The organism is Brevibacillus centrosporus (genome assembly GCF_003710815.1).
GTDB lineage: Bacteria > Bacillota > Bacilli > Brevibacillales > Brevibacillaceae > Brevibacillus > Brevibacillus centrosporus.
Map to the genome: position 1 here is coordinate 1 of NZ_RHHP01000038.1, position 114,117 is coordinate 114,117.

Sequence of the window (114,117 nt, forward strand, 5' to 3'; positions counted from 1 at the left end):
GAACGAAGTGAGATAGCAAGACTTGTGCCCTTTGGGTACTAAGGCTCCGCCACAAAGCTTGGCGGAGCCAGGTTTGCTAGTAAAGCTGGTTAGGGACGATGGAAGAATTCCACCCACTCGCCTTCTGGACCAAAGATGAAGAAGTAACGATAGCCATTGGGCAGCTCGACGATCCCTTCTTCGACGAAGGCTGCGCCAAGCTTGCTGACGCGCCCGTATTCTTCTTCGAGGTTGTCGACGTGGACGGCAAAGTGGTGTACTTTTCCTTCTGCGGGCAGGTTGTCGTTGTAACCGTGGATGATTTCCAGCTCCGTTTCATCCGTGCCGCCGAACCCTAGAAAAGCGAGCTGGAAGACGCCGTTTGTATGTGTGATTTTCCCTTTCAGCTCAAAGCCTACGATGGTTTGATAGAATTCAATTGCCCTCTCAAAATCTTTTACGACCATACCTACGTGATCGATCCGTTTTTTGGCCATGCGATTACGCCTCCTTCATTGAAAATGAATGTCTACGTCCATTTAAGAGATATAATTCCGAGCTGTCAAGTCTGAATTGGCGGAGGCTGATAGAGGAAGAAGATACCGAAACGAGGAAACTCATGGAATTTTCTGAGTTGCAGTGCTACAATCGTCCTTGTGCTTTTAGATCGAATAGAGAGAAAAGCAACAAAGAAGCATAGGTGGGGATTTATTTGTTTAAGAAAATGACAAGCGCATTGCTGATAACGGCCATGATGAGCCCGATGGCGGCATTTGCGCAAGGGACGGTAACAGGGGCGCCTTTAGCGTCGGGGGCGCCTTTAGCGCCTGCGGCGGTAGCCGTTTTGCAGCCAGCGGACCAGGTATTTACAAACGGTGTCGTGTACACGGTAGACCGCAATCGAAACGTAGAGCAGGCTGTCGCAATTCGCGGCGATCAGATCGTGTACGTCGGCAGCAGCGAAGGCGCGAACAAGTACATTGGCAAAACGACCAAGGTAACAGACCTGCAAGGCAAAATGGTGCTGCCAGGCTTCATCGACAGTCACACACATGCGAGCAAAACGACAGGACTGATTTTTTCCATCGACCTGTTTGACGGTGGGTCCATCGAAGAGTATGTGGCGACCATCAAAGCTTTTATCAAGGAGCATCCGAATGAGCCAACCCTGCAGGGACGCGGTTGGACCAACCCGGTAGCACCTGGCATCGGTCCACGCAAAGAGGTGCTGGATGAAATCGATGTGAAAACGCCAATCGCCCTGACATCCGATGACGGACATTCCCTGTGGGTGAACTCTGCTTCGCTGGCTCTGGCGGGTATCACCAAAGATACGGCGAATCCAGAAGGCGGGATCATCGAGCGCGATCCGAAGACAGGAGAGCCATCTGGAACGCTGCGTGAAAAAGCGATGGATCTCGTCCTGAAAAAAATCGGTGGGTACACGATTGCTCAATATAAATCGGGTATTGAAGAGTATCAGCAGAAGGCAGTAGAGCGCGGTGTCACGACTGTCCGCGACCCGGATATGCTGCGTTATCCGAACGTGCTGGAAGCCTATGAAGAGCTGGCGAAAGAAAACAAGCTGACGATTCGTTTCCGCAATGCGGTTACTGCCAACCCGGATAAAGGACCGGAGCAGATAGCGGATTTCGTAAAAATCAGAGAGCGCGAACAATATCCGCTGTTCCAAGTGAACGCGGTGAAAATCTTCATGGATGGGGTTGTCGAGGGTGCTACCGCCTACCTGGAAAAACCGTACGAGCATAAAGAAACAAACGGTGAGCTGATCTGGAAGGTAGACAATTACAACAAGACCGCCGCAGCTGCGGACAAAGCGGGCTTCCAGCTGCACGTTCACTCGATCGGCGACGCTTCCACTCGCATCGCGCTGGATGGTATGGAGTATGCGGAAAAGCAAAATGGTGCACACGACGCTCGCCATTCCCTCGTGCATCTGCAGCTAGTGAACCCAACGGACATCGAGCGCTTTAAAAAGCTCGGCGCAGTCGGCATCGTGCAGCCGTTCTGGTTCATGCAGGAGGACGGCTACTACGATGAGATCGAAGTACCGTACCTGGGACAAGAGCGTGCGGAAAAAGAATACCCGATGAAGAGCTTTATTAATAAAGGTGTACACATCGCCTCCTCCAGTGACTACATCGTGACCCCTGAATTCAATCCGCTGCACGGTATCCAACAAGGCGTAACGCGGATCGCAGATGGAGAAACTGATCCGAACAAGATCGCCAATCCGGATGAGCGGGCGACACTGGCAGATATGATCGCGAGCTTCACCATCGATGGCGCCTATGCCAATCATGTGGAAGACATCACAGGGTCCCTGGAGCCAGGTAAAAAAGCCGATCTGGTCATCCTGGATCAAAATCTGTTCACGACTCCGGCAAACAAGATCAAGGACGTGCAGGTCTTGCTGACGCTGGTGGAAGGAAAGCCGGTCTATCAGAGCCAAGCGGGCGAAAAAAAATAAGGAAAGACAGACAGGTGACCCCAAGTCGACGAATCGGCTTGCGGGTCATTTTTCTTTTGTAAAGCTTGCACGCAAATCACTTTCCTTCCAAAAGGTTCTTTTACTGGTAAAAATCATGAAGAAATCGCTTTCAAGTATGACATTTGTCATATCCTCGACTTGACGTTTATGACTACAGCAAAAAGTCTGTATTTTCTACAATAATAGTGAAGGTTAAGTAAACAGCGTTTGACTCTTGTCCAGCGCGCGTCAGATCCGAGGAGGCTACCCCATGCATCAAGCGAACATTGCCCATCTGAAGAAAGATGTGGCTCCTTATGAAAAAACGGATACGAGAGCAAGTATTCGTCAAGTGATCAACACGATTGGACCACTGATCTTGCTTTGGTACGCGGCTTATCTTTGCCTGTCTGTTTCGTATTGGCTGACTCTTCCCCTGACGCTTGTCGCTGCCGGGTTTACGGTCCGCACGTTTATCATCTTTCATGATTGCTGCCATCAATCGTTTTTCAAAAGCCGTATGGCCAATGACATTCTTGGAATTATTACGGGTGTTTTGACCCTTTGTCCGTATGAGCAGTGGAAAAACAGCCATGCCATCCACCACGCAACCAGCAGCAACCTCGACAAACGTGGAGTGGGCGATATCTGGATGATGACGGTCGAAGAGTACGTGTCTGCACCGCTGTGGCATCGTATCGCTTACCGTTTGTACCGCCATCCCATCACATTGTTTATTTTCGGACCTACTTTTGTGTTCGTTTTCCAATACCGAGTCAATCGCAAGGGCGCACGCCGTAAAGAGCGTCTCAACACGTATTTGACGTCTGTTTTGATTGCCAGTCTGTACGCACTGATCATCTGGGCCATCGGCTGGCAAGCGTTTCTGATGATTCAAGGTCCGATCTTTTTCTTCTCGGGCTTGATGGGTGTATGGCTGTTCTACGTCCAACATACCTTTGAAGATTCCTACTTTGAAGAAGAAGCCGAGTGGAGCTATGTAAAAGCAGCCGTAGAAGGAAGCTCCTACTACCAGCTGCCAAAGGTTCTGCAATGGATTACGGGAAATATCGGGTTTCATCATGTGCATCATTTAAGTCCAAAGGTTCCCAACTACAACCTGGAGAGAGCGCACAACGAAACCAAGCCGCTCCAGATGGCTACGACAATCACCTTGAAGTCCAGCTTGAAATCACTGCGCTTCCGACTGTGGGATGAAGAGGCGAAAAGATTCATCGGCTTTCAGGAGATTCGCCGTCCAGCTGCTCATGGAGAGCCAATGGCGGAAGCGATCTCCGGACCAAGACCGAGCTTGGAAGGAAAATAACCCTGCCAATCCCCCTTCGTTTCCGCTACACTTAGCGTAAGTGCAAAGAAATAGGTGGGCAAAATATGCAGAAATGGTATCAAATTCTTCATAGAAATACGGGGCTTAGTCCGTATGTCTGGGTGGTCTTTTACATCCTTCCGTTTTATTTCATCTTCAGGTCCTCCTCCACGTACGAAGTGGTGATTGGGATCGTGATGATCTTGATGTTTTTTGTATGCTACGTGCTCTCCTTTTTGTCTAAAGGATGGGCAGTCTACTTCTGGACGAGTTGGCAAATCATTATATCGATTGCGATGACCGTCCTGTTCGGCTACGTGTACTTTTCTCTGTTTCTGGCGTTTTTTATCGGACACATTCAAAACAAGATCGGCTTCTTTACCCTGTACACCATTCATCTGATCAGTACGGTCGTCACGATCAATATGGGCTTCTTATCGAAAAATGCGGAGTTCTTCAACCAGCTGCCCTTTGTCCTCGTCAGTCTCGTGGCTGTGATTTTGCTTCCGGTCACGACCTATAACTGGAACAAGCGGGAGAAGCTGCAAGGTCAGCTGGAGGACGCGAACAAACGGATTTCCGAGCTGGTCAAACTGGAGGAGAGGCAGCGAATCGCTCGCGATCTGCACGATACGCTGGGACAAAAGCTGAGTCTGATCGGGCTGAAAAGCGATCTCGCCTCTAAGCTGATCAGCAAAAATCCGAGCCGAGCGCAGACGGAGCTGGAGGAGATTCGGCAAACGGCGCGAATCGCTCTGAAAGAAGTGCGTGAGATGGTCACGCAGATGCGCGGGACACGGCTGGAGGACGAGGTGTTTCGGGTGCGGCAGATCACGAAGGCCGCCGAGATTGATTTTGTGCTCGAGGGAGACCCAAACCTGCAAAATACCTCGCTGATGACGGAAAACGTCCTCAGCATGTGCCTGAAGGAAGCTGTCACCAACGTAGTGAGGCACAGTGGTGCGACGACTTGCTCTGTCGTAATCGAGCCTTTGCGTACCGATCTTTTGCTGAAGGTGAAAGATAACGGAATCGGCATGGCAGAGGAATGCGCCTACCTGCGCGGAAATGGCTTGCGAGGTATGAAAGAACGTCTCGAATTTGTAAATGGAAGCATGGAGATCGACTCGGCTCAAAATGGCACTACTGTTACGATCAAAGTACCAAACGTCTTCAAACAATCGGAAAAGGGGGCTGGGGTATGATTCGTATCGTCATTGCTGAGGACCAACGGATGCTGCTGGGTGCGCTGGCTTCGCTGCTCGATTTGGAAGAGGATATGAAGGTTGTGGGACGAGCGAGCAACGGCGAGGATGCCGTCAAGCTCGTTCATCTGCACAAGCCGGACATCTGTATCATGGATATCGAAATGCCGATTAAAAGCGGACTGGATGCGGCAGAGGAGCTGAAGGGCTACGGCTGCAAGGTGATGATTCTCACGACCTTTGCCCGCCCTGGCTATTTTGAACGGGCGCTGCGTGCAGGAGCGAACGGCTACTTGCTCAAGGACAGCCCCAGTGAGGAGCTGGCCAGCTCGATCCGCAGCATCATGGCAGGCAGACGGATCTACGCCGCCGAGCTGGTGGACGAAGCGTACGGCCAGGAAAACCCGTTGACGGAGCGGGAAAAGGAAGTGCTGGAGCTGATCGCCGACGGGAAAAACACCAAGGAAATCGCCAGTCAGCTTTTCCTCACAACCGGGACGGTTCGCAACTACATCTCCGTGATTCTCGACAAGCTCGGGGTCAGCAATCGCATCGAGGCGATTACCCATTTTAAAGAAAAAGGCTGGTTTAAATAAAAGGAGCTCGGATCATCCGGCTCCTTTTTTCTTGTATATGGGCCAAAATGATGTGGGGAAGTTCACGGAATGTTCACTTATGAGGGACCCTCCTCCTGTTATAACATGACTAAAAACAAAGAAGAATGATGCATAGGTGACGAACAAAATGTACGCAGATGCAAGGCTGCCTAGAAACGGAAAAGAAGGCATCCTGTTTTTATTGATTATCTCAATCATTTCTGTAAACACGATCGCACCCATTATTGTGGGGCTGGAACGTGGCTTTCGTAAGGAAACGTACTTAGAAACGCTAAAGATTCTTCCGTTTATGTGGGTCATCGCCGTTTTATCCGTACGGTTGATTGCAGGACCGATTGTGGGCAAGCTTTTGCCAAAATTCGTGGGAAAGACAGATGGCTTCAATGCGCGAGTCCTTTTCACGATTTTACTAAATGTAACCGTGTTATCCCTTTGGTTATCGATTATCGGAACCTGGGTGGGGATGAGAGAAATCAGCTTGGCTCCGTTTGAGAAGTTCTTGCATATTTGGCCGAGAAACTTTGGCATCGCTTTATGGATTGAACTGTTGTTGGCACAGCCTATAGCGCGATTTGCCATGAAGAAATTACACGAAAGACAAGCGAGAAAAGCAGGGGGAGCCATTTCGTAGAAAGGATATGTGGAGCCCAAATAAATAAGGCAGCCAGCAAAAGCACTGGCTGTCTTTTCGTTTCTCCCTACTAGATGAGGTTACTGCAAAAGCGGAGATCTTTCTTTATGTTGCTACGACAGAGAGGGTTCGCGGAAGTATTGCAGCGGGTTCTCCTCCGTTGGAAGTACAGCACCAAGCTTACGAAGAACTTCCTCGGCAAATTGGAGATAGTTGGAGCCGGTTGCGGTAATCACGTTTTGATCGATGACCAGCAGCTCGCTTCGTTTGTTTTCCCAATTCATGACATCACGGTACTCAAGGTCTGTAGGCTCCAGTGAGGCTGTATACGTAATCTCCTGTAAAATGCCTGCTGCACCGAGCAAGGAAGGACCGCCGCAAATGGCTGCGAGCAATTTTCCCTGATCATAGAAGGCGCGAATCACTTTGATCAGTTCTTGGCTTTGCAAAAGAGGGTGGGGCGAGCCTCCGGGAATAACCAGTGCTGCGTACTCGTCCACCACGATGTCATTCACAGATAAGGCAGGAAGGTAGCGCATTGTCGATAACCCGGTAACGGCTTCGCCTTCCGATTTGGTCGAAAACGTGACGAGGGTGTAATCCGTCCCTTTAAGCGCTGTTAGGAGAGTAACAATTTCAAATTCTGCGAAGGAATCATAGAGGAACAGCAATATTTTTTTCAACGAGATCACCCTTTGAATGAAGTGGATGCAGCTGTATTTTTTTCGATCAAATCTATTTGATTAGTATATATCGACATTTCTATTTTTTACAATAGTTGGTTTAAGGGTCGTCTGCTATAAAAGAAAAAGGAGGGGTCATCACATGGAACGAAATTGGAGTTTCATACGTAATCCAATTGGGTGCTTTGAAGAAAACAAATTCCCTGGTCCACATCTGAGAAGTGATCACGATTTTTTTCCTGTCTTTTTCAAAGAAGTAACCAGAGCCCTCTTGTTGTAAAAACAGCCATCCCTTTGCTTCAAGTGCGGATTTGAGTCTTTCGGCTGCAAGCCCTTGGCTGGCCTTTGTCCCATACCAAGCATATTCCCCATCGACAGCCAGTAGTTTGACGCGGTCGGTTGGATTTTCTTGTAACGACGAAACGACAGTGGATTTAGGTACAGAATCGAAGGGCAAGGCAGGGTAGAGAAAGGGAGGACGAGCTGCAAAAATACAAATCGCTAGGAAAGGGAGGAGACAAGCAAACGTACCCGCCTTTTTATACATGTGCATGATCTTGCCTCCTTCCTCGTTATTGTGCAAATCGGAACATGTATCTGTTAGGTGTGGAAAACAGTGAGTGATTCACAGATCGGTGGTCACCCGAGCTGGGTGCAGGATGCCGAGTATCCGAGCTGCCCATGCTGTGGCAAACGCATGCGCTTTATCGGTCAGATCGACTGGGCGGATTTTGTTCATCTGGGTGAAGGCATTTTTTATATGTTCGTTTGTCCAGAGGATAATGTGACAGCAACGTTGTATCAGCAAAGCTGAGAAGAGCCCGCGATGAACGTGGACTCTTCTCGTTGCTTGCCTGAACGGGGCCATTCTATTAGACCTCTTGCAGCTGGCGAATCACTTCTGCAACGAATGATTCCGCGGGCAGCAGGCGACCCTTTTCCTGAAGGATACGTCCTTCCTGCATGCGTTTGTCCAGCCAGTCGGTAATCCAGCCTGGGGCATAGCCGCCTTGACGGAATTCACCACCGGTACCGAAAGCGATCATTTTCTCATAATCAGCTACATACTGTTCGCGGCTGGTATCGGGGTATGACTTGGTGTATAGCCAAAACTGCACATCGTACATCAGATACGACAGCTCATCTGCATGAAAAGAAAAATGGCCTTTTTCTTCCACAATTCGTGTGCAGATGCTGCGAATTTTCTGTTCGATCTGGTCCACTTCCGATACGCGAGTGCAAAGCTCCTCGAGCAGGGTGGAAAATTTCCCGTGGGTGACTTTGTATAGGTCCACTTCCTTGTCCTCCGCAGAGGTATCGAATTCTTCTTCGCTCACCAAGCCCATGATGAACGCTTCGAAGTTTTCAGCGAGGAAAGTAATTTCATAATCATCCTCTTGATCGACGTGTATCACTTCAGGTTCACCGTCTCTGCCGCATGCCCGATAATCTAGCATCACTACGTCATGACCTGCTGATGGACAATCGCAGATCACCACGCCAATGTCGGGATACCCCCATTCCTCAATCATGAACCGACTGCCGAGATCCCCGCAGAGGGAATAGCTTTTCTCGCGCCCAACCCCTAGAATGCCTGAAATCGCAATATGATCTTCCGCCCAGGAGGTTGCCTCTTCTGTTGGAAAGCAGGTGTTCTTCGGTATTCCGCCATTTTGCTGCTTCATTAGTGCGAGATAGGACGAGGGCAGCATGTATCCCAGCTCTTCCTCGATAGAGGCGATGACTTCATCAGTGGGTGGGTCGGATTGATAGGACTTCCGCGCGTATTCACTGTCCTCCCAAAAGTCAGCCAGTGACAGTCCTGAAAAGGGAACCTGCTTTGATTCAGACTCTTGGGACTTCGAGGCTGCTGCTTTTTTGGCGGCCATCCGCTGTTCATCCTTTTGCTGTTTTTCCGCCTTTCGCAGGCTCCATTTTAAAAACATTTCGGTATTCGGATCTTCCGCTTCCAGCCTGTCTGCATCACGAAATGCCTGTAAGGCTTCCTCATACCTCCTGAGGTGATAATAAGCAAAGCCTACCCGAAAATGCCACAGTGGATCTTCCTTGCCTCCGTCAGCAATTTTATTCAATTCCCGGAGAGCTTCTTCAAATAGTCCTAAGTTGTTGTACGCTCTGCCGAGTCGGTTGACTGCCTCATAGTCCCGTTCCTCCTCGGAAATGGCTAAGAGCAAGTCCACAATTTCCTGATGCTCGTCTTCTTCGTGCAATTGGCTCAAATGTTCCATAAGCGATTGGTCCATGGCGGCCTCCCAAACGGTTATTTTTCGTTTGAATCGAAAAGGGGCAAGCAGTCTGCTGCAGCCCTGATCATGAACGAATTTACATGGGAATAGCAATTTTCTGGTTAATCGAAAGGGTATGCTTTCCACCAAACATAACGAGTATAGCAAAATAATGGAAATGATACGACCTGATTCCTGACGGTTAATTGTAATTGAAAATCATTATCATGCATAGATGGAGTTTACGAAGGTTGAGGTTCAGCAGGAGGATAGCTTTGGCCGCTTTCAGGGACAGCTCGCCTTCTCTGAATTGCTTCTGCATATTTTCAAGCACCAGAACTTCATCGGCAACGATTCAAAAAATGCGGTAAAGCTCGCAAAAGCCTATCTCTAAGAACATTATGCGGAGGATCTGTCGATCGAGCAGCTTGCCCGAATCGCGCAGGTAAGCCCCAAATATTTCGTCGATCTTTATAAAAAGACGTTTGGCATCAGTGCAATGGATTATCTGGGGGAGGTGCGGCTGAACAAAGCAAAGCAGCTGATGGCGAAATCGCCGACAAAGCTGCGAGACATCGCTCATCAGGTTGGCTATCATGACAGCCGCAAGTTCAAAAAAGAAGGATTGCCTTTTTTGTGAGCTTTATCACAGAAATTTTTACGGCAATATTCTACTATGGCAGCGAAACTGCTATTGTTGATTTCGACGGCGATGGAGCACTGGATTGTCCCTGCAAAAAAGGCTATCCCAATAATGTACGTTTGCCTACGTGACACCTCCCCATGGGTTCATATACTGTAGGGTACCTTTCTGCTCGATCGTAACCATCATGCATGAAGGAGAGGGTAGCCGTGGCAATCGGACAAATGAAGAGAGTAAGCTTGCCTTACCCGACGACCTGGGACATTCAGGCCAGATTTGGAGGGAGACCGACCTCGCAGGGGACGTTGTTTCTTCAAAACGTCATCAACGGCAGGCTGCAAGGTGTTGTGAACTTTCGCGGCACGTTTATTCCCATTCAAGGAATCTGGAACGAAGCGGCCAGACAAATTGCTTTTGAAACCGAATTTGCTTCTTATGTGGGAACCTTGTTCAGCCAGGATGAACAGCTGCTGAACCTGCGCCATTACGTCCTGCAAGGAAATGTTGCGATGAGGTATCCTTCTATTCGTGCGGGAGAGACCGGGACATGGACTGCTGTCACCCACGTCCGGTTGAGCCGCTAGCAGCAGAGGTCTTGTTAAAAAGTTTCTTTAATAAGGCAACGAAGGTGGGAAATATCGTTCGCTTTCCTCACAAAAGAAAAAGGCCGGCTTTCCTGCGTAGAGGGATAGCCGACTTTTGAAAGGCTCTTGGAACTTGCTCTGGATCAGGCAAGTTCTTTTCCTTTTGTCTCAGGCAAAAAGAACAGCACAAGCAGAGCAGCAAGACCAAAAGCGACAGATGTAATGCTAAATGCGACTCCAAGCCCCATAGTATTTGCCAATATACCAATGGTAAAGGGAGCGGAAGCGGCAACGGCTCGACCAAAGTTGTAACAGAAGCCTTGACCTGTTGCCCGAATGGCGGTCGGGAATAGCTCCGCAAGAATAGCGCCAAAACCACTGAAGTACCCAGAACCGAAAAACGCCACCAGAGGTCCAAGCAACAGCAGTTTTTCAGGGTCTTGCGAGAAGCCGTACAGCGGTACAAGGATTGCAGCGAGGGCAAAAAACAGGATGAACGTGATGCGTCTACCAATTTTATCTGCCAGTAGCCCGAAGATGACATAGCCGAGCCATGCCCCGACCTGCATAATGACAATCCAGCTCGTTTGCTTCATCAAATCAAGTCCAGCGCCGCCTTTTGCAACAGGCGTAGCCAAGTAGGTAGGGATCCAGGTGAATAAGCCCCAATATCCAAATTGCGCGCAAATACTTAATGCCGAGCCCAAGATGGTCCAGCGACGAACTTTTTTATCGAACAGCTTACCGACGCTACCGCCTTTTTCCTTGTGGGTCGCTTTTGCATTTTCTTTTTGTTTTTCTACCCAAATATCAGGCTCATCTGTTCCGAGACGGACCCAAATAGCAAACAGAGCAGGAATAATTCCAACGAAGAAAACGCCGCGCCAGCCAAAAGTAGGGAGGACGAGACCACTGATAACAGCGGCTAGACCGTAACCGATCGCCCATGAACCTTGCACCAGGCCCATGGCTTTCCCACGGTGCTTGGCGGGCCAGCTTTCTGTGATGAGAGCGGCACCTGCTACCCATTCACCGCCCATGCCGAGACCGACGATTAAGCGAGCAATCGCCAGTTGTGTGACCGTCTGGGAAAATCCACCCAGCGCTGTGAACAGGGCAAAGACAATCATGCTGATCATCAGCGCAGTCGTTCTTCCTTTTTTATCGGCTATCATCCCGAAGATGAGTCCGCCAAAAGCGGAACTGAGCAGAGTAAGAGAAGCCAACAATCCTGCGGTCGTTTGTGTCATTTGCAGGTCGGCCATAATGTATACAATGATCATGGCATATAAAGTCACGTCCATCGCATCCAGCATCCAACCGGTGCTTGCGGCTACTAGGGTTTTCCATTGTTTGGAGTTGATTTCCCGGTACCAGGGAATTGGACGGGAAGAAGTTTTCATTTGCGGGACTTTTTCCATTTACTTACCTCTCTTCTCTTTAATGTTCTATTTTTATAAGGAAAGTAGCTCTGCGGGGACATCACAGGCCATTTTTTTAATTTCCTCTTCCTTTAATCCATGATCAAATAGCAATTGGATAAATTGGGAATAGCCTTCGGTTGGAGTCGGATGGTTGACTTGTCCAAAGTCTGTCTGCAGAACACACCGATCGAAACCGAGCAACTTCATACCGTGGATGAGTTCGGCAGGCTGGATGGACTGCCAGCTAGGCATCAGCGTCAACATCGACTTCTCTACGAATGCCCCCATCTTTACCAGTTCTAGCTGAAGCGAGAGGTCCATTTTATTAATCTTCAGGTCCGGATGGGCGACAAGGATCTTTTCAAGTCCGCGTTCTGAAGCGATCTTGACCAGTGCCTTCGTTTCCAGTGGAGAAAGGTGTCCGGTCGCGAGGACAGCATCGGAGCCTTTGATCAAATCGACGATCTCATATACGACAGGCAGAACTTGTCCGTCATTACCAAAAATCGTGATTCCTTTTTGCGGCAGAAGCCTAATGGTGGATTTTTGCTCCTTGTAATCGCTCTTGCCTCCGTAGTAATCTAGGTGGTGCTTGGCGGAGCCAGTAGGCATCCAAATGATTTTGGCGCCTTGCTGGATTGCTATATCTACCGCATAAGGGTTCAGCCCTCCGACGTATTCGTTTAGCACGAGAGAGCCATACACTTCTATCCCTTTAACAAATTTGGTTACGATCTTGGCTCTGGAGACGGTAGATTCCTCGTGCGCTTTTAGAACGATAGCCCGCATACCGGCTGCCAGAGCTTGCTCAGCCAACTCAAAATCGTCAACAGAACGCGGGAAAATGCTTGGACTGGAATGAACGTGAATATCGATTGCATTTTTGATCCCTAACATGCTTTTCTTTCACTCCTAGATGAATGGTGTATGATCGTTCGTTGAAATTAGAGCTTTAACGAGCGGATGTCTGGTTTCCCGCTGGCATCGCTGGGAAGTGTGATCTCTACTGTTGGATTCGTCAGTGCTTTGACCATGGTTCCGGTTTGCTCACGAATTATTTTGATGATTCCGTCATGTCCGGTTACGACGATATCTGCCCACTCCTTGATCATCTGGATGCTTTTTGTGCTTTCGCCATCGTCCCAGGTCATGGCTGCTTTTTCTGTCATCAACTCGTATCTGTTTTTGATTGCGTCTGATGCCAGGACCCATTTTTCGTGATTATACTCAAAAAACAGGGAGCACAGTCCAGGCGTATGTCCCGGGGTGAGTCGCCAATGGATTCCTTCTACTTCTCCCGCGCTACCAGTAAGAAGCGTGAGCCGTCCACTTTCTGCGAGAGCTTGGTACATTTCTACCGGGACGGCTAGATCGGTCCTTCCATTCATTCGGATGTGCTCGACTTCATTTTCATGCATATAAAATTGAGCATTTTCAAAAAGGGGGTAATTGACTGCGTGATCAAAATGAAAGTGACTTATAAAAACGCTTCCAATTTGTTCGTTGGCGACTTGCAGTGCATCCAGCCTAGAGAGTAATGAATATCTTTCATTAAATCCAGCGGTATCAAACAAGATCGCTTTCGAGTGATTCGGTCGGATCAATGCGCAGCTGCTCCACCCTAAAAAGCCTCTGCTTGATTTACCAGGGAAGCCTTCGTATAAAATATCTACTTGCATGAGGACTCCTTTCTAAAAATAGAATGAAAAGAAAAATTGTAATACAAATTTGTGTTACAAATACAGCGTTCTATTGTGTGAAATAGAAAAAACTTGTACAATTACTCATATAGAATACAAAAGGTCGAGGAATTTGTCTACTTTTAATTGATGATTTCTCGATAGTTATAATACAAATTTATTGTAATGAGTGAGCTCCGTGATTTTTTTAAAACCTGTTCTCACGGAAGCATCGCATGAACCGCATAGAAAAAAAACGCGGAGGATACATATGGATAAAAAAGAAAAAATATCGCAAAAAATTTCGCGTGAGCTACTGACGATGATTGAGGAAGGTAAGTTTCCCCCAGGCTCTAAGCTGCCGACAGAAATGGAGTTAAGTGCCAGGTTCGGGGTTAGCAGAGTGCCAATCCGCGAAGCACTCAGTGTGTTGAAAGCGATGGGAATCATTACTTCGCAGCAAGGTGGGGGGAGTTATGTAGAAGATATCCAACCTTTCTCTTTGATTCAGCATCTCAACATGCACGGTGGAAATGCGGAGCATATCCGGTATCTATTTGAGATGAGACAAATTTTAGAACCTCAGGCTGCCTATCTAGCAGCATTGCGACGTTCACCCGAGGATTTGGCGGAAATGCACAAAGTATTAAAGCTCTTAGAGGACGATCTCTCTACTGAGGACAAGACTGGCGTTGAATCGGACTTTGCGTTTCACCGCGCCTTGATCCAGGCGACGCACAATCCAGTGATGATTCAAACGATGGAAAGCTTGTCTTCTCTTTACATGAGTACACTTGCGATTACGCTCAAGCAAAATATCGGGCTGAAGCGGAAACGAGAGATCGTCTACAAGGAGCACCAAAATATTGTGCTCGCGATCGAAGCGGAGGAGCCGGAGCTGGCCAAAGTGCAATGCTCCATACATTTAAAAAATGCTGAGAAGAAGCTGTTCTTGTTATTTAACGATGATGAAGGAATGGATTGAGGAACTGCCCGCGACCAGAAGTATATCGTTATCAGGTTGACGGTGAATTAGTGTTTGAATCAGTAAAAATGCAGAGGTCTGTTTGACAGTTGAAGAGATGCAACGGCAGTCTGGATGGCTAGGTAGCACGCCTCCTGTGCTGCCGTTTTTTTAGTTTCCAGAACGGAACGAAATTTGTAATACAAATAACGTGATTTTTCTTGCCAAACACACCTGTGAATATTATTATTGTTTTGTAAAATTGCAATTTATAAAGGTGAATTCTCGTTTGGCGAACTTATTGTTTTAATAGTTGTAATGCAAATAAACTGTTTTTAACCAAAACGGTTAAAGAAAGAAGGGAAAATATGCGAAGAAAGGTATTGACTGCCGAACATCTGACCCAGATCCAAGCGATCGTAGCCACTGGCAGGGTACTGACGGATGAGAGCGACCTTTTCAGCTATTCTTTTGACGGTTCGTTTGGAACATATTTGCCGGATGCTGTCGTTCAGACGAAAAGCGTCGATGAGCTGGCTGCTCTTGTGAAGCTCGCGAACCGCGAAAAGATCCCTGTCTATCCGCGAGGGCAATCGACAAGTTTAAGCGGTGGACCGCTTCCAGTTAAAGGCGGAATGGTCTTCGATTTATCCGTCATGAATGATGTCTTAGAAGTATACGAGGAGGATCTCGTCGCCGTCGTCTCACCCGGTGTGCTGACGGCAGCGATTCACAAAGCGGCAGAACAGCGAGGACTCATGTACCCGCCTGATCCAAGCAGTTCCCACGTCTCGACGATCGGAGGAAACTTGGCGGAAAATTCAGGTGGTCCCAAGGGCTTGAAATATGGCGTGACAAAGGATTATGTCATCGGGCTTGAAGTCATCACACCCGAAGGAGAGATCATTCAAACAGGCGGACGAACCGTAAAGAATGTGACCGGTTATGACCTGACCAAACTGATCGTAGGGTCGGAGGGAACGCTCGGCATCATTACAAAAGCAATATTGCGTCTAATCCCCAAGCCACAGCAAACCGCGACGATGATGGCAATCTTTGATTCCCTTGTTGATGCGGGAAGTGCAATCTCCAAAATTCTATCGTCAGGAATCTTGCCTTCCAAAATGGAGCTGATGGACCAGGCGTCGATCGTCGCCGTCGAGCAGTACGAACCACTGGGTCTTCCGACAGATGCTGCTGCTCTCATCTTGATTGAAATGGATGGGCACCCCCTTGCCCTAAAGGCAGAAACGGAACAGGCAGCTGCCTTGTGCCAAGCTGTCGGGGCGAGAGAAGTGCGAATCGCCAAGGATAAAAAAGAAGAAGCAGAACTGTGGAAAGCGCGAAAGCTCGTTTCTCCCGCGATTGTAAGAATCAAGCCAACGAAGATTTCAGAGGATGCGACGGTACCACGAAGCAAAATTCCGCAAATGTGTGAGCGTTTGCAAGAAATTCGCGAAACGTACAAAATCCATCTCGTTGTTTTCGGGCATGCTGGGGACGGTAATCTTCACCCGAACATCATCTGTGACAAGACGGATGAGGAAGAAATGCGGCGAGTGGAGCAGGCTGTTACAGCGATATTCAAAGCAGCCATCGAGCTGGGAGGAACTCTCTCCGGTGAACACGGCATTGGCACGATGAAGGCTCCTTTTATGGAGATGGAGCTTGGCGCAGCTGGCCTGGATATGATGAGGCGGATCAAGCATGCGTGGGACCCTAATGAGATCATGAACCCTGGAAAGATTTTTCCAGTTCCGGGACAAAAATTGGAGTTGAGTTAGGGTGGATTCGACACAAAAGCAATTGCGAGAAGAGCTTCTATACGATAAAACCAACAATTGTGTCCAGTGTGGCTACTGTTTGCCTGTTTGTCCGACATACGTGGCCTTCGGCAAAGAGACACATTCCCCTCGCGGCAGGATTAACCTCGTCAAAATGGTAGGAGAAGGCAGGATTACGAATTTGTCCGTTTTGGAAGAGCCTTTTGATTATTGCTTGGGGTGCCGCGCATGTGAAACAGCTTGTCCGACTGGGGTGGAATACGGTGCGATTCTGGAGGCGACGCGGGCTGCTATCGTAAGACGGAAACGATTTACGGTACCTGTTCGCATACTTCGCAAGTCGATGCTGAAAAAGGTGTTTCCAAGTCGAAAGATGATGAATCTGACGGGAGACGCTATGTGGCTGTATGAGAAAAGTGGACTGAAAAAGGCACTGCGTACGTCCGGGATTACGAAAGCGCTCCCTTTTCATCTGGGAGCTTTCGAGTCGATCGTACCTCCGCCTGTGTCGCCAGCTGAGCGGAAGAGAGCGCCCGGGGAAGTAAAGGCAAGGAGAGCGAAGCAATTCACCATCGCCTTTTTTACCGGTTGCATCATGGATGCCATGTTTCATCGTATCAATCAGTTATCGATTCGTTTGCTGTCAGAGGCAGGCTGTGATGTCATCGTCGTGCAAAATCAAACCTGCTGCGGAGCGCTTCATGCCCACTCCGGAGAAATGGAAGAAGCCAAGGAGCTTGCCAAGCGAAATATTGAAGCATTTGAGAAAGTCAATGCGGATTATATCGTGAACAATGCGGGTGGATGCGGAGCTATGAAGGTCGAATACGGTCATTTGCTAGCTTCTGAGGAGGAGTGGGCAGAGCGGGCAAAAGCTTTTTCCGCCAAATCCAAAGACATTAGCCAGATCCTGGCCTTGTGCGATTTACCGCCTTTCAATCCGCGAGAGGAAAGAGTCACCTACCAACGCTCCTGCCATATGACCAATGTGCAAAAGGTGTCAAAGGAACCAATCGACCTCTTGAAGCGTGTACCGGGCATACAGTTTGTCGAGATGGACCAGGCAGAGATGTGCTGTGGCTCCGCTGGTATCTACAACATTGTGCATTACGATGCTTCGATGCAGATTTTGGATGAAAAAATGCAGCATGCAAAGGCAACTGATGCAGCGATCATCATTACGACAAACCCTGGCTGCTTGCTGCAAATGAAGCTCGGAGTCGAACGCGAAGGATTGAGCCAATCGGTTCGCGTTCTCCACCTGATCGAGTATCTTGCTGAGGCAGCTGGCATTTCGGTACCAGACGAAAACTGACAATCAAACATACGCCAAAGATGTGGGGGAGAATACATGTACGACTTTGCAGTGGTTGGGGGAGGAATTGTCGGTCTTTCTACGGGAATGGCCCTGTATCGACAATATCCGAATGCGAAAGTGGTAGTGATTGAAAAAGAAGTGGCTGTAGCAGAGCACCAGACTGGTCATAACAGCGGAGTGATTCACTCTGGCATTTACTACAAGCCAGGCAGCTTTAAAGCGCGATTTGCCAGACAAGGCAGCAAATCCATGACGGAATTTTGTCAGGTGCATGGAATCGATCATGATATATGCGGAAAGGTGATTGTGGCGACGAAGCCCGAGGAGCTGCCGCTGCTCGATAACTTATATACTCGCGGCTTGCAAAATGAGCTGGCGATTCAAAAGATTACTGCAGAGGAACTAAAAGAAATCGAGCCGCACGTCAAAGGCTTGGGGGCTATCCGCGTACCCATGGCGGGAATCGTGAATTACAGACAGGTGAGTGAGAAGTTTGCTGAAATCATCCGCGGACATGGCGGGGAAATTCGTCTGGGGACGAAAGTGGAGAATATCCGGGAGGAAGCGGATGCGGTAACGATAGAGACCAACCGAGGCACAGTGAAGGCGCGGATGGCGATAAACTGTGCCGGACTGCATAGTGACCGGGTAGCGACCGCCGCCGGCTATCAAACAGACATGAAAATCGTACCGTTCCGTGGGGAATACTACAAGCTCAAACCAGAAAAGCGGTACCTCGTAAAGCATCTGATTTATCCGGTGCCGAATCCGAAATTTCCGTTTCTCGGAGTTCATTTTACTCGCATGATCAGCGGAGAAGTGGACGCGGGACCAAACGCTGTGCTCAGCTTCAAGCGGGAAGGCTACCGGAAAACGGACATCAATCTGGCGGATCTTGCTGAGGTACTCACCTACGGAGGCTTCTGGAAGCTGGCCAGCAAATTTATGAAGGAAGGGATGGAAGAATATTATCGTTCCTTCAGTAAAGCGCGCTTCACAGCCAGTCTGCAAGAGCTGATTCCCGAGATTCGAGAAGACGATCTGATCCCGGCACCGGCAGGGGTACGGGCCCAGGCGTTGAAGAGCGATGGCAATATGGTGGATGACTTTCACATTATATTAGGAAAACGTACGGTCCATGTGTGCAATGCGCCTTCTCCGGCTGCTACTGCTTCGATCGAGATCGGTAAAGAAATCGTCAGCCGCATCCCGGAGCAGTCCCATTTGCTCGCAGCTGTCTTATAAAAGGGACATGCAAAAAAACATCTTAGGGAGCTGCTGAAAAAGCCCTTAAATAGAGTAAAGAAGCTGGGGAAATGTTCGTTTTTCTTCAGCTTTTTTGATCCTATTAGGTCTAGAAAATGGACTTGCGACTTGTTGCATAGAAAATTTCCTTTTCATGATGGTGAAAGCAAGCAATTGGGTAAATTAGCAAAGAGTGCATAGCGGAAGGGAGATGAAAACGTGAAACCGATGACAGAGCAGCATGTCACCTTGCACGGCTTCAACAATTTGACCAAGTCTCTGAGCTTTAATATGTACGACATTTGTTATACGAAAACGAGAGAAGAGCGGGAAGCGTACCTCGAGTACATAGACGAGCAGTACAATGCTGACCGTCTCACCCATATTCTAAAGACCGTTTCGGATATCATTGGTGCTCACGTCTTGAATATTGCCAAGCAGGATTATGTCCCACAGGGAGCAAGTGTCACCTTTCTCGTCTCGGAGGGGCCGGTCGTGGAGGTCCCAACCGAGTCGTACGAAGAATCGCCGGGACCTTTGCCCGACTCGGTAGTCATGCAGCTGGATAAAAGCCATATCACCGTCCATACGTATCCGGAATACCATCCCGATGAAGAAATCAGTACGTTTCGCGCGGATATCGACGTGTCGACCTGTGGAGAGATTTCTCCGCTAAAAGCCCTCAATTACTTGATCCATTCATTCGAGACCGACACGATGACCATTGATTACCGAGTCCGTGGCTTCACTCGTGATATCGATGGCAACAAGCTGTTCATAGACCATGATATCAGCTCCATCCAAAATTACATCCCGGATGAAGTCATCGAGCTGTACGACATGATCGATGTGAACGTCTACCAGGAAAATATTTTTCACACCAAATGCAAGCTGAAACGCTTTGATTTAAATAATTACCTGTTCGGCTATACCAAGGACAAGCTGTCGCCCGAGGAGCAGCGGGAAATCACAGAGCGGCTGCACAACGAGATGGACGAAATTTATTACGGGAAAAATATTATCCGGTAGCGAAAGCAAGCCAAAAGGAGCTGGAGGGATTCCGGCTCCTTTTCCTATGCGGAAACTCAAAAACCTCTTTGCAGAGGAAAAAAAGTTGGCTGAGGAAAGAGGAGAAAAATCGAAGTGAGGACGAGCAGAAGGTGCTTATTCGTATGTGCAACATTATGAAAGCGAATACATGTAGAAGAACATATTTCCTGCCGCCACTAGCAGCAGAAAGGGAGAGGGGGAGCTGAATGCCGTTAAGGTGTGAACAACTCGATTCGACCTTTTTCAAAGTGCACATCCATCTGCTTGATCACGTTCTCCGCATTGCCTGTTCGCAAGGCATTCAAAATGGCGATGTGCTCTTCGTGGGAGAGCAGCATGCGCTCCCGTATATTAATCATGGTCTGGACAAACATGTCGTTGTCAGAGATGCCGACGAGAGAGCGGTGAAATTGCATAGGGGCTGTGAAAGAAGACACCCTGGTTGGAGTAAATCTTCAAGACCCTCGGCCGGCAGGCGCTGCAGAGCTTCCCTGATGGGAGTGCGGCTCATTTCGAATTCTTCCACGAGCTCATTCTCGGACGTATGATTCTTATCAGAATAATGACCAGTCAAAATTTTCTCTTTTAGTTTTTGATAGGCCACATCTTTCAAATACGTTTTTTTCATGGGTACATCCCACCGATCTACGCTGAGCGGGGCGATTGAGCACGCGAAGACGTCGAGCTAGCTTTAGAAGCCGCTACTTACAAAAAGATAAAATCAGTTATACTATTCAGTAAGTATGAGACCTACGTGAAAGGCGGAAAAAAGAGATGAAAGTAGCAATCGCGCAGCTTACTTCCACGATGGATAAAACAGAAAACCTGCAAAAGGCGGCAGCGTACATCGCGAAGGCGAAAGCGTCCGGGGCGGATTTTGTGATCCTGCCGGAGATGTATCTCGCACCCGCCACGCCGAAAACGGGTGTGACACCAGCACAGGTAGCCGAACCATTGGACGGACCGTTCGTGACCGGGCTGGCAAATGCGGCACGTGAGCAGGGTGTTTACGTCGTATGCGGAATCTACGAATCGATTCCAAAAGATCCTGACCGTGCCTACAATACGACGGTGTTCCTCAACCGCTCCGGAGAGCTGATCCATACGTACCGCAAGACACATCTGTACGATGCGTTTTCGTTCGTGGAGTCGGACGCCATCGCGCCTGGAGACAATCCGTATCAGGTGGTTGAAACGGAGTTCGGCAAAATCGGGCTGATGGTATGCTACGAAGTGCGATTCCCCGAGATTGCCAGACAGTTTGCTCTGCAAGGGGCGGACATCCTGTTCGTACCTGCGGGCTGGGTAGCTGGCGCTATGAAGGAAGACCACTGGGAGACACTTGTACGCGCGCGCGCGATCGAGAACACGATGTTCGTCTGCGCTGCCGATCAGGTGGGGAATATTTTTGCAGGACGCAGCTTGATCGTGGATCCGATGGGGGTCGTTCTGGCGAGTGCCGGAGAGGAAGAAGCACTCATCGTCGCCGAGCTTGACATGGACCGGATATCGCGCGTACGCGGCAAATTGCCAAGCGTGGCTAACCGTCGTCCTGAGTTTTATATCAATTAATCTCGTTTCGTGCGGAAGGGGGCGTGAGCTTTTAGCCCCCTTTTTTTCTGGCAAGAATCCGAAGCAACCTGACCTGCAGACCAACCAGGTGACCGATTTTCGGGTTGCCTACAAACTGGAGGATGTCGAGAGAGAGTATGTGACCATCGCAAAAAACGCGCTAGCAGTTGACTCTTTTAGTCATGTCGGCTTGCGCCAGTCAGGTGCTGATGGTGGTTTTTGCGTGAAATCAGGCATGTACCCAAGAACATATCCGAAAGTTTTCAATATGATGGTAACAGATAACTATAATTTTTATGGTCCTCATGTAAGCGTTACCATCATTTTGAAAGGGTGTGTGTCTTATGTTCTGGCTCGTATGGGTATTGGTCAGCTTGATCGTCTGGTGGGGCATGAACACGCTTATGACTGGAAAAGCAGGTGGAAATGGCTGGTTGGCCTCGCTGATCGTCGCTTTGCTGGGTACTTGGCTGGGCGATCTCCTGTTGGGGAACTGGCTGTGGATGCTGGCTGGATTTAACGTCATTGCCGGAGCGATTGGCGGTATCGTGCTGGTCTGGCTCTGGAATCTCGTCAGCAAGCAATTGAAGTAGCAGGAAGTGTGGGATCCAGGAGTCGCCTCGTTTGCGATTCCTGGTTTTTTTGTGCGTAAAGAAAGGAATGAGAACGGATTAGACCACGAAAAAGCTTTGCGCAGCCAAGATTTTATCGTGCGGGAATTGCCGGACAATTCGTAAAAAACCAAGTATCTAGGTATGTATTCAAAATCATACTTTACAAATCGGATTTGTACGAATATAAATAGAGAATGAACCTTATACTTTAGAGAAAAAGAAAGTAAGGGAAATGGAGGAAGGAAGCATGTCTACGCTCTTGATTATCGTCAACATCTTTATTTTGCTATTATTCATTCTTGGCTTGTATGCTTTGCAAAAGAAGCATGTCTCGTTCTCGAAACGGGTATTCCTGGGTCTGGGAATCGGGATTGTGTTCGGTCTGGTTCTACAATTCATTTACGGAGCCAAGTCAGATGTGTTAAAAACCAGTATCGATTGGTACAACATCGTCGGTAACGGCTATGTGAAGCTGCTGCAAATGATCGTGATGCCACTGGTCTTCATTTCCATCGTTTCAGCATTTACCAAATTAAAGCTATCGAACAATATTGGAAAAATCAGTTCGCTTATTTTGAGCATCCTGGTAGGAACCACTGCGATTGCCGCTGCCATCGGGATCGCCTCTACGCTGGCATTTGGTTTGGACGGCGCAAAGCTTCAGCAGGGCGATGCGGAAAAGACAAGAATCGAACAGGTAGAACAAAAGCTGGGAGATGTACAAAACACGTCGCTTCCGCAAAAAGTCGTTTCCCTTTTGCCAGCCAACCCATTCCAAGACTTTACAGGTGAGCGTCCAACCTCGACTATAGCAGTCGTGATCTTTGCGGCTTTCATCGGTGCAGCGTTTTTGGGTATCAAGCGTAAAAATCCGGAACACGCAGAGCTGTTCTCCAAAATTGTCGATACTCTCCATGCGATTGTCATGAGGGTTGTGACTCTGATTCTTCGTTTAACTCCGTACGGCGTGCTCGCGATCATGACAAAAGTAACGGCTACCAGTGACTACAATGCGATCTGGCAGCTTGGAAAATTCGTGGTTGCATCCTATGTGGCTTTGATCGTTATGTTTATCGTCCACCTGCTGTTGTTGACATTTGCAGGCTTGAACCCGGTTACCTATGTGAAAAAGGCGTTCCCGGTACTCACGTTTGCCTTTACTTCCCGGACTAGTGCAGGTGCTTTGCCACTGAATGTCAAAACCCAAACACAAGACCTCGGTGTTCCAGAAGGAATCGCCAACTTCGCAGGATCGTTTGGACTGTCGATCGGGCAAAATGGCTGCGCAGGTACGTATCCAGCGATGCTGGCTGTCATGGTTGCACCGCTTGCCGGGATTGACCCGTTGACCCCATCGTTTATCCTGATGCTGGTTGCGGTTGTAGCTCTCAGCTCCTTTGGTGTAGCTGGTGTAGGGGGAGGGGCTACCTTTGCTGCCCTGCTGGTTCTGTCCTCGATGAATCTGCCGATCGCAATCGTAGGTTTGCTGATCTCCGTAGAACCGTTGATCGACATGGGACGTACAGCTCTCAACGTGAGCGGCAGCATGACGGCTGGCTTGCTTACTAGCAGAGCGACGAAGGACCTCGATACAACCATCTATAACGAGGTAAAAGAAACCTCGATTACTGCGTAAAGCCTTATAGAATAGCTGCACGGCTCGCTTCCTGAGCTGTGCAGCTATTTTTATTTTGTACTTGTTCCTTGCATTCAAATAGTTAGAAATTTGTGGCATGAATATGAACGATCGAGATTTACTGTTACCTAGATAAGCGCTAATATTTTTATATGAAAAACTAGTGTTTTTTATATAAAACACCTCCGCGATTGGCTTGATCGTCGCCAACCAGTTCTGGGGGCGATGATTGCAGGGAATGGGGCAGAAAGCTTTTCAGCCGGCTTCTCTCTGCTGATTGGCACGCAGGTCTTAACGGTAATCTGTGCGATCGTGGCGTTGAAGGGAACGCATGAATAAGAAAAAACAAGCTGCACTGTCTATGGAGACCGTGCAGCTTGTTGCATTCTGTCTACTTATTGGACAACGGAAGTGAATTTGAAGTAAGCGCCACCCAGTGGGTAGATGATGAAGTCTTTGACCTTGTCGTTTTTCACGTAAGGGCTGCCGCGGAAGTTGATAGGAGCAAGCGGCATTTCATCCATGAGGATCGTTTCTGCTTCGAGCAGGATTTGTTTGCGTTTTTCCAGGTCAGACTCCTGGTAGCTCTTGTCGATCAGCTCTTTAAACTTCGGATTTTCCCAGTCTGGATGGTTGTTTCCGCCTGTTTTGTCACGGAACATTTCCAGGAAGTTGATCGGGTCGTTAAAGTCGGCACCCCATTGGAAGCGGATCATGTCAAAGTTGGCTTGGGAACGCATGTCACGGTACACTTTCAGCTCAGCTGTGTAGAGCTTCACTTGGACGCCGAGCACTTTTTTCCATTGGTCTTGCAGCGCTTCGGCGACTTTTTTGTTCACGTCTGTGGTGTCAAACGTATACGTCACTTCTGGGAACGTAGTCAGTCCCAGCTCTTTCATACCCTCTGCGAGAAGCTGTTTCGCCCCTTCGGCATCTTCTTTAAAGTATCCATCCGGCTTCAGGCCCATGGAGGTAGGTACCCAGCCATAAGCTGCCGGCACGCCTGTTTGCAGGATATTGTCGATGATTTCCTGACGGTTGATGGCATAGGAGAAAGCTTGTCTGATCTTTTTGTTGTTGAAAGGCGGCTTCGTGGTGTTAAAGACGACCGATTGTGTACCGGGATTGTCTGCGACCATCAGCTTGCCTTGATCTTTGATCGATTGGATGGCATCAGCCGGAAGCGTAGAGGCAGGGTAGCCGCCCCAGTCGACTTCGCCGTTTTCAAACATGGAGAAGGCGGTGTTGTTATCGTCAATCATGACAATCTCGAGACGATCGAGCTTCACGTTGTCTTTATCCCAGTAGGTAGGACTCTTGGTGAAGACAATTTTGCTCTTGTGCTCCCAGGACTCCATATTGAAAGGACCGTTGGAGACGATCGTCTTGGCTTCGGCCGCCCAATTTGGATTGCCCTCGACTGTCTTTTGGTGCAGCGGAAACAAGGTCGGGAAGAAGGTCAGCTCACGGAAGAAAGGCGTAGGTGCTTTCAGATCGAACTGGACGGTGTAATCATCCAAAGCTTTCACACCGATATCCTCTGCTTTGCCTTTTCCGGTGTTGAACTCCTCGCCGCCTTTGATGTAGTACAGCTGATAGGCGTACTCGGAGGCCGTTTTCGGGTCGAGATTTCGTTTAATCGCATAAACGAAGTCGTTTGCCGTCACGGGATCGCCGTTGTTCCATTTCGCGTCCTTGCGAATTTTAAAGGTAAACTGGGTGAAGGTATCATTGTTGGTAAAGCTCTCTGCGGTTGCGTTGGTCAGCTGACCGTTCAGATCGTAGTTGGTCAACCCTTCGAACGCTGCGTAGATCATGTCAAACGAATCCGCGTCCACTGCGATGCCAGGGTCCATGGAAGGCGGCTCGCTGTTAATGCTCCAGTGCAACACCATCGGTTCTGTCTTTTTTTCCTCGGTCTGTGCTGCTGGTGCGGACGTGGATGATGCTGGCGAAGATGATTGCGACGAGTTGGAACAGCCTGCGAGTACCCCGCCTAACAGCAAGGACAGGCATGTTGCCAGTGCAATACCCTTTTTCATAGTGATCCCCCTTGAAAAGAAAATAAACAGATATAAACTAGAGTATTGTTTTATCGCGCTAAAGGCAATTCCAAAAAAAATTTGATTGAAAAAAGTCTGTTAATTCAGTCGATTGCCGTCGAATTTTGGGAGAGTACTACGTAGGATGTGTAAAATTTGATATAGTAGTAAGAACAAAGAAAATCCAGATGAATCAGGAGTAATCGCCCATATGTATAGAATCGGTGTGGTGGGGCCGCCTCCATCTGTGGAGCGGATTTTGGCAGTTGCGAATGAGTTTGAGCACGGCATCGAATTTGTCCCATTCGTGTATGAGGATGCCAAATCGGTGAGCAGTATCGTATCTGAACATAGCCGCGAGTTCAACGGCTGGTTTTTCTCAGGGCCGATCCCGTATACCATTGCCAAAAATGTGTTGAGCCCGGAAGCCAACATCGTGTATTGCCCGCCGACAGGGTCCAATCTGTACCGTTGCTTTATCCAAATGTCGGTGGATCGCAATGAGATCGTGAAGCGGGTATCCGTCGACATGATTGAGTCGGAAGGCATTTACTTGCAGGAGTCGCTAGGTGAGCTGGATATTCCTGACGAGGACAAGCATTTGATGACCTATGACGAAAATTACGATGCGCAAAAGATCACGCAGTTTCACCTCGACCTTTGGCGGGCAGGGAAAACCCAGGGCGCCTTTACGACGCTTTTTTCCGTAGAACGTGCGCTGCAAAAGGAAGGCATCCCTGTCTATCGTGTGCTGATGACCAAAATGGAGATCCGCCAAGCGATGAAAATCGTGATCGAAAAGGCGAAAAGCTCGTATTTTAAAGATACGCAGATCGGCGTAGAAATCATCGAGCTGGAGCAGATGGACAAGATCGCAGAGCGAGCCAAGACGAGATTTCACCTCCAGCATTTGGAGCTGAAGATCAGGCAGATTCTGCTGCTTTTGTGTGAGAAGCTGGACGGGTCGCTTTTGGCGAACGGAAATGGTCGTTATCAGATTTTTAGTACGCGCGGTGCGATCCAACGGGAAATCGACATCCTCCGTAATACCGTGCAACAGCTGTCGCTGGAAGCAGATGTCCCGGTTGCTGTCGGGGTAGGCTTTGGGGAGACGGCCTTTTCAGCGGAAAACAATGCGCGAAAAGCGATTCAGCACGCGAAAGAACGACCGGAGTTCGGGATCGTCATCGTTCAGGATGATGGCGTCATTGTGGAGTCGGTCGGCGAGTCCGACCAGTTGAGCTACTCCTATCGTTCCAATGACAAGGACCTCCTGGAAAAGCTGAACAAAGCCAATGTCAGTGTGAAAACCTATCACAAGATTGAAGCACTGGTGCAGAGGATGGGCTGGACGACCTTTACGACTACAGATATCGCTACGTATTTGTCGATGACGATGCGCAACGCCCAGCGAATCATGGGGAGCTTGTGCGAGTATGATCTGGCTGAGCTAAAAGGAGAAGAGCAGCAAGCGATGCGGGGTAGGCCGAAGAAAATGTATAGGCTGAAAAAGTGAGGAAACACTCGATTCTATCGGGTGTTTTTTTGGTGTTTATATCAACAGGAGTCCTGCGAGCTCATGCGGTTTCTAGCCACCGGTTAAGGCTTTTTTCTTAAATCAAAATGTAAGTGAAAGCTTTTGTATTTTGCAAGAAGTCAAACAATTGTATTGAAAAATATTAAATCAAGCTATATAATCCAATTAAGCGAAATTGTCTTTTTATATTCGCATAATGCGAAATCGTCGACATCATGTGAAAGGAGTACCTGCTTACCAAAAGCTGAGTCTAAATTGAAAGGGCTTTCAATTTGGCGGTTTCAAGACTGATCAATCACTCAGTGTCACTTACAAAAAGAGAATAGATTCAAGAAACACAGCCCAAGGGGGATTGCTCTATGAGTGCGCAACCAGTAAACATGAACCAACATGAGCAACAGTCAGGTGGAGTCGGACTAATCAAATGGGTAGAACGTGTAGGGAACAAGCTGCCGAATCCATTTATGCTCTTCCTTTACTTGATTGCTATTTTGATGGTGATCACCGCGCTATTGTCGTTTTTTCATGTAACGGCGATTGATCCGATTAAAAATGAGGAAGTTGCAGTCAAAAACCTGCTGAGCCAAGAGGGACTTCAATGGCTGCTTCCCAATATCATTAAAAACTTCTCTGGATTCTTGCCGCTTGGATCGATTTTGACTCTGATGCTCGGGGTCGGGCTTGCTGAGAAGGTTGGTCTTTTGGAAGCGGTTATCCGCAAAATGTCTTTGCGAGTGAGTGCCCGGTATGCGAGTTATCTGGTAGCGTTCATCGCGTTTTTCAGCCACGTTTCCTCTGATGCAGCATTCGTTATTATGCCGCCACTGGGAGCTTTGATCTTCCTGGCTGTTGGCCGTCACCCGGTAGCCGGTTTGCTCGCTGCGATCGCAGGGGTTGGTTCCGGTTTTTCCGCGAACATCCTGATTGTGACCACCGACGTGTTGCTCTCCGGTATCAGCTCAGAGATTTCCAAGTCCGTTGATCCGAATGTAACCGTCAGCGTTTTGGACAACTGGTTCTTCATGTCCGCTTCTGTCATTTTGCTGTCCGCGGCTATCGGTTTTATCACAGACAAGTTTGTGGAACCAAAGCTGGGTGTCTACAAAGGTGAAAAAGGTAAAGGACTTCAAGACTTGTCCGATTTGCAAAAGAAAGGCCTGCGTGCAGCTGGTATCGCAGCACTGGTTTTCATCGCAATCATGGCAGCGTTGGTTGTACCTGCAAACGGTCTGCTCCGCGATCCTAAGCTGGGTACTGTCGTTCCTTCTCCGTTTATCTCGGGGATCGTGCCTGTCATTCTGTTGTTTTTCTTCACCGTAGCGATCACCTATGGTATCCGGGTAGGCATGATCAAAAAGCAAAATGACATTCCTGCATTGCTGACAGATCCAATCAAGGGCATGGCTGGCTTCATCGTCATGGTGTTCCCGCTGTCGCAATTCGTGGCGATGTTCAACTGGAGCAACATGGGTAGCTTCCTGGCATTGTCTATTACAGACGTGCTGGAGAAAATGAACATGACCGGTGCACCTGTCTTTATTGGTCTGATGTTTTTGTCCGCGTTCCTCTGCATGTTTATCGCCAGTGGTTCTGCGATCTGGTCACTGCTTGCGCCGGTGTTCGTTCCGATGTTCATGGCTTTGGGCTTCCACCCTGCTTTCGCGCAAATTGCATTCCGGGTAGCCGACTCTTCCGTGATTCCGTTCGCGATCGTGTCGCCGTTTATCCCGCTGTTCCTGGGCTTCTTGCAGGAATACAAAAAAGACGCCAAGCTGGGTACCTATTATTCCTTGATTTTGCCTTACCCGATCGCGATCTTCATCCTTTGGACTTTGATGCTGATCGTATGGTATTTCGTAGGCTTGCCTATCGGACCTGGGGTATATCCTCATCTCTAAGCTTGAGATTTGCCCCGGAGATAACAGGAGGTATAAAAGATGTTAGATCTGGTTTCACTGCGAAGAGATTTTCACATGCACCCGGAAGTTGGTTTTACTGAATTTCGCACTGCTACAAAAGTCGTGGAAATTTTGACTTCCCTCGGCTATGAAGTGATTTATGGACAAGACGCGCTGGACGGGCCTTCTCGCAGAGGCCTGCCCGCGCAGGCAGTGTTGGAGGAAGCTTACGAGCGTGCCCTGCGCGACGGTGCGAACCCCGCTATTGCCGAAAAAATGCGTGGCGGCTACACCGCTGTGATCGGTGTGAAAAAAGGGAAAGCAGTTGGCCCAACGGTCGCTTTCCGCTTCGATATGGATGCTTTGCCCGTATTGGAGAGCAAAGACGCGGATCATTTTCCGCAGGCAAACGGCTTCCGCTCGCAATACGAAGGAAACATGCACGCTTGTGCCCATGATGGACATACCACCATTGGCTTGGGACTGGCGGAAAAGCTCGGAGATGGCAACTTTTCCGGTACTGTCAAACTGATTTTCCAACCGGCCGAGGAGGGCGTGCGTGGCGCCTACTCGATCGTACAAAAAGGAATTGTAGATGACGTAGACTTTATCTTCTGTCACCATCTGGGCGTAAATGTGCCACTGGGTGAAGTGCATGGCGGCTCACACGGCCTATTGGCAACGACCAAAATGCTGGCACACTTCCATGGCGTATCCTCCCATGCCGGAGCATCTCCTGAGCACGGGAAAAATGCCCTGTTGGGAGCAGCCACTGCTTTGCTTAACATTCATGCGATCACACGTTTTAGCTCAGCTGCCACACGAGTCAATGTGGGTGTGCTGGAAGGCGGAACCGCGGCAAATATTATTCCAGCCTACGCGAAGATGATCGTCGAGACTCGCTCCGAGTCAGAGGAAGTCAACGCAGAGGTGGAAAAACGCGTACGCAACATCATCGCAAGTGCTGCGGCGATGCATGAGCTGGACCATGAAATTGAAGTCATCGGGGGAGCCATTCCGATCAACTACGATGATGAAATGGCGGATCTGGCACTGGAAGAGGCTAGACAAGTCGAAGGGTTCCACTCCTTTAAAAAAGGCGAGTACAACGCGATGGGCAGTGAGGATGCAAGCTTCCTGATCAAGCGAGTTCAAGATCGCGGAGGCAAAGGAACCTACATGTCGATTGGGACAGATATTCCTGCTCCTCACCATCATCCGAAGTTCGATATCCAGGAAGAGATTCTTCCGCGCGCTGTCGAGCTGCTCACTCGTATTGCGAAACGGCTTCTTACGTAAAGAAACCCTTCTATTAGACACACTCGCCAAACCTTACAGCAAATAGAGAGGATGTTTCTACATGCATACACAACGGATTGCAGACATGATCGAAAGCAAAAGAGAGTCGTTTATCAAAGTAGCGGACCGCATTTGGGAATTTGCGGAGACGCGCTTTGAAGAGTACCAATCGGCTGAGCTGCTCGCGAGCACCCTGGAGAGCGAAGGGTTTACCGTAGAGAGAGGCGTCGGCGGGATCAAGACGGCTTTTATCGGAAGCTTCGGAAGCGGCAGCCCGGTTGTGGCGATTTTGGGAGAATTCGATGCCCTCTCCGGCATGAGCCAAAAGAAAGGGATTGCCAAGCAGGAAGCCGAGGTGCCAGGAGCAAACGGACACGGCTGCGGGCACAACCTCCTCGGTACAGCTTCCCTGGCAGCTGCCGTAGCGGTCAAGCAATACATGGAAGAAAACAACATCAAAGGTACTGTCCGCTACTATGGCTGCCCAGGTGAAGAGGGCGGCTCGGGCAAGACTTTCATGGCGCGTGCCGGATTGTTTGACGATGTAGACTTTGCCCTTTGCTGGCATCCGATGGGCTACAACAGCATCATGGCGATGGACTCCTTGGCGAACTATCAGGTCTACTTCAAGTTCAAAGGGAAAAGCTCCCATGCGGCAGCAAGCCCACATCTCGGACGCAGCGCTTTGGATGCGGTCGAACTGATGAACGTCGGTGTGAACTACCTGCGCGAGCATATTATTCCGGAAGCACGCGTGCACTATGCGATCACGAATTCGGGCGGACTTTCTCCAAACGTTGTGCAGCCGAATGCGGAAGTGCTCTACCTGGTGCGCGCACCAATCGTCGATCAAGTACAGGAGATCTACGAGCGGGTATGCAAAATCGCTCAGGGTGCAGCCCTCATGACCGAAACCGAAGTGGAAATCGTGTTCGACAAGGCCTGCTCCAACCTGATTCAAAACAAGACCGTGGAACAGGTCATGTACCGCAACTTCCAAGAGCTCGGTGTTCCGGTTCACGATGAGCAGGAGCTGGAGCTGGCAAAAGCGGTGCGTGCTACTCTGAGCGAACAAGAGCACCGTACTTCTGAAGTGCAAACACCAGGAGGCCCTGACGTGGATATGGTGACCTGGCTGAATGAGTACGATGGAACCAAACGTCCATTGAACGGCTCTACAGACGTAGGGGACGTGAGCTGGATCACGCCAACCGCCCAATGCACGACAGCTTGCTATATCAATGGCTCCTCGCTTCACTCCTGGCAGTGGGTCACGCTGGGTGCGACATCCATCGCGCATAAAGGGATGCTGCATGCAGGGAAAGTCATGGCGTCCACAGCGATTGACATGCTGAACAACCCTGAGCTGATTGAAAAAGCCAAAGTGGAGCTGAAAGATCGCCTGGGCAATTCCGCCTATGTGAATCCGATTCCAGAAGGCGTCATGCCATCTGTCAAGAAATAAGCGCTTCTAGTCAACAAAACAGCAAGCTCTTCCCAAGCCGGCGGTTCCGAATGAATGGAATCGTCGGCTTTTTCTGTCTCAACATAGCAGAGCTAGGGAGAAGCAGGTTACTGCTCTGCGCTCCAGCCTGACCCATGATCAATTTTACACATCTTCCACACGCCATCCATTCGTACTTAACATGGCTCTGCTAGAGTGAGGGTATAGTCGCAGGGAGAGGTGGCGTGGGAGGATGGACGTACGGATCGAACAGGCAGAGCGGGAGGATTTCTCCGAGATGATCCAGCTGGCGGATTTGACGCTGCCGGATCGAATGAACCTGCATGAATTGAAGAAGTACATCGAACTGTTTCCTGAGCTCATTTTCAAGGCAACACACGAAGGGCGCTTAATCGGCTTTGGCTGTGCTGGAATCGATATGTACCAGACGACGGGCTGGCTCCTATTCAGCAATGTGCACCAGGAGTATCAGGGAAGAGGCATCGGCAAGAAGCTGGTGGAAGCGCGTTTGCAGGCTCTGCGCCAACACCCTACCCTTCAGCGTGTTCTCGTCACCGTCAGCGAAACGAATGTCAAATCCATCCGTGCCTTAGAAGCATTCGGCTTTGCACTCGCGAAAAAGGAAGAGGATTACTATGGGACCGGCAAGCAGCGCAATATTATGGAGCTGCCGTTGCTAGCCATGCCAAAGCTTGCGGATAAAGAGGCGGGAGTGGCTGCGAACCCATTATTGTAAAAAGGAAGAAGAAAAACGTCCGTTGTCTCCCTGGAAATGGTGGCGCGTATGGTAGAAGACTCTTTGCATGCGTCCTGGGTATATCTGGAACCCCCAATAGAGGAAGAACAGTAGGGCATAGGAAGCGACTCTTCGTATAAGCAAGAGTCGTTTTTTCATTTGGGAAGGAAAAGAAAAATGAGAAAATTAGAAATTTAAAGATTGAATTGAAAGCGCTCACCATTTATACTGAGGTCATTGAAACGTTTCATTCGGAAAACTCGGCAGAATATCGTAGTAAAGGCAAGATAAATAGGAGTTTCACCTATATTTTTTTGATGAATATTGAAACGTTTCACTGCATGCTGAGATAAATCCAGAGAAATGGCAGAGAAAAATGAAAATAGTCGGAAAATGAGTGTGATCAGTAAAAAAAGTGTGATCAATCCTGCTGTTTTTTTCTGTATAGTCTAATGTGATGGGGACATTTTTTATGTTCATCAGTGAAACGTTTCATTCGTTGAGGAGAAACTCTCAACTACCAGTAAAAAGCATGGAGGGGATTGTATGAGCCAAGCAGTAAATCGGATGAAAAAATTCCTGAATGATCCGGAACAAGTCGTGGATGAAATGCTGGAGGGGTTGCTTCTCGCTCATTCAGACCAGTTGAAAAGTGTGCGCAGTGACAATCGTGCACTGGTTCGAGCAAATGGCCCCAGCAATGGAAAGGTCGCCATTGCGACAGGCGGGGGCTCAGGGCATTTGCCGCTGTTCCTGGGCTATGTCGGGCCGGGAATGCTGGACGGTGTCGCTGTAGGAAATATATTTGCATCGCCTAGCGCAAGGCAAATGCTGGATGTCACCCGTGCAATAAATGGTGGTGCTGGCGTGCTGTACATATACGGCAATTACGGCGGCGATGTCATGAACTTTGATATGGCGGCAGAGCTTGCCGGAATGGAGGACATTCGGGTAGAGACTGTAATGGCTACCGATGATGTGGCCTCCATGCCGAAAGGAAACGAGGCAGGACGCCGTGGTGTCGCGGGAATGTTCTACCTCTACAAGCTGGCTGGAGCAAAGGCGGAGCAGATGGCTTCCCTCGAGGAAGTGAAGCGAGTCGCTGAAAAGGCAAATGCCAACGTTCGTACCATGGGAGTGGCGCTGACTCCGTGCATCCTTCCGGCAGTGGGGCATCCGACGTTTACGATCGGTGAGGGAGAGATGGAAATCGGGATGGGCATTCATGGGGAGCCTGGCATTCATCGCGGGACGATTGAGACCGCAGATGAGGTAGCAAAATCCCTCGTGTCTACCATTTTGCAGGACTTGCCGATCGAAGCGGGCGCTGAGGTCTCCGTACTGATCAACGGCTTGGGAGCAACGCCATTAGAAGAGCTGTATATCGTCTATCGCTCGGTTCACAAGCTGCTGGCAGAGAAGGAGATTCACGTACACCGGCCTTATATTGGAGAGTTTGCCACCTCGATGGAAATGGCAGGTTTGTCGGTTTCTCTTTTGAAGCTGGATGATGAACTGCGCGAGTTGCTCGATGCTCCCTATCAGACTCCGTTCCACGTACAGAAATAAAGCGAGAGGAGAGAACGGCGTGAGAGAAGCTCTCGGGTTTGAGGATATTCAGGCCATCTTGCAGGCAGTCGGCAAGAGGATGGATGAGAACAAAGACTTTCTTTGTCAATTGGATGGTGCACTGGGAGACGGAGATATCGGGCTGACCATGTCTAACGGCTTTCGTGCGGTCAACGACCAGCTGCGTACCTGTACAGGGGATGACATCGGAAAGGCATTGATGAGCGCTGCGTTGGAGATGGGGGAAGCTGTAGCCTCCACGATGGGAACCCTGATGTCATCTGCCCTGTTCCGAGCGGGCAAAGCGATTCAGGGAAAAACAGAGCTTACCGCGGTCGACGTCATCGCTCTTTTTCAGGCTATCGCTCAAGGCTTGAAGGAACGAGGGAAGGCAATTGTCGGAGATAAGACGATTTTAGATTCGCTTGTTCCGGCTGTCGATGCGATGGAGGTGGCACATAGCGAGGGCAAATCTATGGGGGAAATGCTGCTGGCGGCATCCGAAGCGGCAGACAAAGGCGCCAAGGACACGATAGAGCTGCAATCCAGACACGGCAGAGCAGCCAGGTATCTGGAGCGTTCGATTGGTCATCAGGACCCCGGCGCGGCAGTGGGAGCTCTCCTGGTTAAAGGTTTTTCTGATGGAGTCACAGCGCGGCTCGGCTGCGTGGAATAGGCACGTACGTGAAATAGACGAAGAAGAGGAGATGACGTTATGAAGCATTTATACGGTGTCACGACAGCGATGGTAACCCCGTTTGGTGAGGATGGTCAGGTGGATCATGATTGGATGAGAGACTTGACGGAGTTCTTGATCTCCAAAGGAGTTCACTGCCTCTATCCATTGGGAACAACAGGTGAAATGCTCCGTTTGTCGGTGCAGGAGAGAAAAAGGGTCGCGGAAACGGTCGTGAAAGCAGCAGCAAATCGAGTCACCGTATTTATCCATGTCGGTGCGATGAATCAGGAAGACACGATCGAGCTGGCCAGACATGCGCATGAAATCGGAGCAGATGGTGTCGGTGTGGTAACCCCTGTGTTCTTCGGTGCGACAGACAAAGAGCTGGAAGAGTACTTTGTAGCCGTCGCATCCAGTGTCCCGGCCGATTTTCCCGTGTATCTCTACAACATCCCGCAATGTGCGGCAAACGATCTCAAGAGTGAAGTCGTCCAGAATATCGCGAGTCGCTGCAAAAATGTGATCGGGATTAAGTACAGCTACCCGGACATGCTGAGAACGAACGAGTACCTGGCCGTCAATCAAGGCACCTTCTCGGTATCGCATGGGACAGACCGCTTGTTCTTGGCTGGGCTGGCAATGGGATGTGAAGGAACGGTATCGGGCGTATCTTGCGTATATCCTGAGCCCTTCGTAGCACTCTACCAAGCCTTTCAAGAAAACGACCTGCAAAAGGCGAGAGAGCTGCAGCGAATCGCCATCCAGTATTGTGAAACACTGAAAAATGGCAGCAACATGGCCTATTTCAAGGCAGCGCTGCGAATGAGAGGCATCGAGGTAGGACGAATGAGAGAGCCGCAGCTGGACCTGTCCGCAGAAGAGAAAGCGGCTTTGCAAGCGCGTCTGCATCAGCTCGATGAAGCCTCGAAAGAAGTCGTCTACCAGTCGTAGAACATCCGTGACGGACTGTCCCTACACTAGCAATGGTACCGTCTCTTCCCTTTGGAATCGATAACGCAGATTGCCTCCGTTGCCGCAGGGTCGCTGTATTTCCGTTTCGGACAGCGAATGCTATAATGGCTGTGAAACGTTTTACTATGTTTTGGAGGTATCGATGAAAAAGGTCACGATTAAAGACGTAGCAAAACATGCCGGGGTATCGATTGGTACTGTTTCAAAAGTGTTGAATGACAAAGGATATGTAAGCAGCGGGATATACAGCCGGGTAACCGAAGCGATTTCAGAGCTGAACTATCAGGTCAATGCCAATGCTCGCAGCCTGAAAGCATCCAAGACAAACAAGGTTGGGGTCATTGTACAGGACATTTCCAATCCGTACATGATGTCGATCGCAAAAACCATCGAAGATAAGATCCGTCCCAGCCATTATCACATGCTGGTCATGAGCCACAATGAAGATCCCCATACCGAGCGCGAGCTGCTGCAGCTGATTCTGGAACAGCGAGTGGATGGACTGGTTTTGGTTCCTACGAGCGGAAATGCCGATATGATTCAGAAAGTTCTGGACCATAAGATTCCGGTCATCCTGGTTGATCGCAAGGTAGAGGGGATTACCACGGATTATATTGTCGATGACAACTATTACGGGTCATACGAATCCATCGCCTACCTTCATTCTTTGGGGCATAGACGGATCGGAGTTATCTACGGTACGACGAACAGCTCGATAGGAAAAGAGCGTTACGAGGGTGCTGTGGATGCACTCAAGCACTTTGCGTGCTCCAATGATGAGGCGCTATTGGTGTCGGGGAAATTCAAAGCGGAGGATGCCTACAAGGCGACCATCGAGCTGTTATTTTTGCCTGACCCGCCGACCGCCATCTACTGCTGCAACAACACCATGACGGTAGGCATGCTAAAAGCCATCCAGGAACAAGCCTGGCGCTTTCCTGAGGACATTTCCATCATTTCCTACGGAGATGTGAATCAATGGGAGTTGATTCAGCCACCTTTGACGCTGATGACCCAGCCGCTCAAGAGAATCGGAGTAGAGGCAGCGATTATCCTCAAGAACCGTCTGACGATGGAGGAGCCGTTTCCACCCAAGCAAATCGTGATCAAGCCGGAACTGCTAGTACGCGCATCCTGTGCCAGACGCCCAGAAGGGGAATAGGGGAGCCGCAGGCCATTCGCCTCACTTTGACGAGCGAGATGCAGAGAGATTTGAAAGCGTTTTCGAAAAGAGGTAAACGTAACCCAATAAGGATGTGGTTTGATGAAAAGGCAAAATGCGGGAGTATGGGTCGGGGGCATCGTGGTTCTTTTTGCCTTGGTAATCTTTATCCAATCGTTTTCCCTGAAGTACTACACCAAGTTCGGACCTGGACCAGGGCTGTTTCCCATATGGCTAAGCGGAATTCTCCTGTTGATCGGCATTGCCTACATATGGCACTCCTTCAAAAAAGAAGTGATTACCTGGGCAGACATTTTACCGAAAGGGCGGGAAATGGGGAACGTTTTGTCCGTCATCGTTGCTGTGGCCATTTTCATGCTCCTTGTCAATGTGACGGGGTTTATCATTGCCAGCACGGTTCTTCTCTTCATCCTTTTGCGCCGGGAGTATAAATGGTACACAGGCTTGGGAATCTCCTCAGGAGTATCCATCGTGCTGTTCCTTGTTTTTAAGTCATTTTTTACGATTCCACTGCCTGTTAACATGTTTGGCTGGTAAGGAGGGGGAAGATGGAAGATGGAAGCACTAGGACAACTGATCGGTGGATTTGAGACAGCCTTCACCTGGTGGAACCTCTTGTATTGCCTGATCGGGGTTACGGTCGGGATGCTGGTAGGGGTTCTGCCGGGACTCGGCCCAACGACGGGTACGGCTTTATTAATCCCCATGACATTTGGAATGGAGCCGGTATCGGCCATCATCATGCTTTCGGGTATTTACTACGGATCCATGTACGGGGGCACAATCACCTCTGTATTGATTAACACACCAGGCGAAGCAGCGTCCGTCATTACCTGTCTCGATGGTCATCCTCTGGCGAAGCAGGGAAGAGCGGGTGTTGCCTTGGGTGTCGCGGGGATCGGGTCCTTTATTGGAGGGACGATCTCGATTATTGGCCTTGCTTTTATCGGTCCTGCATTGGCGGAATTGGCGCTCAAGTTTGGGCCGCCCGAATTTTTTGCCCTCATGATTTTCGGCTTAATCATGGTGATCGGTCTGATGGGGCGATCCTTAATCCGTGGCTTGATCGCTGCTTTTATCGGCTTGATTCTGTCCCTGATCGGCATGGATCCCGTTTCGGGCGCTGTCCGCTTTACATTTGGCGAAGCACACTTGATGAACGGTCTGGATCTCGTAACGGTAGCGATGGGCTTGTTCGGGCTCTCTGAAATCCTGTTTGGTATGGAAAATCTGCAAAAGCTGGATAAGCCGGGAAAAGTAAAAGGTCTTCTTCCACGCAAGGAAGAGTGGAGGCCGACACTGAATGCGATCGGGCGAGGAACCGGTCTGGGATTTTTCGTGGGCCTGATCCCGGGCTCCAATTCAGTGATACCGGCGATTCTATCCTACACCTTGGAGAAAAGAATCGCCAAGGATCCTTCCCGCTTTGGGAAAGGTGCCATCGAAGGCGTGGCCGGGCCGGAAACAGCGAACAACTCATACTGCGGCGCTGCGTTAATCCCATTATTTACGCTGGGAATCCCCAGCTCCCCTACCATCGCTATTATTCTCGGAGCATTCATCATGCATGGATTGACGCCGGGACCGACACTCTTTCAAAATAACCCGGATTTCGTATGGGCCATCATTGCGAGCATGTTTATCGGGAACCTCATTCTCTTGATCATGAACCTCCCGATGGCAGGCATGTGGGCGAAAATCGCAGCGGTGCCGCCTAAGCTGCTGTATCCGCTTATCCTCATCATATCAATCATCGGCGCTTATACAGTTAGCAACAGCTTGTGGGACGTTGGCGTCATGTTTGTGTTCGGGATCGCAGGCTATATCATGAAAAAACTAGACATCCCGATGGCACCAATCGTATTGACCTTTGTGCTCAGCAAGCTGATGGAAAACTCTTTGCTTCAGTCGATCAAGATGTTCGATGGCAATGTCCTGCAATTGTTCGCGAGGCCGATCTCCGGCACGCTGCTCGTGCTGTCGCTTATCGTTTTATGCTTGAGCGTCATTGCGGAAGTGAAGAAAAAGAAAGCGGGATTCGCGTCAGATGTGGAAATGTAGTCCTACAGTGCAGACTTGCGCTTTGCAGCAGTGTCGTATGAAAGTAGAAAACAACACCAATGGGAGGGTCAAGGGATGAAAAAGATTGCATGGGGTCTGATCGGGTTGTCAATCGCTTTCCTGGTAGGATGCAGCGCACAAGGGGGGCAAGCCGGGGGACAAAGCGGACAGGCAGAAGCGAAAAAATATCCAGAGAAAGAAATCACGCTCGTCGTTCCATACGCACCTGGAGGAGCATCTGACAGCACAGCACGCATCATCGCAAAGAACATGGAAGAAAAGCTGAAAGTACCGATTGTAACGGTGAACAAGACAGGGGGAACGGGTGGGGTGGGTATGACCTTTGTCCAGTCCAGCCCGAATGATGGATACACGTTTGGCTATGTACCGGTAGAGATGACCATGCATAAAGCACTGGGGCTGTCAGAGCTTGAGCCAAGCAAGTTCGACTTGCTCGGCCAGGCGACGATGATCCCCGCAGCGATTACGGTTCCTGCTGACGCTCCTTATAACACCATCGAAGAATTTGTAGAGTATGCCAAACAGAATCAAGGCAAGATCAAGGTAGGCAATTCGGGAGTAGGCTCCATTTGGCATATTGCTTCTACTGCTTTTGCCAATAAAGCGGGCGTGCAGTTCACCGATATTCCGTTCGACGGTGCAGCGCCAGCCGTGACAGCGTTGATGGGGAATCATGTCGATGCGGTAGCGGTAAGTCTGGGAGAAGTGAAGAGTGGCGTGGAAGCAAAGAAGCTGAAGGTACTCGCAGTCATGAGTGCAGAGCGTGACAAAAACTTTCCGGATATCCCGACCTTGAAGGAAAAGGGTTTTGATGTCGAAGTAGTAGGTTGGGGCGGTTTTGTCCTGCCGAAAGGGACATCGGATGACTTCAAAAAGGTATTGGCAGATGCTTTGAAGGAAGCGGTCGAGTCCGATGATTTCAAGAAGTTCGCGAATGAGCGGGGAATGTCGGCCGTGTACAAATCCCCGGAAGACTTTACGACATTTGCAGAACAGCAATTCAAATTCTTCTCTGACTTTATTCCGACCTTAGATCTGAAATAACAGGGAAGGCCTGTGTGAAAGGAAATCACACAGGCCTTTTTCTTTTGCTTACTGCCCGATGATCACACGCTCTTTCGGATGATGATAGCGAACGATCTGCTCTTTTCGCTTCAGGAACAGCAGCAGATTGATAATGCCGATCCGACCGATGACCATCATGAAGATCAAAATGATTTTGCCGCCAGGACCGATATGCGATGTGATCCCTGTCGACAGACCTGTCGTACCAAAGGCAGAACAGACCTCGAACAGGACGTGCTGGAAGGGCAGGGCCTCCAGCCAGACCAGCAGCATCACGGCGGTGAAGACGAGAATGATCGCCACGAAGAAGACCATGAACGAGCGCATGATGTCATCCTCCACGAGCTCTCTCCCGAACACCTTCACGTCTTTAAACCCGCGCATATTGGCGAATACCGTTGCGATCAGGACAAAAAAGGTGGTTGTCCGAATCCCGCCGCCCACGCTGCTTGGCGATGCTCCGATGAACATCATCCCGGACAGCATGATCAGCGTAGGGGTGGAGAGCAGGCTGATGTCCATGGTAGCCAAGCCGCCGCTTCGCGAAGAGACAGAGTGGAACAAGGAGTAGAACAGAACCTGATCCCACGTCTGACCTTGTAAGAAGGCGGTGCGCTCAAATAGGTAGATGAGCAGAGCGCCAGCGACGATGAGGGAGAAGAAGGTCAGCGTCGTGATTTTGGTAAACAGAGTAAAGGTAAAGCGCTGCTTCGCCCGGCGATACGACAGGTAGCTTCTCAGCTCTACCAGCACCGGAAACCCAATCGCTCCGCAGATGATCAGGATCATGACGATCGCCTGAAAGATGTAGTCATGGGTAAAGTTCATCATGGAGTTGCCGTACAAATCAAAGCCGGCATTTGTAAAGGCGCTGACCGACGCAAAATAGCCGTGGTAGAAAGCGGTGTACCAATCCGTGTAATAGCCGGCGATCAGAAAGTGAGTGCCCAGCAAAATCGTACCGACAATCTCAATCATGAGCGCGATGACGAGGATGTTGCGCATCAGATCAACCAGGCCGGACAACGTGGAGCGGTTGTGGTCGGTCGCAATCCAGATGCGCTGCTCAAGCCCGATTTTTTGCCCCAGCAGCAGCCAGAAAAAGGTCCCGAGTGTCATAATCCCGATCCCGCCCACTTGAAAGAGGAGCGTCAAGAACAGCTGGCCCCATTCGTTGAAGACTTCGTGGATCGTGATGACCGTAAGCCCTGTCACGCTGATGGCGCTCGTGGCGGTGAAGAGCGAATCGATAAAGGAAAGCGAAGCTCCTGGGATATGAAAGAATGGCAGCATCAACAAAATCGTGGAAATGAGAATAAGTCCCACGTAAAAAAAGACAATGATCTGCACAGATGTCAAACGACGCTTTTGGGATGATGATAGCAAAACGAACGGCCCCCTGGTTCATACTCATAAGGGTAATCATACCAGAAAAAGCATGCAAGCCAAAATAGGTGGCAGGAAGACCTGCGCAGCTGTGGGATACAGGTAAAATCAGACGTTGACAGTGCTGTGGGAAGAATGATAAAGTTCAGAATGTATCAAATTGGAAATGAACTACATTTTCTCGAAAGGTGGGGTTGTCATGATTTGGATGAATGTTTCTTGCACACAAAACTGCATACATGACGTAACCACACCTGCTGGGCGAGTTGTGTAGATTTTTGTACGCATATTCTCATATAGGCGTCGGTTACTTGTCTTCGTAACCGGCGCTTTTCTATTTACATAGAGGAAAAGGCAGATCGCTTACGGGCGTTCTGCCTTTTTTTGTACAGATTGTTCATGAGAGGAGCTGACAGCGGATGTTTTCCGTTTTGACGAAGCTGAATTGGTTTTTTCGCGAGCATAGAAAGCAGTATATCATCGCGATTTCGCTGTTGATATTGGGAGGGATCCTTGAGGTTGTTCCGCCCAAGATCGTGGGAATCGCCATCGACGAGCTTCAGATGGGGACGATGACAGCAGAGCGATTAGGACAGATCGTGATGGGTTATGCAGCTCTAGCTGTCTTTCTTTATTTGGTGAACCTCGTCTGGGTGAACAAACTTTTCGGAGGTGCCTATCTGGCAGAGCGCTCGCTTCGCTCCAAGCTGATGACTCACTTTTTGAAAATGACCCCGACCTTTTACCAGAAAAATCGAACGGGAGACCTGATGGCACGGGCCACAAACGACCTCAAGGCGGTGTCGATGACGACCGGCTTCGGTATTTTGACGCTGGTGGACTCCGCGAGCTTTACCTCTGTCATCATTTTGACGATGGGCTTTTTCGTCAGCTGGAAGCTTACGCTGGCATCCATTTTGCCGCTTCCATTCATGGCGTATGCGATTCATCGCTACGGGAAGAAGATTCACGAACGATTCTCACAGGCCCAGGATGCTTTTGGCGAGCTGAACGATCAAGTACTGGAATCGGTTGCTGGCGTTCGTGTAGTTCGTGCCTATGTACAGGAGACGGCAGATGAAAAGCGCTTCCGTACGAAGACCAGAGAAGTCTATGAAAAAAACATCGCGGTAGCGAAAGTCGATTCCCTCATCGAGCCTACCGTCAAAATTTTGGTCGGCATCTGCTACATGATCGGATTGATTTACGGGGGATATCTCGTGTTTCATCAGGAGCTGACCCTGGGGGAGCTGATCTCCTTTAACGTCTACCTGGGGATGCTCATCTGGCCCATGTTTGCGATCGGCGAGCTGATCAACATCATGCAGCGGGGAAGTGCCTCACTTGACCGGGTGAACGAGACCTTGGCGTATCCCGCGGACGTGACAGACCATGCACAGCCCGTTTCGCCACAAAGTCCGGAGACCATCTGCTTTGATCGCGTCACCTTCCGCTATCCTTCTGCGCATGTGGAGTCGCTCAGGGAAGTCTCCTTTACGCTGCAACGGGGGCAAACCCTGGGGATCGTGGGAAGGACCGGGAGCGGCAAGACGACGCTGGTGCGACAGCTGCTGCGAGAGTTTCCGCTCGGTACCGGGTCTATTTCGATTGCGGGAACGCCAGTGGAAAGAATACCGCTCGATCAGCTCAAGCGCTGGATTGGCTACGTCCCTCAGGAGCAGATCCTGTTCTCCAAAACGGTCCGGGAAAATGTGCTGCTCGGTAAAAAGGAAGGTACGGAGGAAGATCTGCAGGAGGCGCTGCGCTTGGCAGCCTTCGCAAAGGACGTGAAATTTTTGCAGGGTGGAGTAGAAACACTCGTCGGCGAAAGAGGAGTAGCACTGTCTGGCGGGCAAAAGCAGCGCGTATCGATCGCCCGAGCGCTGCTGGTTCAGCCTGAAATCCTGATTCTCGATGACGCCATGTCGGCGGTTGACGGAAAGACGGAGGCGGAGATGATCGCCAATATCCGCAGGGAACGCTCGGGTAAGACCACGCTGATTACGACACACCGTCTATCAGCGGTAAAGCATGCGGATTGGATTCTGGTGCTCGAAGACGGGAAAATCGTCGAGGAAGGCACACACGAGCAGCTGATCGAGCTGGGCGGGTGGTACAAGGAACAGTACGTGCTTCAACAGATGGAGGCACAACTGACGGAAGGCGAGTGATTGCATGACAACGGGAAAGCGACTATTTCGCTATGCGGCTTTATTTAAGAAAACGATCCTGCTTGGGCTGCTCATGCTGTCCATCGCGGTGGCGGCCGAGCTGACCGGTCCCTTTTTGGCCAAAAAGATGATCGATACCCATATTCTCGGGATTGAGCTGCCTTGGTACGAGACTGCGCAGCGAGGGGATTCTGCCTTGTATCAGGGAAAATGGTACACACGCCAGGATCATTTGAGCGAGGGGGAAAAAGCGGGTGCGCAGGTGCGTGTCCTGCAGGTAGGCCGCGACTATTACTTCGTCGGACAGCCGATTGCAGAGGATGGTCAACGAGAGGTGCAAAATGGGAAGCTAACCATCAAAAGCAGCAGCAGGACAGCAGAATATCCCGCACAAAGACTGACCAACTCCGAGGTTTTCGCGTTCTTTCGCCCGGAGACCAAAGGCTTGATTATGCTGGCAGCAGCGTACATGGGGCTGTTGATACTGGCTTCTGTCTTTCATTATGGGCAGAAGTTCATGCTGCAAAAATCAGCGAACCAGGTCATCCAGAAGCTGCGCGTCGATGTGTTTGCGCATATTCAGCGACTGCCGATCACTTATTTCGACAACCTGCCGGCAGGAAAAGTGGTGGCCCGCGTCACCAATGATACAGAGGCAGTGCGTGAGCTGTTTACGAAAGTGCTCGATCAGTTTTTCAGCAGCAGCATTTATCTGATTGGGATTTTTACCGCCCTCTTCCTCCTTGATGTCAGACTGGCATCGGTCTGTCTCCTGCTTTTGCCGATCATGGTGGTCTGGGTCATCCTGTACCGCAAATACGCTGCGGCTTTTAATCACGCCATACGCAGCAGGCTTAGCGACATCAATGCGATGATCAACGAGTCCATTCAAGGGATGTCGATCATCCAGGCATTTCGCCGGGAGAAGGAGACCAAAGAGGAATTTAACGAGCTGAATGAAGAGATATTTTCCTACCAAAAAAAGCTGCAGCGACTCAATTCCATCACTTCTTTTAATCTCGTGCAGCTGCTGCGAAACACCGCTTTTATCCTGTTTATTTGGTATGTGGGCGGAGCATCGGCGGGAGTAGGCACGCTCTTCACATTCGGTGCCTTATACGCATTTGTCGATTATCTCAATCGTCTGTTTCAGCCGATCACACAAATCGTCAATCAATTGGCTTTGCTGGAGCAGGCGCGCGTTGCGGCAGAGCGGGTGTTTGAACTCTTGGACGAGGAAGGAATCGAGGTCGATCGTGGGAAAGCGGCGTGCTATCAGGGAAATGTCCGTTTTGACAACGTTTCGTTTGCCTATCAACCGAATCAGTACGTTCTAAAGCAGGTGTCCTTGGAAGCGTGGCCGGGAGAAACAGTCGCTCTGGTCGGTCATACCGGCTCAGGAAAAAGCTCGATCATTAATTTGCTGTTCCGGTTTTATGACGTCAACCAGGGCGCAGTAATGATCGACGGGCGCAACGTGATAGAAATGACGAAGCAGCAGGTACGCCAGCACATGGGAATCGTTTTGCAGGATCCGTTTTTGTTCACGGGGACGATCCTGTCCAACGTGACGTTGGGAGACCCTTCGATCTCACGGGAGAGGGCAGAAAAGGCATTGCGCGATGTCGGGGCAGATCAGCTGCTGCGGACCCTGCCAAATGGTTTTGACGAGCCGGTCATCGAAAAGGGAAGTACCTTGTCTGCCGGACAGCGCCAGCTTATTTCTTTTGCCCGTGCCCTTGCGTTTGACCCTGCGATTCTGGTACTGGACGAAGCCACGGCCAATATCGATACGGAGACGGAAGGGATCATTCAGCAGGCGCTGGAGGTGGTGAAAAAGGGCAGGACCACCTTCATCATTGCTCACCGGCTTTCCACGATCAAAAATGCGGATCAGATTCTTGTTCTGGATCGGGGAAGTATCGTAGAGCGAGGACGACATGAAGACCTGATGGCAAAACGCGGGAAGTATTTTCAAATGTATCAATTGCAGCAGGGAGAAAACGCGTCTACTGGCATGGCATTGACGTCGCCATAAAGCGGGGAGCATGGCCAAAAACAGTCCTATAATATAGAAGAAAGCGGCCTTCCTCAGTAGTAGGGAAGGCCGCTTTTCGATTGAGTGCATGCAAATGCTCTTTTGGCTTTACATCACGAAGAAGAAAATGAGCGCAGCCAGCACGATTCGATACAGAGCAAATGGCACCAGCTTGATCTTGTTGATCAGCTTCAGGAAGAAACGAATCGCCAGCAAAGCAAAGATGAACGCGCTGATGAATCCGACGATAAAGAAGGGCAGTGTGTCCGCCGTGATGTACTGCCAGTGCTTCAGGAGCGACAGAAAGCTCGCACCCGCCATGACAGGAACAGCCATGATAAACGTAAAGTCAGAGGCTGCGCGGTGACTCAGCCCCAGCATTACCCCACCGGAAATCGTAGAGCCGGAGCGGGAGAAGCCTGGCCACAGAGCAATACATTGAAACAGCCCGATGATGAGTGCTTGCTTGTACGTGATTTGGTCGACGCTCGCAGCTTTCGGCTTTCCAGGACGGAACCAGTCGGCAGCGATCATCAGGACAGCGCCGGCTACGAGTCCGATGAGAACGGTGTTGATGGAAAACAGATACTCATCGATGTAATCATTAAATAACAAACCGAGTACGGCAGCCGGCAGCAGTCCGACAAAGACCTGCGACAACCGAAGCTTGTGGCCTGGGCCATTGCCGTCCGGGGAGACTTTTTTGAGTCCGAGCAGACTGAGAAAACGATCTTTAAAGACGATCACAGCCGCTAAAATTGAGCCGAGCTGAATGACCACCTTGAAAGTATTCGCAACTTCCGGGGAAAACAGTTCTTTTGAATGCAAAAGGGTATCGTCGACGATAATCATGTGCCCAGTTGAAGAGACGGGCGCGAATTCTGTGAGGCCTTCTACAAGTCCCAACACAAACGCCACGAACATATGCCAAAGATCCATGGTTACTCACCTTTCCAAAAACGCCTCTCTCGTATGGCGCACGTTTTAATAGGAGTTGTCCCTCATCCACTTTAATACAAAAGACGTGAAATAGTAAGCCTTTCCTTGATGACTCGCAAACCACAAAGGAAGATACGAATGACCGCGAGCAAAGGGTACGGGTAGGAAGAAAAAAAGATCAGTCAGGAAAGTAACTACTCAACTCATGTTCAGGAAGGTATGATGAGAGTAGGAAGTCTATCTCACATTGCAAACAAAGGAGAAGAGCGCATGCCCCAACTAATCGTAAGAGGAATCCAGGCAGAAAAATTGGCGGCCATCAGTGAACCACTCCTCGAGGAGTTGGCCGTTCTTTGCGGATGCGGCACGGATAATTTCACGATAGAATGCTTGCATACGACCGGCGTATTTGGCGGAAAAGTGGTAGAATCCTATCCCTTTATCGAGGTAGCCTGGTTTGAGCGCGGGCAGGAGACACGTGATCAGTTCGCTGAAATTGTGACCAAGTACATACTGTCCCTCGACATACCTGAGGTGGAAATGGCATTTATCACGTACCAAAAGGAAAGCTACTACGCGAACGGGAAACATTTTTAGACAGATTTCCCGGGAAAGATTTTTTGTTTTCGACAGGAGCAAATGGGCCAGTCCATTCTTGATGAAGAATGGACTGGTTTTTGGTGGCAGGAGGAGCAGTTATGGCTAGGTAGTGAGGGCGGCTCTTTTTGAGTAAAGGGTAGAAAGGGATTATCTATTTTTATACCAAATAGACTATAATAAGAGTGAATGAAATGAATGAACGTAAATCCAAACTTAGAGGAGATTTAGGAAGTGAAGGAAACGAAGAAAACGATTGCCTTGCAATTAGCGGAAGAACTTTCACAAAGAATCGCACGAGGTATTCTCAGCCCAAACGAACATTTGGTGGAAACCAAGCTCGCCGAAGAATTTAACACGAGTAGAGCTCCTGTCCGCGAAGCGTTGTTGATGCTTGAAAAGGAAAGGCTCGTGACACGCGTTCCGCATCATGGGTTTGTTGTCAAAAAATTTCGCAAAATAGAAATCCACCAATTGTATGACGCTACGTTTCGATTGGAAGAAATCGCGATGGCCAAGGCGGTGAATAATGTGACGGATCGTGATATCCAAGAGCTGGAGGAGATCCTAGCAGCGCAATGGTCTGCCATTCAAAAAGAGGATGTTGTTGAATACTATTCTCTCAATGAAAAGTTTCACGAGACGATTTTTGCCATTGCAAACAATGAATTTCTGGCCGAAATGCATCATTCCATGCGCAGGTCTACTCGTCCATTAAGCGTGTTAAATATAGGCCAAGGAAAGAACATGTACTCGTCCTATGAAGAACACAGCCGTCAACTTGATGCTTTGAAAAAGCGGGATACGGGGGCAGGAATTCAAGCCATTCGCGATCAGGAAAGCCGTTCGTTGAAAACGCTCGACATAGTCTATCCTTCGTAGAGAAAAATCCGGCAGTAACAAACCGGATTTTTTTATACAGAAGACTGCGCCAAAGGCTTGGCGCAGGATACATGCGGGCGCAGCGGTCAAGCGTCGAGGAGCCACGCAAATCATTTCAACGGTTCAGTGTCAGAAAAGTTTATTTTTTTATACAACATTGTCGACAATATAGTATTCAATGATGTACAATGAGAAGGCAAAGAAGTCATCCGATTCTTTTCAAACTGACCCCTATTATCTGTTAATTTCAAAAAATTGAAATTAATTAATGATGAAGGGGTTTCACAAGGAAATGAAAGCGGATACAGATCGAAAAATCGACGGGAGGCTGAACGAACATGAAAAGTGAAAAGTTTGATCAAGGTTTGGAGATCCGCAGAGCAGTACTGGGAGCTGAGCATGTAGACCGCTCGCTGGCAAACGCTACGGATTTTGACATGCCCATGCAAGAACTCACCACAGAATGGTGCTGGGGAACATGCTGGTCACGCCCGGGTCTCTCTCGCAGAGATCGCAGCATGCTTAACCTTGCGATGCTGAGCGCTCTTGGCCGACCTGATGAACTAGCCTTGCACGTACGAGGAGCCATTACAAATGGTGTAACACCCGAAGAAATTACCGAAGTCTTTTATCAAGTAGCGGTTTATTGTGGTGTGCCTGCAGGTGTGGAAGCGTTTAAAGTCGGCAAGCGTGTTCTTGCTGAGTTGCAAAAATAAACATCAGGACACTACTTAAAACGAAAGAAGGTTGAGCAAATTGACAAAGCTGGGTTTTATCGGCTTGGGAAATATGGGGTTTCACATGGCGCGGAGGCTCCTCGAAAACGGGCATTCCGTAGCCGTACTCGATGCCAGGGAGGAAGCGTTGAAGCCGTTCCAGGCTTATCCGAATGCTGTCATCGCATCGACGCCAGCAGAAATCACCCAACTGGCGGATACGATTCTCGTAAGCTTGCCAAATCCGCAAGTAGCGAAAAACGTAGCCCTGGGAGAATATGGGCTGACCTCCGGAAGGCCCTTTCAAACCTACATTGATTTATCAACCACTGGCCCCGAAGCTGCTCAACAAATTGCTGCTGCACTTACCGAACGCGGCGTTGCCTGCTTGGATGCTCCTGTCAGTGGTGGTGTGCCGGGCGCTGAAAAGGGCACCTTGTCCATTATGGTGGCAGGACCCAAAGAAGCCTATGATGCCAATCTCCCTGTGCTTGAAATCATTGGAAACAAAACCTTTTATGTGGGACCTGAGGCAGGCCAGGCACAAACGCTCAAAATATCCAATAATTACTTGTCTGCCGTAGCCTTGATTGCGACCTCGGAAGCCATGGTATTAGGAGTGAAGGCTGGCCTCGATCCGCAAACCATGCTGGATGTATTCAATGTCAGCAGTGGCCGCAACAGCGCCACACTGGATAAGTTCCCGGCTGCTGTGCTGAACCGCAATTTTGATTACGGTTTCAAATCCGGTCTCATGTACAAAGATGTTGCGTTGTGCATGCACGAAGCGGACCGCTTGGGGGCCACGATGTGGATTGGAAGCAACGTAAAGGAATTTTTTAAACTGACAAAGGAACATCTCGGTGCCGATTCAGATACAACCGAAGTCGTCCGGCTATTCGAGGAGTGGGCCAAAGTCCGAGTAGAAGCAAGCGAGGAGAGGTTGATATGAACGAAAAACTAACTCCCCATCAAACCGCCATCAAAGAAGCCTTTATCAAGGAGCGAGGGTACTGGTCAACGGAGATTTGGGAGGATGTGCTACATCTTGATCCCGACTTTCTCAAAGCCTACCTGAAATTTTCAGCGGTGCCTTTCCAGAAAAACCACAGTCATATTGATTTGAAGACAAAAGAATTGATTTACATTGCCTTCGATGTAGCAGCAACTCATATGTATCAGCCGGGAACACGGCAGCATATGGAAAATGCACTAGGCTACGGGGCAACTCCCGAGGAAATCATGGAAGTGATCGAGTTGGCTAGCGTTCTCGGGATTCACGCAGCAACCGTGGCTTCCCCGATTCTCATGGAAGTGCTCGCAGAGAATGGCACGCCCGTTGATGCGGAAATGAGCCCTCGCCAAAAGGAGCTCAAGCAGGTATTTATCGATGAAAGAGGCTATTGGTCCGAAATGTGGGATAGCGTATTGCTGCTTGATCCTGACTTTTTCGAGGCTTATCTTGAATTTTCCGGAGTTGCCTTCAAACACAATCATCTGGATCCGAAAATCCGAGAGTTCATTTGCCTGACAGTGGATGCTGCGGCCACGCATCTTTATGAACCGGGGATTCGGGTGCATATGCGCAACGCCATCCAATACGGAGCCACGAAAGAAGAAATCATGGAGGTCCTCGAGCTTGCCAGCACTTTAGGGATCCATGCAGCAACAGTAAGTGTGCCGATCTTGTCTAGATTGGTGAACAAAGGCAACGAATAAAACGGCAACCGCCCTTTGGGACTTAAAGCAGCGGGGATGAAATTCCATACACATCGTTTCATTCCCGGCTGCTCTTTTTCTCTAGCACAGAAAAGAGTAAGAAAATTTTGTATACGTAAAGGAGGATCGTTATGACATCTCAGGTGCAAAGCACGGTTGAGAAAAGCAAGATCGTCGAGAAGAGAAATGCGGCCATTAAGGGAGCGTTCTTTACCGAATTCGTGGATATGTTCGACATTTATTTACCGACCATCATCCTGACACCGGCGTTGAGCTACTTTCAGCCAGAGGAGCTGCCACAAGGCATGGCGGGTATCTTGACCTCGCTCGTTTTCGTGACCACACTGCTCGGGCGACCACTGGGCGCAACCATCTTCGGGGCACTCGGAGACAAGATCGGCCGTCGGAAGGCTACTATCTCATCCGTACTCGGTTTCGGCATTATTACATTTCTAATTGCCCTTCTACCTGGCTATAGTTCCATTGGTATTACTGCCTACTGGTTGCTTGTTTTGCTGCGCTTTCTCGATGGGGTATTTTTGGGCGGAGGCTACACAGGATCTCACCCTTTGGCTATGGAATACTCCGAGAAGCATCAGCGTGGTTTTGTAGGCGCTTTCATTTTGTCGGCGTTTCCGTTGGCCTACATCGTCATTAATTTGCTCGGTTTGGCAGCGTTTGCTTTAATCCCGCAAGCCGGACCAGATTCGCCGTACGCCGTATGGGGTTGGCGGATTCCGTTTGTGATTGGCGCATTGCTGGCATTTTGGCTGGCTGCGTACTATATTCGGAAGGTTCCTGAGTCCGAAACCTGGGAGAGTTCCAAGAAAGAAAAAAATTCGCTGGCGAGCATGTTCAGAGGAAAGACAGGACGAAGCTTCTTTCAAGTATTTATTATGATGACCGGATTTTGGCTGACGCAAAATATCGTCACCCTGATCCTTCCTACGACAGTCTTGCGCACCATCCTTGGATTGGATGGGATTCAGGTCACTCTGACATTGTTTATCAGCTACGCCGTTCTTTTCGGAAGCTACATCGCGGCAGGAGTGATCGGGCAAAAAATTGGTCGCCGCCGTTTCTTCCTGATCCTTGGTCCAGCCATCGTCCTTGTGGGCAGTGTCTTGCTTGCAATTATACTCAACGGAAAAGCGCTGCCGCTGCCTCTCATCATGCTGCTAGTCGTCTTGTTTTCAGTCATTGTCACGGCGCCGTGGGGTGTCATTGTCACGTATATCAATGAACGGTTTACAACCGAAGTGCGTGCTTCTGGATTCGGACTGGGCTTTAGTGCTTCTGTTGTTCTCCCGTCCTTCTACGCTTTCTACATGAACTGGCTGGGCGGGATCATGTCGTACAACTCGACGATTATCGCACTCCTGATCATTGGTGCGGTGATTGGAACGGTAGGTGCCTATCTCGGGCCGGAAACGAAAGATGTGGACTTTAACCAAGCGGAGTAAACAAGACGGAGAAGGAGGAAGGGATATGCTATCACAAACAGAGCGGTTCTACTTTGGCTCCTTTATTGACGGCCAGGAAGTAAAATCAGAGGAAAGCGCCGTCCTGGAGGTGCGCAATCCGTACAACAATCAGCTGATTGGGAAAATCAGCTGCGCAACGAAGGAGGATGTAGAACAGGCTATCACCGTCTCCCAGCGGGTGTTTCAAGAGACGATGAAGAAAATGCCTGCCTACCGCAGATCGGACATTTTGCGCAAGACGGCGGATTTGCTGGAGAGCAGGACGGAGTCTTTCGCAAACCTGCTCGTGCTGGAGACGGGCAAGCCGATACGCGAGGCTCGCGTGGAGGTAGACCGCGCCGTGCAAGTGCTGCGGTTCGCTTCCGAGGGAGCCAAGCAAATTCACGGGGAAGAAATCCAGCTGGACAGCGCCCATGGCGGGGAGAATCAGTTTGGGTTTACGAAAAGGTATCCGATTGGCGTCGTGGTGGCGATCACGCCGTTCAACTTCCCGCTCAATCTGGTCTTGCACAAGGTTGCCCCGGCGATTGCCGCCGGGAACACCATCGTGCTGAAGCCTGCCGAAAAAACGCCGCTGTCGCCTGTCATGCTGTACCAGCTGTTTATGGAAGCCGGGCTGCCGGCAGGGGCACTGAACATTGTGATGGGCCCGGGACAGGATTTGGCGGAGCCTCTGGTGAAAGATCCACGGGTAAAGCGCGTGACGTTCACGGGAAGCGGCCAGGTGGGCTGGAAGCTGAAGGAGCTGGCGGGCCATAAAAACGTCACGCTGGAGCTGGGCTCGAATGCGCCCAATCTTGTCTTCGAGGACGCCGACCTGGATGCTGCTGCCGCAGCCTTGGTTCGCGGAGGGGTCGTGACCTCGGGGCAGGCGTGCATTTCCGTGCAGAGAATTTACGTTCAGCGAAGTGTGTACCAGGCTCTGTTGAACAAATTGGTCGACGGCGTGCGTGCGCTGCGCGTCGGAAATCCGCTGGACGAGGCCACAGACGTCGGGCCGATGATCACGGAAGCAGCAGCGGCACGCGCCGAGGAGTGGATTCGCGAAGCTGCCGAGCAGGGGGCAACAGTTCTGACCGGCGGGAAGCGCAGCGGGGCTTTGCTGGAGCCAGCTGTCCTGACGAATGTCTCCCATGAAATGAAAGTGGTTTGCCAGGAAATCTTCGCGCCAGTCTTCAGCGTTATTCCGTTCGACGAGGAAGCCGAAGCGATTGCGCAGGCGAACGCTTCAGATCTGGGACTGCATGCGGGTGTATTCACGAAAGACATCAGCCGCGCCCTGCGCGTGGCAGAGGCATTGGAAACGGGCGGCGTCTGGATCAACGACGCGTCCATCCGCCGCTACGACCACATTCCGTACGGAGGGGTCAAGCAGAGCGGAATCGGCAAAGAGGGCGTGGCTTATGCGATCGAGGAAATGACCGAGATCAAGTTTATCGGGATCAAGCTGTAGTAGACGCTTCTCTTTTGAACAAATGTTTCTTTTCTTCGGCATGTGTTCCCGGACACTGCCGATTTCTTTCGGTCAGAAGCAGGCATTGGCGGCAGAAAAAGTGGAGGGGTGAACAAACATGACAAAATCACATGAAGTCTATGCCATCAAGTATTCGACACGGGAAGCCGTCTGCAGCGATCATTTTTACGGAGCTGCCGATCCTCACGAGAACTATTCCATGCCTATGGATTACTACATTTGGCTGATCAAGGCGGGAGATCAGGTGATCGTCGTCGATACCGGCTTTAATGAAGCAGTAGCCGCAGAGCGCAAGCGCAACTTCCTGCGCTGCCCAGCAAGCGTCCTGGGCAAGCTGGGGGTCGACCCGGCGTCTGTCCCACTTGTGGTCATTACTCATATGCATTACGACCATTTGGGCAATCTGGACAAGTTTCCAAACGCCACCTTCGTGGTGCAGGAGGAAGAAATGGCGTTCTGGACGGGGAAGTACGCCTCCAAGCCGCACTTTCTCCACCATATTACCACCGACGATGTCGTTCACCTCGTCAAGGAGAACTTCAAAGGGAGAGTGCAGTTTGTGAGTGGCAGCAAAGCGATCCTCCCAGGCGTAACGGTGCACAAGGCAGGCGGCCACTCCGCCGGCTTGCAGATCGTTGAGGTGCAGACGGAGAAGGGGACAGTCGTGCTCGCTTCCGACGCCACTCATTACTACAAGAATATCAATGAAGACCGCCCGTTTTGGGTCGTGACTCATCTGCCGCAAATGTACGATGCGTTCGAGCTGGTCAAATCGTTGGCGGATTCACCGGAGCTGATTATCCCGGGCCACGATCCGCTGGTGATGGAGCGGTTCCCGGCGGCTTCCGACGAGCTGGAGGGTATCGTAGTCCGGATCGCCTAAAGGGTGAAGTCAGAGGACCCTAGCTACGGGTGGCTGGCTTTCGGATTTTCACAGGAAGGAACGGAGGTGGCAAGAAGATGGCAAACAGCCTGCACATGTTCTCGCCCGAGTGGATGGAACAATTCCGCCAGGTCGTCAACGAAGACCGGGAGCTGTCCTGGATTGCGAGATGGATGACCTGCGATTTTGTCTGGCGGGTCGGAGAAGCGGTTTACTTGTTTCACGTCGTGGGCGGAAAGGTGATTTCGGTCGTGGCGCCTACCTGGAACGACAGCTGGGATTTTGCCATCGAGGGAACGGAGGAGGCCTGGAGCAAGTTTGCGCAGCCGCTTCCTCCCCCGATGTACTATGACCTGCTCGGGATGGTCACCCGATTGCCGGAATGCCGATTGACAGGAAACCGTTTGAAAGCGATGCAGCATATCCGCTCTCTGACGAGAATGATGTCGCTCGTACGCGAGGTTGGAGGGGAAACGAGATGAAGGACCCGGTGACAGGAAGATATGTAGAAATGACCGTGCAGGGCAAGCATTACCGTATCTATTACGAAAGCGCCGGTCAGGGAGTCCCACTCGTCTGCCTACACACGGCGGGGGCAGACTCCCGCCAGTATCAGGAGCTGCTGCGAAATCGGGAGCTGCTGTCCCGCTTTCAGGTGATCGCCTTTGACCTGCCGTTTCACGGGCGCTCGATGCCGCCGAAGGAATGGTGGCTGGAGCCGTACCGGTTGACTACGGACCTGTACGTGGAGTTCATCATGACTTTTCTGCAAACGGCAGACATCGAGGAGCCACTCATGCTCGGATGCTCCATGGGAGGCAATATCACGCTTGAGCTGGCGTACCGCTTCCCCGAAAAGTTTCGGGGAGTGATTGCGCTGGAAGCGGCTGCCGCTACGGGTGGTCGTTTGAACGACTATTTGTTCCATCCGCAGATCAATGGCGGGGAAATGTGCGCAACAAATGTATACGGACTTATGGCCCCGCAAAGCCCGGAGCATCTGCGCAGAGATGTGTGGTGGATTTACAGCCAAGGAGCGCCTGGCGTGTACTACGGCGATATTTCCTTCTACAGCGAAGACTGGAATGCCACAGATCGGGTAGGGAAAATCGACACGAGCCAATGTCCGGTGTTCTTGTTTACCGGCGAGTACGATTACTCCTGCTCGCCGGAAATGTCACGCAGGACGGCCGCGCTGATTCCCGGAGCCGAATTTCACGTCATGAAAACGATGGGTCATTTCCCTATGAGCGAAAATCCGGATCTGCTAATGGAGTATCTGCGGCCCGTACTGGACAAGTTATGCTAGATACGAAAGTAGGAGTGAGAGAGATGTATATCGTTCACGTTTCCATTCTTGTAAAAGAACAGGCCATCGACGCTTTCAAGGAAGCGACCATGCAAAACGCTCAAAACAGCCTGCGAGAAGAAGGTGTCATACGTTTTGACGTGCTGCAGCAGCAGGATGATCCGACCCGCTTTCTGCTGACCGAGGTGTATCGCACGAAGGACGACCAAGCAAAGCATCGCACCACTGATCATTTTCACAAGTGGAAGGCAGACGTAGCAGAGCTGATCGCAGAGCCGTATACGATTGTGACCTTTGATTCGGTATTTCCGGACGAGGCAGGTTGGGAAAAGCAGTGATTGGCGAGTGAAGAAATGATGAGGAGAAGAACGCAGCCAGCTCAAGGGGAAACATCGCTGGAGCTGGCTGTCGGAAGTCTAGAATCGGAATAACTTGATGAAAGGCCCCTGATGAACACAATGGTTCGTCCGGGGCCTTTTTGGTGTGTAAAATGTCGCGTCGTTCTTAGGACAGTGGCTGTGACCTCGAATAAATGCCGAATAGCTCGGGATGGACGATCAGCTGATTCGTCTCTTCCTCCACTTCTCGGGCTACCCATTGAAAGGAAGGTTGCAGACCAGAAAAGGATAGAGATAGACTGACTGTTAGAGATGAAGCTGACAGATAGAATCGTTCAATAAGGAATACAGGAAAAAATGAACTCGCCAAAGCGTGATTTTGGAGAGGGGTAGGAGGTTATTTATGGCAGACACTCATTTGTTTTTATTCGGTGGAGGGCCGCCATTCAATGATGTATTAGGCAAAACATTCGCGCATCTTTCTTCGAACGGTTTAAATGGCACTCAGGTGGCTGTATTGTTTATGGAACGCGATGGATGGAAAGAATACATGCCCAGGTATACCGACGTATTAGAACAGAATGGCATTGCCCATTTTGAATACTTACCATTGACTCCAGCACCATCACCCCATTTTATCGAGCAACTTTCTTTGGCTACAGGAGTGATTATTTGTGGTGGCGATACAGAACGTTACAGAGAGTATGTGGTTGATACCGAGATCGGGAAAATAGTAAAGAGAATGTACGCAGAGGGCACTCCTGTTGCGGGATTTTCAGCAGGCGCCTTGATCAGTCCGAACATTTGCGTGATCCCACCAATTGACAACAGGAAAAATGAGCATCTTTTCTTGCCAGGTCTGGGATTGATCGATCATTGCGTGGTAAGTGTTCATTTTTCGAAGTGGAAAGAAGAGACCAACTTGAAAAAAGCGCTGACTCTAACCAATGCTTACATTGGTTACGGGATGGATGACGATTCGGGAATTTACTTTAAAAACCAGGTTGTTTCGGAAACCGCAGGACAAGTCTATTTTTATAGAAACGGACCGGCAGTTGAATAAAGGCAGTGGCGTTCAGGAGCATTCTTTTAGGTTCGTGGCTGCCGCTGCCTTTTTCATTCGAATAGTCTGCAGATAATTGATCTATACCTGATCCGTTTCGGCTGCTAAAAGTTGGCACAGCATTAGGGTTTCAGGCGCGCATGAAGACGCGAAAAACAGGACTGAGCGACTGCAAGCAGCCCAATCCTGTTTCGTTTACAAACTCTTGTTCAGCTCCGTCAGCTCTCGCTCGGTCAGATCTCGCCATTGACCAACTCTGAGTTCGCCCAGTTCAATGTTCATGATCCGGACCCGTTTCAGCTGCCGCACCTGATAGCCGAACGCCTGGCACATCCGTCTGATTTGCCGGTTCAGTCCTTGGGTGAGAACGATTTTGAAGACGCGATCGCTGATTTTGGTGACCTTGCACGGTTTGGTGATGGTGCCGAGGATGCGCACACCGCCGGACATCCCCTGTATGAATAGCGGGGTGATCGGCTTGTCGACCGTGACGATGTACTCTTTCTCATGGTTGTTTTCCGCTCGCAGGATTTTATTGACGATATCGCCGTCATTCGTGAGCAAGATCAGGCCTTGGGAGTCTTTGTCCAACCGACCGATAGGGAAGATGCGCTCTGGATGATTCACGAAGTCGATTATATTTCCTTTTACATGCAATTCGGTCGTACAGGTAATGCCGACGGGCTTGTTGAGGGCGATGTAGACGGACTTTTTCTTGGCGCCTAGCGGATTGCCATCGACGCGAACGTCGTCACCGGGCGAAACGGTACTGCCCAGCTCTGCCAGTCGTCCATTGATCGTCACGCGTCCTGCTTCTATCAGCTTGTCTGACTCCCGGCGTGAACAAAAACCGGTTTCGCTTATGTATTTATTGATTCGCATGGAACGTTCCTTTCATAGCTTTTGCTGCTTCTCGATCAGTTTATTGCGCCAAGGTGTCGCGAGTTCTTCCAGCTCGAGCATTCGTGCGAGCACCTTGGGATCTGGCGATTTCTCGTGAAAATACAGATGGTGGATCGAAGCGACCGTCACCTGGGCGGGATGGGCAGACAGCTGGATGATCGGTGAGTCTGACTCGATCGTCCCTTCTTGCAGGACACGGAAAAAGTACCCGGTATACCCGGCTGCAATGATTTGCTTTAGCAGTTGGTTATTGTGATTTCGCTTATTAATCGTAGCACAAGGATAGCGGCCTTGCGAAACTTGCAGGATGGCATCCCCGAATTGATAGACATCCCCGATGCACACCTGATCCTCACGCATGTTTTCTGCAGTTACATTTTCCCCAAATGCCGCCTTTTCCAAGGGCTGATCGAATTCCTTCTCCCAATGAGCATAATGTTCAAAAGGATAGAGACAGACGACGCGATCTGGACCGCCGTGGTATGCAGGGTTCGCGACATCGTCCTCGGCGATTTGCTGGGTGGCGACGTGAAGCTCGTCTGTTTGCTCCTTCCAAATGCCAGAAAGATATTCTTGTCCATTATATGTCATGTTCTTCGGCAAGCCTTTGCTTACGTAAACGATTTTTCTATCCGACATAGTTTTCACTCCCTACATGTGCACTCTCCTCATACTATAACAAAACCCCACTTCCTACCACTGCCCGGCGGGACATCCTGTGGCAACTCTGGTATGATGGGGGAAAGGAAGATACAGGAGGCTTATGTTCATGCAATCGACAGGTGTGGTACTGCACACAGATAAATATCAGATTAATATGATGTACGCCCACTGGATCAATGGGACGCATAACAAAAAAGTGGTGTTTGAAGCCTATTTCCGCAAGCTGCCCTTTGGCAACGGCTATGCGGTATCGGCTGGACTTGCTAGAATTGTCGCTTACATACAAAATCTCCGTTTTGAAGAAAGTGATCTGGTCTATTTGAGTGAGCAGGAGGAAAATTACGATCCCGGGTTCCTCGAGGAGCTGAAGCAGCTGCGCTTTACAGGCTCTTTGTACTCCGTAAAGGAAGGGACACTGGTATTTCCGAACGAGCCGCTGATCCGCGTCGAGGGCCGCATGATGGAAGCTCAGCTGGTAGAGACAGCGCTTTTGAACTACATGAACTACCAGACGCTGATCGCAACGAAGGCCTCCCGCATTAAAAACGTGGCAGGCTCTGACATCCTGATGGAATTCGGTACACGGCGGGCACAGGAAGCGGATGCTGCACTATGGGGGACGCGAGCGGCGTATTTGGCAGGCTTTGATGCTACCTCCAACATGCTGGCAGGCAAAATGTTTGACATCCCGACGAAGGGCACGCATGCCCACTCCTGGGTACAGAGCTTTGACAGCGAGGAAGAAGCCTTTGACCGCTTCGCACAGGCATTGCCCGGTCAAGTGACGCTGCTCGTGGATACGTACGATACGTTGAACAGCGGCGTGCCGCACGCCATTGAGCTGGGCAAGCGGCTGGAGGCAGAAGGCAAGCGACTGTCTGCCGTACGACTGGACAGCGGAGATCTTGCCTACCTCTCTATCAAAACCAGAGAGATGCTGGACAAAGCAGGGCTGCCTTACGTGAAGATCGTCGCTTCCAATGATCTTGATGAGCACACCATCATGAATCTGAAAGTACAAGGAGCCCGTGTAGACAGCTGGGGAGTCGGAACACAGCTGATTACAGCAGCGGATCAGCCGACATTGGGTGGCGTTTACAAGCTGGTTGCGCGCGAAGGGGCAGACGGAGAATATTTGCCGACAATCAAGATCTCGGGCAACCCGGAGAAAGTGACGAATCCGGGTATCAAGGATATGTACCGCTTGATTGATCCGGAGACGAACAAAGCCATTGCGGACTACCTGTGCTTCCCGCATGAGGAGCTGGTGCCGAAAGGGGAATCCCTGCATCTGTTTAATCCGAGCCATCCGTACTTGAACAAGCAGCTGAAAAAGTACAAATCCGAAGCGCTTCTGGTACCGGTCTTCCTCGATGGCGAGCTCGTGTATAAGCTGCCGTCTCTCGAGGAGATCCGCCTCTATCATCGCCAGCAGCTGGACTTGTTCTGGCCCGAGTATTTGCGGATGCTCAATCCGGAGCACTACCGCTTGTATATGAGTGATGAGGTATGGGAGACGAAGAATCGGTTAATGAAAGAATATATGTCGAAGTAACGCGTGAAGCAACGTTCTGAAGGACGTTGCTTTTTTACTTTCCAGCTATTATCCTAGCAGATAGGAATGTAGCTTTTTCAAATTAGTCGGATTATTTTTTCTGCCTGCTTTTTTGCAAAGGATGGAAAGGGGGATTAAACATGCCAATTAAATTGCCTGACGAATTGCCAGCAACCGAAATACTGGCGGGGGAGAATATTTTCGTGATGAAGGAGAGCAGAGCCTTCACGCAGGATATCCGGCCGCTGCGCATCGTCATTTTAAACCTGATGCCTGTCAAGGAAACGACGGAAACTCAGCTCCTCCGCCTTCTGGGGAATACACCGCTGCAGGTGGAGATCGTGTTGCTGCACATGTCCAGCCATACGTCGAAAAATACATCGGAAGAGCACTTGTCGATGTTTTATAAAACGTTTGAAGAAATCAAGGATCAGCGTTTTGACGGGATGATCATCACGGGAGCACCTATTGAACAGCTCGAATTCGAACAAGTGACGTACTGGGATGAATTGAAGGAAATCCTTGACTGGAAGATGGAAAACGTTACTTCGACGCTCCACATTTGCTGGGGAGCGCAAGCGGGACTTTACCATCACTTCGGCGTTCCTAAGCATCCTTTGCCAGAGAAGATGTTCGGAATTTTCCCGCATACGCTGAACAAGCAAAACGTGAAACTGCTGCGCGGATTTGACAACTATTTCTACATCCCGCACTCCCGTCATACGGAAAACCGTCGGGAGGACATCGAAAAGGTGCCAGAGCTGGAAATTCTGTCGGAATCCGAGGAATCCGGTGTCTATCTCGTCGCTACCAAGGACGGACGGCAAATTTTCGTGACCGGTCACTCGGAGTACGATCCGACGTCGTTGCAGGACGAGTACAGGCGTGACATCAACAAAGGTCTGGACATAGCGGTACCACGAAACTACTACCCAAAAGACGACCCCGACCGTCAGCCGATCGTTACTTGGCGTGCGCATGCCAACCTCTTGTTCTCCAACTGGCTGAACTACTACGTCTACCAGGAAACGCCTTACGATTTGAAACAAAGCAAGTAAAAACCGCCGTTTCACCATCCGAGCCGATCGGATGGTTTTTTGCATAGAAGAGGAGGGTAACTATGATCAACTGGCAGGATGAAGTGAGCAAGAGAAAAGAAAGCTTGTTCGAGGATCTATACGGACTTTTGCGAATCCCTAGCGTAAAGGATGGACAGACGAGTGAGCCCGGTGCACCGATGGGAAAGGAAATCGGGCGCGCACTGGACTACATGCTGGATCTGGCAGAGCGAGATGGTTTTCGAACGGCAAATCTGGAGGGCTACGTCGGCTATGCCCAGCTTGGGGACTCCGAGAGTGATGATTACGTAGCGGTGCTGGGACATCTGGATGTCGTAGCAGCGACGGGAGATTGGACTTCACCGCCTTACGAGCCGACGATGCGAGAGGGCAAGCTGTTTGCCCGTGGAGCCATTGATGACAAAGGACCGACCCTCGCTGCCTACTACGGCATGAAAATTGTCAAGGAGCTGGGGCTTTCCCTCCAGCGTAACGTCCGCTTCATTTTCGGGACGGATGAGGAGAGCGGGAGCCGCTGTATGGCGCGATACCGCGAGACGGAAAAGCTGCCGCTCGCAGGTTTTACGCCAGATGCGGACTTTCCCATCGTGCATGCGGAAAAAGGGCAGATCAATACACGGATCATGCTGGGGAAAAGGACGTCTGACCCGTCTGTGGCGGTGAGGAATGTCGCTGGACAGGGAACGGCAGCTCCGTGGCGTCTGCTTTCCTTTTTCGGTGGCGGCACTGCCAACATGGTGCCAAAGTCAGCTCGGGCAGTGCTTACGGCAGTAGAGACAGAGCGGCTAAGCGAGATGGCAGCAGCTTACAGTCTCTACTGCGAGTCTCGTGGAAGCAAGGGGGCAGCACGGATAGAGGCAGAGCAGCTCGTCCTTTCGATGGAAGGAAAAGCGGCGCACGGTATGGAGCCCGAGCTTGGGATCAATGCGGCTCTGGAGCTGGTGCATTTTCTCGTTGCGCATTCCTTTCAGGAGGAGGCAGAGCGATTCCTTCGTTGCGTGGATCAGTACCTGTTTGAGGACTACGCCGGTGAAGCGTTGGGGATTGCCTCTGCGGACGAGATAACTGGGGCACTCACAATCAATAGTGGGATCTTGCAGTATGAGCCGGATGGCGAATCGTTTTTTCACATCAATTTGCGCTACCCGGTGACGGATGAGGCGAGCCGGATTTTGGAGGGAATCGCCGAAAGAGTCGGGAAATACGGCTTTGTCATCGAGCCTCCGCTCTTGAAAAAAGGTCATCATGTACCAAAGGACCATCCGATGATCGGTATTTTGCAGCGCGTGTACCAGGAGATGACGGGGCTTGCGCCAGTACTCCTGTCAACCGGTGGAGGCACGTATGCGTACCACATTGGCAATGGCGTTGCCTTTGGTCCGCTCTTCCCCGGCAAAACGTCGCTCGCTCATCAGGCAGATGAGTACATCGAGGTGGAAGATCTGCTGCTGTCCGCCGCGATGTATGCGAGAGCGATCTATGAGCTTGCGAATGCAGATTTTCACGAGGAAGAGTAGGGGAGCGGATGAGACGTGCATGATCTGCAAGGGAAGGTTGTACTTATAACGGGTGCGAGCTCGGGCATTGGGTGTGCTGCTGCAAAGCTGTTGGGATCTCGCGGGGCACAAGTGGCGATCCACTACCATTCCAATCTGCAAGGAGCGGAAGAAGCAGCGGCGCAGATCCGGGCAAAGGGTGGTGACTGTGCTCTCTTTTCTGCCGATGTGTCGGATAGAGACCAAGTGAACCGGATGGCCTCTGAGGTTTTGGAGCGGTTCGGGTCGATTCACGTCCTGGTGAACAATGCAGGCGCAGGCATACAGCCGAGCAGGTTCATGGAGCTTCAGGAGGAGCTGTGGGACAAGACTTACGCGGTCAATGTCAAAAGCGTGCTTTTTTGCTCGCAGGCCGTACTGCGCGACATGCTGCCTCGAGGGGAAGGGAAAATTATCAATATTTCATCAGGGGCGGCTCGCTTTGGAGGGGCCGGGGAAAGTGTGCACTATGCTTCTGCCAAAGGAGCAGTCAACACGCTGACGATCGGGATGGCGAGAGAATTTGCCGATCAGGGAATTCTCGTCAATGCGGTTGCGCCTGGTATTATCGACACAGCGTGGCATGAGAAATTTTCATCAGGGGAGAGGCTGCAGCAGTTTTTGCCGACAGTCCCCTTGAAACGAGCAGGGTCGCCGCAAGACGTTGCAGAGATGATTGCTTTTCTGGCGTCGGATTCTGCGAACTACATCACGGGTGAGATTTTCAATGTGAGCGGTGGAAGATAATAGAGCAAAGTTCCTATTCACACGTACTCTTCAAATGCCGATATAGAAAAAAGTGGAAAATGGCGTGTAGAGGAGAGATCAACATGAAGAGAGACCGCAAGCTCGTTCGCGGCTGGCAGAAAGCCATGCTAGCGGCCGTTTTGACATGCGGAGTCGTACTGGCAGGTGCGGGTCAAGTACCTGTGTATGCGAAAACGGAAAAAACGGATCAAACACAAAAGAAAATATCCAAGCTCAGTGCCAGTGCCACATCGGTGAAGCTGAAAAAGGATGGGACCCAGCAGCTTGCTCTGACGGTTACCTACACGGATAAAACGAAAGAGGACGTTACACAAAAAGCCGACTGGACCTCCTCCGACAGCGAAGTTGCCACAGTGGAAGCGGGGCTGGTAACAGCGGTAGATTCCGGAAAGACCAAAGTCAAGGCGAGCTACGGCGGGAAAAACGTAACGCTGTCCGTGGAAGTCGACATCATCTCCAAGCTGGCCGTGGATCAGAAAAAGCTCACGCTGCGCGAGGGAGCGACCCAGCAAATCACTGCTACGGCGACCTACTCGGACAAGTCTACGGCAATTGTCACAGAAGGAGCAGAGTGGTTCAGTGGGGACAGTGAAGTGGTTACAGTCGAGAATGGACTTGTGACTGCAGTAGGCTCAGGAAAAACGAAGGTATCGGTAAAATACGGAGGCAAAACCGTGACGCTGCCCGTGGAGGTCGACATCATCTCCAAGCTGGCAGTGGATCAGAAAAAACTCGTCCTGCGCAATGATGAGACCAAGCAAATCGCAGCTACAGCTACTTATACGGACAAAAAGACGGCAAACGTCACAGAAGAGGCAAAATGGACAAGTGCCGACAGTGAGGTTGTCACTGTGGACAAGGGGCTTGTAACAGCAATAGGACCAGGCAAAACAAAGGTTTCGGTAACGTACGGAGGCAAAACCGTGACGCTGCCCGTGGAAGTCGATGTCATTTCCAAGCTGGCGCTGGACAAGAAGGTCGCGTACGTGCACCCGGGGAAAACCGAGTCCCTTAAGCTGACGGCGAGCTTGTCAAACGGTGACAAGGTAGACGTAACGGAAAAAGCAGAGTGGACGACGAGCAATCCGGAAGTGGCTACGGTAGAAGGTGGCGTAGTAACGGGTGTAGGAGCAGGAAAGGCAAAGCTGACCGCCAAGTACGGAGGCAAAACCGTCACGATTTCGGTAGAGTCTGCTGTGCTGTCCAAGCTGGAGGCGGACACGAAGCAAGTGACGCTAAAAGAGGGCGAGACGAAGGAATTGAAAGCGTCCGCGCTCTACACAGATAAGACGAAAGCAGATGTAACGCTCGAGGCTGACTGGACTTCGGTGAATCAAAAAGTGGCAACAGTGGAAGGCGGCAAGATTACCGCTGTCAAAGCAGGCCGCACAAATGTGATCGTGACCTACAACGGAAAGATGGTCAGTGTCTCCGTGACGGTAAAATAGGGAAAGATCAGGCTCAGGAAAAGGAAGACTGCCACGATGGCGGTCTTTTTTTTGTGGTGTACGCGGGCAGCTGCAGCCCTGTGGTAAGCTAGTAGAAAGAAGAATTTCGCACGCACAGCACAGGACACGACGGGGGCATCTCATGGACATCAGGCAACTGCAGTACTTTGTGGAAGTGGCAAAACAGAAAAGCTTTACCAAGGCTGCCAACACCCTGCACGTCTCGCAGCCCTCCATCAGCAAAATGATGAAAGCTCTGGAGGAAGAGCTGGGTGTCGTACTGCTGGATCGGTCCGAGCGAAAAATGGAGCTGACAGATGCAGGGGAGCTGGTCTACGATCATGCGACAAAGGTGCTCCACTTGATGGACAGTCTGGCCTTATCCATCGGAGAAATACGCAACATGGAGCGCGGACGTGTCAAAATGGGCATGATGCCGACGGTAGGATCGTTTTTACTGCCGAATGTCATCGCTCTGTTTAAAAAGCAGTATCCGGGCATCGATATCGAGATGAAGGAATACAGCGCCAAGCTGCTGGAGGTACACGTAGAGCAGGGAAGCATTGATGTAGGTCTGACCGTTCTTCCTGCCGATACGGAAAAGTTCGATGCAGTTCCCTTGCAGGCAGAAGACTTGGTCGCGATCGTCCATCGGGAGCATTGGATCTCCGAACGCGAGTCAATCAGCCTGGCGGAGCTGCGTGAGGAAGCCTTTATCTTGTTTACGGAAGAGTACGCCATTCACGATGTGGTCAAGCAGGCATGTCTGCGCGCAGGCTTTGAGCCGCAGGTCGCTTACATGAGCTCGCTATGGGATTTCGTCGGGGAGCTGGTGGCGACGCAGCTCGGGATATCGCTCGTTCCCCGTTCGATTGTGAGACGCCTGAACAACAGTGAGCTGCGGACGATCAATATCTCTTCCCCGAAGATCGACTGGCAGTATGCACTGATTTTTCGAAAGGACCACTACCTTTCGCACGCAGCACGAGCGTTCATCTCCTTTGCTGAGCAGCATCTTTCTCCATAACCAAATGGAATAGAGTTCATGATGTTTATGTATTGTACGAATAATGCAGAGAGCAGATAAAATGGACCTACCAACATGAGAAGTCGGGGTGGTCAGGATGAGATCATGGCTCTTAGCACTGCCGCAGGTTTTGCTGCTGTACGTGTTTGCCTGGGCAGGAAAATGGATTTCGATGGTTTTGCCGTTACATATTCCAGGAAGTCTGATCGGTATGGGGATGCTGTTTCTGTGCTTGCAGCTCGGATGGATTCGGTTGAGCTGGGTACAGGCAGGAGCGACTTTGGTGTTTTCCCAGATGATTTTGTTTTTCGTACCTGCCATCGCCGGGATCATGCAATATCCGTGGCTTTTGGGCATGAAAGGCTTGCTCGTTTTGATCATCGTCGTCAGTGGGTCAGCACTGGTGATGATTTCGACAGGCGTGATTGCTGAGCGGATGTTCAAATTGGGTGAGGTGAAGCGGCGTGACTCTGTGGAAAATTTGTAGCATTCTCGTCACGATCCTTTTCTTTGTGGCAGCCAAACAGCTGAATCGAAAAAAGCCTATCTTGCTCTTTTCACCGGCTATCGTCGCCCCTTTAGGAATTATGGTCTTGCTGCTCGTGAGCGGAGTCCCTTTTCAGGAATATCAGGCGGGCACAGAGCTTTTAAGTGAAATGCTTGGCGTGGTCACAGTTGCTTTTGCGATCCCTCTCTATCGCAACTGGGGCATACTGATGTCCCATTGGCGGATGATCGTGAGCAGTTTGGCTACTGGGGCATTGATCGCGATCCTGGCTGGCGTTTCGACCGCGATGCTGCTTGGTTTGGGAAAAGAAGCGGCAATCAGTGTGATTCCGCGCTCGATCACTTTGCCGATCGCGGTGGGGCTGTCGGAATCAATCGGGGGAATTCCGTCTTTGACGGCCCTGTTCGTGATGCTGACGAGCTTTGCCGGCGTATTCTGGGGACCGACCCTCATCAAGCACCTGAGACTGCGGCATCCGGTTTCGATCGGCTTGATGTACGGCATGGGCGCGCATGTGCTGGGAATGGCGAAAGCCCTGGAGCAGGGCGATCTGGAAGGCAGCAGCGCGACGCTCGCCGTCATCGCAGGCGCGGTCATGACCGTGGTATGGGCATTTATTCTGCTTCCGGTAATTTTGACGTGGATGGGAATGTAAGGGGGCCAAAAACAGCCCCTTTTTCTTATGGGAAAATTGTATAATTATAAAAATATTTGCATAAATTTTTATTGGGAAAGAATGAGGTTGTCATGAACATCCGATCGTTTTCTCTGGAGCAATGGGAGGAGGTCGTCGCCCTGTGGCGTCGTGCAGGCATACAGCTGTCACGCTCCGATACACCCGAGAAAATCCAAAAGAAACTGGATTAATCATTTTAACCGAGATGAACTGATTTTCATGGAAAAAGGATTACGCCCGCCCAAACGTCTGCGAAAGGTGTATGATAGGGGACAGACTAGTTATGAACTTATTCATCAAGGAGGCTTTATGAAACCGATCTATGCCGCCCTCTTGCTGTGCACGAGCTTTCTTTGGGGAGGGAACTTTGTTGTAGGGAAGTTTTTGGTCGGGCATGCTTCGTCCCTGACGCTGACTGATTTACGCTGGATGATCGCGGTCGTCTTTCTGATCCCGATGGTCTGGTTTCGCGAAAAGCGGATTTTGCCGACCAAGCAGGCTGTGCTCCCGCTGATTTTGATGGGGGTAACGGGTGTCGCGTTGTTCAACCTTTTTATGTTTTGGGCGCTGGAGAGAACGAATGCGACGAATGTCGGTCTGTTATCTACGCTGAATCCAGTATCGATTGCCATCTTTTCCTTTTTACTGGTAAAGGATAAAATCAAACCGCTCCAGATTGTCGCGATGTTCATTTCCTTTGGTGGCGTACTGGTGGTCATGAGCAAAGGGGATTTGTCGCATATTTCCAATCTTCACTTTAATGTAGGCGATTTGTGGATGCTGGCAGCTGTAGCGATGTGGGGCATTTACTCCGTCTGTGCGCGGTGGGCGATGAAGACAGTGACTCCTCTGATGTCGACGCTGTACTCCGGCGTTTTCGGCGTGGCTCTGATGCTGCCATTTAATCTGTCGACCTTCACCGTTCAAAATACGACCTGGTCCTTCTGGCTGTCTCTGTTCTACGTAGGTGTACTGGCGACTGTCGTAAGTATGGTGATGTGGAATGTCGGCGTGCAAAAGGTGGGAGCGACGGCAGCCGGGATGTTCCTGAACTTCAACCCCGTGTTTACCGCGATCCTGGCGTTTCTCTTGCTAGGGGAGAGAATGACTGCGACCCAGCTGCTCGGGAGTGTCATCGTCATCATCGGATGCTATCTCTTCTCCCGTTTGAAGAATGTTTCCTTGAAAAGAAAGTCTGGCATGACACAGGCTGAAATCTAAAGACAGACCTCGCAAACCCTGCCCTTTCAATAGGCGGGGTTTTTCTCTAGCACACATGGACCTAGACTTTTGCATAGACATAAGGATGATGGAGTGTGAGAAGGGGGATACCCATGATTTTGATTGCGGGAAGACAGGTCAGCCCGTCTGAGCTGGTGAGAAGCTGGGGATTAAACGGGGTACAAACGGAAGTCGTCGAGAAAATGGCGGCAAGTCCGGAAACCTTTGAATACCCGACGCCTGAGCTGCTGCAATTTGAACTGAAAATGCGGGATCATCTGGTGAGATCGGCCAGAGCGCTGAATGATAGCGGAATCTCTTTTTCTACTTTTGTAGATTCGCGCTGCAACGAGGATTATTGGCACCGGACAGAGCTGGGCGGCTTCCGGCTGCGCGAGGGAATACTGCCTTCGCAGGGAATCATTGACATCTTCCGAAATGGCAGATTGTACGCGACCGAGTGTGCGACCGCGATGGTCATCATTTTGTACCATGCGACACTGCGGTCGATCCGAACAGCTGATTTCGAGCGGATGTTTGCCGATATTTTGCTTTACGACTGGCGCTATGATCAGGATTTGGATCTGCGGACAGCCAGTACCCACACGTTTTTGCCGGGAGATATTCTCTATTTTGCCAATCCGGACTACAACCCGGCTAAGCCCTGGTGGCAAGGGGAAAACGTCGTGGATTTGGGCAGAGGACTGTATTACGGGCATGGGGCTGGTATCAAGACGGCCGGAATGCTGATCAACTTTTTGAATGAAGAGAGAAGACCAGGATCGTATCAGTCTGCCTACCTCGTTCAACAGGCGACGCGTCCGGGCTTTGCTTACTTGTCGAGATTTAGCGATCGGACTGCCGGCGTCTACGGTAGACTGGCCGATACCCGCATCGTGGCGCGAGTTGGTTCTCAGCGCTGGCGGGGGTAGTCTGCGAAAGAAAGCCTCGCGCCGTATAGGGCAACGAGGCTTTTTCAAATGCTTTTCTAAAAACGTTGGAGGGAAAACATGGACAGATCGTGGGTAGATTTGCCCTGTGTAAGTAGCTCGCTGGCTGCCTCGCCTACCGCGCTGGCAAATTTGAAGCCGTGACCGGAAAAGCCGGCAGCGATCACGATCTGCGAGTACTCAGGATGACGATCGATGATGAAATGCTCGTCCGGTGTCATCGTGTAGATGCAGACACGTCCCTGGCGCAATGCACCGGCTGCTTGCGGCATGTACGTCTCGAGAAACGAGCGAACGTCACCTTCATCAGATAGGAGGGCGCCAAACGTGCGTTCCAGACGATCCGGATCGATCTCTACACCGCCGTCATGTCGACCAATTTTCACCCCTGCCTGATCGATGCTTGGAAATCCGTAGTAGGAGGTTTCGTCGGCCAGCTTAAAAATAAACGCAGGGAATTTATCAGCACGGTACAAGTCCTCCTCGGATCCGAACCAGGCGACCGTCTTGCGCGTAGGAGATAGCGGCAGAGACAAGTCAAGGGAAGCAAGCAGGGCTGGATTCCAGGCTCCTGCGCTGAGCAGCAGCTTACCAGCGCGATAGGTGTGTGCTTCTGTGTGGACGATGACGCCATCTCCATCTGGTTGAATGGCGGTCACGGGTGTATGGGGCAAGAGGGTAGCACCTGCCGCAATCGCCTGCTCGCGATACGCACTGATGCACTTTTCTGAATACAGGACACCAGAGGAGGTTTCCAGGCACGCATAATAATGATCAGGCAGCGAGATGCCGGGCCAGCGTTCATTGACTTCAGAGGCACGCAGGACCTCCAGAGGAAGCGAGTACGTCTCGGCGCTTTCGCGAATCTCCTGCAGAAAAGAATCCTCCAGCGGGCCGGCACTCAGAACGCCTGTCTGTTCAAAAAGCTTCGTTCCCGATACAGCCTCCAACTCCTGCCAAAGCTGCTGGGCACGCAACGCGAGTGGAACGTATTGCTTGCCTTCTCCGTAAGCGTGGCGGATGATCCGGGTATCTCCGTGATGGCTTCCCATCGTGTGTGGTGGATCGTAGGTGTCTAGCAAAAGGGTGCGGACCCCTTGCTTTGCCAAAAAGTATCCGGCAGCCATCCCCATTGATCCGGCACCGACTATGATGACCTCGTAATTTTCCATACGTCTCCCTCCAAAATCATTGATCACTTATACGTTCATCTGGTCTGTTTCTATTATCTTACAAGGCGGGGAGGAAAGCGAGATGCTTGCCCTGAAAAAAGCAGGCATACTTCGATGGAGATGGAAGCAATGGCGGGATAGAATGAGGGAGCAGTTGCCATTCCATCACAAAGGAGACCTCAGAAATGATCAGCCATATTACCATCCACCCGAAAATTTTGTACTACGGTGCACCCGTCGTCCTGCTGTCGACGGAGAATGCAGACGGTTCTACCAACATCAGCCCTATTTCCTCCTCGTGGGCACTAGGTTCATTCGTTATTTTAGGCTTAGGGGTGGGATCACAGGGCTTGGAAAATTTGAAAGATCGGCCAGCGTGCGTCATTAATTTGCCTGATGCGGAAATGTGGCGCCAGGTCGAGGCACTCGCATCGTTGACCGGAAAAAATCCGGTACCTGCGTACAAAGAGGAGATTGGCTTTCGCTATGAAAAGGATAAGTTCGCCGCTGGATCCTTCACCCGAGCAGCATCTAAGTCGGTACGTCCCGAGCGGATTGCCGAATGTCCCCTTCAATTGGAGGCAGAGGTTCGCCACATTCGGATTCCAGAGTACGCAGAGAGCTTTGCCATCGTAGAAACAGAGGTGGTGCAGGTGCACGCTGATGAGCGAATCGCCATCGGTGACCGCTACGTAGATCCCAAGGCTTGGAATCCGCTCATTTATAATTTTCGCCATTATTTTGGCCTCGGGGAAGAAAAAGGGAAAACTTATCGGTCCGAGACATAGAATAAGAGTAGGAAACGCCATGTGAAGTGGCGTTTTTGCATGCTGGCAGATATCCTCCAACGGTTATATAGTGGTATGATCAAAAGAAGGGTATATACGAGGCGGAGGTACCATATGGAGCAACTTTTGATAGGGAGTTTTCTATCGGCAATGGCGACAGGAGCAGGGGCGCTGCCCATCCTGTTTTTCAAAACGGTGACGCATCGCTGGCGTGATATTCTGCTCGCGTTTACGGCTGGCATCATGGTGGCGGCCGCGACCTTCAGCTTGATTCCACAGGCGATGGAGAACGGATCGATTATCGTCATCTGTCTGGGGGTGCTCACCGGGACACTGACGCTGACTGTTTTGGAGAGCTTCATCCCGCATATAGATCTGGAGCATACGAGAGTAAATATTTCAATGGACTCTCAGGCGCTCTTGATTTTGTCGGCCATTACTTTACATAACATTCCAGAAGGGCTGTCAGTTGGGGTCAGCTACTCCAGTGAGCAAACCGGTCTGGGTGGCTTGGTCGCCTTTGCGATCGGACTGCAGAACGCGCCGGAAGGGTTTCTGGTCGCGCTATTTCTGATTAATCAGCAGGTGAGCCGGCTCAAAGCTTTTCTTTTGGCGACGATGACCGGTGCAGTAGAGATCGTTTCGGCTCTTATCGGCTATTATTTGACTTCGGTCGTGGGTGGGCTGGTTCCCTACGGACTCTCCTTTGCTGCCGGAGCCATGCTGTATATCGTCTACAAGGAGCTCATTCCGGAGAGCCACGGAGACGGACATGCTCGCTCAGCCACGTTCTCCTTTATTATCGGGTTGCTGGTGATGATCGGGATGGTTCAGCAGTTCGGATGATAAAAAGAGTTCCGTTTTTCATAAGTTCCCCTCACAATTTGACCGCAAATTACCGAAACCATATATAGATAGATTTCGATTATGGAAGTAGGGAGTGTCACGATGGAAAAATCGACCTTGCTAGGTTTAGTACTAGGTATCGTTGCAGTAGTTGTCGGGATGATCTTGAAGCACGCCAGTCCCGCCTCATTATTAAACCCAGCAGCATTCATGATCATCATGGTGGGTACGGCTGCCGCTATTTTAAACGCATTTCCCATGTCGGAAGTCAAAAAGGTTCCCGTCCTTTTCAAGGTACTTTTTAAAGAGCAAAAACTCCCTGCCAAACGTGAACTGATTGGCCAATTTATGAACTGGGCGTCGATCGCTCGCCGTGAAGGATTGTTGGCCCTTGAAAATACGTCCGATGAAATAGAAGATCCATTCCTGAGAAACGGCATGAAGATGATCATCGATGGAGGCGAACCGGATTTCGTCCGCGATGTGTTGAACGAAGAGATTCATGCAATTGAAGAGCGTCACCAGATGGGTGCACTGATTTTCAGCCAGGCGGGCAGCTACGCGCCGACACTCGGGGTATTGGGTGCGGTAGTTGGCCTGATCGCGGCGCTTGGTAACCTGAGTGACATCGATGCGCTGGGTATTTCCATTGCCGCTGCGTTTGTCGCGACACTGCTCGGTATTTTTACAGGCTACGTTTTGTGGAATCCTTTCTCGAACAAGCTGAAACGCAAATCTAAGCAAGAGATTGAAATCAAGAGAATCATGGTAGAAGGTCTGCTTTCGATTCAGGCTGGTGTATCCCCGGCTGCGATTGAACAGAAGCTGCTTGTGTACATCCCGTACCGAGAGCGTGCCGAGATGAAGGAAGAGAAGAAGGAGGAAGGAGCTGCGGTAAATGGCTAAGCGACCGAAGAGACATGCTCAGCATGAAGAGCATATGGACGAGACTTGGCTGATTCCGTACGCTGACCTGCTCACCCTGTTGCTTGCCTTGTTTATTGTATTGTTTGCCTCCAGTGAGATGGATGCGAAGAAGTTTGACCAGCTGGTGAAATCCTTCAACGTTGCCTTGAACGGTGGGGTGGGCGTGCTGAATCAGCCGAGTCCGGTGCCACTGGACCCGAACATGGCGCAGCAGACCATCCACAAAGGGGCACAGGAAGCGGAAAAACCAAAGACCGAGGAAGAGAAGAAGCTGGAGGAAGCGGTACGCAAAGAGACAGAGGATCTGAAAAAGCTGCAGACGCAGCTGGAAGGCTACATCGAGCAAAACAAGCTGCAGGACAAGCTGCAGACCAAGCTGACCGAAGAGGGGCTGCTCATCACGATTCTCGACAATGCGTTGTTTGACTCAGGTAAAGCCGATCTCAAGCCTGAAGCAAGAAAGCTCGCTGCGGAGATGGCGTCCATGCTGGTCCCGCATCCGAAAAAGGTGACCGTCACTGGACATACCGACAACGTGCCGATCCACCGGGCCGATTTCCCGTCCAACTGGGATTTGAGTGCGAAGCGTTCGGTTAACTTCCTCAAGGTACTGCTGGAAAACAGAAATCTCGATCCGACCAAGTTCAGCGCGACAGGCATGGGCGAATACCACCCTGTAGCATCGAACGCTACCGCTGATGGACGTGCCAAAAACAGACGGGTAGAGGTCGCGATCCTGCGCGATCTGGCGGCACCGCCGAAAAATACAATAAATCCGTAAAAAGAAGGATAGCACAAGGGGTGCTATCCTCTTTCATTTTTCCATTGATTCGACGCCGAGCTTTAGTTGTTCCATCCGTTTTTCGCCCCACTCATACATCATTTCGATGATCGGCAAAAGAGTCATCCCCAGCTCCGTCATGGAATACTCGACACGAGGGGGAACCTCCGGATAGACTTCTCGATGCACGATACCGTCCTCGATTAGCTCTTTTAGCTGGCTGGTCAGCATCTTATGAGTAATTCGGGGAAATAGCCGTTGTAGCTGGCTAAAGCGATGGGGGCCTTCCACACCCAGATGCCAGAGGATCACGACTTTCCATTTTCCGCTGAACATGGACAAAGTCAGTTCCTTCGAGCAGTTAAAGTCACCGTTTTGTATTTTTTCCAGTGTTTCCTTACGAATATCGGACATAAGTGACTCTCCTTAATGGCATTTGCCAATAGTACCTTATTGGTAACCTCCGCACAAAAAAGTGCATTCTTACGTTAGGTGCTGATCCTGCGTATAATCATCCTTGTCAGATACACCTAGGTTTTATTGTAAAGGAGAGAGGACCTCATGTCTAAAAAAGTACTGATTCTAACCGGCGATGCCGTTGAAGCTCTGGAAGCCTATTACCCGTATTACCGATCTCTGGAGGAAGGATTCGAAGTGACGATCGCATCCCCGACTGATGCGAAAGTGCTGCATACCGTGGTGCATGACTTTGAAGACTGGCAGACCTTCACAGAGAAACGCGGGTATCAGCTCGAAGCCCATGCGTCCTTTGACGAGATTGATCCGAGCGGGTACGATGCCCTGATCATTCCAGGTGGACGAGCTCCCGAGCACATCCGCCTGCACAAAGATTTTGGACGAATCGCAAGCCACTTCTTCCAACAGGACAAACCAATCATGATCCTGTGCCATGCCAGTGTTGCCCTGACGGTAATCGCTGACGATATCCGTGGGCGTGAGATGACCGCCTACTTCGCATGCCGCCCAGAGGTAGAGGCTGCTGGAGCGAAGTATATCGAGAAGCGCTTCCACGTGGACCGTAACCTCATCTCCGGGCATGCCTGGAACGACCTCCCCGTGCTGATGAAGGAGTTTGTGAAACAAGTAAATGCAATGGCCTAAGGAAAGGGTCGGAGAAATATGGCTTGAGAAAAACAGCTGTCGTGCGAGATGACAGCTGTTTTTTGTTTTTTCATGAGTGGGTGCGGGTTTACCTGATAGAGGAAAGGGAATAAACTCCCCAGGATGAACGTCTTATGGGGAGGCTCGATTGGGAAGGATCACAACTTCTACGAAACCAGATTTTGCCCGCAGAGGAACTGCTCCCTTGCGAGCATTAACACCCCCGCGAGTTGCACCTACTATTGATCTCATCGTGGATTAATTCCTTTTTACAGATGTAGAGGTGATCTCCAAATTCTCCTCTATCATCAAAGTTTACGAGCATAGTCGAATCAACAGTAAGTATTGTGCTGTACATAAGATCGAGGTGGAGCTAGGCAGCGTCTGCTCCCGAATCGTGATCCCTAAAATGTATCTTGGTGGGGCTTTTTCCCCGAGATGAATGATTCCGACCCGCCATATTTATTGACAACAGCTCTGAAAACCCGCATAATAAATTATAACAAAGTAAACTACTCGGAATACTGAAAATAAATGAGGTGAGTTTAATGGAACGGACTTTTCAAATCCCAAGCGGAGACATCTCGTTAACGGCAACTCTGCATGAGCCCAGCCAGTCAGGTGAAAAGTTTCCCCTTGTCATCATCTGCCACGGCTTTATCGGCAGTCGAATCGGAGTCGATCGCCTGTTTGTCAAAGCTGCCAGAGAGCTGACCGCCAATGGCTTTGCCGTCTTGCGCTTTGACTACGGTGGGTGCGGGGAAAGCAGCGGGGACTACGGTGCAGGCGGACTGGACGTCCTGCTCAGCCAGACACGGGATGTGCTCGACTTTGCCTTCCAGCTGGATAGCATCGATCCTGAGCGTGTCAGCCTCATTGGCCATAGCCTTGGTGGTGCCGTTTCCATGCTTACCGCCAGTACGGATAAACGAATCCACTCCCTCGTTCTCTGGGCGGCAGTTGCCCGTCCGTATGACGACATCGTACGGATTGTGGGGGAGAGGGGCTATCAGGAGGCACTGCTGACCGGAAGAACAGATCATCACGGCTACCTGCTGCAAGATCGCTTTTTCCAATCGCTGAACGGGGTGCTCCCTTTGCGCCAAGCCAAGCAATTTGAAGGAGATGCTCTACTCCTGCACGGAAACCGGGATGATGTTATTTCAGTCGATGCGATGTTCCATTACGAACGGGAGCTGCGCTTGCGCAGACGGGGACGCTGCGAGACGGAGGTCGTCATCGGTGCAGACCATACCTTTTCGACGGCAGGTTATCAGCGCTTGATCGACAGCACAGTAAAATGGCTGCGGGAACAGACCGAGCAGACTACGCTGGCGGTCTCATAGGGAGCAAATAACAAAAGGGATAGCCCATCTAGCGGCTATCCCTTCTTTTCATGGACAAAGGCGTGCCGTCCAAACGAACGGGCTACTTCCCTTCTTTCAAAATATGTGCCAGCAATCCTTGACAGCCGTCCTCGACCAGATCGTAGACGTAGCCGAAACGCCCGGTGTAGTACGGGTCCTCAACGTTTTGCTCCTTGGCAGCGGTCGCGAAGTCCAGCAGCCTGTACACCTTCTTGCCAGCAGGCGCCAAACGCTTTAGAGCAGACAGGTTTTCCTCGTCCATGCAAACGATGTAATCGTAGGTCGCAAAATCATCCGAAGTAATTTGCCGGGCGCGCAAGGTGTCGTGGGCGATTCCCTTTTCACGCAAAATTTTCTGCGTACCGGTATGAGGGCGCTCTCCAGCATGCCAGTCGCCGATGCCGCATGAATCGATAGCGATCTGAGCGGACAGCCCTCGCTGTTCGACGAGATGACGAAAGACGGCTTCTGCCATCGGGGAGCGGCAAATATTCCCCAGGCAGACAAACAGAACATGTGTCATGGGTATGCTCCTTTTCGAAAGCAATATGAGATGGATTCTATATGTTAGAATAACATAGAAGAGGAAACGTAGAGCGAGGTATGCATGTTGAAAGCTTATTTTTATCGGATTCGCCTGATAGCCTCTGTTGTAGCCGTGACGATCCTGCCCATTTTGATCACAGGGCTTGTGCTTCTTCATGCGGCCGAGCAGGCTTTGCTCGAGGAAAAAAAACAAAAGCTGATCGCGATCACACAGCAGCTGGATTTTGCGTTGCCAAAAGATTATGACGACCTGACCAAAAGGCTTGGGGTGCAGGAGGCGACTCGGGAGCAGAAAATTGAGTATTTGAACCAAGCTCTGCAACCGCTTACAGATCGGATTGCTGACGAGCATCCGGGTATCGGTGTCGGTTATTATGCCGCCGACCTGGATGCGATTGTAACATACGGGCCGAGTCAGGAAATGAAGTTTCACGTGGGTGAGTCGATTTCACCCGAGCATTTCGGACGGTTGGTCATGGAAAGCGGAAAACCGGAGATCGCGATCGGAGAGCAGGTCAGGGGCAACATCATGAATGCCATGTACCCGCTGAATCGAAACGGCAAGATGATCGGTTATACTTGGGCAAATGAGCTGATGAGCAATATCGATGTACAGCTGGCAGGGATGCGCAGGAGCATTTTCGCCATCTCGGGTGTCGGCTGCTTGATAGCAGCTTTAGTCAGCGGCCTGATGGTGCACAGACTGGAAGCCCTTCTGGAGGAGATCAAGGCAGGGCTGAAAACCATCAGTCTGGATCTGTCGCATCGCATGAGACGTTTGGCTGGAGAACCAGGAGAAATATCTGAGGCGATCAACAGGATGGCAGGCGAGCTTCAGGCGAGCCGGACCCGTACGGAAACCATCATGCAGAGCATGGATAGCGGTGTACTGGCTTTGGACGATCAGGGGAGAATCACGTCCTGGAACGAGGCGGCAGCCAAAATAACGGGACGATCCGCAGAGCAGGTCATGGGCAAAGCGCATACGGAAGTGTTTGCGGAAAGCGAGGAGTTCGTCGGCTTGCTGACAGAAACGCTGGTGCATGGCAGGACGATCCGCGATGCCGAATGGGAGTACAAGCATCCTGAGCGGGGGCATCGTTATGTGAAAGTGGGGACATCGATCTGGGTGAGCCCGACTGATCAAGTGCTTGGGGTCATTGTCGTGCTCGACGAACGAACGGAATGGAAACGGATGGAGCTGCGATTGGCACAGGCAGAGCGTCTAGCGGTTATCGGGGAATGGGCAGCGAGTATTGCCCACGAGGTACGAAACCCCCTTACCTCGATAAAGGCTTTCGCGCAAATCATTGAAGAAGATTTGCCAGAGGAGCATGGCTGTCGGGAGTACACGGAAATCATCGTGGAGGAAGTGGAGAGGCTGAACCGCTTTGCGGACGAGCTGCTGCTCTTTTCCCGCCCCGATGAGGAGGCTCATGTCCCCATCCATCTGTGGGATGTGATCAATCAAACTGTGCTGCTGATGGAGCGAAGTGCGGCCGGCAAAGGCATTCAGGTGGAGAGATGCTTCGGGGATCATGCGCCATTTGTTCTCGCATCGCCAGATTTGCTGAAGCAGGTCTTCTTAAACATTTTGATCAACGCGATCCAGGCGATGCCACATGGGGGGGTTATCCAAATCCAAACGGAAAAGGATGGCAATCAGGCATGTATCCATGTGACTAATGACGGTCAACCCATTGCCGAAGAGCATTTGCTCTCCGTATTTGAGCCGTTTTACACGACGAAGCCGTCTGGAACGGGGCTGGGACTGGCGATTTCCCAGCGAATCGTGCATGCCTACGGAGGACATATCACTGCCCAAAATGTAGCAAATGGCGTCCGGTTTACAGTGGCGCTGCCAGGGAGATGGGAGGAGGCAGAGAGATGAAAAGACGCATTCTATTAGTCGATGATGAAGTCAATGTGCGCAAAGCATTGTCTACGAGCTTGCGCAAGGCAGGCTACGATACAAAAGAGGCAGCGAGCGGCGCAGAGGCTCTGGAACAGATAGGACAGTACGAGCCGGATGTCATGCTGCTGGACCTTCGCATGCCGGAAATGGACGGGATGGAGACACTCCGCCGTCTTAAGCAGGCAAAATCAGCCCAGCCCAGCGTCATTATGATGACTGCTTACGGCTCTGCAAATGATGTGATGGAAGCCATGCGCTTGGGTGCTTACGATTATGTACAAAAGCCGTTCGATCTCACGCAGGTCAAGCAGGTGGTGGCAAAAGCGCTGAAGCCAGAAACAGGGGACGAAGAGGGAACCATGCGCCCTTCGCAGGAGGAACAGACGGATTGCCCAGGGTACTTAGTGGGGCTGAGCCCCGCCATGCAGGAAGTGTACAAGCTGGTCGGAAAAGTGAGCATGACCAGAGCGACCGTCTTGATCCAGGGGGAGAGCGGGACGGGGAAGGAACTGATTGCGAGGGCGATTCACAGCAACAGCCCGCGAGCCGATCAGCCTCTGATTCCTGTCAACTGTGGAGCGATTCCGGAGAAGCTGCTGGAAAGCGAATTGTTCGGGTATGAGCGGGGAGCCTTTACAGGAGCTGTCGCACGCAAGCCAGGATTGTTTGAAGCAGCAAACGGAGGGACATTGTTTCTCGATGAGGTAGGGGAACTCACACCATCTCTGCAGGTTAAGCTGCTGCGTGTTTTGCAGGAGAGGACATTGGTCAGGCTCGGGGGCGTTGAGCCGATCCCGATCGATGTGCGCATCATCGCCGCCACCAATCGCGATTTGCAGGAGAGAATCCGTCTGGAGCTTTTTCGCGAGGACTTGTACTACCGTCTGAATGTCGTCCCGATTCAGATGCCGCCTCTTCGGGAGCGAAAAGACGATATTCCCCTGCTCATTCGCCATTTCTTAACCAAGTTTGGGCGTGAAACTGGCAAGGAGGGCTGCTATTTGTCTCCGGCAGCTGTCGAGCTTTTGAACGCGTATCACTGGCCGGGAAATGTGAGACAGCTGGAGAATACGATCGAGCGGGCCGTTGTGCTAGCGAGTGGGCCAGCCATTCTTCCCGAGCATGTTCAGTTGCAGCTAGAGGAAACCAGGAAAGCGTCCCATGAGGCAAAGGAAAGACGGGGCCTTCAATTTGAGGATCGGACGATGAAGGACATCATTTCAGAAGTGGAAAAGGAAGCAATTACCCGTGCCCTACAACGGGAAAAAGGCAACAGGCTGAGAACGGCAAAGCGGCTTGGAATATCACGCAGCGCGCTTTTATACAAAATGGACATGTACGCAATAGACGTGTCGGAAGAATAAGAGGGAGGTGTGTAAAAAGTAGACGGAGGGTTTACTTTTTACACACTTTTTTGCTTTGGGTTACGAAATGAGTCCAGGAATAGCGCGATGGATCGAGCGGATACCAGTTGGTACGATTCTTGAATAGAGAGGAGAGGGTACATAGCTCAGAATGCAAGCAAGGAGGTCATTTATGAAAGCGTTGTCACGTTTTTTCTCGACTTTGGTGCAAAAGTTTTTGCCAGATCCATTTGTCTTTGCCCTCATTTTGACGATTATCTTGTTTGTATGCGGTCTTGTGTTTACCGATCACGGTCCGATTCAAATGGTGCAGTTCTGGGGGAACGGCTTCTGGAATCTGCTGGCTTTCGCGATGCAAATGGCTCTGGTATTGGTGACAGGTCATGCGCTCGCCAGCTCGCCGCTCGTAAGCCGCAGCCTGACTCGTCTCGCGAGCATTGCAAAAACTCCAGTCCAAGGCGTCATTCTGGTCACGCTTGGTTCGGCTATCGCCTGTCTGCTCAACTGGGGCTTTGGTCTGATTGTAGGCGCCTTGTTTGCGAAAGAGGTTGCCAAACGCGTACCTGGCTCCGACTATCGCTTTTTGATCGCCTGTGCGTACATCGGCTTTTTGACCTGGCATGGCGGTCTCTCAGGCTCTGTCCCGCTGACAGCGGCAACGCCGGGTAACCCTCTGGAAAAAACAGCCGGGCTGATTCCGCTTACGGATACGATCTTCACCGGATACAACCTGTTCATTACCATTGCCCTGTTGATTGCCCTGCCAATCATGACGCGTTTGATGATGCCGACGGGTAAAGAAGTCGTTGAAATCGATCCACAGCTGTTTGCAAAAGAGGAAGTAGCAGCGACTGCTGAAGCTGCTCCGACTGAGAAAACATTTGCAACGGTCATGGAAAACAGCCGGATTTTGACTTATATCATTTGTGTATTGGGCTTCTCCTATTTGATTTATTATTTTGCCAACAAAGGCTTCAAAGTAGATATCAACACGGTCAACCTGCTCTTCTTCATCGCGGGCTTACTCCTCCACGGAACGCCGCTCTCTTACATGAAAGCAGTGGGTAACGCAGCAAAAGGGACTGCAGGTATCTTGATTCAGTTCCCGTTCTACGCAGGGATTCAAGGCATGATGGAGCAGTCTGGATTGGGCGGCATGATGACAAACGCCTTTATCTCGATTTCGACTCCTGAGACGTTCCCGTTCCTGGCGTTCCTCAGCTCTGGCTTCGTAAACTTCTTCGTTCCATCCGGCGGAGGTCACTGGGTCGTGCAAGGTCCATTCATCATGCCGGCCGCACAGCAGCTTGGCGTGGACTCGGGGATTGCGGCCATGGCGATCGCCTACGGGGAAGCGTGGATGAACATGGCTCAGCCGTTCTGGGCCTTGCCAGCGCTTGCTATTGCGGGCTTGGGAGTGCGTGACATCATGGGGTACTGCGTTACGACTCTGCTCGTATCCGGTGTTATTTTCGCCATCGGTCTGTCCTTTTTCTAAGTGTCAGGGCCAGCAAAATCCATTGAGGTCAAAATCCTTTTGTGATAAAGTATAGGGAATTCAGAAACCAAACCTAAATTTCATACCCAGAGTTTTCTAGGGTTCCGCGGATAGCAAAAGTCCGGCCTGGACCGAGAGAAAACCCACGGCGTGGCCGTGTACACGGAGGGATAAAAGCCCGGGAGAATATCAAGATGGTATTCGACCGCGGCTTTTTTTGCGTGGAAAAAAGCAACGACATTCATTCGTTGCTCCCGCCGGGAAGGGGAATGATACGAAAAAGAGAGGGGAGTTTGTGTGATGAGTAAAAACTGGATGCTCGTGATCGTCGCTGCCGTGTTTGAGGTCGGGTGGGTTGCGGGACTCAAGCATGCGGATAGCGTTTTGGAATGGGCGCTTACAGCGGTTGCGATTCTAGTCAGCTTTGGGGTACTTGTCTACTCGGGGAAAAGGCTGCCGACCAGTACGGTCTACGCCGTGTTCGTCGGGCTAGGGACGGCAGGTACCGTCATCAGTGAAATGGTCGTGTTCGGTGAGCCGTTCAGCTGGGCCAAGATCGGATTGATTGCGCTACTTCTGGTCGGGATTATCGGCCTGAAATTGGTGACGCATGAGCATGATGATCATCCACGAAAGGAAGGGGAAGCTGCATGAGTTGGGTAGCCTTGATATTGGCAGGTTGTTTTGAAGTCGTTGGCGTCATGGGGATTACACAGGTCAACCAAAAGCCTTCCTTGCGTTCCTATCTGGTGCTGGTTGGAGGATTTGCATTGAGCTTTATCCTGCTGTCGTTTGCGATGAAGGAAATCGCGATGGGGACAGCCTATGCTGTATGGACGGGAATCGGTACGGTCGGCAGCGCTTTGGTAGGCATGCTGGTGTACGGTGAGCCAAAAGACAAGCTGCGCATCACTTGCATTGCTCTGGTGATCGTATCTGTCGCAGGGCTTAAACTCATTGCTTAAAATAACAGTGTCATGGTAACTAAGGGGCAGGCAGAAGCATTACGCTTGTCCCACTATCAAATATTTTCCTTTTCAGTAAAAAGCCCCATCTGTGCTCTCCTTGGGAATAGTATAATAAATAAAATGCGCATCACTTACGAGGAGGATACATAGCAGGATGGGCACTCTTTGGGAAACGTTAAAAAAGGGCAACATGTCTTCGGCCACGGCAGCCTTGGGCAATACAGGGCTGGCCATCGTAAAGGGAATGGCAGCTGCCTACAGCGGCAGCGGAGCCATGTTTGCATCTGCCATGCACTCGGTCGCGGATGCGGTGAACCAAGGCTTCGTTTTCTTCGGGAGCGTACTGGCCGAGAAAAAGCCGACACCGCGCTTTCCTACCGGGTTTGGGCGTGTGATCAATCTCTTTTGCATGATCGCGGTGATCGTCGTGACCGTAATGGCGTACGAGACCATTACAGAAGGCTGGCACCTCATCAAAGAACCTGCTCACGCTACGCACTTCTGGATCAACTTTTGGATTTTGCTTCTGGCGATCGTCGTAGATGGCTATGTCTTGGTGAAAGCCATGAAAGAAATCGTACACGAGACTCGTGCGGAGGCGACTGGAATGGCGATCATTCCTGCTGCTTTTCGAAACGTAGGACGCGCTGCACCGCCGACGCGCCTCGTCTTTTACGAAGACATCGTTGCCACTACAGGCGCTCTGCTCGCTCTCATCGCCGTCATCGTCAGTCAGGTCTCTACCATTACCCTTTTCGACGGAATCGCCACCATGCTGATCGGGGTATTGATGATCGGCGTTGCTTTCAAAGTGGGCTACGATAACATGGTAGGTCTGATCGGAGTAGCAGCGCCAAAAGAGGTGGAGGATCGCGTCGCCAAGATCATACTGGCTGATCCAGACGTGACGGACATCAACAAGCTGCGCATCGTTCAGGAAGGTCGCTTCTACCACGTCGAATGCTATGTCGAGCTGCGTTCAGGCTTGATGCTTTCCGTGGCGGACGACATCAAATACCGCATTCGTGACAGCGTGCTCACCGATCCCGATATCAGCGATGTAACGATGGGAATACTCGAGGACAATGGCGTCCGAGACTGGGAGCCGCGAAAAGCGGTCGAGGGAACCTAGAATCAATAGAGATTGTTACTGTACCAAAAAAGCCCCCTTCCAAAGCCATCATGGCTGGAAGGGGGCGTTGCGTTTGTAAGGACTCGGTTAGGAGACAGTCTGCAACTCTTCGGAAGCTTCCGTATTTTGCACAGGCAGCTCCGTGATCAAAACGCGGGTCACACGGTGATTATCCATCTGTTTGACGGTGAACAAGTAATTCTCCCACTCGACAAAAGCACCGACGGCAATCTCTTCTTCCAGCTGGCTGTACAACCAGCCACCGATCGTGTCCACATCCTCGGATTCGAGATCAAACGGGATGTGATCGTTCAGGTCTGCGAGGGTCAGCATACCGGAGACAGACAGTCCGTTTTCCACTTTTTCGATTTCAGGGCGCTCTTCGTCAAACTCGTCTTGGATGTCGCCGACGATTTCTTCCAGGATGTCTTCCATGGTGACCAGACCAGCAGTACCGCCGTATTCATCGATGACGATCGCAAGCTGCGAACGTTTTTTCTGCATGAGGCGCAATACGGTGCTGATTTCCATCGTTTCGGGAACCGTCAATACAGGACGGAGCAGCTTCGCCAAATCGGCATATCCATCTTGGAGAGCGGACAGATAAAAGTCCGTGGCGTGGACAAAGCCGATGATATTGTCTTTGTCCTCGTCTGCTACAGGGAATCGCGTATGACGCTGTGTACGGATGATCTCGAGATTTTCCTCAAACGTATTCGAGGTATACAAGCAAACCATGTCGATACGGGGGATCATCGTCTCCCGTGCCAAGGTTTCAGAGAAATCAAATACGTGTTCCACCAGTGACAGCTCGGTTTGGTCGATATGTCCGCTTTGATGGCTTTGGTTTACGAGAATGCGAATTTCTTCTTCCGTATGTGCGGCTTCATGCTCGGAAATAGGTTCCATACCTAGACGTTTCATGAGCGCGTTGGCTGTCCCGTTCAAGAACCAGATAGCCGGGTAGAGCAATTTATAGAAGAACATTAATGGCGCGGCAACCCACAGCGAAGTTGCTTCTGCTTTCTGAATAGCCAGTGATTTTGGTGCCAGCTCTCCGAGTACGATGTGCAAGAACGTGATAATCGCGAATGCGACACCAAACGAAATGGCAGAAATCGCATAATCCGGAAGTCCTGTAGAGCCCAGGAGTGGTTCCACAATCATGTGGGCAATAGCCGGTTCCCCGACCCAACCAAGACCCAGCGAGGCAAGCGTAATACCTACCTGACAGGCAGACAAGTATCCGTCCAGCTTTTGGGTTACTTTTTGGGCGAAGGCTGCTCGTTTGTTCCCTTCATTGACCATTTGGGTCAGGCGCGTTTGGCGCACCTTCACGAGAGCAAACTCGGCGGCTACGAAAAAGCCGTTCAGAAAAACGAGAAAAACAACAAGCAGTAGGTTGAGCACTATCGGAACGCTATCCAAGTAAAAAGTCATCCTCTCTGGATTTGTATTACGCTACGGGATGAAAGACGCGGCGTCTGCTCACTCCCAAGCGCAGGTTTTGGAATTTGGTCTGAGTGTACACTTCTCATTTTACAGAGAAAAGGAAAGTCCGACAAAGCCGATAAATCTCCGTAGTAGGCGCTACAGCCTTGCTGGTTGTGAAGAGCATCAGTCAGATAACCGTATCGCACGTTTTTGACCTCTTAGAAGGTCATAGATGGTCAAACGTCCGGTTGCTTTTCTCCCGGACGTTTGTAGCTTCCTGGATCACCGGGGCAGCAGGTGCTGCGCATACATGTAGAAGCCGGAAAGAACAGCTGCCAGAGCGAGATAGGCAATCAATACTTTCCATTTCGTGGATGCCGGTGCCGTATAATACGTTGTTAGGCGGTGCATTTGTTCCTCGACTTCTGTCAGACGCTGCATCGCCGTCTGCTCCGCTTCTTTCAAGATCGCAGATGGGGCTGGCCGGAAGGGATCGCTGTCGAGAAACGCAACCGGTTCACGTTCCCATTGTTTAAACAAATCCCACTTCCGATGAGCATAAACCCGATCCAGGCGCAGGCGGTCGCGCTTGAGGCGTTTTTCGTCCTGTAAAAAAGGGATGAGAAAGCCTTTGGGCGGCACTGATCGATCGAGCAAGGCAACTTCTTCTCCAAGCTCGACACGCTTATTCCACGAAGACTCCAGCTGGGGCCATCTCGTGATTTCGTCGAGAAAGGCGAGCAGGCTTCCCCGTTCATACTGCAGCACCTGGTGCTGATAGCTCTCACGCAGCCGGCTCCACCAGGTGATGAGGCCAATGATAAAAATGAAGACCATCAGCGGTCCCGGATTGGCAAATAGCATGGCTCCCAAACCGATCAGACCAATCAGCCAGATCTTGGTCGATAATACAGAGACGATGCGCCCACCATCCAGCGGGGAAATAGGCATCAGGTTGAACAAGTTGAGCAAGGCACCCAGATAAATGACCAAAGCCCAAAACGGATCCTGCGTCCACCAGTAAAGCGGCAGAGCGGGTAAAAAGGCGATCATGCCTGCCAGCGGTCCCCCGTAGGCGAGGTATGCTTCTGTACTCGCATTCCTTGGCGTGTCCTTCATGGAGATGAAAGCACCCGCGAACGGGATGAAGACGGCAGGAGAGGTCGCGATGCCTTTTCGTTTGGCTGCAAGCACATGGCCCATTTCATGGACAAAAATCAGGTACACGAGAGCCGCGGCGAACTTCCAGCCGTAGAAAACGGCATAAAACCACAGACTGACAATCATCGATAGCAGGGTAGTGCCGAATTTGGAAAATTTTAAGATGCCGAGCAGCCATTTTAAGTTGGTAAGCAAAAAGGCGCCGATGGCCAAGAGGACCGAACGGCTTTTTTTCATTCAAGGTCCCTCCCATACGTCATCACAGTCACTGAACTATACGACTATCTCGAAAAAAAGTTTCTGGATGTGTGTGCTTTGAGGTTGGATTCTTCTTACAAGGTGTCAGTCTTCCAGCCGAGGATTGGAAAAGGCAAAGCCGTATTCTCCAAAGGCGGGGTTGTAGGTGAACTGTCCGCCGTCAAAATACCAGAAGTCAGTAGGGCGGATGACGAAGCGCAGTCCCTCGACCTCAAAAACGGCATCGTCTGGCAAGACGGTATCTTTTTCAATAGCGTAGAATAAACCGCCCGTGCCGGGACCGCTCGTCCGAACGTACAAGCGCAGGACGTCTCCCGCTTGAAATTCAGCGTAGCGTTTATAGGCGAGAGCGAAAGCGGGTTCGATATGTAATGGGATACTCATGGGTAAATTCCTCTCCTCTCATTCACGCCATATTGTACCACAAACGAATAGCCCATCCGGCGAAGTCGTTCTCGCCAAATGGGCTTTGCAAATAAAAGGAAGCTTTAGTCTTTGCCCTTGCTCACGTCATGAGTAGGGTGAGAAAAACGAGCTCCTACAAATGGCTTGTCCTCCAGCATCTCTCGATTTTCGTACGAATTCCAGCCAATGTCGTTCGTAGGGTGAACCCATTGATCGCCTGCCATGACAGAAGGATCTGTCTCGGTGCTCCAGTTGTTGATGGGCGATTCCTGCGAATCGTAAAGGCTGTCCCCGATGACGACGCCAAACTCGTTGACGAACGGCTTTTGAATGGAGCGAGTCGAGTTCTTGAAGTCAGGAGCGCTGATTTGATGCGGCAGTGTACCGTCGATAGCGATATCTTTCGTTTCCTTGTTATCCCGCTTGTCCTTGTTCATCTGTAGGACCTCCTTTGAGGCTTTCCTCCTTAAGATGCATCAAGATCATTCCTCTTATACCTGTGCGCCCAGCCCATCTTTGGACTTTTCGCATACGCTATAAAAAGGGGGAGATCCGATGCTTACGAGTGTCGTCATTCCGGTTAGAAATGCAGCCGATCAGCTCCTGTACACCTTGTTCAGTCTGAATTTGCAATTCACGGACTTCGATGAATATGAAGTGATCGTGATCGACAACGCATCCTGTGACGGACTCGCAGATAGGATCGAGCGCTTTCATGCTCACTATCCGTTGCAGATCATCCGTTTTCGCAAAAGAATGCCATACTACTACTTGTTGAATACAGGTCTTGCGAAGGCGAGCGGGGAAGTGGTGATCCTTTTATCCTGCAACATGATCGTTCCGCGTGAGTTCATCGGGGTCCATCAGCAGGCCCACGAGCATGCAGGTGAGCTGGTTCTGCTGGGTCTGGGAACCAGGCGCATTTACTCCGTATACGAACCCGATTTCAGCCCCATCCAGCAGCAGGAGTGCAGGGAATGGCTGGAACAGTATCCACATATCAAGCGTCCGCATACCCACAACGCGACCGTCCCATTGCTGGAGGAGAGCCAGATCGCAGGTGGGCAGCTCTTTCACATCGGATTGCCTTGTCCGGATGCAGAGAGGCGTCAAGCCATTCGGCAAAAATACGGACCGAGGCTGGCCCATCACCGATCGCCTTGGACGCTGTTTCAGACACAGCATGTATCGTCTCTTCGTTCCACCTTCCTGCAGGCAGGGGGATGCAAGGAGCTTGCGCGAATCGAGATGGAACGGGATTTGGCAAAAAGACTGTGGAAAAAAGGCTGCCAATTTCAGTTTGCCGACAAGCTCACACTGATCAAGCAGGAGCGGGCTATCCGTAAAGCAAGGGAACAGAGCCAGACGAGGAAAAACCGCCGGGTCCAGTAGGATCGGCGGTTTTCAGATTGCGGGCAGTCTCAACGGTTTTCTTTTAACCGCTCTTGTGGTTCACTATTAATGGAGCCGTCAGATCGGACAGCTTCAGATTGGGCTTTTGGCCCACGAATTTCAGCGGTTTTCCCAAAGTCCTTTGCCTTGTTTCGCACCATGTCAGGTCCTCCTCTTTTGGTTGAGTGAACAGCGTCTTGACGTAGATAGTATGACCGAAGACGGGCGAATGAATGAGGGGATTAATCCGCGAGTGGAAAGGGTTGGAAGAAGGATGGCGAAGAAACAGCAACGCAAGCCGCAGCGTCCGTCTCAAGAGGCGGCAACGGCAACAGAAGCAAAAAATGGGCTGAATCTGAAAGAGATGCTGAATGCAGATGCCCTTGGCAAATTAAAGCAGCTGGAAAAAGATATGAAGGCAGAAAGTGAACGACAGGCGCAGGAGGCTGCGGAGAAAAAACGCCGCGAGCAGGAAGAGCGTGAAAAGAACAAGAGCTTTGGCGAGCTGCTCGAGGAATACGAGAAAAAGGGCAAAGGAAAGTACAGCTAATGCGCAAGGATCAGCCAAACGACCGCCCGGACACATCGAAGAACGGCATGATGAAAAAACGCGAGCTGACGCTAAAAGATGAGTCCATCAAGCAGCGCGGCCGCGCGGTATTGGGTCGCCTAGGGAAAAAGGACGGGCCAAAAGAGTGATTTTTTTTCTTTCCCTCCCATATAGCTAGGAGGAGGGAAAGGAGGGAGATCATGGGGACAGTCCTGCTCCTGATCAGTCTCCTCTGTGTGGCCGTGGGCACCTGGAAGCTGATCGGCATATACAAGACAGGGAAGGCAGACAGCAAGCCGCTCTGGTGGGTGGTAGCCGTTGCAGGGATCGCCCTGTTCTTTCTTTTAAAGCTGATGACGGATACTTTGCCGACGTAAGCATGCATCTGCGAGCAGTTGCCAACAGATGCATGTTTTTTCAACGTGAAGGAATGGACAAGCCTGTGTGCAAAGGATGGGAGAGCAAACACATGAAATATCGGAAGCTGGGTAAAAACGGACCGGAAATCTCTGTGATCGGCTTTGGCTCATGGGCGATCGGTGGAGGCAACTGGGAGATGTCCTGGGGAGACCAGGATGATCATCAGTCGATGGAGAGCGTTCGCATTGCCTTGGATGCGGGGGTGACCTTTTTTGACACTGCACCGGTCTACGGGTTGGGGCATGCCGAGGAGCTGATCGGAAAAGCGCTGGAGAGCGATCGGGATCAAGTCGTGCTCGCGACCAAATGCGGCTATTTGTGGGACGAAAATCAGCACCTCGTCAAGAACGGTACCTTTGATTCGATCATGCGGGAAGCCGAAGCCTCTCTCCGTCGACTGGGCACAGATACCATCGATTTGTATCAAATGCACTATCCGGATACGGACGCGCATGCTCCTGCGGACGAGACGATGCGGGCGATGGAGCAGCTCGTGAAGGACGGAAAGGTACGCTACATCGGGCTCTGCAATTACACGGTACCGCTGATCGAGCAATCCATGTCGGTCCGTCATGTGGACTCGCTCCAGCCGCCGTACTCTATCCTCGTGCCGCAGGCGGAGAGGGAGCTTTTGCCGTACTGCCTGGAGCAGGGCATCGGCGTCGTCGCTTACAGCCCGCTGGCTTCCGGATTGCTTTCGGGAAAATACACGCACGATACGCGCTTTGCAGACGATGACTGGCGCTCGAAGCACAAGGCGTATACGGGTGAGTCTTTCAAACGCAACATGGATCGGGTGGAGAAACTAAAAAGCATCGCCGCTCGTTTGGATATCACGGTGCCGCAGCTGGCGATCGGGTATGCACTGGCACATCCTGCTTTGACCAGTGCGATTGTAGGGGTACGCAGACCAGAGCATATCACGAGCATCCTGGCCGCTGCTGAGGTAGAGCTGGATGATGCGACGTTGGCAGAAATCCGCGCAGCAGTGGCGAGATAAACGAAAAGAGGCAGTCCGCAGGCCGTTTTGTACCACCTGTGGAAATGCCTCTTTTTCATTCGCTGTTATTCGTAGCGCAGAGCCTCGATCGGATCCAGCTTGGCTGCTTTGTTCGCGGGATACAGATTTGGTCGCAGCTCCGATGTTTACGGGCAGACCCATTGCCTGTTTGGAGCCCATCATATTGAAACCGACGACTCCGACAACCAGTACGGCTGCCACGGAACCGATGATCCACCAGCGTCTTTTCATGATCATTTTCTCCTTGGTTTTTTCCATTTCTGTTATTTCGTTACCCGAAGACTTGTACGGAATCTGTAGAAAAAGGTAACACACGTGACGAAACGTTCATATTTTGGTCACATTTTGCTATGTTTTGGCGGAAAGTACTTTCTGCGGATTTTGCGTGATAAGATAAGGGAGGAAGAACGTTCCTGGGAGGGGAGCCATGAACCAAGCGATCCGATTTGATTACTCCAATGCTCTTGCTTTTGTCAGGCCACATGAATGGGAGCTGCTCGCTCCAGCGATTGGACAAGCGCATGAGATGCTGCACAAAAAGACAGGACCAGGCAGAGATTTTCTCGGGTGGGTGGATCTGCCCGAACAGTATGATCGCGGTGAATACAAGCGGATTCAGAGGGCAGCAACACGTATTCAGTCTGATTCAGATGTGCTTTTGGTGATTGGAATCGGTGGTTCTTATTTGGGGGCAAAGGCGGTACTGGACATTTTGGGACACAGCTTTTACAATCTGCTTCCCAAGGCCAAGCGGCGCGCCCCGGAAATCTATTTTGTCGGGAACAATATTAGTCCCGTCTACATCTCCCATTTACTGGACGTCTTGGATGGCAAAGATGTGTCGATTAACGTTATTTCCAAATCAGGCACGACTACAGAGCCTGCGATCGCGTTTCGCTTGCTTCGCGACTGGCTGGTCAAGAAGTACGGACCGGAGGGGTCGAAGAAGCGCATTTACATCACGACCGATCGGGCCCGTGGTGCGCTCAAAAAACTGGCGGATGAGCAAGGCTACGAAAGCTTTGTCATTCCTGACGACATCGGTGGCAGATATTCGGTACTGACAGCAGTCGGATTGCTTCCCATCGCGGTGAGCGGAGCCAATCTGGATGCACTCATGCAGGGAGCAGCCGATGCCCGTGCACGGTACTTGAAACAGGATTTGGAGGAAAACCCGTGCTATCAATATGCCGCGATCCGCAACGCCCTGTATCGCAAGGGCAAGAACGTGGAGCTGTTGGTCAGCTACGAGCCGCAATTCCGCTATTTCTCTGAATGGTGGAAGCAGCTCTTCGGCGAATCAGAGGGCAAGGATGGGAAAGGGATCTTTCCTGCCTCGGCGGAGTTTTCAACCGATTTGCATTCGATGGGTCAGTACATACAGGATGGCATGCGGACGTTGTTTGAGACCGTCATTTCCGTAAAAACTCCCGCTGTCGATGTGACCGTTCAGGAGGATCCCACTGATGTGGATGGATTGAACTTCCTCTCGGGCAAGCAGATGGGGTTTGTCAATAAAAAGGCTTTCGAAGGAACGGTATTGGCCCATGTAGATGGCGGGGTACCGAATCTTTTGGTGGAAATACCAGAAGCAAACGCCTATCATTTGGGCGGACTGATCTACTTTTTTGAAAAAGCGTGCGGGATCAGCGGCTATTTGCTGGGCGTCAATCCGTTTGATCAGCCAGGGGTGGAGGCTTACAAAGCCAATATGTTTGCCTTGCTGGGCAAGCCTGGCTACGAACGGCAGAAAGCGGAACTGGAGGCTAGATTGAAAGAGAACAAGACGTACTTGACCGTTGCCGAAACAGCTGAATATTTGGAGCTTCCGGTGACGTTCATATTGGAAAAGATCAAGGAAGGGCGGATTCGGGCCGTCCACGATGGCAATGAATACCTGATTAACAAGGATCAGTTCAAGCACCACTTGGAGGAAATGCGCAGATTGCGCGAGTGGGAGGAAGCTGCTCGCCACGAGCCGATCCCTGAGAGCTACGATGTGAAGGACGAGGACTAATCATTCTGTTTTCCTACTTGTCAGATCGGCAAAAAGAGGTCTATACTGGTCAAAGAAAATGACATAACGTGAAAGCAACTTGGGGAGTCCTTCATGCGGGGCTGAGAGGATGGCAGCGACGACCATCGACCCATTGCACCTGATCCGGATCATGCCGGCGCAGGGAAGTGGTTGCGAGCGAACAGCGCTTGGCTTTTTGTCGTATGCGTATGAGCCCACCTTTTCCTGTGAGGGAATCGGTGGGCTTTTTGCCTATGGACAAGAGAGAGGGAGAGAAAAAGATGAGTGATTGTCTGGTAGTCGGCGGAGGAATTATTGGGCTTAGCCTGGCGTATGAGCTGTCTCGGCGGGGGATGTCTGTCTCGCTGGTAGAGCAGGGAGAATGGGGAGGGCAAGCATCCTCGGCAGCAGCGGGCATGCTGGCGCCCTTAAAAGAATTTTCTGCGCCTGGCCCGATGGTGGAGCTTGGGATGGATTCGCTGCGCTTGTATCCGCAGTGGGCGCAGGAACTGGAGGAGCATACGGCTGGCGATGTCCAGCTGAGTCTGGAAGGCCTCGTTACCGTTGCCATGGACGAGGCGGAGAGTGAACAGCTTCGTGCCAAATACTTGTGGCAAAAGGAAGCCGGGTATGATGTTCACTGGATGGGCTGCAAAGAGCTTCTAGAAGTGGAACCGCTTTTGACAGATCGCGTGCAGGCGGGCATTTACTCGCCAGGAGAAGGTCATATCAACAATCGGCTGTTGCTGCGATCCCTCGTGACTGCCTGCAAAATCCAGGGGGTTGCGCTTTTGTCTGGTTGTGTGGTCAAAGGGATCGCTGTAAAAGCGGGTCGTGTGATCGGTGTAGAGACGACCTCGGGACCTATCCGTGCAGATCATACCATCGTTGCCTCTGGTGCGTGGGCAGGGATCATGCTGGAAATGCTCGATTTGACTATTCCGGTGAGACCTGTACGCGGTCAGATCGCAGCCGTATCCTCTGTAGGTATTCCTTTGCGTACTGTGATTTTTGGATCATCGGGATACATTACGCCGAAGAAGGACGGAAAGATCGTCATCGGAGCCACAGAGGACGAAAGCGGTTTTCAGCGGGAAGTTACGCTGGCTGGACTGGCAAGTGTCCTGAACGGCGTCATGCCGTACGTGCCTGCCCTGCACGCGGCAGCGTTTTTGGAGGCATGGGGAGGGCTTCGTCCAGCGACAGCAGACAGCAAGCCTTTGCTCGGACCTGTGCCTGGCTGGGAGGGGCTCTCGCTTGCAGGTGGACACTTCCGAAACGGCATCTTGCTGTCGCCAGTCACCGCGATACGCATGGCCGATTATCTGGAGAGCGGACAGACAGTGGGGCTCGAGCCCCTCCTGCCCAGTCGGTTCCTTTCGTGATCCACTTTAGAGCTGCGTTTCGATAAATTGGGCTAGTCTTGCATGGAAAACGGTACACCTCCCCATGGGCTCTTGTATATGGTAATAAAGAAACACCAGAAGGGGAGGAGTTTCCATGCAGTCTGAGGATGACAAAAACCTTTATCAGGTTGACTTTCAGACAGTCAGCATGATTAAGGATATACGCCATAATGTGCACAACGTAATCAAGGAGCATTTGGAGAAAAAGGTGCGCATTGAAGCGATCGACGGCCAAGTATTCGAAGGCGTGATCGTGGATTTCGATGATCAAAACGTGTATGTCGAAGTGGAGGATCCGGAAGCAGAGATAGATGAGCTGGAGGTAGAAGAGGTAGCAAGCAGGCAGCCATGGGGAGAAGACTTTGTCGGTGGTTATCCAGAGTGGACCTCCTATGGTGGATACGGCGGCGGCTTCAACCCGTACGGTGATGTAAGTCCATTCCATGGTGGGTATCCTCCGTCTCAAGGGTTCGGACCGTTTGGCAGCAGCAGCAATCCCTATGGGCAGATGAATCCCTACGGGCAGATGAATCCCTACGGTCAAATGAATCCTTATGGTCAAATGAATCCCTACGGTCAAATGAATCCGTATGGGCAATTTGGTCCGTTTGGCAGCAGCGCTAATCCGTATGGACAGGTCAGCCCATACGGGAGCAGCAGCAATCCGTACGGGGAAAATGCGCCGCCGTTCAGTCAAGTAAGTCCATACGCTGATCACAACTATCCCACCCAGGTAAGTCCGTTCGGCGGACAAAATCCTTATCTCAATCCCTATTTCTCGCCTTTTCCGCAGCCGATGCCCTGCTACCCAATGATGCCGCCACCTCCACCGCCGCCACCACCACCGCAAGCGGCCGTCATCGTTCCTCCTCCGAGGAGAAGACGCCGTCCTTGCCGAAGCGGCCGCAAGATCATTCCATTGGCACTGTTCACACTGCTTACCATCGCATTGCTCTAACAACCAGCTGAGCAGCAAGTCTATTGCCCGGGTATTTGGGACAATAGGCTTGCTGCTCTTTTTCATGATTACAACTCCTGTCTTTGTCGCACACTACAATCAGAATCTGGAAAGGCAGGGATAAGCGATGAAATCGATTCAAAGCAGCTTGCCGGGAACGAGAGGGACGTTCGGCTTCTTCCGTGAGGCTCTTGGTCCCAACTTTACCCTGGCAAATTGGGATTATGAGCAAGGGTACTTCGATCAAGCGCTGGACGATCAAAATATGGTCTATCTGCGCTTGCCCATCAAAGTGCTTCAGGGAGAGCTCGACAGTGCGGATGCGTGGGTGGAGCTGGGGACTCCCTTTGTTCTCCGGCATGTGTATCAGACAGGTGTAGAACAAGATATCGGTTATTACGAGCCGCTGGCTTCCTCGGCGATGAATCAATTTCAGGAGCCGCTGGACAAGGATGCAAAGGTATCTTCCCGTTGGATCCATCAGGCAGAGGCTATCGTGCGTGAATTGGAGAATCGACTGGCATAGAGGGTGGGCCTGATGGTGGGCCCGCCTTTTCTCTTGTACAAAGGAAGCGTGGATAAGGTTGTTATCAGGAGACGAACAGTCTAGCGCGACCAGACAGGAACACATAATGGAGCGCAGGGATATCGCATTTGCTTGAGAAGACATACATTAGGGTAAGATGAGCCATCGATACACCAGAGTATGGCTGCTGGCAAGAGAGAGGAAATGACGGTAAACGGGAGAGAGGAAAGTATGGCATGGTACCATTCCCTGCAAAGATGGTATTGGAAAATCCGCAAGCCGGTCACCCTGGGCGTGCGCGTAATCGTGACCGATGAACGAGAGGGTGTGCTGTTGATTCGCCACACGTACGTGAAAGGATGGTATTTGCCTGGCGGAGGTGTCGAAAGAGGGGAGTCCTTCTTTGAAGCCGCACGCAGAGAGCTGCAGGAAGAATGCGGTCTCTTGGCGGGGGAAATCAAGCTTTGCCATCTTTTTTATAGCGAACGGGAAGGGAAACGTGATCATATTGCGCTCTTTCATGTTCAGGACGGGCAAATCAATCCGGCTTGGGCGAGGGACGACGGGGAAGTAGCGGATAGGAAGTTTTTCCAATGGGATCAGCTTCCGGATGATCTGTCTCCTGCGACCCTCCGGCGATTGGAAGAATTTCGACAGCAGGCTTTTGAAGAAGATCGCTGGTAGGCCAGAGGGAGTTTCCATGCAACTGGCAATTTCCTGTGGTATAGTGAGGGAAAAGAGAAGCGATTTTTGGCGCTTGCAAGGATAAAAGTGAGGGCAGATCAGCATGAAGATTGCGACTGTACTGCGAAATGACGATTATACGCGAGAAGTAGAACAAGCCTTAAAGGATAAGCTGAGAGCAACGAAAAGTCCCTGTGAGTTCGTGAGCGGTCCTGACGAGCACCCGGATATGGTTCTATCCATTGGGGGAGACGGAACGCTGCTCGAAGCCGTTCATCAATACGGGATCGAACCGGCTTATGTAGGGATACATACAGGCCATCTGGGGTTTTATGCAGACTGGCGTCCTGATGAACTTGATGAGTTTGTGGAAAGACTGGTGCAGCAAGCGGAGCCTGCGATCGTGGAATATCCGATAGTCGAGTGCCGGATCACCATGAGAGACGGGCAGGTTTTTGACAAATGGGCATTGAACGAGCTCGTCCTGCGCAATGCCTCCCTTTCTACGCTGGTCGCATGTGTGTACATCAACGGGGACGAGCTGGAGACATTCCGCGGAGACGGCTTGATCGTGTCATCGCCTTCGGGGAGCACGGCTTACAATAAGGCTGTCGATGGAGCGATTGTGCACCCTTCCATCGAAGCGATTCAGCTGTCGGAGATCGCCTCGATCAACAATCAGGCGTATCGAACCATCAACAGCTCTCTGGTTTTGCCCAAGCATCACGAGGTCGAGCTCATCGTGATGAACCCGGAGATCTTGATTGGCTTGGACCGCGAGCAGGCGATCTGGAAGGACGTTCGCTCCATTGCTTGTCGAGTCGGACAGGAGAAGGTGAAGTTTGCCCGCTTCAAGCGTCTGACCTTTTGGAGTCGCGTACGCAATTCGTTTATTAAAGGATAGAGAGCGTATAAAGGAGAGGGTTTTGTGAAGCAAGTGGGGAAATTGCAAAGCATCTTTCGGCATCCGGTCAAAGCGATGGGGGGAGAACAGCTGACGTCGTGCCAAGTGGACGCTTTTGGCTTGTACGGAGATCGGGGCTATTATTTTCTGGACGAGTCGCGCAACGGAAAATACTTGAGTGCAGATGTCGTACCAGCGATGCTCGGCTATACGGCAACCTTTGTAGGAGAAGCGATGGATCAGCAGTATCCCGAGGTGCAGGTCGCAGCGAAAGACGGAAGCTGGTATGCGTGGGGGGAATCCCTGTTTTCCCACGTGGCTGAAACGGCGAAAAGGGCTGTTCAGCCGGGAAGAAGCACGCCTCAGGAGGGCGGGAGGAACTGGGAGGATCATATCTTGCTTGTGACAGACGCCTCCTTGCGCGAAATTGCCCGGCTGATCGGTGAACAACAGATTGATCCCAGACGCTTTCGAGGAAATCTCGTGATCGTATTGGACGAAGACGAGCCGTTTACTGAGGATGGTTGGATCGGCAAACAGATTAAAATCAATGACGTCACGCTGCAGGTCAACCGACATTGCGAGCGATGCATGTACGTCAATATTGATCCGGACACGCTGGAAATAAACCCGGCCGTTTTGAAAACGTGTGTGAAGCGGCACGACAATCATTTTGGCGTGTACGCTTCGGTGATTACTCCTGGAAAGCTGGCAGAAGGGGACACCGTGTTTGTATCCGAGTAGGGCGGCAGCATTCCTTTAGCAGGTGCTGCACATGGAGGAAGAGATGAAGACAAGTCCATTGCAAAGAGTCGAGCATTTCGTGCAGCAGTTTGATCCCGCACTGGTACCTCTGATTTTTCCAGAGCCGATGAAAACGTCAGAAGCGGCAGCGGATGCCCTGGGGGTGGAGGTCGGTCAGATCGCCAAGTCCATTCTGTTTCGCGCTCAGGATCAGTACGCCATGATTGTCGCTGCTGGTGACGTGCGCATTCACGCCAAGCAGATCAAGGCTGTTTTTCAAGGGGCAAAAGGGAAGATGGCTTCCCCGGACGAGGTGGAGGCTGTGACTGGCTTTTAGGTCGGGGCGGTCTGCCCGTTTGCCCTGCTTCAGGAGGTTCCAATTTTTGTAGATGCTTCTCTGCAGCGCTTTGATGTCGTGTACACAGCGGCAGGAATTGCGGAATCGCTTTTGGCGGTTACCTATGAGCAGCTGCTGGCCCTTACGAAGGCCCAGGTAATTGATGCTGCTTCGGCCGAGTAAACAACGAAAATCCGTCCTGCGATGATGCGGACGGATTTTTCTATTCTACGAGATTTGCCGTTCACTCACCATCCATTCGTAATAATGGACGTCATGCCATTCCCCGAATTTATAGCCCACCTCTCGAAGCGTCCCAACCAGATGAAAGCCGAATTTTTCATGAAGCTTGACACTGGCAGCATTTCCCGCCGTAATCCCGCTGATGACCGCATGGTAGCCAAGCTCTCGCGTGCGCTGCTGGATTTCTGCCATCAAAGAGGAGCCGATGTGCTTCCCGCGCTGATTTTCGGCAATGTAAATCGAAAGCTCTGCCGTGCCTGCATAAGCAGGTTTTTCGCGAAAAGCGGAGAGGCAGCAATACCCGACGACCTCGCCTTCTTCTTCCGCCACGATCAGCGGGTAGCGTTCTCCGTGTTTGCGAAACCAGACCTCGCGCTGTGTGAGACTCTGTTCCTCCAGATCAAAGGTGGCTACGAGCGTTTTCACGGCTTGGTTGTAGATCTGGAGCATGGCAGGCAAATCATTAATATATGCATCGCGAATGTGAATCATGGGAATCCCTCGTTTGTCATTCGTTGTAAAAGAATAAGCTGGGCAAGGCTAGCGCAGGGCTTCGTAAACCTGCCGCAGATTGGTATATCCGGCCTCCTGAGCCTTGAGCAAGTATTTTCCCCAGAGCGTACCGGCTGCCACGGCATCGCAATAGGCATGGTGCCGTCGCGAGATAGGGATGTCATGCTGGGCGCAAAGGGCATCCAACGAGCCATTGCCGATCGGTTTGCTGAGCAAGCGGATCAGCAGCATCGTATCCAGCATCCGGTGTGTCAGGGGACGCCGACTCGTCTTCCACAGGCCAGCCCGAAAAAATTCGCGCTCGTGACGGGAGTGGTGAGCGACGAGTGGACGATCGCCAACAAATTGAAAGAAGCGGGACATGGCTTGCAAGAGATCGGGAGCATCCTCAACCATTTCATCTGAGATCCCGGTTAGAGAGCATACGTGAGGTGGAATCCTGCGCCCTGGATTGACCATGGTGTAAAAAGAATCTCCCAGAAGCAGCCTGTCGCCTTTCATCGCTACCGCACCGATCGAGATGATTGCATCCCCGTGATCCGGATAAAAGCCTGTCGTCTCCAAGTCGACAACGACCACCTCCAGATTATCCAGGGGGATGTCTGCGCCTGAATCGGCCTGCTGTCGCTGTTTGCCCAGGGAGCGTAAATAAGCGAGATGCTGCTTGTCGCCGTCGTTGTGTCCGATGTTCCACTCACCTTGTATGCCTGCTGTATCGCGGTTTATATGCCATAAGCGTCCAAACAGATCCCATTTTGCCAAAAATGTTCCCTCCTACCCTCTGAAGACGGAAGGGAGCTTTGCTGTCATTCGCTGCAGACGGATGGCAAGCTTCATGGCAGTCCGCGCCATCGTCGTGGTATCGGCTGACAGTTCCCCGAGTTTAATGTAGCTGTTGCTGGCGTATTGTCCGTCCTCCCAATGGAGCGGAGCGACGAGACGCAGTCCCAGCAGCTGCCGGAAATGATATTCCACGTCATCGCAAAAGCTTTTCTCCCAAATTCCCTTTTCGCGCAGCAGAGCCAGACGCTCAAGTGATGAGCTGCAGAAAATGCCGTTGAAAAGGGCGTAATGGCGGATGCAGTTGACGATGGGGAGGTAAATGCCGTACTTCAAATTGATTGCGCCGCGGAATCGGCCATTGACCTCGGGCAGGATTCGTCCGAATAGCCCGAGTGGAACCCGATAGTGCAGGGTGTTGCTCACGAGACGGCTCATCAGAAAAGCGTTGTTTGTAAGCATCTGGCGGAAGCGATCGAGAACGGGCTGGAAAATAGCTGATTCGCCCCATAGTACGCGGGCGTCGCTCGCGAGGAGCAAATAACGGGCATTTTCCCAGATGGGGTGGGTGGCCCACGTTTCCAGTCGCTCGATCCATTGTTCTACGCTTCCACGCCATTTTTGTGACACGCAAGTCACGTTTCCCTGACATGGAGGATAGCCTGCTTCCTCCAGTCCTTGTACGATCGTCGCTCCCAACAGATGAAAATAGCTGTGCACTTTCTCTCTGCCGGCAGCATCCAGATGATCAGGGAGCTGGTAGACGAGCCCGTTGTCCTGATCGCTGATGAGTGCCTGCTCATAACGTCCCCCGCTGCCGAACGAAAGAAAGGCAAAAGGGACGGGAGGTGTCCCCACGCCCCGTTTTGCCAGTTCATTGACGGACAGCAGTATGCTCTGACGGATGATGTTGTCATGAATCAGATTGACGACGATGGTATACGGTGCCAGCTCGCCAGCCCGAGTCAAGTCTCGCAGGGGATCCGCATCCAGCAATTCCTGACGAATCAGGGATAGCTCCTGAAACGACTCTGCCTTGCTGATTCTCTCCAATTGCTCAGGTGAGAGTGTGAGAGGCACTTGTTTTGGCGGTTGCAGTGGGGTGTACGCGTTCAGGTTGGAGAAGTTCGGGATAACCGTATCCCCCGTGTTCGCTAAGGTCAAGACCAACCACCTCTTCTTCTTCGGTTACGCGAAGACCGATTGTTGCTTTCAAAACAGACAGAATGATATAAGAGATAACGAATACGTAGGCAATCGCGCCAGCCAGACCGAGCGCCTGCACACCGAGCTGGTGGAAGCCGCCGCCGTAGAACAGACCAGCGCCGCCCACGCCGACTTTTTCTGCGAGCTCAGGTGTGGCGAACAGGCCTGTAGACAAAGTCCCCCAGATCCCGGCGACTCCGTGTACGGAGAAGGCGAAGATCGGGTCGTCAATGCCGATTCGGTCAAACCAGATGGATGTGTAGAATGTCAGAATACCCGACACGGCACCGATCAGGACAGCCGCCCAAGGATCGACAAACGCGCAAGAAGCGGTAATCGCAACGAGGGCAGCCAGTACGCCGTTCAGCATGCTTGGAATATCTGCTTTCCCCATGACAATCCAGGAAATTGCCAAAGCTGCGACTGCTCCTGCTGCGGTAGCGAGGTTGGTCGTCATGGCGATATAGCCGAAAAATCCGGACGTGCTGCCGAGCGTGGAGCCGGCATTGAAGCCGAACCAGCCGATCCACAGGAAAAGAACGCCGAGGACAGAATACACTTGGTTGTGACCAGGAATCAGATTGGAGCTGCCGTCGCGGTTGTATTTACCGAGACGCGGCTTCAAAAGAATCGTAGCGACCAAAGCGACGATCGCGCCTTGCAAGTGGACGACTGTGGAACCGGCGAAATCTTGCATGCCGAGCTGAGCCAGCCAGCCGCCGCCCCATACCCAGTGACCGACTACAGGATAGATAAGGACAGTAAACAACACGCTGAAGATGAAGTAGATCGACAGCTTGGCACGCTCAGCGAAGCCGCCCCAGGCGATCGCGAGTGATACCGCGCAAAAAGCTAGCTGGAACAAGAAGAGAATCGAAATCGGAACGGTTGCTGCAGAAAAAGCAGAGAAAGAGTCCGTGGAGTTTCCATCAAAGAAGAATCCGGATAGGCCGAGAAATGAGTTGCCGTCTCCGAAGGTCAGGCCGAAGCCAAGGGCCCAAAATGCGATTGAGCAGATACCGAAAGTAAGGACAGTCTTGCCGGCGACATGACCAGCGTTTTTCATGCGAGTCGATCCAGCCTCTAAGAGTGCAAAGCCAACTTGCATGAGGATGACCAGAATCGCGGATACCATGACCCACGTGGCATCAATGGCAGAAGAGAGTTGCGCTAGAGTCGGTTCCATTCAATCCACTCCTTTTTGGTGTTAGGTTATCTAACACTTCGTTTATTTATGTCAGATTATATGACATGAAAAGTTGCAATGCAATTCTTTTTTGAAAAAATAATGAAAACACCAATCCTTCAGACTAAGCGCCGAAAGATTGGTGTTTTTTTGCGTTTTTATGCTTTTCTACATACAGGCCAATGGCTGTGAGAACCGCTAAGAACAAGCCGCTGATCAAGAACAGCTGCTGTACGGGCAGCTTCCCAAGCCAGACTGCCCCTAAAATACTGGATAGCATGCCAAAGAAAGTAAAGAGCAGCATATTGATCGCGTAAACTTTTCCTACATTGGTTTTTGAGGCTTTGATCTGAATGGCAGTTACAGTAGGAATTCCGATGAGCGGTCCTCCTATGCCTGCCAGTGCAGCGCCGAGAAAGGCAATCCAATGCAGGGAGATGCCGCCTGTCAGCAGCAGGAATCCCCCTGCCTGCATCATCCAGCCCATAAGAATCACAAACAGATGACGGGTGTAGTAAGCACGCGACATATACAGGCTGCCAAGCAGATTGCCGACTCCGTAAAAGCCCATCAGCATGGCAAGGGTGCTGCCATCCCCCTGATTCATTCGCTCGGCGAGGAAAGGAAAGCCGACATTGTACGTGACGAGCCAGATGAGGTAGCCGATATTCCCAAAGAGCAGGACCAGAAACAGCGGCTGGTTTTGCCGAAGCTCAGAAACACCTGTAGAAATGTCCTGCCTGTACTGCTGGATGGTCAGTTTGCTTGTGTGATCCACCTGCCTGGAGCGAGGGGAATATTGGATGGCAAAAACGAAAAAGACCGAAACCAGGTAGCTTCCCGCATTGACGAAAAACAAGGTAGACAGCGGAACTGCCGATGCGAGCAAGCCAATCGTCATGGGTGCCAAAATCCGGATGGTACGGAACGTGGTGTCCAGAATTCCGTTGGCCCGACTCAGAGACTCGAGCGGGATGATGTTGGTCAGCGCCACGGTTCGTGCCGGCTGAAATACGCTTGAGAACACACCGAGCAAGAATTGAGCAGCTAAAAAGAATGCGAAGTTTTCTATGCAGTAAGCGGCCATCACACCGACGCCAATCACGACAGCTACGCGGGCGATGTCTGCTCCGACCATGAGCAGGCGAGGACTAAAACGATCCGCAAGCACGCCTCCGACCAAGTAAAACAGCAGCCCTGCAACCATTTCCGGGATGGCGAGGAGACTGAGGGCTGATCCCGATTTGGTCGCCTGCAGTAAATACCAGAGCAAAGCAAAGCTATAGCACTGGTCCCCGATATTGGCGGTCAGCTGTGCCAGCCAGAGCTTCAGGAACGAGCGGTTCTTCCATAATGAAGCTTCCACTTGAAATCTCCTTTATCCGGTCAAATATTCGGAAAAATATTTTTTAATTAGCGTAGCAAGGCGATGAGGGAATGTAAAGGGATTCAAGCGAAAAGAGCCAGACCCATAAGAAAACCTCTATCGTGGCCTTCTCAAGGAGGAGAGACCGCGTTTTAGCGGAAAGTTTTACCGAAGTGATGCCGGTAGCTGACGCTGAGGCACTTCGTCATGCGCTCCAGAATTCATAAGCATTACGCTTATAAATTCTTACACGTTAAAAAAGAAGCCGACGGGCGGCTTCTTTTTTCGCGCAGTAAGAATGGTATCCGATTCCTATCCAGGATACGGGCAGCATAGCGAAACTTCGAACAAAGTGAGAAAGCAAGACTTGTGCCCTTTGGATACGAAGGCTCCGCCAAAAGGCTTTTAGCGGGAGGTTGTCTGATTTTGCTGCTGATGCTGCGAAGAAGATCCCTGGTTGTTTTCTGTATGCGTATCATCGGCAACAGTACTGCTGGTCAATCCGGTTACCGCCAGTCCTTTTTGATTGAGATTTTTTGCGCTTTTAAATTTGCCCATGTGGATCGCTCCTTTGTGATGGATCTCCCCTTTACCATGCCCGAAGAAACGTCATCCCTACTCATCCACTTCTTGCCCGGGATGTTGGAATGGAATCGATCAGGTATACTACAAGGACAAAGGCCAAGCGAGTAGGGGAGTGAGGGAATGGCTGGATGTGTGATCATTGTGGAAGGAAAGACGGACAAAGAGCGGCTGCTGAAGATTTTGGCAGAGCCGGTAACGATTCTTTGTACATATGGCACCTACAGCGCGGAACGGGGAGAGGAGCTCCTCCTGCAAGCACAGGACGCGGACGAGATCTACCTGTTTACCGATGAAGATTATAGTGGGAAAAAATTGCGTGCACATTTAATGGAAGATTTTCCGCGGGGCGTACACCTGCACACGCAAAAAATGTATGGAGAAGTGGCCAATACCCCTCTTTCGGTGCTAGCTGAAATTTTGGATCGCGCCGGGCTTTCAGTGAACACGGAGCACCTTGAACTCGATTGAGCAATAGGGGGATAAAACATCTTTTCATCGGCTATAACAATAGGTAGATGGATAGGTGGAGGTGCAAGCCGATATGCATAGTGTGATGCGTTTCTTCAACCGTATGAATGCCCTCGTATGGTTAGCTGGTATCTTTGTTGCTCACGCCGCACTGTATATAGCCTTGGGAACGGCGACGTGGTTTACGACAGCTCTTCTGGCTACCTGTTTTTACGGGGCTGTGATTTTGGTAGGGAAGCTGATCGGGACTTATTACAAGGATAAGGAAGAAAGCAAATGAAAGCCGACTCGCTGCAGTCGGCTTTACCTATAGGTTAGTTTACCAGCCTTGCCATTGCAGGAAGAGGATGAAAACGCCAAGGATCCACACATAGATCGCAAAGCCTTTCATGGAGCCGGTGCTAATGAGCTTGAGCATCCAGCGAATGGCGAAATAGCCCGCGATCGCAGAAAACATCGTCCCGATGATCATCGGTATGAGCAGAGGAGTCTCGATTGGCGCTTTGGCGAGCTTGGCGGTTTGCAGGACGCATGCACCGAGAATCGCGGGCAACGAGAGCAAAAATGAAAAGCGTGCGGCGTCTTCTCGGTCGATTCCGCGCATGAGGGAACCGGCAATCGTCAATCCTGAGCGGGAAATGGCGGGCAAGATGGCAGCTCCCTGCAGAGCGCCGATGATCAAAGCGTCTGTATAGTTGATCTGATCAAAGGTCCGGCGACCGCGGCGCAGCGACTCCACGCCCCAGAGGATGGCACCGGTCGCGAGGAATTCCCATCCGATCGTTACCCCCGTTTGCGATATTTCTTCAAAATAGTCTTCAAAGGCGAGCCCGATGACCGCCGTAGGAATGGTCCCGACGACGATCAGCCGCGTCAGCTTGCTGAACGGATTGATGAGGATGTAGTGAATCTGCGGCCAAAAGACAATCACGACTGCGATGAGTGTACCGAAGTGCAGCATCGTATCAAATAACAAGCCTGCCTCCTGCAAGCCAAACAGCTTGCGAAACAAGACGAGATGGCCTGTGCTGGAAATAGGTAAGAACTCCGTCAAGCCTTGAACAATGCCCAGAAAGATATGTTCGAGTAAAAGCAGCATGGCAATCCGTCACTCCTAACGTCTTGGAAATGGAAGAGGAGCATGTCTACACACTTTCATGTGTATGTTTGCATGCCAAAGACTTGCCTTTTTTGTTTGTCCTTGTCTTTGATTGGAAAAAAGTTGTGGTATTTTCACCTGCCAGGCGGGTATAGTTAGTGTGCATAGTGGACGAGAGTGAGGAATGGAAGGAATGTACAAGGGACAAAAGCCAGTTCGGAATAGTGTAGCGCCAAGTCGATTGCAGGCAGGGACGATACTTTTCATGACAGTCGCTCGGAAAACGGACATCGGCTACTTTTTGAAGACGGGCGCAGATGAAGTGTTTTTGCATAAAAATGAGTCGCATGGACCTTTGGATATGAACGAAGAGGTCGAGGTCTTCTTGTACCACGACCATGAAAATCGGCTGGCAGCCACGATGGATCTGCCTTATGTAGGAATGGGAGAGTACGGCTGGCTGGAGGTAGTGGATCTCTCCTCCAAAATGGGCGTGTTTTTGGACAACGGAATCAATAAGCATCTCCTGGTGTTTATTGACGATTTGCCCAAGCTCAGAGATGAATGGCCGCGTCCGGGAGATCGCCTGCTGGTCGCTCTAAAGCAGGACAAGCAGGGCCGAATGCTGGCAAAGCCTGTAACGGAGCAGGAGGTTTTGCAGATTTCTGTCCAAGCCGATGAGAGCATGAGAAACAAAAATGTGGAAGCTACCGTGTACAAGGTCATTGCAGCAGGAGCGTTTCTTTTGACCGAGGACGACCATATCATGTTCATTCACCGCGACGAGATGACGGAGCGGATGAGACTCGGTCAAACCGTTCGTTGTCGTGTCAGCTTCGTACGCGAGGATGGCAGATTGAACGGATCCATGAGAGAGCGCAAGGAAGTCCAATACGGAGAAGATGCCGAAAAGCTGCTCCGTTATATGAACAACCGCGACGGTGCCATGCCGTACACGGACAAGACCGATGCAGACATCATCCAGGATAAATTTCAGATGAGCAAATCCAGCTTCAAGCGGGCGCTGGGCAAGCTGATGAAGGAGCGCAAAGTCGAGCAGGTCGATGGCTGGACGAAAGTGATCAAGCAAGAAGATTAGGCAAGGCAAAAAAGAATCCCTCCTGTACGCTATTCAAGTGGAACAAGCGTATGAGAGGGATTCTTTTTATGAAAAAGCTTTAGGCAGTAGTTTGCAGCTGCTGTCTTTGTTTGCGAGCTTTGAACAAAGAATAACCGAAGACGAGTCCGAGAAGGACAAAACCGGCGATATCGGTCTCAATGCCAGGGATGACGGCAAGAATGCCACCAGCGACAGCCAGGATGCGCTCGAATGGATTGAGCTTTGCCATCCAGTATCCAATCAAGCCGGCACCTACCCCGATCATTCCGATGGTGGAGGTAAACATGACCCAGATGGATTCAAAAAAGGTCGTATCAATCAAAAGCAAGGCTGGTGACACCACAAAGATATAAGGTGCCATAAAGGCTGCGACGGACAATCGAGTGGATTCTACTCCCGTTCGTATCGGCTTTGATTTGGCTATCCCTGCGGCAGCAAAGGCGGCGAGGGCAACCGGTGGCGTAATATCGGCTACGATCCCGAAGTAGAACGTAAACATATGGGCGGCGATCTCAGGTACCCCCAACTGTACCAATGCAGGTGCAGCAATGGTAGAAGTAATGATGTAGTTCGCTGTCGTTGGCGTACCCATCCCGAGGATGAGGGATGCGATCATGGTGAAGAACAGCGTCAGGAAGAGCTGTCCACCTGCCAAATCGATCAGACCGTTCGCAAGCTTAAGGCCGATCCCGGTTAACGTGATGGTCCCTACGATAATGCCGGCGCAGGCCGTTGCGGCTACGACACCCAGCGCCATTCTTGCTCCGGACGCGAGTGCTTCCAAAATATCAGTAATGGACATGCGCGTTTCTTTGCGGAAAGCTCCCACGACGATGGTCGAGACGATACCGATAATGGCCGAACGTTCAGCAGAGAAGTTCATCATCAATGCAGTGATGATTATGACGATAGGTAGCAGCAGGTACATCTTCTTCAGTACTTCCTTTTTGTCCGGCAGCTCTTCTTTCGTCAGCCCCCGCAATCCGAGACGCTTCGCTTCAAAGTGTGTCATGATCCAGATGCCGACGAAAAATAGGATGGCCGGCAGTGCAGCAGACTTGGCAATCTCAAGATACGGAACCCCGATAAACTCCGCCATCAGAAAGGCAGCTGCTCCCATAACCGGAGGCATAATCTGTCCACCAGTGGAGGATGACGCTTCTACCGCAGCGGCAAATTCGGAGCGATACCCGAGCCGTTTCATCATCGGAATGGTAAAGGCACCAGAGGTTACGACGTTGGCGACCGAACTTCCGCTGATGGTTCCTTGGAGCGCACTGGAGAAGACCGCTACTTTCGCAGGTCCGCCTATGCGGCGTCCAGCGATGACGAGAGATAGATCGTTAAAGTATTCACCGACGCCCGTTTTCTCCAGAAATGCACCGAACAAGACGAACAGGAAGATAAAAGTGGAGGAAACTGCAAGAGGTGTGCCGAGAATACCCTCTAATGTGTAGTAGCTATGGCCGATGATACGCTCCACATCACTGCCGCGGTGTTCCAAGAAGCCAGGCATGTAGGGGCCAAAGTACGTATAGAGCAAGAAAATGGACGCAATGAGTGTGATCGGCACGCCTACGACACGGCGAGCTGCTTCCAGGACAAGCAGGATAGCAACCCCGCCGACGAACATGTCCAGCGTCGTATAGTTTCCTGTACGTGTAACAAGACCTTCATAATCAAAGACCCAGTAGAGACAAACGATGACACCCAGCAAGGCGAGAATGAGGTTGGTGATGCCTACTTTGCTGCCCTTTCCCTTCTTGGTCCCGGAGTACAGCAGGTAGACGAGCCCCAGACCAAACGCCAAGTGGATTGGTCTGTGAATTTGCGGAGGAATCGTGAAAAAGAGTGTGCTCGACAGCTGATAAACGGAAAAGAGTACGAGAAGGATGAACGTGATCCATTTCATCGGCCCAGTAAATTGACGAACAGCTGATTCCTTATCGTATTGGGCAATCAGTTGATCCATTTCCTGCTGACTTAGGTTTGTTGACGTAGTTGTGCCCATCTAGTAGCCTCCTATCATACTAAATATGGATCGTGTTTCCGTTTGGATGGTAATAGCGGAGCCAGGCCTGTCAATGGTACCTAGGGGAATCTCCTCACCAGCAAAAAGCAAGGTATGGTTAGCCCTGACCTGACCGATAAACAGGTGGAGGGCGGGAAAGATGCGGTTCATGTGACGTATACGGAATACTCCATCCGAGATGACTAATTCTTCACCTGGGGACAACTCGTTTTCCATGCCGATGCCGTAGTCATGGAAGGACATTTCCGACAAAACGATCTGCCCGCTCTGGATGCGGTACTGCTCTTCGATTAAAGAGCGATGAATGGAATGAGTCCAACGAATGCCAAACGTAGTATCGGCTGTGATGCTGCGGCTCCACATGAGCTCATGGGACAGCGTATCGCGAATGACCAAGGAAGGGATTACTGGGATGAAGCAAAAGAGAGTGACCGCTGCAAGCAGAAGCAGTAAGGAGAAAAGGCGGAACCCGGTCCGCCCTTTCTGGAATGACATAAACATCGAGACCTATTTAACGCCTTTTTCATCAAAGAATTTTTTCGCTCCTGGATGCACAGGGAGGCTTACACCAGCCAGTACGCTATCCATCTTGATTTCTTTTGCTTTCGCATGTCCAAGCTTGTCAGTGTTTTCAAAGATAGCCTTTGTGATTTTGTAGACGAGATCCTCGCTCAGATCAGCGCGAACGACCAGCATCGATTTTACAGAAACAGTGGTAACCTCTTCTGGAACGGTTTGATAGGTGTTAGCCGGTACCGTTGTTTTTACATAGAACGGATATTTGGCAATAATCGCATCAATTTTATCAGCTTCAATCGGAATGATTTTTACACCTTTCGTCGCAGCAAGCTCCGTGATTGCAGCGGTTGGTGTACCTGCTGTTTGGAAGGCAGCATCCAGCTGGCCGTCTTGGATGGCTTTAGCGGAGTCCGCAAAGGAAAGGCGCTGCAGCTGTGTATCTTCAAATTTCAGACCATAGGCTTCCAGGATTTGCTGCGCATTTACCTCGGTACCGCTTCCCGGTGCCCCAACAGATACGCGCTTGCCTTTCAGATCCGCTACGCTCTTGATGTTGCTGTCAGAGGAAACGACGATCTGAATGGTTTCATCATAAAGAGCACCTAAAGCCTTAAATGCTTCGATTTTTCCGTCTTTTTCAAACATGTTTGTACCTTTTGCTGCATATTCAGCGATATCGTTTTGGGTAAAGGCGATATCTGCTTTTTTGTCACGCAAAAGGCGAATGTTCTCAGCGGAAGCACCGGTAGCTTGCGCCGTTGCCGTTATACCCGCGTTTTTGGTGATGTGATCAGCCATTCCGCCGCCCAGCGGATAGTAAGTACCACCCGTACCACCTGTTGCGACGATCAATTGAGAAGGGTCGTTGCTGCCTGCAGCAGCGCCGCCTTGCCCGCCTGGAGCTGCGTTTCCTCCACCCCCACAGGCTGTCACCAGAGACACGGTCAGGAGCAGGGCCAGTGAGAGGAGACGACTTTGTTTTTTCATGGAAATTCCCCCTTATCTAAATGTCGAAGATAAAAAGAGAGTGCCAGAGGTGATCTGGACACTGTCACATGGAATTGTAAGGAGGAAGCTATAAAAAACTACGAAAATCTATAAAAGAATATAGTAAAATAATGGTCAGTGTATTTGGAAAAATTTCCTCGTTCTGGGATGGAGGGATCATGAGGTCATCGATGAGAGAAAACCTCTATATACTAATTGTCATGCTTCTCACCGTACCCATTGCAGGTGAACTGAAATTTCATCCGTTTCAGGATGACTTTCGGATCAGCTTTGGTACAACAGCCTTTTTCTTCCTGCTGCTCTGGCTGCGGCCTTCGTTTCTTGCAGGCTTATTGACCGGTATGACTGTCGTTTTGTTTCGAGTCGGGCTTGACTGGATGTCCGTGGACGATTTTGATTTTGTAAGCTCCTTTTCCCTGCATATACCAGCTTTCTTCTTTTACGCCACATTTGCCGGACTATTTTCTCTTCTACGTGTGAATCTGTTTCACCATTTGCCCCTCTGGGTAGGCTTGCTCGGTACGGTGGCTGAGATCGGAGCCAATCTGGTCGAGCTGTGTGTCCGCTTTCGCTCTATCGAACCAGTAGGGCATTGGTCGGTGATTGGACCCATCGTCGCGATCGCACTCATTCGCAGCTTTTTCGTACTCAGTTTTTTTAACATCATTCAGCTCCGCCAAGCCACGTGGCTGGAGAAGCAGCAGCGAAACCGAAACGAGCGGATGCTGATGCTGGTCTCCAACTTGTATGAGGAATCCGTTCATTTAAAAAAGACGCTGTATCAGGTGGAGGAGATCACGAGGGACTGCTACGAGCTGTACCGGAGCATAAAGGAACAGGTGCCAAAGGAGTGGGCAGGTCGCTACTCCAAGCAAGCGCTGTCGATCGCAGGACAAGTCCATGAAGTGAAAAAGGACAACCAGCGCATTTACGCAGGGCTTTCCAAACTGATTTCAGACGAAAACGAACGTGATTACATGCCGTTGGGAGAATTAATTTCGATCATCGTTCGGGCGCAAGAAAAGTATGCGAGCCTTTTGGGCAAGACGATACGATTTGAATCCCATGTCACGATACCGTACCTGGCGTGCCATATTTACACGACGCTCTCACTGGTAAACAATCTGGTAGCCAATGCAGTGGAAGCGATCGAAGACAAAGGGAGCGTATCGATCCAAGCCTCATTGTCAGAATCGCGCGAATGGATACAATTTTCCGTGGGTGACGATGGACCCGGGATTCAGGTGAAGGATCCGACTCTGCTGTTCATGCCTGGCTTTACAACCAAATACGATGAGAGCGGTAAGCCGTCTACGGGGATCGGTCTATGCTATATAAAGGAAGTCATCGACAACCTGGAGGGCAGCATGGAAATAACGGAAAAGCGAGAACAGAAGGAAACTTATTTTACCATACGTTTGCCAATCGCCAGCATCGTCCAGAAAGGGTGAAAGTATGCGTTTTTTTATTACCGATGATGATCCAGCCGTTCGCTCGATGCTTGCTCAGCTTATTGAAGATGCTGACTTGGGAGAGGTGTGCGGGGAGGCGGAGGACGGCTCGCAGATTGACCGAGATTTTCTGGAGTGGAAACGAGTGGATATCCTCTTGATTGATTTGCTCATGCCAAACCGGGACGGGATTGAAACCATCCGCGATCTGAATGAGTATAGCGGCAAAATCGTCATGATCTCTCAAATCGAGTCTAAAAATATGATCGCGGAGGCGTATTCGCTAGGGATTGAGTACTACATTACGAAGCCGGTAAACCGGTTTGAAGTGATCAGTGTTCTGCGAAAGGTGCGGGAGAAAATCCTGCTACAGCGATCCATCGAAGGCATCCAGCGATCTTTAAACGTGCTGTCCGGACAGTCAGGTCACAGCCAACGGGGACAAACGGATACGGAGCGAAATCTGGTGGCATCGGCGCGTTTTTTGTTGACGGAATTAGGGATGATCAGTGAATCAGGAACGAAGGATTTGCTTGATATGGTTGAATATCTGAACAAGTGGGAAAAAGAGAAGGCAGGTGAAGAAAGCTTTCCTTCATTAAAGGGAATTTTTCTGCAGGTAGCGGCAAACAAGCTTGGCACAGAGGATTCATCCCTTGTCCAAAAAGAAATGAAGGCTGCCGAGCAGCGCGTCCGGCGTGCCATTTATCAGGCACTGACCCATTTGGCCTCGCTCGGGCTAACGGATTACGCCCATCCCAAATTCGAATCGTATGCGACAATGTTCTTTGACTTTACAGAGGTGCGCAAGCGTATGCGGGAGCTGGAATCACAGAAAAGAACGGGACTATCCGCTACCAAGATTAACACAAAAAAGTTTATGGTCGTCTTGTACTTGGAGTCAAAAAGAAGGATTGGTTAAATGAAAATGCCTTTTTGGAGCAGGACAGCAAATGTGGTAAGATATCACTATTGTTGTATTGGGAGGGAAGCAAGTGAGCGAACTGCGTAATCCATGGCAGCTCCTATATCGTGTCTATCGCCATGTTCAACCTGTTTTGGAACGGGAGTTTGCGGCTTGGCGGAAACGAGCAGAGGCCATTCCCAATCCGGAGCTCAAGAAACAGGCATTAGACAGTATGAATACAAAGAAATTTCACTGTCAGGGAGGATCGGTGTATGCGGCTCAGGTGGTGCCGTATGTAGAGACGATCGTTCCGTTGATTGTCGCCTATCAAACGATCAGCGACTACCTGGACAACCTGTGCGATCGCAGCACGTCGCTGGATCCGCAGGACTTTCGGCAATTGCATGTATCCATGCAGGACGCACTCACACCGGGAGCACCTCTGCGCGACTACTATTTGTATCGGGAAGACAAGGATGACGGCGGGTATTTGGCTTCTTTGGTTCAAACCTGTCAGAAACACGCGGGAAAGTTGCCTGCCTATGATAAAATACAAGAAAAGGTAGTGGAGTTTTCCAGCCTCTACAGCGATTTGCAGGTGTACAAGCACATCGCTCCGCATTTGCGGGAAGAGGAGCTGCTGAAGTGGTGGGACAAGTATAAGGAACGGTACGGGGAACTGTATTGGCAGGAGTTCGCTGCTGTGACAGGCTCCACGATCGGGATTTTTGCTCTGTTTTGCTTGGCGACGCAGAAAGCCGTGTCAGAAGAACAGATCCGGGAAGTGAGCGAAGCCTACTTTCCATGGATGTGTGGACTGCATATCTTGCTTGACTATTTGATTGACCTGGAAGAAGACAGACTGGGCGGGGATTTAAACTTTGTCAGCTATTATGACTCAGAACGGGACGCAACGGATCGGCTGCAATATTTCATCAAACAAGCAAAGGCAAGCGTTAGACGCTTGCCAAATCCTTCATTTCACCGTATGATCGTGGACGGGCTTATCGCATTTTACCTGGCAGATCGCAAGGTAAACCGGAGCCAGCCACATATTTACACCATTGCAAAACAGCTGTTAAAGCAGGCGAAAGGTTTGCCGTCGCTGCTGTTTTATGTGAATAGTTTGCTTGTGAGAAGGTAACGGAGAAGGGGTCAGCGCATGTGCTTGCGCTTGTACGAAAAGCCAAATCCCATCAATGAGAAGGCAACAACGATACAGCCAAGGATACCTAAGGGGCTTTTTTCCCCAATGGCAATGCCAACTCCGATGAGACAGGCGGTTACGCAAAATGCCAAAGCCAATGTTACCAACTGATAACGATTCATCGGACTGTAACCTCCTATCTGTCAATGTTCCCATTATACCTTATTTTCCGCGAAAAACATCCAGGTAAAGAATTTGAAAACCCGGTAAAATATTGTGCGAAGTGGTGGAGA

At 50.9% G+C, this 114,117-nt stretch carries 114 protein-coding genes, 3 pseudogenes and 2 riboswitches; of the genes and pseudogenes, 84 read left to right on the top strand and 33 right to left on the bottom strand.

Annotated features, from left to right (window positions below; genetic code table 11):
- Positions 1-89: 89 nt before the first annotated feature.
- Positions 90-476, bottom strand: coding sequence for a VOC family protein (locus tag EDM55_RS24440; protein WP_092267244.1), 387 nt, complete (start codon positions 474-476; stop codon positions 90-92).
- Between the two features lie 227 nt (positions 477-703).
- On the opposite strand from EDM55_RS24440, the gene EDM55_RS24445 reads away from it, so the two are divergent.
- The 5 genes from EDM55_RS24445 to EDM55_RS24465 all read left to right on the top strand — a co-directional run bounded on the left by EDM55_RS24445 (position 704) and on the right by EDM55_RS24465 (position 6,250).
- Entirely contained in the window at positions 704-2,470 is a 1,767-nt protein-coding gene (locus EDM55_RS24445; RefSeq protein WP_373863268.1) for an amidohydrolase, read from the top strand.
- Between the two features lie 271 nt (positions 2,471-2,741).
- Positions 2,742-3,797: a Delta(5) desaturase DesA gene (gene desA, locus EDM55_RS24450; RefSeq protein ID WP_122961598.1), complete on the top strand. Its 1,056-nt coding sequence runs from the start codon at positions 2,742-2,744 to the stop codon at positions 3,795-3,797.
- A 65-nt stretch (positions 3,798-3,862) separates the two neighbouring features.
- Positions 3,863-5,002, top strand: coding sequence for a sensor histidine kinase (locus EDM55_RS24455; RefSeq protein ID WP_122961599.1), 1,140 nt, complete (start codon positions 3,863-3,865; stop codon positions 5,000-5,002).
- Positions 4,999-5,598, top strand: a complete 600-nt coding sequence (locus tag EDM55_RS24460) for a response regulator transcription factor (RefSeq protein ID WP_122961600.1) — start codon at positions 4,999-5,001, stop codon at positions 5,596-5,598. The genes EDM55_RS24455 and EDM55_RS24460 overlap by 4 nt, the downstream gene beginning before the upstream one ends.
- Before the next feature lie 148 nt (positions 5,599-5,746).
- Positions 5,747-6,250 carry a DUF2798 domain-containing protein gene (locus tag EDM55_RS24465; RefSeq protein ID WP_122961601.1) on the top strand — a complete coding sequence of 168 codons (504 nt, stop codon included), beginning with the start codon at positions 5,747-5,749 and terminating at the stop codon, positions 6,248-6,250.
- Positions 6,251-6,363: 113 nt separating this feature from the next.
- Here EDM55_RS24465 and EDM55_RS24470 read toward each other — a convergent pair whose 3' ends face one another.
- Together EDM55_RS24470 and EDM55_RS24475 are read right to left on the bottom strand one after the other, a co-directional pair.
- Positions 6,364-6,933, bottom strand: a complete 570-nt coding sequence (locus EDM55_RS24470) for a DJ-1/PfpI family protein (protein WP_170184325.1) — start codon at positions 6,931-6,933, stop codon at positions 6,364-6,366.
- Between the two features lie 100 nt (positions 6,934-7,033).
- Positions 7,034-7,486 carry a hypothetical protein gene (locus EDM55_RS24475; protein WP_122961603.1) on the bottom strand — a complete coding sequence of 151 codons (453 nt, stop codon included), beginning with the start codon at positions 7,484-7,486 and terminating at the stop codon, positions 7,034-7,036.
- Between the two features lie 63 nt (positions 7,487-7,549).
- Here EDM55_RS24475 and EDM55_RS24480 point away from each other — a divergent pair, with 63 nt between their 5' ends.
- Positions 7,550-7,747 carry a DUF1963 domain-containing protein gene (locus tag EDM55_RS24480; protein WP_246070836.1) on the top strand — a complete coding sequence of 66 codons (198 nt, stop codon included), beginning with the start codon at positions 7,550-7,552 and terminating at the stop codon, positions 7,745-7,747.
- 58 nt (positions 7,748-7,805) lie between these two features.
- Here the strand turns inward: EDM55_RS24480 and EDM55_RS24485 are convergent, their stop codons facing one another.
- Positions 7,806-9,197 carry an SMI1/KNR4 family protein gene (locus EDM55_RS24485; RefSeq protein WP_122961604.1) on the bottom strand — a complete coding sequence of 464 codons (1,392 nt, stop codon included), beginning with the start codon at positions 9,195-9,197 and terminating at the stop codon, positions 7,806-7,808.
- A 388-nt stretch (positions 9,198-9,585) separates the two neighbouring features.
- On the opposite strand from EDM55_RS24485, the pseudogene EDM55_RS31500 reads away from it, so the two are divergent.
- Both EDM55_RS31500 and EDM55_RS24495 read left to right on the top strand, forming a co-directional pair.
- A pseudogene (locus EDM55_RS31500) lies at positions 9,586-9,819 on the top strand (helix-turn-helix transcriptional regulator); the annotation flags it as partial.
- Positions 9,820-10,031: 212 nt separating this feature from the next.
- Complete coding sequence (locus EDM55_RS24495; RefSeq protein WP_122961605.1) at positions 10,032-10,406, top strand: hypothetical protein; 375 nt, start codon at positions 10,032-10,034, stop codon at positions 10,404-10,406.
- Positions 10,407-10,549: 143 nt separating this feature from the next.
- On the opposite strand, the gene EDM55_RS24500 is transcribed toward EDM55_RS24495, so the two are convergent.
- From EDM55_RS24500 to EDM55_RS24510, 3 genes are read right to left on the bottom strand one after another with little or no spacing between them, the layout of a single operon-like run.
- Entirely contained in the window at positions 10,550-11,827 is a 1,278-nt protein-coding gene (locus tag EDM55_RS24500; protein ID WP_122961606.1) for an MFS transporter, read from the bottom strand.
- Positions 11,828-11,860: 33 nt separating this feature from the next.
- The gene (locus EDM55_RS24505) at positions 11,861-12,727 is read right to left on the bottom strand and encodes a DUF6282 family protein (RefSeq protein ID WP_092267229.1); all 867 of its coding nucleotides are present in this window, start codon (positions 12,725-12,727) and stop codon (positions 11,861-11,863) included.
- Positions 12,728-12,774: 47 nt separating this feature from the next.
- Entirely contained in the window at positions 12,775-13,509 is a 735-nt protein-coding gene (locus tag EDM55_RS24510) for an MBL fold metallo-hydrolase (RefSeq protein WP_122961607.1), read from the bottom strand.
- Positions 13,510-13,780: 271 nt separating this feature from the next.
- Between EDM55_RS24510 and EDM55_RS24515 the strand changes: the two genes are divergently transcribed.
- The 5 genes from EDM55_RS24515 to speD all read left to right on the top strand — a co-directional run bounded on the left by EDM55_RS24515 (position 13,781) and on the right by speD (position 19,849).
- Positions 13,781-14,494, top strand: a complete 714-nt coding sequence (locus EDM55_RS24515) for a FadR/GntR family transcriptional regulator (RefSeq protein ID WP_092267226.1) — start codon at positions 13,781-13,783, stop codon at positions 14,492-14,494.
- A gap of 347 nt (positions 14,495-14,841) precedes the next feature.
- Positions 14,842-16,257: an FAD-binding oxidoreductase gene (locus tag EDM55_RS24520; protein ID WP_092267224.1), complete on the top strand. Its 1,416-nt coding sequence runs from the start codon at positions 14,842-14,844 to the stop codon at positions 16,255-16,257.
- A 1-nt stretch (position 16,258) separates the two neighbouring features.
- Complete coding sequence (locus EDM55_RS24525) at positions 16,259-17,572, top strand: (Fe-S)-binding protein (protein ID WP_246070835.1); 1,314 nt, start codon at positions 16,259-16,261, stop codon at positions 17,570-17,572.
- A 36-nt stretch (positions 17,573-17,608) separates the two neighbouring features.
- Positions 17,609-18,820 carry an L-2-hydroxyglutarate dehydrogenase gene (gene lhgD, locus EDM55_RS24530; RefSeq protein WP_092267223.1) on the top strand — a complete coding sequence of 404 codons (1,212 nt, stop codon included), beginning with the start codon at positions 17,609-17,611 and terminating at the stop codon, positions 18,818-18,820.
- Between the two features lie 228 nt (positions 18,821-19,048).
- Entirely contained in the window at positions 19,049-19,849 is an 801-nt protein-coding gene (gene speD, locus EDM55_RS24535) for an adenosylmethionine decarboxylase (protein ID WP_342769224.1), read from the top strand.
- A 233-nt stretch (positions 19,850-20,082) separates the two neighbouring features.
- Here speD and EDM55_RS24540 read toward each other — a convergent pair whose 3' ends face one another.
- Positions 20,083-20,307 (bottom strand): FCD domain-containing protein, encoded by a 225-nt coding sequence (locus tag EDM55_RS24540; RefSeq protein WP_246070834.1) that lies wholly within the window; start codon positions 20,305-20,307, stop codon positions 20,083-20,085.
- Positions 20,226-20,498, bottom strand: a complete 273-nt coding sequence (locus EDM55_RS31505) for a GntR family transcriptional regulator (protein ID WP_092267219.1) — start codon at positions 20,496-20,498, stop codon at positions 20,226-20,228. The genes EDM55_RS24540 and EDM55_RS31505 overlap by 82 nt, the downstream gene beginning before the upstream one ends.
- Positions 20,499-20,644: 146 nt before the next feature.
- Between EDM55_RS31505 and EDM55_RS24550 the strand changes: the two genes are divergently transcribed.
- The 3 genes from EDM55_RS24550 to EDM55_RS24560 all read left to right on the top strand — a co-directional run bounded on the left by EDM55_RS24550 (position 20,645) and on the right by EDM55_RS24560 (position 23,692).
- On the top strand, positions 20,645-21,442 hold the full coding sequence (locus EDM55_RS24550) for a carbon-nitrogen hydrolase family protein (RefSeq protein ID WP_092267217.1): 798 nt from the start codon (positions 20,645-20,647) through the stop codon (positions 21,440-21,442).
- Positions 21,443-21,786: 344 nt separating this feature from the next.
- Positions 21,787-22,035, top strand: a complete 249-nt coding sequence (locus EDM55_RS24555) for a hypothetical protein (protein ID WP_092267216.1) — start codon at positions 21,787-21,789, stop codon at positions 22,033-22,035.
- A 268-nt stretch (positions 22,036-22,303) separates the two neighbouring features.
- Positions 22,304-23,692 (top strand): L-cystine transporter, encoded by a 1,389-nt coding sequence (locus EDM55_RS24560; protein ID WP_122961609.1) that lies wholly within the window; start codon positions 22,304-22,306, stop codon positions 23,690-23,692.
- 395 nt (positions 23,693-24,087) lie between these two features.
- Here EDM55_RS24560 and EDM55_RS24565 read toward each other — a convergent pair whose 3' ends face one another.
- Positions 24,088-25,734 carry a peptide ABC transporter substrate-binding protein gene (locus EDM55_RS24565; protein WP_092267212.1) on the bottom strand — a complete coding sequence of 549 codons (1,647 nt, stop codon included), beginning with the start codon at positions 25,732-25,734 and terminating at the stop codon, positions 24,088-24,090.
- A 211-nt stretch (positions 25,735-25,945) separates the two neighbouring features.
- Between EDM55_RS24565 and EDM55_RS24570 the strand changes: the two genes are divergently transcribed.
- The 12 genes from EDM55_RS24570 (at position 25,946) to EDM55_RS24625 (ending at position 40,198) form a co-directional block, all read left to right on the top strand.
- On the top strand, positions 25,946-27,250 hold the full coding sequence (locus EDM55_RS24570) for a hypothetical protein (RefSeq protein ID WP_092267210.1): 1,305 nt from the start codon (positions 25,946-25,948) through the stop codon (positions 27,248-27,250).
- A gap of 401 nt (positions 27,251-27,651) precedes the next feature.
- Positions 27,652-29,169, top strand: coding sequence for an AbgT family transporter (locus EDM55_RS24575; RefSeq protein WP_170184331.1), 1,518 nt, complete (start codon positions 27,652-27,654; stop codon positions 29,167-29,169).
- Between the two features lie 39 nt (positions 29,170-29,208).
- Positions 29,209-30,468 carry an amidohydrolase gene (locus tag EDM55_RS24580; RefSeq protein WP_122961610.1) on the top strand — a complete coding sequence of 420 codons (1,260 nt, stop codon included), beginning with the start codon at positions 29,209-29,211 and terminating at the stop codon, positions 30,466-30,468.
- 61 nt (positions 30,469-30,529) lie between these two features.
- Entirely contained in the window at positions 30,530-31,933 is a 1,404-nt protein-coding gene (locus tag EDM55_RS24585) for a M20 family metallopeptidase (RefSeq protein ID WP_092267204.1), read from the top strand.
- A 232-nt stretch (positions 31,934-32,165) separates the two neighbouring features.
- Positions 32,166-32,669, top strand: coding sequence for a GNAT family N-acetyltransferase (locus EDM55_RS24590; protein WP_092267202.1), 504 nt, complete (start codon positions 32,166-32,168; stop codon positions 32,667-32,669).
- 567 nt (positions 32,670-33,236) lie between these two features.
- A complete protein-coding gene (locus EDM55_RS24595; protein WP_122961683.1) occupies positions 33,237-34,238 on the top strand; it encodes a dihydroxyacetone kinase subunit DhaK in 1,002 nt (333 codons plus the stop codon).
- Positions 34,239-34,257: 19 nt separating this feature from the next.
- Positions 34,258-34,914: a dihydroxyacetone kinase subunit DhaL gene (gene dhaL, locus EDM55_RS24600; protein ID WP_092267200.1), complete on the top strand. Its 657-nt coding sequence runs from the start codon at positions 34,258-34,260 to the stop codon at positions 34,912-34,914.
- Between the two features lie 39 nt (positions 34,915-34,953).
- Positions 34,954-35,868, top strand: coding sequence for a dihydrodipicolinate synthase family protein (locus tag EDM55_RS24605; RefSeq protein ID WP_122961611.1), 915 nt, complete (start codon positions 34,954-34,956; stop codon positions 35,866-35,868).
- 163 nt (positions 35,869-36,031) lie between these two features.
- Complete coding sequence (locus tag EDM55_RS24610; protein WP_122961612.1) at positions 36,032-37,051, top strand: LacI family DNA-binding transcriptional regulator; 1,020 nt, start codon at positions 36,032-36,034, stop codon at positions 37,049-37,051.
- Between the two features lie 102 nt (positions 37,052-37,153).
- Positions 37,154-37,609 (top strand): tripartite tricarboxylate transporter TctB family protein, encoded by a 456-nt coding sequence (locus EDM55_RS24615; RefSeq protein ID WP_092267195.1) that lies wholly within the window; start codon positions 37,154-37,156, stop codon positions 37,607-37,609.
- Positions 37,610-37,627: 18 nt separating this feature from the next.
- Positions 37,628-39,133 (top strand): tripartite tricarboxylate transporter permease, encoded by a 1,506-nt coding sequence (locus tag EDM55_RS24620; RefSeq protein WP_092267193.1) that lies wholly within the window; start codon positions 37,628-37,630, stop codon positions 39,131-39,133.
- Positions 39,134-39,208: 75 nt separating this feature from the next.
- Positions 39,209-40,198 carry a tripartite tricarboxylate transporter substrate binding protein gene (locus EDM55_RS24625; protein WP_092267191.1) on the top strand — a complete coding sequence of 330 codons (990 nt, stop codon included), beginning with the start codon at positions 39,209-39,211 and terminating at the stop codon, positions 40,196-40,198.
- Positions 40,199-40,246: 48 nt separating this feature from the next.
- On the opposite strand, the gene EDM55_RS24630 is transcribed toward EDM55_RS24625, so the two are convergent.
- The gene (locus tag EDM55_RS24630; protein WP_122961613.1) at positions 40,247-41,605 is read right to left on the bottom strand and encodes a TrkH family potassium uptake protein; all 1,359 of its coding nucleotides are present in this window, start codon (positions 41,603-41,605) and stop codon (positions 40,247-40,249) included.
- Positions 41,606-42,024: 419 nt separating this feature from the next.
- Between EDM55_RS24630 and EDM55_RS24635 the strand changes: the two genes are divergently transcribed.
- Together EDM55_RS24635 and EDM55_RS24640 are read left to right on the top strand one after the other, a co-directional pair.
- On the top strand, positions 42,025-43,776 hold the full coding sequence (locus tag EDM55_RS24635; protein ID WP_122961614.1) for an ABC transporter ATP-binding protein: 1,752 nt from the start codon (positions 42,025-42,027) through the stop codon (positions 43,774-43,776).
- Positions 43,777-43,780: 4 nt separating this feature from the next.
- Positions 43,781-45,814 carry an ABC transporter ATP-binding protein gene (locus tag EDM55_RS24640; protein ID WP_122961615.1) on the top strand — a complete coding sequence of 678 codons (2,034 nt, stop codon included), beginning with the start codon at positions 43,781-43,783 and terminating at the stop codon, positions 45,812-45,814.
- Between the two features lie 108 nt (positions 45,815-45,922).
- Here EDM55_RS24640 and EDM55_RS24645 read toward each other — a convergent pair whose 3' ends face one another.
- Positions 45,923-46,753, bottom strand: coding sequence for an undecaprenyl-diphosphate phosphatase (locus EDM55_RS24645; RefSeq protein WP_122961616.1), 831 nt, complete (start codon positions 46,751-46,753; stop codon positions 45,923-45,925).
- 270 nt (positions 46,754-47,023) lie between these two features.
- On the opposite strand from EDM55_RS24645, the gene EDM55_RS24650 reads away from it, so the two are divergent.
- From EDM55_RS24650 to EDM55_RS24705, 12 genes are all read left to right on the top strand, one after another.
- Positions 47,024-47,350 carry a DUF1904 family protein gene (locus EDM55_RS24650; RefSeq protein WP_092267182.1) on the top strand — a complete coding sequence of 109 codons (327 nt, stop codon included), beginning with the start codon at positions 47,024-47,026 and terminating at the stop codon, positions 47,348-47,350.
- Positions 47,351-47,584: 234 nt separating this feature from the next.
- Positions 47,585-48,232, top strand: a complete 648-nt coding sequence (locus EDM55_RS24655; protein WP_092267180.1) for a GntR family transcriptional regulator — start codon at positions 47,585-47,587, stop codon at positions 48,230-48,232.
- Positions 48,233-48,570: 338 nt separating this feature from the next.
- Positions 48,571-48,948, top strand: a complete 378-nt coding sequence (pcaC, locus tag EDM55_RS24660; RefSeq protein ID WP_092267179.1) for a 4-carboxymuconolactone decarboxylase — start codon at positions 48,571-48,573, stop codon at positions 48,946-48,948.
- 40 nt (positions 48,949-48,988) lie between these two features.
- Positions 48,989-49,900: an NAD(P)-dependent oxidoreductase gene (locus tag EDM55_RS24665; RefSeq protein WP_092267177.1), complete on the top strand. Its 912-nt coding sequence runs from the start codon at positions 48,989-48,991 to the stop codon at positions 49,898-49,900.
- Positions 49,897-50,667, top strand: coding sequence for a carboxymuconolactone decarboxylase family protein (locus tag EDM55_RS24670; RefSeq protein WP_122961617.1), 771 nt, complete (start codon positions 49,897-49,899; stop codon positions 50,665-50,667). Before EDM55_RS24665 ends, EDM55_RS24670 begins: the two co-directional genes overlap by 4 nt.
- A gap of 131 nt (positions 50,668-50,798) precedes the next feature.
- A complete protein-coding gene (locus EDM55_RS24675; protein ID WP_092267174.1) occupies positions 50,799-52,130 on the top strand; it encodes an MFS transporter in 1,332 nt (443 codons plus the stop codon).
- 25 nt (positions 52,131-52,155) lie between these two features.
- Positions 52,156-53,604 (top strand): aldehyde dehydrogenase family protein, encoded by a 1,449-nt coding sequence (locus EDM55_RS24680; protein ID WP_122961618.1) that lies wholly within the window; start codon positions 52,156-52,158, stop codon positions 53,602-53,604.
- Positions 53,605-53,722: 118 nt separating this feature from the next.
- Positions 53,723-54,508, top strand: coding sequence for an N-acyl homoserine lactonase family protein (locus tag EDM55_RS24685; RefSeq protein ID WP_122961619.1), 786 nt, complete (start codon positions 53,723-53,725; stop codon positions 54,506-54,508).
- Between the two features lie 77 nt (positions 54,509-54,585).
- Positions 54,586-54,990 (top strand): hypothetical protein, encoded by a 405-nt coding sequence (locus EDM55_RS24690; protein WP_122961620.1) that lies wholly within the window; start codon positions 54,586-54,588, stop codon positions 54,988-54,990.
- Positions 54,987-55,817 carry an alpha/beta fold hydrolase gene (locus tag EDM55_RS24695; protein ID WP_122961621.1) on the top strand — a complete coding sequence of 277 codons (831 nt, stop codon included), beginning with the start codon at positions 54,987-54,989 and terminating at the stop codon, positions 55,815-55,817. The genes EDM55_RS24690 and EDM55_RS24695 overlap by 4 nt, the downstream gene beginning before the upstream one ends.
- 23 nt (positions 55,818-55,840) lie before the next feature.
- A complete protein-coding gene (locus tag EDM55_RS24700; RefSeq protein ID WP_092267164.1) occupies positions 55,841-56,155 on the top strand; it encodes a putative quinol monooxygenase in 315 nt (104 codons plus the stop codon).
- A 403-nt stretch (positions 56,156-56,558) separates the two neighbouring features.
- Positions 56,559-57,218 carry a Type 1 glutamine amidotransferase-like domain-containing protein gene (locus EDM55_RS24705; RefSeq protein WP_092267162.1) on the top strand — a complete coding sequence of 220 codons (660 nt, stop codon included), beginning with the start codon at positions 56,559-56,561 and terminating at the stop codon, positions 57,216-57,218.
- Positions 57,219-57,413: 195 nt separating this feature from the next.
- Here the strand turns inward: EDM55_RS24705 and rluF are convergent, their stop codons facing one another.
- Together rluF and EDM55_RS24715 are read right to left on the bottom strand one after the other, a co-directional pair.
- Positions 57,414-58,100 carry a 23S rRNA pseudouridine(2604) synthase RluF gene (gene rluF, locus EDM55_RS24710; RefSeq protein ID WP_122961622.1) on the bottom strand — a complete coding sequence of 229 codons (687 nt, stop codon included), beginning with the start codon at positions 58,098-58,100 and terminating at the stop codon, positions 57,414-57,416.
- Positions 58,101-58,112: 12 nt separating this feature from the next.
- A complete protein-coding gene (locus EDM55_RS24715; protein WP_092267158.1) occupies positions 58,113-58,760 on the bottom strand; it encodes an MOSC domain-containing protein in 648 nt (215 codons plus the stop codon).
- Positions 58,761-58,890: 130 nt separating this feature from the next.
- Between EDM55_RS24715 and EDM55_RS24720 the strand changes: the two genes are divergently transcribed.
- The 10 genes from EDM55_RS24720 (at position 58,891) to EDM55_RS24765 (ending at position 69,533) form a co-directional block, all read left to right on the top strand.
- Complete coding sequence (locus EDM55_RS24720; protein WP_092267156.1) at positions 58,891-60,339, top strand: nicotinate phosphoribosyltransferase; 1,449 nt, start codon at positions 58,891-58,893, stop codon at positions 60,337-60,339.
- 140 nt (positions 60,340-60,479) lie between these two features.
- Positions 60,480-61,397, top strand: coding sequence for a homoserine O-acetyltransferase MetA (metA, locus tag EDM55_RS24725; RefSeq protein WP_092267155.1), 918 nt, complete (start codon positions 60,480-60,482; stop codon positions 61,395-61,397).
- Between the two features lie 62 nt (positions 61,398-61,459).
- A complete protein-coding gene (pepV, locus tag EDM55_RS24730) occupies positions 61,460-62,935 on the top strand; it encodes a dipeptidase PepV (protein ID WP_307723918.1) in 1,476 nt (491 codons plus the stop codon).
- A 15-nt stretch (positions 62,936-62,950) separates the two neighbouring features.
- Positions 62,951-63,700, top strand: a complete 750-nt coding sequence (locus EDM55_RS24735; RefSeq protein ID WP_092267153.1) for an SDR family NAD(P)-dependent oxidoreductase — start codon at positions 62,951-62,953, stop codon at positions 63,698-63,700.
- A gap of 83 nt (positions 63,701-63,783) precedes the next feature.
- Positions 63,784-65,169, top strand: coding sequence for an Ig-like domain-containing protein (locus EDM55_RS24740; protein WP_141295156.1), 1,386 nt, complete (start codon positions 63,784-63,786; stop codon positions 65,167-65,169).
- Between the two features lie 142 nt (positions 65,170-65,311).
- Positions 65,312-66,196 carry a LysR family transcriptional regulator gene (locus EDM55_RS24745; RefSeq protein ID WP_122961623.1) on the top strand — a complete coding sequence of 295 codons (885 nt, stop codon included), beginning with the start codon at positions 65,312-65,314 and terminating at the stop codon, positions 66,194-66,196.
- Positions 66,197-66,293: 97 nt separating this feature from the next.
- Positions 66,294-66,683, top strand: coding sequence for a CidA/LrgA family protein (locus EDM55_RS24750; protein WP_122925038.1), 390 nt, complete (start codon positions 66,294-66,296; stop codon positions 66,681-66,683).
- The gene (locus EDM55_RS24755; RefSeq protein WP_122961624.1) at positions 66,661-67,359 is read left to right on the top strand and encodes an LrgB family protein; all 699 of its coding nucleotides are present in this window, start codon (positions 66,661-66,663) and stop codon (positions 67,357-67,359) included. Before EDM55_RS24750 ends, EDM55_RS24755 begins: the two co-directional genes overlap by 23 nt.
- A gap of 330 nt (positions 67,360-67,689) precedes the next feature.
- The gene (locus EDM55_RS24760; protein WP_092267145.1) at positions 67,690-68,601 is read left to right on the top strand and encodes a DMT family transporter; all 912 of its coding nucleotides are present in this window, start codon (positions 67,690-67,692) and stop codon (positions 68,599-68,601) included.
- Positions 68,602-68,714: 113 nt separating this feature from the next.
- Positions 68,715-69,533 (top strand): protein-glutamine gamma-glutamyltransferase, encoded by an 819-nt coding sequence (locus EDM55_RS24765; RefSeq protein ID WP_122961625.1) that lies wholly within the window; start codon positions 68,715-68,717, stop codon positions 69,531-69,533.
- Between the two features lie 56 nt (positions 69,534-69,589).
- Here EDM55_RS24765 and solA read toward each other — a convergent pair whose 3' ends face one another.
- On the bottom strand, positions 69,590-70,723 hold the full coding sequence (solA, locus tag EDM55_RS24770) for an N-methyl-L-tryptophan oxidase (RefSeq protein ID WP_092267143.1): 1,134 nt from the start codon (positions 70,721-70,723) through the stop codon (positions 69,590-69,592).
- A 185-nt stretch (positions 70,724-70,908) separates the two neighbouring features.
- On the opposite strand from solA, the gene EDM55_RS24775 reads away from it, so the two are divergent.
- From EDM55_RS24775 to motB, 4 genes are all read left to right on the top strand, one after another.
- Positions 70,909-71,511 (top strand): flavin reductase family protein, encoded by a 603-nt coding sequence (locus tag EDM55_RS24775; protein WP_092267142.1) that lies wholly within the window; start codon positions 70,909-70,911, stop codon positions 71,509-71,511.
- A gap of 114 nt (positions 71,512-71,625) precedes the next feature.
- Positions 71,626-72,357, top strand: a complete 732-nt coding sequence (locus tag EDM55_RS24780; RefSeq protein ID WP_122961626.1) for a ZIP family metal transporter — start codon at positions 71,626-71,628, stop codon at positions 72,355-72,357.
- A 102-nt stretch (positions 72,358-72,459) separates the two neighbouring features.
- The gene (gene motA, locus EDM55_RS24785) at positions 72,460-73,263 is read left to right on the top strand and encodes a flagellar motor stator protein MotA (protein ID WP_092267140.1); all 804 of its coding nucleotides are present in this window, start codon (positions 72,460-72,462) and stop codon (positions 73,261-73,263) included.
- Positions 73,256-74,065, top strand: a complete 810-nt coding sequence (motB, locus tag EDM55_RS24790; protein WP_092267139.1) for a flagellar motor protein MotB — start codon at positions 73,256-73,258, stop codon at positions 74,063-74,065. Before motA ends, motB begins: the two co-directional genes overlap by 8 nt.
- A 33-nt stretch (positions 74,066-74,098) precedes the next feature.
- Here motB and EDM55_RS24795 read toward each other — a convergent pair whose 3' ends face one another.
- Positions 74,099-74,479 (bottom strand): winged helix-turn-helix transcriptional regulator, encoded by a 381-nt coding sequence (locus EDM55_RS24795; RefSeq protein ID WP_092267138.1) that lies wholly within the window; start codon positions 74,477-74,479, stop codon positions 74,099-74,101.
- A gap of 147 nt (positions 74,480-74,626) precedes the next feature.
- Here EDM55_RS24795 and EDM55_RS24800 point away from each other — a divergent pair, with 147 nt between their 5' ends.
- Positions 74,627-75,187, top strand: a complete 561-nt coding sequence (locus EDM55_RS24800; RefSeq protein WP_092267137.1) for a DJ-1/PfpI family protein — start codon at positions 74,627-74,629, stop codon at positions 75,185-75,187.
- 548 nt (positions 75,188-75,735) lie between these two features.
- Positions 75,736-76,533 (top strand): alpha/beta hydrolase family protein, encoded by a 798-nt coding sequence (locus EDM55_RS24805; RefSeq protein ID WP_122961627.1) that lies wholly within the window; start codon positions 75,736-75,738, stop codon positions 76,531-76,533.
- Positions 76,534-76,615: 82 nt separating this feature from the next.
- On the opposite strand, the gene EDM55_RS24810 is transcribed toward EDM55_RS24805, so the two are convergent.
- On the bottom strand, positions 76,616-77,077 hold the full coding sequence (locus EDM55_RS24810; protein ID WP_122961628.1) for a low molecular weight protein-tyrosine-phosphatase: 462 nt from the start codon (positions 77,075-77,077) through the stop codon (positions 76,616-76,618).
- 84 nt (positions 77,078-77,161) lie between these two features.
- Between EDM55_RS24810 and atoS the strand changes: the two genes are divergently transcribed.
- From atoS to EDM55_RS24840, 6 genes are all read left to right on the top strand, one after another.
- Complete coding sequence (gene atoS, locus EDM55_RS24815) at positions 77,162-78,991, top strand: two-component system sensor histidine kinase AtoS (protein ID WP_246070833.1); 1,830 nt, start codon at positions 77,162-77,164, stop codon at positions 78,989-78,991.
- Positions 78,988-80,379, top strand: a complete 1,392-nt coding sequence (locus EDM55_RS24820; protein WP_092267134.1) for a sigma-54-dependent transcriptional regulator — start codon at positions 78,988-78,990, stop codon at positions 80,377-80,379. Before atoS ends, EDM55_RS24820 begins: the two co-directional genes overlap by 4 nt.
- Before the next feature lie 172 nt (positions 80,380-80,551).
- A complete protein-coding gene (locus tag EDM55_RS24825) occupies positions 80,552-81,877 on the top strand; it encodes a TIGR00366 family protein (protein ID WP_092267133.1) in 1,326 nt (441 codons plus the stop codon).
- 85 nt (positions 81,878-81,962) lie between these two features.
- A riboswitch (guanidine-I (ykkC/yxkD leader) is annotated at positions 81,963-82,064 on the top strand.
- Positions 82,065-82,177: 113 nt separating this feature from the next.
- Complete coding sequence (locus EDM55_RS24830; protein WP_092267132.1) at positions 82,178-82,531, top strand: DMT family transporter; 354 nt, start codon at positions 82,178-82,180, stop codon at positions 82,529-82,531.
- Entirely contained in the window at positions 82,528-82,842 is a 315-nt protein-coding gene (locus EDM55_RS24835) for a DMT family transporter (RefSeq protein WP_092267131.1), read from the top strand. Before EDM55_RS24830 ends, EDM55_RS24835 begins: the two co-directional genes overlap by 4 nt.
- A gap of 157 nt (positions 82,843-82,999) precedes the next feature.
- Positions 83,000-83,977 carry a cation diffusion facilitator family transporter gene (locus tag EDM55_RS24840; protein ID WP_092267130.1) on the top strand — a complete coding sequence of 326 codons (978 nt, stop codon included), beginning with the start codon at positions 83,000-83,002 and terminating at the stop codon, positions 83,975-83,977.
- Positions 83,978-84,064: 87 nt separating this feature from the next.
- Here the strand turns inward: EDM55_RS24840 and EDM55_RS24845 are convergent, their stop codons facing one another.
- From EDM55_RS24845 to EDM55_RS24860, 4 genes are all read right to left on the bottom strand, one after another.
- Positions 84,065-85,405, bottom strand: coding sequence for a hemolysin family protein (locus tag EDM55_RS24845; protein ID WP_092267129.1), 1,341 nt, complete (start codon positions 85,403-85,405; stop codon positions 84,065-84,067).
- Between the two features lie 288 nt (positions 85,406-85,693).
- On the bottom strand, positions 85,694-86,809 hold the full coding sequence (locus EDM55_RS24850) for a site-2 protease family protein (RefSeq protein WP_122961629.1): 1,116 nt from the start codon (positions 86,807-86,809) through the stop codon (positions 85,694-85,696).
- Between the two features lie 105 nt (positions 86,810-86,914).
- On the bottom strand, positions 86,915-87,214 hold the full coding sequence (locus tag EDM55_RS24855; protein ID WP_122961630.1) for an iron-sulfur cluster biosynthesis family protein: 300 nt from the start codon (positions 87,212-87,214) through the stop codon (positions 86,915-86,917).
- Positions 87,215-87,318: 104 nt separating this feature from the next.
- Positions 87,319-87,672 carry a DUF3905 domain-containing protein gene (locus EDM55_RS24860; RefSeq protein ID WP_092267126.1) on the bottom strand — a complete coding sequence of 118 codons (354 nt, stop codon included), beginning with the start codon at positions 87,670-87,672 and terminating at the stop codon, positions 87,319-87,321.
- Positions 87,673-87,790: 118 nt separating this feature from the next.
- On the opposite strand from EDM55_RS24860, the gene EDM55_RS24865 reads away from it, so the two are divergent.
- Positions 87,791-88,627, top strand: coding sequence for a glycosyltransferase family 2 protein (locus EDM55_RS24865; RefSeq protein WP_122961631.1), 837 nt, complete (start codon positions 87,791-87,793; stop codon positions 88,625-88,627).
- A gap of 29 nt (positions 88,628-88,656) precedes the next feature.
- Here the strand turns inward: EDM55_RS24865 and sspK are convergent, their stop codons facing one another.
- Positions 88,657-88,788, bottom strand: coding sequence for a small acid-soluble spore protein K (gene sspK / locus EDM55_RS24870; RefSeq protein ID WP_003391014.1), 132 nt, complete (start codon positions 88,786-88,788; stop codon positions 88,657-88,659).
- A 113-nt stretch (positions 88,789-88,901) separates the two neighbouring features.
- Here sspK and EDM55_RS24875 point away from each other — a divergent pair, with 113 nt between their 5' ends.
- The 13 genes and pseudogenes from EDM55_RS24875 to EDM55_RS24925 all read left to right on the top strand — a co-directional run bounded on the left by EDM55_RS24875 (position 88,902) and on the right by EDM55_RS24925 (position 98,377).
- Positions 88,902-89,177 carry a YqkE family protein gene (locus EDM55_RS24875; RefSeq protein WP_122925019.1) on the top strand — a complete coding sequence of 92 codons (276 nt, stop codon included), beginning with the start codon at positions 88,902-88,904 and terminating at the stop codon, positions 89,175-89,177.
- Complete coding sequence (locus tag EDM55_RS30450) at positions 89,177-89,326, top strand: hypothetical protein (RefSeq protein WP_170184323.1); 150 nt, start codon at positions 89,177-89,179, stop codon at positions 89,324-89,326. The genes EDM55_RS24875 and EDM55_RS30450 overlap by 1 nt, the downstream gene beginning before the upstream one ends.
- A 51-nt stretch (positions 89,327-89,377) precedes the next feature.
- Positions 89,378-89,554 carry a hypothetical protein gene (locus tag EDM55_RS30455; RefSeq protein ID WP_170184322.1) on the top strand — a complete coding sequence of 59 codons (177 nt, stop codon included), beginning with the start codon at positions 89,378-89,380 and terminating at the stop codon, positions 89,552-89,554.
- Between the two features lie 92 nt (positions 89,555-89,646).
- Positions 89,647-90,597 carry an aldo/keto reductase gene (locus EDM55_RS24880; RefSeq protein ID WP_170184321.1) on the top strand — a complete coding sequence of 317 codons (951 nt, stop codon included), beginning with the start codon at positions 89,647-89,649 and terminating at the stop codon, positions 90,595-90,597.
- A gap of 448 nt (positions 90,598-91,045) precedes the next feature.
- Positions 91,046-92,395, top strand: a pseudogene (locus EDM55_RS24890) (glucose-6-phosphate isomerase); the annotation flags it as partial.
- 15 nt (positions 92,396-92,410) lie between these two features.
- On the top strand, positions 92,411-92,635 hold the full coding sequence (locus tag EDM55_RS31335) for an excisionase family DNA-binding protein (RefSeq protein WP_311133303.1): 225 nt from the start codon (positions 92,411-92,413) through the stop codon (positions 92,633-92,635).
- A 70-nt stretch (positions 92,636-92,705) separates the two neighbouring features.
- A riboswitch (TPP riboswitch) is annotated at positions 92,706-92,818 on the top strand.
- A gap of 98 nt (positions 92,819-92,916) precedes the next feature.
- Positions 92,917-94,020 (top strand): glycine oxidase ThiO, encoded by a 1,104-nt coding sequence (gene thiO / locus EDM55_RS24895; protein ID WP_122961633.1) that lies wholly within the window; start codon positions 92,917-92,919, stop codon positions 94,018-94,020.
- Positions 94,021-94,135: 115 nt separating this feature from the next.
- Positions 94,136-94,999 carry an LSm family protein gene (locus EDM55_RS24900; protein ID WP_122961634.1) on the top strand — a complete coding sequence of 288 codons (864 nt, stop codon included), beginning with the start codon at positions 94,136-94,138 and terminating at the stop codon, positions 94,997-94,999.
- Between the two features lie 127 nt (positions 95,000-95,126).
- Complete coding sequence (locus tag EDM55_RS24905; RefSeq protein WP_122961635.1) at positions 95,127-95,525, top strand: YugN family protein; 399 nt, start codon at positions 95,127-95,129, stop codon at positions 95,523-95,525.
- A 231-nt stretch (positions 95,526-95,756) separates the two neighbouring features.
- A complete protein-coding gene (locus EDM55_RS24910) occupies positions 95,757-96,209 on the top strand; it encodes an NUDIX domain-containing protein (RefSeq protein ID WP_122961636.1) in 453 nt (150 codons plus the stop codon).
- A 103-nt stretch (positions 96,210-96,312) separates the two neighbouring features.
- The gene (locus EDM55_RS24915) at positions 96,313-97,113 is read left to right on the top strand and encodes an NAD kinase (protein ID WP_122961637.1); all 801 of its coding nucleotides are present in this window, start codon (positions 96,313-96,315) and stop codon (positions 97,111-97,113) included.
- Positions 97,114-97,137: 24 nt separating this feature from the next.
- Positions 97,138-97,857, top strand: coding sequence for an MOSC domain-containing protein (locus tag EDM55_RS24920; protein ID WP_092267116.1), 720 nt, complete (start codon positions 97,138-97,140; stop codon positions 97,855-97,857).
- 127 nt (positions 97,858-97,984) lie between these two features.
- Positions 97,985-98,377, top strand: a pseudogene (locus EDM55_RS24925) (YbaK/EbsC family protein).
- A 45-nt stretch (positions 98,378-98,422) separates the two neighbouring features.
- On the opposite strand, the gene EDM55_RS24930 reads toward EDM55_RS24925, so the two are convergent.
- The 6 genes from EDM55_RS24930 to EDM55_RS30460 form a co-directional block, all read right to left on the bottom strand.
- The gene (locus tag EDM55_RS24930; protein WP_092267115.1) at positions 98,423-98,929 is read right to left on the bottom strand and encodes a GNAT family N-acetyltransferase; all 507 of its coding nucleotides are present in this window, start codon (positions 98,927-98,929) and stop codon (positions 98,423-98,425) included.
- A 48-nt stretch (positions 98,930-98,977) separates the two neighbouring features.
- Positions 98,978-99,712, bottom strand: a complete 735-nt coding sequence (locus EDM55_RS24935) for an exonuclease domain-containing protein (RefSeq protein WP_122961638.1) — start codon at positions 99,710-99,712, stop codon at positions 98,978-98,980.
- A 12-nt stretch (positions 99,713-99,724) separates the two neighbouring features.
- Positions 99,725-100,894: a DUF294 nucleotidyltransferase-like domain-containing protein gene (locus EDM55_RS24940; RefSeq protein ID WP_122961639.1), complete on the bottom strand. Its 1,170-nt coding sequence runs from the start codon at positions 100,892-100,894 to the stop codon at positions 99,725-99,727.
- A complete protein-coding gene (locus tag EDM55_RS24945) occupies positions 100,788-102,122 on the bottom strand; it encodes an ammonium transporter (RefSeq protein WP_092267112.1) in 1,335 nt (444 codons plus the stop codon). Before EDM55_RS24945 ends, EDM55_RS24940 begins: the two co-directional genes overlap by 107 nt.
- Positions 102,123-102,246: 124 nt before the next feature.
- Positions 102,247-103,488, bottom strand: a complete 1,242-nt coding sequence (locus tag EDM55_RS24950) for an MFS transporter (RefSeq protein ID WP_122961640.1) — start codon at positions 103,486-103,488, stop codon at positions 102,247-102,249.
- A 405-nt stretch (positions 103,489-103,893) separates the two neighbouring features.
- A complete protein-coding gene (locus EDM55_RS30460; RefSeq protein ID WP_170184320.1) occupies positions 103,894-104,046 on the bottom strand; it encodes a hypothetical protein in 153 nt (50 codons plus the stop codon).
- A gap of 147 nt (positions 104,047-104,193) precedes the next feature.
- On the opposite strand from EDM55_RS30460, the gene EDM55_RS24955 reads away from it, so the two are divergent.
- Positions 104,194-104,541: a toprim domain-containing protein gene (locus EDM55_RS24955; RefSeq protein ID WP_122961641.1), complete on the top strand. Its 348-nt coding sequence runs from the start codon at positions 104,194-104,196 to the stop codon at positions 104,539-104,541.
- A gap of 73 nt (positions 104,542-104,614) precedes the next feature.
- On the top strand, positions 104,615-104,821 hold the full coding sequence (locus EDM55_RS24960) for a hypothetical protein (RefSeq protein WP_092267482.1): 207 nt from the start codon (positions 104,615-104,617) through the stop codon (positions 104,819-104,821).
- A gap of 39 nt (positions 104,822-104,860) precedes the next feature.
- On the opposite strand, the gene EDM55_RS24965 is transcribed toward EDM55_RS24960, so the two are convergent.
- The gene (locus tag EDM55_RS24965; RefSeq protein WP_122961642.1) at positions 104,861-105,640 is read right to left on the bottom strand and encodes an undecaprenyl-diphosphate phosphatase; all 780 of its coding nucleotides are present in this window, start codon (positions 105,638-105,640) and stop codon (positions 104,861-104,863) included.
- A gap of 193 nt (positions 105,641-105,833) precedes the next feature.
- On the opposite strand from EDM55_RS24965, the gene EDM55_RS24970 reads away from it, so the two are divergent.
- Positions 105,834-106,739: a CvfB family protein gene (locus tag EDM55_RS24970; RefSeq protein ID WP_092267481.1), complete on the top strand. Its 906-nt coding sequence runs from the start codon at positions 105,834-105,836 to the stop codon at positions 106,737-106,739.
- A gap of 79 nt (positions 106,740-106,818) precedes the next feature.
- On the opposite strand, the gene EDM55_RS24975 is transcribed toward EDM55_RS24970, so the two are convergent.
- From EDM55_RS24975 to EDM55_RS24985, 3 genes are read right to left on the bottom strand one after another with little or no spacing between them, the layout of a single operon-like run.
- Positions 106,819-108,771, bottom strand: a complete 1,953-nt coding sequence (locus tag EDM55_RS24975) for a TRAP transporter permease (protein ID WP_122961643.1) — start codon at positions 108,769-108,771, stop codon at positions 106,819-106,821.
- Entirely contained in the window at positions 108,772-109,287 is a 516-nt protein-coding gene (locus EDM55_RS24980) for a DUF1850 domain-containing protein (RefSeq protein WP_307723916.1), read from the bottom strand.
- Positions 109,288-109,299: 12 nt separating this feature from the next.
- Entirely contained in the window at positions 109,300-110,298 is a 999-nt protein-coding gene (locus EDM55_RS24985) for a TAXI family TRAP transporter solute-binding subunit (RefSeq protein ID WP_092267106.1), read from the bottom strand.
- Positions 110,299-110,489: 191 nt separating this feature from the next.
- On the opposite strand from EDM55_RS24985, the gene EDM55_RS24990 reads away from it, so the two are divergent.
- The 3 genes from EDM55_RS24990 to EDM55_RS25000 all read left to right on the top strand — a co-directional run bounded on the left by EDM55_RS24990 (position 110,490) and on the right by EDM55_RS25000 (position 113,821).
- Positions 110,490-111,770: a sensor histidine kinase gene (locus EDM55_RS24990; protein ID WP_122961645.1), complete on the top strand. Its 1,281-nt coding sequence runs from the start codon at positions 110,490-110,492 to the stop codon at positions 111,768-111,770.
- 4 nt (positions 111,771-111,774) lie between these two features.
- Entirely contained in the window at positions 111,775-112,692 is a 918-nt protein-coding gene (locus tag EDM55_RS24995; RefSeq protein WP_092267104.1) for a response regulator, read from the top strand.
- 73 nt (positions 112,693-112,765) lie between these two features.
- Entirely contained in the window at positions 112,766-113,821 is a 1,056-nt protein-coding gene (locus EDM55_RS25000) for a tetraprenyl-beta-curcumene synthase family protein (protein WP_092267103.1), read from the top strand.
- Between the two features lie 11 nt (positions 113,822-113,832).
- Here the strand turns inward: EDM55_RS25000 and EDM55_RS30465 are convergent, their stop codons facing one another.
- Positions 113,833-114,006 (bottom strand): DUF5325 family protein, encoded by a 174-nt coding sequence (locus tag EDM55_RS30465; RefSeq protein ID WP_170184319.1) that lies wholly within the window; start codon positions 114,004-114,006, stop codon positions 113,833-113,835.
- Positions 114,007-114,117: the final 111 nt, after the last annotated feature.

Bases quoted from the DNA above. Each gene is read 5' to 3' on its own strand.
- EDM55_RS24460 (WP_122961600.1), top strand. From the start codon at position 4,999: ATGATTCGTATCGTCATTGCTGAGGACCAACGGATGCTGCTGGGTGCG.
- EDM55_RS24455 (WP_122961599.1), top strand. From the start codon at position 3,863: ATGCAGAAATGGTATCAAATTCTTCATAGAAATACGGGGCTTAGTCCG.
- EDM55_RS24945 (WP_092267112.1), bottom strand. From the start codon at position 102,122: ATGGAACCGACTCTAGCGCAACTCTCTTCTGCCATTGATGCCACGTGG.
- EDM55_RS24645 (WP_122961616.1), bottom strand. From the start codon at position 46,753: ATGGATCTTTGGCATATGTTCGTGGCGTTTGTGTTGGGACTTGTAGAA.
- pepV (WP_307723918.1), top strand. From the start codon at position 61,460: ATGATCAACTGGCAGGATGAAGTGAGCAAGAGAAAAGAAAGCTTGTTC.
- EDM55_RS24520 (WP_092267224.1), top strand. From the start codon at position 14,842: ATGCGAAGAAAGGTATTGACTGCCGAACATCTGACCCAGATCCAAGCG.
- EDM55_RS24670 (WP_122961617.1), top strand. From the start codon at position 49,897: ATGAACGAAAAACTAACTCCCCATCAAACCGCCATCAAAGAAGCCTTT.
- EDM55_RS24765 (WP_122961625.1), top strand. From the start codon at position 68,715: ATGATTTTGATTGCGGGAAGACAGGTCAGCCCGTCTGAGCTGGTGAGA.
- EDM55_RS24595 (WP_122961683.1), top strand. From the start codon at position 33,237: ATGAAAAAATTCCTGAATGATCCGGAACAAGTCGTGGATGAAATGCTG.
- EDM55_RS24620 (WP_092267193.1), top strand. From the start codon at position 37,628: ATGGAAGCACTAGGACAACTGATCGGTGGATTTGAGACAGCCTTCACC.
- metA (WP_092267155.1), top strand. From the start codon at position 60,480: ATGCCAATTAAATTGCCTGACGAATTGCCAGCAACCGAAATACTGGCG.
- EDM55_RS24880 (WP_170184321.1), top strand. From the start codon at position 89,647: ATGAAATATCGGAAGCTGGGTAAAAACGGACCGGAAATCTCTGTGATC.
- EDM55_RS24760 (WP_092267145.1), top strand. From the start codon at position 67,690: ATGAAACCGATCTATGCCGCCCTCTTGCTGTGCACGAGCTTTCTTTGG.
- EDM55_RS24985 (WP_092267106.1), bottom strand. From the start codon at position 110,298: ATGAAAAAACAAAGTCGTCTCCTCTCACTGGCCCTGCTCCTGACCGTG.
- EDM55_RS24560 (WP_122961609.1), top strand. From the start codon at position 22,304: ATGTCTACGCTCTTGATTATCGTCAACATCTTTATTTTGCTATTATTC.
- EDM55_RS24915 (WP_122961637.1), top strand. From the start codon at position 96,313: ATGAAGATTGCGACTGTACTGCGAAATGACGATTATACGCGAGAAGTA.
- EDM55_RS24930 (WP_092267115.1), bottom strand. From the start codon at position 98,929: ATGATTCACATTCGCGATGCATATATTAATGATTTGCCTGCCATGCTC.
- EDM55_RS24850 (WP_122961629.1), bottom strand. From the start codon at position 86,809: ATGAAAAAAAGCCGTTCGGTCCTCTTGGCCATCGGCGCCTTTTTGCTT.
- EDM55_RS24795 (WP_092267138.1), bottom strand. From the start codon at position 74,479: ATGTCCGATATTCGTAAGGAAACACTGGAAAAAATACAAAACGGTGAC.
- EDM55_RS24775 (WP_092267142.1), top strand. From the start codon at position 70,909: ATGATCAGCCATATTACCATCCACCCGAAAATTTTGTACTACGGTGCA.
- EDM55_RS24855 (WP_122961630.1), bottom strand. From the start codon at position 87,214: ATGAGTATCCCATTACATATCGAACCCGCTTTCGCTCTCGCCTATAAA.
- EDM55_RS24585 (WP_092267204.1), top strand. From the start codon at position 30,530: ATGCATACACAACGGATTGCAGACATGATCGAAAGCAAAAGAGAGTCG.
- EDM55_RS24685 (WP_122961619.1), top strand. From the start codon at position 53,723: ATGACAAAATCACATGAAGTCTATGCCATCAAGTATTCGACACGGGAA.
- EDM55_RS24605 (WP_122961611.1), top strand. From the start codon at position 34,954: ATGAAGCATTTATACGGTGTCACGACAGCGATGGTAACCCCGTTTGGT.
- EDM55_RS31505 (WP_092267219.1), bottom strand. From the start codon at position 20,498: ATGAAAAAAACGTATTTGAAAGATGTGGCCTATCAAAAACTAAAAGAG.
- EDM55_RS24970 (WP_092267481.1), top strand. From the start codon at position 105,834: ATGTACAAGGGACAAAAGCCAGTTCGGAATAGTGTAGCGCCAAGTCGA.
- EDM55_RS24575 (WP_170184331.1), top strand. From the start codon at position 27,652: ATGAACCAACATGAGCAACAGTCAGGTGGAGTCGGACTAATCAAATGG.
- EDM55_RS24820 (WP_092267134.1), top strand. From the start codon at position 78,988: ATGAAAAGACGCATTCTATTAGTCGATGATGAAGTCAATGTGCGCAAA.
- EDM55_RS24990 (WP_122961645.1), top strand. From the start codon at position 110,490: ATGAGAGAAAACCTCTATATACTAATTGTCATGCTTCTCACCGTACCC.
- EDM55_RS24830 (WP_092267132.1), top strand. From the start codon at position 82,178: ATGAGTAAAAACTGGATGCTCGTGATCGTCGCTGCCGTGTTTGAGGTC.
- EDM55_RS24695 (WP_122961621.1), top strand. From the start codon at position 54,987: ATGAAGGACCCGGTGACAGGAAGATATGTAGAAATGACCGTGCAGGGC.
- speD (WP_342769224.1), top strand. From the start codon at position 19,049: ATGACAGAGCAGCATGTCACCTTGCACGGCTTCAACAATTTGACCAAG.
- EDM55_RS24610 (WP_122961612.1), top strand. From the start codon at position 36,032: ATGAAAAAGGTCACGATTAAAGACGTAGCAAAACATGCCGGGGTATCG.
- EDM55_RS24465 (WP_122961601.1), top strand. From the start codon at position 5,747: ATGTACGCAGATGCAAGGCTGCCTAGAAACGGAAAAGAAGGCATCCTG.
- EDM55_RS24475 (WP_122961603.1), bottom strand. From the start codon at position 7,486: ATGCACATGTATAAAAAGGCGGGTACGTTTGCTTGTCTCCTCCCTTTC.
- EDM55_RS30455 (WP_170184322.1), top strand. From the start codon at position 89,378: ATGGGGACAGTCCTGCTCCTGATCAGTCTCCTCTGTGTGGCCGTGGGC.
- desA (WP_122961598.1), top strand. From the start codon at position 2,742: ATGCATCAAGCGAACATTGCCCATCTGAAGAAAGATGTGGCTCCTTAT.
- EDM55_RS24510 (WP_122961607.1), bottom strand. From the start codon at position 13,509: ATGCAAGTAGATATTTTATACGAAGGCTTCCCTGGTAAATCAAGCAGA.
- EDM55_RS24680 (WP_122961618.1), top strand. From the start codon at position 52,156: ATGCTATCACAAACAGAGCGGTTCTACTTTGGCTCCTTTATTGACGGC.
- lhgD (WP_092267223.1), top strand. From the start codon at position 17,609: ATGTACGACTTTGCAGTGGTTGGGGGAGGAATTGTCGGTCTTTCTACG.
- EDM55_RS24700 (WP_092267164.1), top strand. From the start codon at position 55,841: ATGTATATCGTTCACGTTTCCATTCTTGTAAAAGAACAGGCCATCGAC.
- EDM55_RS24750 (WP_122925038.1), top strand. From the start codon at position 66,294: ATGAGATCATGGCTCTTAGCACTGCCGCAGGTTTTGCTGCTGTACGTG.
- EDM55_RS24860 (WP_092267126.1), bottom strand. From the start codon at position 87,672: ATGAACAAGGACAAGCGGGATAACAAGGAAACGAAAGATATCGCTATC.
- sspK (WP_003391014.1), bottom strand. From the start codon at position 88,788: ATGGTGCGAAACAAGGCAAAGGACTTTGGGAAAACCGCTGAAATTCGT.
- EDM55_RS24590 (WP_092267202.1), top strand. From the start codon at position 32,166: ATGGACGTACGGATCGAACAGGCAGAGCGGGAGGATTTCTCCGAGATG.
- EDM55_RS24555 (WP_092267216.1), top strand. From the start codon at position 21,787: ATGTTCTGGCTCGTATGGGTATTGGTCAGCTTGATCGTCTGGTGGGGC.
- EDM55_RS30460 (WP_170184320.1), bottom strand. From the start codon at position 104,046: ATGGGCAAATTTAAAAGCGCAAAAAATCTCAATCAAAAAGGACTGGCG.
- EDM55_RS24565 (WP_092267212.1), bottom strand. From the start codon at position 25,734: ATGAAAAAGGGTATTGCACTGGCAACATGCCTGTCCTTGCTGTTAGGC.
- EDM55_RS24910 (WP_122961636.1), top strand. From the start codon at position 95,757: ATGGCATGGTACCATTCCCTGCAAAGATGGTATTGGAAAATCCGCAAG.
- EDM55_RS24705 (WP_092267162.1), top strand. From the start codon at position 56,559: ATGGCAGACACTCATTTGTTTTTATTCGGTGGAGGGCCGCCATTCAAT.
- motB (WP_092267139.1), top strand. From the start codon at position 73,256: ATGGCTAAGCGACCGAAGAGACATGCTCAGCATGAAGAGCATATGGAC.
- atoS (WP_246070833.1), top strand. From the start codon at position 77,162: ATGTTGAAAGCTTATTTTTATCGGATTCGCCTGATAGCCTCTGTTGTA.
- EDM55_RS24500 (WP_122961606.1), bottom strand. From the start codon at position 11,827: ATGGAAAAAGTCCCGCAAATGAAAACTTCTTCCCGTCCAATTCCCTGG.
- EDM55_RS24515 (WP_092267226.1), top strand. From the start codon at position 13,781: ATGGATAAAAAAGAAAAAATATCGCAAAAAATTTCGCGTGAGCTACTG.
- EDM55_RS24800 (WP_092267137.1), top strand. From the start codon at position 74,627: ATGTCTAAAAAAGTACTGATTCTAACCGGCGATGCCGTTGAAGCTCTG.
- EDM55_RS24615 (WP_092267195.1), top strand. From the start codon at position 37,154: ATGAAAAGGCAAAATGCGGGAGTATGGGTCGGGGGCATCGTGGTTCTT.
- pcaC (WP_092267179.1), top strand. From the start codon at position 48,571: ATGAAAAGTGAAAAGTTTGATCAAGGTTTGGAGATCCGCAGAGCAGTA.
- EDM55_RS24625 (WP_092267191.1), top strand. From the start codon at position 39,209: ATGAAAAAGATTGCATGGGGTCTGATCGGGTTGTCAATCGCTTTCCTG.
- EDM55_RS24440 (WP_092267244.1), bottom strand. From the start codon at position 476: ATGGCCAAAAAACGGATCGATCACGTAGGTATGGTCGTAAAAGATTTT.
- motA (WP_092267140.1), top strand. From the start codon at position 72,460: ATGGAAAAATCGACCTTGCTAGGTTTAGTACTAGGTATCGTTGCAGTA.
- EDM55_RS24745 (WP_122961623.1), top strand. From the start codon at position 65,312: ATGGACATCAGGCAACTGCAGTACTTTGTGGAAGTGGCAAAACAGAAA.
- EDM55_RS24580 (WP_122961610.1), top strand. From the start codon at position 29,209: ATGTTAGATCTGGTTTCACTGCGAAGAGATTTTCACATGCACCCGGAA.
- EDM55_RS24875 (WP_122925019.1), top strand. From the start codon at position 88,902: ATGGCGAAGAAACAGCAACGCAAGCCGCAGCGTCCGTCTCAAGAGGCG.
- EDM55_RS24980 (WP_307723916.1), bottom strand. From the start codon at position 109,287: ATGTCATTCCAGAAAGGGCGGACCGGGTTCCGCCTTTTCTCCTTACTG.
- EDM55_RS24690 (WP_122961620.1), top strand. From the start codon at position 54,586: ATGGCAAACAGCCTGCACATGTTCTCGCCCGAGTGGATGGAACAATTC.
- EDM55_RS24485 (WP_122961604.1), bottom strand. From the start codon at position 9,197: ATGGACCAATCGCTTATGGAACATTTGAGCCAATTGCACGAAGAAGAC.
- EDM55_RS24835 (WP_092267131.1), top strand. From the start codon at position 82,528: ATGAGTTGGGTAGCCTTGATATTGGCAGGTTGTTTTGAAGTCGTTGGC.
- EDM55_RS24640 (WP_122961615.1), top strand. From the start codon at position 43,781: ATGACAACGGGAAAGCGACTATTTCGCTATGCGGCTTTATTTAAGAAA.
- EDM55_RS30450 (WP_170184323.1), top strand. From the start codon at position 89,177: ATGCGCAAGGATCAGCCAAACGACCGCCCGGACACATCGAAGAACGGC.
- EDM55_RS24840 (WP_092267130.1), top strand. From the start codon at position 83,000: ATGGGCACTCTTTGGGAAACGTTAAAAAAGGGCAACATGTCTTCGGCC.
- EDM55_RS24780 (WP_122961626.1), top strand. From the start codon at position 71,626: ATGGAGCAACTTTTGATAGGGAGTTTTCTATCGGCAATGGCGACAGGA.
- EDM55_RS24960 (WP_092267482.1), top strand. From the start codon at position 104,615: ATGCATAGTGTGATGCGTTTCTTCAACCGTATGAATGCCCTCGTATGG.
- EDM55_RS24550 (WP_092267217.1), top strand. From the start codon at position 20,645: ATGAAAGTAGCAATCGCGCAGCTTACTTCCACGATGGATAAAACAGAA.
- EDM55_RS24570 (WP_092267210.1), top strand. From the start codon at position 25,946: ATGTATAGAATCGGTGTGGTGGGGCCGCCTCCATCTGTGGAGCGGATT.
- EDM55_RS24720 (WP_092267156.1), top strand. From the start codon at position 58,891: ATGCAATCGACAGGTGTGGTACTGCACACAGATAAATATCAGATTAAT.
- EDM55_RS24995 (WP_092267104.1), top strand. From the start codon at position 111,775: ATGCGTTTTTTTATTACCGATGATGATCCAGCCGTTCGCTCGATGCTT.
- solA (WP_092267143.1), bottom strand. From the start codon at position 70,723: ATGGAAAATTACGAGGTCATCATAGTCGGTGCCGGATCAATGGGGATG.
- EDM55_RS24905 (WP_122961635.1), top strand. From the start codon at position 95,127: ATGAAATCGATTCAAAGCAGCTTGCCGGGAACGAGAGGGACGTTCGGC.
- EDM55_RS24650 (WP_092267182.1), top strand. From the start codon at position 47,024: ATGCCCCAACTAATCGTAAGAGGAATCCAGGCAGAAAAATTGGCGGCC.
- EDM55_RS24810 (WP_122961628.1), bottom strand. From the start codon at position 77,077: ATGACACATGTTCTGTTTGTCTGCCTGGGGAATATTTGCCGCTCCCCG.
- EDM55_RS24805 (WP_122961627.1), top strand. From the start codon at position 75,736: ATGGAACGGACTTTTCAAATCCCAAGCGGAGACATCTCGTTAACGGCA.
- EDM55_RS24975 (WP_122961643.1), bottom strand. From the start codon at position 108,771: ATGGGCACAACTACGTCAACAAACCTAAGTCAGCAGGAAATGGATCAA.
- EDM55_RS24740 (WP_141295156.1), top strand. From the start codon at position 63,784: ATGAAGAGAGACCGCAAGCTCGTTCGCGGCTGGCAGAAAGCCATGCTA.
- EDM55_RS24505 (WP_092267229.1), bottom strand. From the start codon at position 12,727: ATGTTAGGGATCAAAAATGCAATCGATATTCACGTTCATTCCAGTCCA.
- EDM55_RS24635 (WP_122961614.1), top strand. From the start codon at position 42,025: ATGTTTTCCGTTTTGACGAAGCTGAATTGGTTTTTTCGCGAGCATAGA.
- EDM55_RS24445 (WP_373863268.1), top strand. From the start codon at position 704: ATGACAAGCGCATTGCTGATAACGGCCATGATGAGCCCGATGGCGGCA.
- rluF (WP_122961622.1), bottom strand. From the start codon at position 58,100: ATGCGAATCAATAAATACATAAGCGAAACCGGTTTTTGTTCACGCCGG.
- EDM55_RS24865 (WP_122961631.1), top strand. From the start codon at position 87,791: ATGCTTACGAGTGTCGTCATTCCGGTTAGAAATGCAGCCGATCAGCTC.
- EDM55_RS24900 (WP_122961634.1), top strand. From the start codon at position 94,136: ATGCAGTCTGAGGATGACAAAAACCTTTATCAGGTTGACTTTCAGACA.
- EDM55_RS24675 (WP_092267174.1), top strand. From the start codon at position 50,799: ATGACATCTCAGGTGCAAAGCACGGTTGAGAAAAGCAAGATCGTCGAG.
- EDM55_RS24955 (WP_122961641.1), top strand. From the start codon at position 104,194: ATGGCTGGATGTGTGATCATTGTGGAAGGAAAGACGGACAAAGAGCGG.
- EDM55_RS30465 (WP_170184319.1), bottom strand. From the start codon at position 114,006: ATGAATCGTTATCAGTTGGTAACATTGGCTTTGGCATTTTGCGTAACC.
- EDM55_RS24965 (WP_122961642.1), bottom strand. From the start codon at position 105,640: ATGCTGCTTTTACTCGAACATATCTTTCTGGGCATTGTTCAAGGCTTG.
- EDM55_RS24825 (WP_092267133.1), top strand. From the start codon at position 80,552: ATGAAAGCGTTGTCACGTTTTTTCTCGACTTTGGTGCAAAAGTTTTTG.
- EDM55_RS24715 (WP_092267158.1), bottom strand. From the start codon at position 58,760: ATGTCGGATAGAAAAATCGTTTACGTAAGCAAAGGCTTGCCGAAGAAC.
- thiO (WP_122961633.1), top strand. From the start codon at position 92,917: ATGAGTGATTGTCTGGTAGTCGGCGGAGGAATTATTGGGCTTAGCCTG.